Genomic DNA, 113,920 nt, shown 5'->3' with positions numbered 1-113,920 from the left:
AGGTAAAACAGATATATTGTTAAGATATGAAGGTAGTAATATATTTGTTGCAGAGTGTAAGTTCTGGAAAGGTAAAAAGCAATTTCTTAAAACAATAGATCAATTACTGGGATACTTAACGTGGAGAGATTCTAAAGCAGCAGTAATTATGTTTGTAAGGGAAAAGGGATTTACGGAAATTGTAAAGAAAGCAAATGAAGCAGTTAAAGAACATAGTAATTTTGTTAGATTTGTAAAACAAGAAACTGAAACATGGTCAAATTACATATTCCATTTAAATGGTGATAAAGATAGAGAAATTAAAGTTGCAGTAATGCTTTTTCATATTCCAGACGTAGATTAAGTTCTATATTAGCCTTTACTGGGCTAGCTAACAGGTTCGATTGTTGAATCAACCGCTCTTTTCACGGGAGGTTTTTTGATCGAAAATTTTACATAAAGGCTCTACCCTGAAATAACTGTAGATAACTTTTACTGTTATTTCATTCATCGATGTACCAATTAATTTTTATTGGCATTGTTGTCTACCAATGAAAAACCACCTATCATAAGGTGGTTATTTTGTTATTCTTTATTCAACTATTGATTCCCGTTAGCTCAATAAAAAGGACGAATCACTTGTCCAAGTAACGCACCCAATATTAAATTTGATACTTCTTTCTTTCTGCTTCTGATAAACGATCTAATCTAAGCACCTTGTGAATTAAGCATTTACAACCAACACTATGGGGAGGCAAGTCTTTTTCTTTACTACTGCGGACAGAAAGTACTTCAGCCCTGCACTTTGTCGATCCTCCCTGACCGTTAATAAGGAAAAATCCTTCTCCATCCTCGAACCGTTTTTTTGCTTCCTGATAAGATTTTTTTCTGTAAACTAATGCTTGCAGGTAATACATGAGTGCTTCTAATTTTTTCTTTTCCCACATTACTTGTTTACGCTCCATCGGAGTCTCTACCGGAAACTCTAAAATTACTTCATTACTGGATCTCTGTATGTAGATTTTAATTTCTTCATAACCTTTTTGGTTTTCAAGATATGGAAAATCCTCTATCTTGATTTTACGTTTTCTTCCGATAGCGTTATAGCTTGTTAAAAGGATTCTAGCATCCAGTGAAAGGTTATAAAACTCCTCACGATATCTGCTCAAATCTTGAGGTTGCTTAGGTTCATTTTTAACAAAATAGTACAATCCATATTTTTCATTGGGATTTTCTTTAACACGTTTAAATTCCTCATCGAATTCTTTCCATTTATACTCCTTGAACATTAGAAACGCCATCAGCACATAATCAGGTTTGTAACCATTTAAAACATACCAACATAGTTCATTCTGTATCTGATTTAATTCCTCTTTGCTAATGTTATGAATAGGGATTTTAATCTGCTTTGCTGCATCATAACCTTCCCTATCAACGGTAAAGAAGAATTTTAATGCTTTTTGCACTTCCTCTTCATTTTTAGCAAAAGAAGCAACAAGATGGCGATTCGATTCTTCTAATAGGCGAACGGCTTCATTGATGTCACCATTATCAAATGCTTTTCTTGCTTTAGAATAATATTCTATACTTAACTCTCTAGGTGATTTAGCTGGTTCTCTTGATGATTGAACATGCTTTTTCTGTAGACTAACTGTTTCCACTTCAGATGACACTGTATTTTTAAAGCTTTTAAAGAAATCGAAGAAACCTATGGGAATCACTCCTTTCATCTTTCTATTGATTATCTTTAAAATTTGATACAACTAAAGACTAGACATTCCAATAATAGTCCATATCCCTCTTTATTAAACACTTTAAGGAATATTTTACCATAAAAATTAATTTAAAATACAATAATATGGTTAAATTAGATTATTTGTACAAAAGAAAAGAACCTACTCAAAACGAGTAGGTTTAATTAATCCTGTTCGTTTGGGAAAACAGCAATATTAGAGTCATCGAATGTCTTATCAAGCGTAATGTCATGTACAAATGTATCTCCCCAATTCTGGGTTTCCACTTTGGTGTCTTTTGTAGTCGTTATTCCCAGTCCTTTAAGTATTTCTTCGAGTGATTTGTCGGTTTCAACTTGAAGATGAACCAATTTCCCCTGATAAAAGGTAGCTGTAGCATATGTAAACAATTCGGATTCTCCATATGTTAAGTAATCCGCGTTTATGGTCGAACCATCTTTCAACTGAAACTTTCCATTCTCATACTGTTTTTCGTTAGGATCGAGCTTAAACCGTTTATTAAATTCGTCTTTTGTCAAAAAGGTTTCGTTGCTTATCTGCTGTTCTGTATCCTTTTTAGTTTGTTGCTGCTTATCAGTTGTTTCCTGCTGCTTTTCTTGTGTATCCCCCTCTTTCTTCTCTTCCTGCGTAGCTTTTGATTTCGATATCGGTTGTGCTTTCTGTTCATCGTCGCTGTTCCCAGTCACACTTCCGATAATAAATAAGACCACAAGGATAGCCCAAAACCACCATTTTTTCCATATGTTTTTCATTTTAGCACCCCCTTCCATCCATTATACTGACAAGTAAAAGTAATGAAAATAAAAAAATGCCCATCTCGAATGAGAAGGGGCTTTATTTATACTCAATTCCCAAATCTTGAATAACATTTTCCGTTTTCTCTAATCCCTCGAGCCAATATTCAACAAGCTTCACACCATCTATAAGCTCAATATTTAGTCCTTTTGCATATTCACGAGCATTTTCAGTAAAACCACTTGTGGTCACAACAAACCCACCTTTTGCACCACGCTTTACCATGTTGGAATGAACAAGCGCAATCGGCTCATACGAAAGATCATTCTTATAACATTTAACCTGACCTAAATACAGACCATCTTCCCTTTCATGTTCAATATCGACTCCAAAATCACCTGATGCAGGGCTTACCCATGTACTGCCTCCAAAGTATGCCTCCATCACTTCCGCAACAAACAATTCAAATTGCAAAGGATCTTGTTTGATAAAGTTTTTGGTGTATTTATTGGACTTACTATCATCACTTGTTCCTTCGCTACAAAAGCGTAAATAAAGCCCCATAGCGAGAGTTTTCTTCATTTGTGTACTCTTATCGATCTGTTTAGCAATTAGTGATACTTCAAATTCATTTTTACGCTTGGTTATCCAAAAATGTATTGCAGCAATTAATAAAACAATTCCAAATGCTATTTCCAATACGAACATATATACCATCCTCCTTTTCATCAATAATTCTTGACGGAAAAGAAAGAGGATATTCTAAATCCTTAATTAAATATAGGTTTTTATTATGCGTGCTTAAGAAACGACAACTTATTAATTTGTATATTTTTACAACCCTTTCGAAACAATATATTTAGAAATATGTTCCAGAAAGGGTTGAAATAATGTTCTATGGCAAAAAAATATCGTATTAATGGAAATGAATCAGAAATTTCACCACTTACATTTCCATTTATTATATTTTTGATTACTCTAGCTATTTCGGAACTATATAAATGGGTAATTTTTTTATCAATAATACAACTTTATTTTATGTTTAACTTTAAGAAACCGTATTATAAGTTGCCTAATTACAAAAATTGGATGATTAGAGATAAGATTAAATTTTCATTTTTTATTTTTTTATCTTTATTTTTCCTTTCATTAACTTTTCGAAACAGCTTGTTGGGACAATTAACAGGATTATTAATGTCATGGTTAATCGTCGCATTAATTATTTACGGCATTTACAGATTACTTAAATTTATCAAATCTATTTTCATTATAGGAAAGTACGAAAGGGAAAAAGGTGAAGATACAAAAGCCGAATATGCTCCTATTGAGGGAATTGACCAAATGAGTGGCGAAGAATTTGAAAAGTTTGTAGCTAAATTATATGAACTAAAAGGATATCTTGCGGAAGTAACAAAACAAAGTGGGGATTTTGGAGCAGATGTAATACTAAGGAATGCAAAAGAAAAAATTGTAGTACAAGCGAAATGCTATGGAGCAGGTAACAAAGTTGGTGTAGATGCAATTCAACAAGTAGTAGCAGCCGCAGGATATTATAACGCAAATAAAAAAATTGTAATTACTAATCGTTATTACACAGAACAGGCCATCGTTTTAGCTAAAAGAAATGGCGTAAAGTTGATTGATCGTGATGAATTAATTTTTATGCTTAACGAGTATCTTGAATCATTAAACAATCGAAGAAGCTTATTTAAACGATTCAATATTCGCTAACAACTTAAATTTTGCATCTTTAAAAAAATTTTCCAAGATAATGGAAGAAAAAATAATGAATTTAAGCTCTCCCTAGTAAAAAACCCCTGCCAATCGGCAGGGGCAACTAAACAATCGCTTTCGTAAGTTACTCCGCATTTCACATCGTAATGACACACTGACGGAGTGAGATCACATAACATAAAAAAGAGAACAGAATTTTAGTTCTCCTTATACATTCAATTCACACGTCAAAATAAGTAATCCTTTTTTCGTCAAATCAGCATCAATAACTTTCCACGTTTTCCCCATTACTTCAAATGTTGCATTGACAGTGAATTTATTTTTATTTGTTTCATTCTCTTGTACAATTACAACAATCTGTTTTTCCGGCACACGAATAGCAGCAAAATCATCAACCTTAAAAGCATATGTATCGACAATAGCAGGAACATTAATTGATTCAGTTGTATGGCACTCATAAATCGGCTCTCCGAAAACATTATACCCCACTATTTCACACACTTCCTGCCCTTCAACAACAATCGTATAATTACAATGACGCATTAATGCTTTCTTATAAAGTTTCCCTTCTGTCACATCAGACACAATAATATAGTTTTTTCCATTGTGTAGAATTAAATTTCCACGCTGAATGTTAGAAAGAGTATAAATATATTTCTCCTCATAATCACCGATTTTTGCATTATTTATAATTGCTTTTTGCTCGACATTATCTATCGTAACCGTTTCCCCGATTGAATCAAGAAGGAATTGAAAATCGGAATTATCTATTTGAAAAGGATTCATATATATATACCTCCTTACATCAAAAAAAGGGAACAATTACCGTTCCCTTATGAATTAAACAACATAAATGTATTTCCTTGTTCATTTTGTTCATCCGTTTTCATGCTGCGAATTTTCCGTTCCAATTGATCTATACGATTTAATAAGTTTTCGTGAAAATCAGTAATGGTCATATCATCAAGTTTGTATGCTTTCATCAGTTTTGGATTATTGGCGATACTTTCAAGAATGGATAATGCCGTCTTATAAATGTTACGTTTATTGGTTGCACTTGCTGGATTATATTCATCGATCGGATTTAATTCATTTTCTTGAAGGTAAACAGTTAATTCATCCTGATCCAATTCAATACCTTTAATTTCTAGAAGTAAGCGTTGTAAGTTGGTCATAAAAATACCTCCTTTAAATAATAAAAAGCACTCATTACAGAGTGCTTTTTAAAAATTATGTTCAAATTTATTTGCTATTTTACATTCTGGACAAGTAACTAGTACTTGTGCTGAATATGGATTATCTAAATAAATTTGTGCTTCTATTTCTTCTTCTATATTGCGAAATGTCATACTATTTTCTGACGGAGATTCATAATACCAATTAAATATTTTTCCACAGTGATAACATTCGTGTGTGCCGTTTAATTTCATATGCTCACCTCCCTCCATCTACATAATTCGATAAGAGGAAGGTAATTCCTTTAATTGCAAATTAAAAAACACCTACCAATAAGGTAAGTGTGAAATTATTGATTATTATTAAGGCTATCTTCTAACATCTGCTCTAATTCTTCTTGTATTTCCTCTGGTGTCATTTCTTCAACAGGTTTATATTCTCCATTAGAATTATAATCTGCTGGGTCATCAGAAGGTCCATCATGAGGAACAAATTCTCCATTTTCATTATAATCTCTTGGGTCTGTCGAAGGGGCTAAAGGGTCATTTTCTAACTCTTCTTTTGTATATGGCGATGTTGATTCTTCATTATTAGAATCCTCTATGTAAGTATCAGAGGTTTCGGATGTTTCTGAAACACCCGGAGTGTCAGTAAAATCTTCTTCAATGTTTGTAGGATCAGAACAACCGCTGAGTAAAAACAAAATCGTAAACAAAGCAAATAAACTACTCTTTCTCAATTTTAATCCTCTCCCCTAATTATAAATATTATAATAACAGTAAAATTTTAACATAAAAACATGTTATATTTAACATATTTACTATAATTTTTTAAATAATAAATTACTATTTATCTCGATTTCCCGTACTTCCTCACCATGACAAACATGACAAGCAGGATATTTTAGAATCGTTAAGCATTTAGCACAATAATAAGTTAGAACACGATTCATTTCATTTAATGTTGATTTAGCTACATCAGGGGATGATGAGTAAAATAGACGTTCATTCATGGAATTCACCTCCTAAAAAAGAAAAACGCTCACTAAGAAAAGTAACGAATTCGGATTTAAAGTACAAAATAGCAATTAACCATTTAAAAAGAGGTGCAAATTGCACCTCTTTTGTCTGTATTTTAATATTTAAATTAGCATCTAATTTATATAGCGTTTCGAATTAAATGTCTTTATAAACAAATTCTCGATACTTTACAAAACCGTTCTTTTTATAAAAGTTTTTAGCTATTTCGTTACTAAACCAATAGTCTAATTCAATTTTGTTAATTCCGTTTGTTTTTGCAATATCATATATTGCATCCATCAACTTGGAACCACAACCTTTTCTCCTATGATTTTCTACGATACTGATTTGATGTACATATACTGATTTATAAGACTTCTTAAAGGCGTTTTCAGGATAATTTCTAATTTCAATCCAAGCATATCCTAACGGCTGGTCATCTTCCTCCAATAGAAGAAAAATGAAGTTTTGTTTATCTACAATCCCTTTAAAGAAATCCTTAATATCCTCATAGTTATATTCTTTAAAATACTCTGGGTATAGATTTGAGTGTAAATCGTGTACATGTTTATTTAATTTAGCAATCAATTCATAGTTATTAGTGCGGCTTATTCTCATACTCTCTCTCCTATTTGTAAAAATATTCCTACAATTAAATATTAACATAAAATAATTCTGATATATAACATTTTATTTTGACAATCCTTTAATCAATCCTAAGAGTTTCTCAAGGTTTTCTTTATTTGTGTTTGTATCATCTTTAACAATTTTTAAAAATCTTTCTGTAACTGCTGATTCAGGAAACTTCGTTTCTAATAATCTAATACATTCGGACACCCATTCATTGTAATTAATATGATTTAGTTCACCTTGAAGTAAAGATTCGCCTCGTTTAACTAATTCATCAACTTGAAGTAATCCTTGCTGCGCTCTTATTCGTTTCTTATATACATCAAAATAATTCATTATTTAAACCTCCTTATATTTTTACTTCAAATCCAACAATTCAACACAAATTACAGTACTCCTTGTTGATAACATTGAGAAATTTCCATTTTAATTCAACAATGATTTCTTTTTGGTGGTAGTCGATTCAATTTCATCAACCTTTGAAACTATGTCCTATTTTTTAAACTTTTCGGGTGTGTGTTTTTGTATACGCTCCCGCCCTCAAATAAAAAATCGAGGTAATGGACTTATAAAATAGACGTTTTATGAAAAATAAAAAAGTAGTGCCATTTTGCACTACATCCGATCAATTTTCTCCAGCATCTCTTTTTTAGTTGGATTTGTATATAAAAGCGTTGTATGGATATTAGAATGGCCTGCTTGATTTGCCACTTCATGAACATCCATTCCAATTTTTAAAGCATATGAACAATAGAAATGACGTAAATCGTGCGGAGTTATACGGAAATTTTCATCATCTCTAACCTTTTTGGAGAAATCCGCGAAGATTTTATTTACTGTTGTACGGTCTAATTGTTTTTTCTGTTTGCTTACAAATAGATATTCACTATCTGATTTCCGCTCTTTTAAATACTCCTCTAAAGCATCTTTTACTTTTTGATTCATCAATACTGTTCTTGTTTTATTACCTTTTCCCTCATGGACTATAATTTCTCTTGTACCAATTGAAATGTCATCTAGCTTCAAATTCAAGGCTTCACTGATTCGTAGTCCGGCATAAGCAAGAAGTGTAACAAGGGCAAAATTGCGCTTATTTCCGCTTTCTAATACTAATTGACGAAACTTCTCAACATCTTGTAATTCAAGCTTTGCTAATGAAGCATATTGCTGCTGAACCTTTTGAAATTCCTTATTTGTTATTACGATTCCCTCCTGAACCCCTGTTTGTACTAGAAATTCATTAAATTTCATTAGAGCGTTTATTTTAGCGTTGATTGTGGTAGGCTTTTGTTTCCGTACTGTTTTTAAATATGAAATGTAATCTTTTACGTTCGTATTGTACAATTGCTTAAATTCTACACCTTTACTTTCACTGAACCATTTCAAATAATCTTCAACATGTTTTAAGTAACTGTTAATCGTATTTTCACTTTTGCCATCCTCTTGAAGATACATTTTGAATTGATCTAACATCCCATTCACCCCGTTCTATAAATTATGTTGAATTAAAATTTTTAAATTATGTTGAATTAGACGTGTAAAAATCAACCATCCCCTAACTAAATCATACCAAAAATGCCAATGTAATTCAACATAATTTATATTATGTTGCAAATAATTTATTTATTAAAAGCGGAATGAATGGGATACATAGAGCAAAAAATGTTAAAGGGCATCAGATAATCTGATACCCTTTTTTACTGGATGAAAGATAAACGATGAATTCTTTATTACATAGAGATGTGTTTGGTAAGTAAAAATACACAATATGGTGGTGAATTTGTACACAATGTACACAACCTTGCCAGTTCCCGTATTTTATTGGGTTTTTTGGATAGAACATGCCGCAATCGATAGCTTCCGCCCTTAAATGTTATAATATGGAATTTGTTATATATTTTTACATCACCAAGCTATGTACTTTTTATTCTTCCATATAAATAATTTTTATTTCCCTAACATAACAGGCGTGCGCCGTTGGATATGTATTGTCAAGTATTTTACCTTGACATAACTACACTTCTTTATCACGTTTCCCTTTATGTACATTCAAATTATTATTTTTATTTCCTGTTATTTCCTTATCACCGTTTAATCTCATCATTTCTTGCTGCACGTCAACCGTATAAGGACTACGTTCTAAAATACTTTCTAAACTAATACCGCCCATTTCACTTAATGTTTTAAGATTATCAACTATATCTTTCTCAGTCTGTGGTCTAGCATATTGGAACACAACATCAAGCGTATCATATTCCTCATCTGTAAAGGTTACTCCAACATATTCAAGCATCTTTCTTATTTTCTCAAAGCGCTTATACAATCCTTCACGCAAGTACATTTCATTCTGCCCTGCTCTCATATCGGCCAATGAATACAACATCTTTATGCTTACCTCTGCTAAGTTTGCCGGAGTACCTTGATTCATACTCACACTTGGTGTACTCGATACATCAAGAACCGCTTGCATTAATGTTTTCCATAATACTTCAAACGACTTCCAATCTAATTTAGATGCAACTAGCTTGAAATCTGAACCTTCCTCTAAAGATAGTCCCATACCTGCAATATCTTTAGAAATTGCACCATCTGTAATTTGCTGTCCTATTGATATTGGAATAGGTGTATGAAATTTATGAAATGAATCAGCTAACTTTGATAATATATCCTCCATCGTATCAATCAATGAAACAATATCTTCGAGATCACTTCTACCGTAATTCTCATCAATTTCTGATTGATTATGATAATGAACTGGCAATCCGCTAATATTTCTGTATTGTCCAATCAGCTTAATGCCATCTCCCCCTTTATCAGTCCAACGCTGGACAGTAGAAGGAGAATACACATTCCAATAACTCACACCGTTACTTGTCCAATGTTCAATAAATCCAATTATATTGTTTTCATCATCAAAAATTGCATATGAATTTTCCGGCTTAATGATTTTACTCTTTATCGTTTTCTTATCATCAAAATAAAGATACTCAAAGCAATAACCGTACTTTGTTATATAGTCTACAATTTTATAATCCTGTCTATGAAAATTCCCTTTTTTATAGACTTTCTTATATTCACTTACAACCTTTTCATTTCCTGCCAATGTTAAAGGATTACTTATTAAATAACTCACTTGGAAATTTAAAATCTGTTTTGCATATTGTAGAACAATTTTTCTAGGATGGAATTCTTTTCCTCCGTACATTTCAGAAGGTTTTTCAAGGATTTTATGTTTTCCCTCCAAATAGTCCTGAATATCATATACTTTTTGTATTCTTTGTGTATGCTGCCAATCATCTGTTTCCTTTTTAAACCACTCTTTATCATTTCCATGAAATTCTTGAATGTATTGTTTTAAATCCATATCCTACACCTCCATAAAAATAAAATGGAGTTGCTGTAAGCAACCCTGTTTTCTTAAATCGTGACATCAAGTGTTATACATACCATTTTCTTGCTTTCATCCCCTGAACAGCAAGAGCCGATGAAATAACTAGGTCATCGTGATTTCGTTCACCTTTTTTATTCCCCATCTTACCGCCGTTTTCAACGAATATCTGCATCTGTTCCAATGTTTCTTTACAGTTGATATTTATAAGCCCTTTTTCAAATTGCTCCTTAAAATCCGTAATAAGGATTTCCTTTGTTGTATTCGTTGTCATCCATCCTAATTGCAATCGTTTCTTTCCTTGATCAAAAATCTTCTGTTTGTACATATTCATGTAGCGTTTTTCTTTCCTCAATCGTTCAATTAATGGTTTTCCGTAACTATTTCGCTCAACTGTAAGAAAAGCATAATTATAAAACTTGCCGATGCAATCAATCACATCAGCAAAATCAAAAACTGCTATTTTATTGTAATAAAAAGATAAAACTTGCTCCCCTTCATCATCAAACATTGAAATTGTTGAATAGTCTCCACCCGAACCACTGGAAACATCTATTCCGGCATAGTAGCGTTTATTTCGTTTTGGTAAATGATAAATAAATAATTGCTTGTTTATGTATTTCAGTAGCTCTTTCGGACAATCTTTAATCTCATCCTTATGTAATGGATTAATACACAATTCTAATTGACGTATTACTTTTACTTGATCAAACACATTCTGACCTGTGGTTATAAATGATTCCTGCCAACTAGACGGATATTCTTGTTTAAATTCTGATTCATCCATATCTAACAGTTTCCAGCGTCTCCACATCAATTGTTTCAGCGTTGCACCATTTTTAAACAAAATCTTTTCATCTTCTTCAAGGTCTTTTTCATGTAATCGTTGCCCATGATTTTCTGCTTTAAACCATTCTTCTGCTTGTTTGTAATCATAAGCAAAAAGTTTGTTATAGGCTTTCGCATAGAACGGGAAAAAGAACAACTTATATTTTGATTCACCTTTCGCAGCGGATGAAACGAGTTTATAGAAAAAATTCATTCCGTTACTAGTTGATTCAATAACAATCTTTGAGTTCGGATTCTTTGCCAGTGCTTGTTCACATGAAAGCAATAACTTTTCCTGCTTCTCATAAAAAGCAAATTCGGAAAGCAATATATATTCAAACGTATTACCTCGACCAACATCTTTATTTCCGGCAACCACACATTGAATCCTTGAGCGTTGACCATTCGAAAACTCAAGCACTAACTCATCCCTGTTATCACGTCTACAAGCAGGAAAATAATTTGGATATTTCTCATGAGGAAGGTTTTCGTACATAATCTTGAGACGTTCAAACAAAGCGGATGACGATTCCTTTTTATAAGAAACAATCAAATAGTTAGTGTTCGGTCTCGTACATGCCATATACAAACAATAAGCAAGCGAAAAAGTTGTGAAACCTAATTGCCGTGATTTGCTTATAATATTAAATTTCGTTAATCCATTTAGTACTTCTAATTGTTGTTCATGAAGCTCAAACGGAATTAACTCACCGTTATTATCAACGATTTTCACAAAATTTTTTATCCATAAAAATGGATCGCTTTTTATCTTTTCAAGTTTCTGCTTAGTCGTCAATCGTCCCATTTAAACACCCCTTTCAAGAGGCAAAATAAAAAAGAGTGTTTAAACAACACTTCTTTAAGAATGATTTTTAATTATTAAATTTAAAATGCTATGCTAGTATTCAACATCACGTAAGCAGCTTGAACATCTTTATGATTCTTTTTAAGTCCTTGTTTATTTTCAATTCCAGTCTCATGTACATTTATTGTGCGTACCTCTTCGTCAAATTTGTCGCATCCTATAATTCCAGCCCATCATCTTCAATTTCTTCATCATCTTTCATAAACGCTTTTTTCGCTTCATTAGCATATGTATTGATTTCCTTTGATAATTGCAATAATAACTTAACCGCTTTTTCGTCTCCCGTTCGTGCTTTCGCAGCAACGTTCATATATGTTTCAGTGAGATCGTTAGCAAGTTTTGATTGAAGCATTAACATGACAAGATTTCTATACTCGTCTGTTTTTTCCCAAGCTAAAAAAGCGTCCATTGTTTTCGGTGAACTACCACCTAGACGCTTGAGAAATTCCTCATCTGAATTTATTTCAGCATTTTTTTCTTGCCGATAATACAATTTATGCTTGTATTGAAAGTAATAACGTTTATCATGCGGAAGTTGTTTCAACGCATCATAAATATTCATTCTGTTTCCCTCCTACTGTACATTTCTCAAATGGATTTTCTTTCTTTTGTGCTAAATTAAAAAGTTCACGATACCCCATCGTGAACTTGTGTAAATTCTTATATATTCATTATCTTGTTTGTTTAAATGCTGCCCCTCCCAGCAGTTAAGAAATTTCTTACCTACTTGATGAATAGCCACAAATTCTCCTTGAGGAAGCGAAATATCAAACGGAAAATATTTTTGAAGCCCTTTTATGTCGATCCCTTCACTTTGCAGCCCTGTTTCTTCGCTTTTTGTAATTACCTCATCAAAAAGCGGGTCATATGTAATGATTGAATTAAGACGATAATCTCTAATGATGTCATAAAAATCTTGTGATTTACTATTCTCTAACACTGGAAGGAATATTTCATCTATACCGAGAACCTTTAAGTAATTCACATATGTATGATGAAAATCGGGATTGTAATAGCCTTTATGGGCTGCATCAATAGCAAGAATCACCTGCAACGCTTCAAAATCTTTAGGGAACTGGATAAATGATTGATACTCTGTCCACGTCAACAATAAAGTACTTCCAGCATACTTGTGTTTGTAGTTCGCTCTGTGAACCCCCATATAATTATTGATATTGTACAATTCACGATTAAATGTTTTTTGCCCTTCTCTCATCGTTAAATGGTTACAAAAACCCTTTCCACTTAGCACTGCTTGGTCACAATAAATAAATTCCCTTGAATCGTTTTCATATCCTTTTTTGCGCCATATGCGGCTAAAATCGTTAATTTCGATAATTTCCAAACCGAATATATCTTCTATAAGTTTTGCTGTTGTTAATGCATCAATATCATGCCCCATTGAAAGAGCATAGCGGAATAAACATAAATCGTTTTTCCATTTCAAATCCTCACTTCTTATCATTTCATTGTATTTAATTAGCATTTCTTGATATTGCATAGTGTTAGATGAAAAACACTAACACCTTAACTCCTCGAATAAAAACAAAAAAGCTAAAAATAATAAAAATCCTATTCCTCACTCCACAAAAAGCGGAATGAGTTTCCTCCTTTTACTCCTTCGATGATGGTTAGTTTAAGCAAGCATCATCTCTTAGAATAAAAGGAGGAGTTAGGCCTTGCTGTTTTTCATGCGTTCACCTCCAATGATTTTGATTAATTAACAATATGAATAATGAATGTAAAATTTTCCATTATCTTGTTCTATGATATATTTAATATCGCATAGATCTTGAAGAATTATGTATTTTATATACTTAATACTCATGGGTTCACACGTATAATATTCTTCGTCTATCTTTTCAATATCTAATTCTTTAAGACGTTTTATGGTTTCATAATCTTTTTCATTAACGTAATAATGAATAACATCATCATCCACTTTTTCTTTAAAGACTAGCATTTTTTCTAGCTTGTTACTCGATGAATCAATCGCAAATATTACTTGATTTTTCGCATCATTTATAAAATTTGAAGACATGTTTTGAGCAAAAAATGTTTTATACCCTATTTCATACGCCAACTTCTCAAGAATCTTTATTCTGATTTCACATTTGCGTTTATCGTTTGGATTGTTTAATTTTTTTAACCTTTCTCTTTCTCTGTCCCAGTAGAGCTTCATGGCTCCATTATGTATTTGACCTTTCCAAAGTATACCAAATTGGCATAAAGTTTTATATTGTGATGGCAAGAAATAGCCTTCATCAAAAATAGAAATAGCATTTCTTGCGGTTGTAGTATGATAAATAAGTCTCTTCTCAAATTCACGTTCAATGATTTTTTGTAAATCGTCTAAATGATCCCTAAAACTATGTACATCATTCTCATCAATTTCTCCATTTCTAGGAATAAGAAACATATCATCTTCATTTTTGTTAACGATTAATTTATATGCGAACGGATAATGATAGAAGCTTTCTTCACACGAATAATGATGCTTTTTTATTAGCTCAATAACTTCGGACAATTCCAATACATCTAACATAATTGTTTACCTCACTTATTTATAATTTTGAATAAACTCTTTATATTTCCGAATTTTATCTGTCCCCATCGGTACACCTTTACGCTCAAACCTTGAAATCAAAGCACTCGAAACCCTAAGAGCATCCGCAATTTCTTTGAGTTTGATTTTTTTGCGAATCCTTTCAAGTCTCCATTTCTCAATTTCATCTAATGTCATCAAAATGACCTCCTTTGCTTCTGTTAAAGACTTAACAAAACTAAAAAATAAGTGGGCATATAGCCCACCCACTTCAAAGTTAAGCAGTAGCGATTGTAAATGTTGCTGCTGCTTTTGAGTTCAATAATTTTAGCCCTAGTTGAGTTTCTATATAAACGGAAACCTTACTTCCATTTGCACCTTGTGGAACAGCATGGAATGGAATCAATACTGGCGTCTCAATAAAATCTGGATTCAAAATGACAATATCACCTGTTTTCATTGCAGGGACATCAATAAATGTAACATCACCAAAAGCGGTAGAATACACACTTGTATCCATTCCCTGTAACTTGTCACGTCCAAGATATGTAACATTCGTAAAACCGTTAATTATTTGTTTTGTATGAGCGTTCATAAATGCTACAAGGTTGTAAGAAACTCCAGCATCATAAAGTTTTGAAATAGTTTCCTCAAATTTCTCAGGTGTAAGAGTTGAATCAGATACTCTGTTTGCAACATTGACAAGTTCAAAAATACCTGCCATTTCATAAACTCCACCTGCAAAGTTTTTAACACCGTAAAGCATTTTTTGTTCAATTCTACGTTTTAATGCTTCTGTTTTATTTTGCATATCTTTAACTAATAAATCTTTAATTCCAACCGCTTCACTCGCTTGCGCCGTGTTAGAAACTTGCGCCAAACTACCGAATAATTCCAAATAATTCTCCATTAATTGTGGATCATCATTCACATGAGCTGGAGCATCTGCACCTTCCGCAAGTGTTTTTGCTGCATTCTCATTAATTGTTTCTTCAATCCATTGAACAGTTGGGCTTTTTGCAGAAACTTCTTTTGACATACAGAATGTACTGAAAGCACTAACTTTCGGATTAGCTAGAATAAGAGTATCTTTGAGATCGATAGATTGACCCGGTACAAAATTTTGAGTTGTAAACATATGTAAATCATCCTCCTAAAAAATTTATTAATTGTTGTTCCCGAACATAAGAGCTGAGAACATGGATTTTAAATCACCTTTTTTCTTAGCAACAGAATAAGCATCTTCTTTTTTGTAATCATTAGGCTTAAAACTGTTCTCGATTTCTTTTTGTTTAAGGAGTTGTTGAAACTTTTCAATTTGCTCATCGAGCTTATCCACTTCAACATTCATGAAAAACTCTTGAAACTCAGAAAGTCCTTTTTGTGCCAACTTCAATTCAACATCTTTGCGTTGAATTGTCGCCAAATATTCATTTTGTTTTTGCTCATATTCTGCTTGTTTCTTTTCGTACTCTTGAAGTTTTGCTTGAGATTCCGCCAATTGTGTTTTTAATGCTTCTATTTCCGCTTTTAAAGCGTCCATTTCAGCACTTTTTTGTTGTCTAGTACTTTTACCCTTCTTTTCTTCTTCCTTCGTTTCTGTTCCATTCTGAGCGTTTTCAGTCGTATCTTGTACAACTTCCTTTACTTCTTGTGCTTGATTTTCCAATGCTGTTTACCTCCTTATTGGGTTAATTTTTTGACATAAAAATAAAAAAATAAAAAAGGAGTGTAGAAGCCTACACTCCACTGAGCATTTTTTTGTATAGTTGAAACAACTGACCCACTAAATCCCCCATACACAGAACACACTACACAACGAATCGAAATGCCCAAACCTCATCATTGTGTAGCCGAAAGTGTTTTTTCGCCCGTGCTTCATCTGCATACACACGCAGAAAACACTTTCAGAAAAAGATCATGTGCATGCAGGATATTCGTTTTTTGCCTATAGGCATTTTAAAGCCGACCAACCGTCACAAACGAATATCAGAAAACAACGAATTGGCCAGCAGAATTATTAATAAACGTATAAGATGAATTTAGGAGAAACACCTTATACGTTAATTTCTTTACAAAAAATAAAAAGAGTGAGTAAAAGCCCACTCACATAATGAGAAAAGTAGAGGATTTAAAAATGAAACAAGAATTAATTAAATAAATATGGCACTAGACAACACAAAAGAATCTCGAATTGTTGAAGTTGAAGAAGTTGCAAAACAAAAAGTTGAAACAAAAAGCGCAAACAAGTTAACTTTTAAACATGTTCGTGCCTCTGTTTCCCTTAAAGACCATTATCTAATTTTATAAAAAATAACCCCGAATTCCTTGTAAATCTAGGAAATTCAGGGTATAATATCACAATTACTTTTGCACAAAGTTACAAAAAACTATTGAAAAATAATGTTTTTTGTAATTTTATTTTCGTTCACTTTTTTCCCGTCTCAATCTTTTCACCCTCTCTCGTTCACGTTTAGTAGCACATTTAGCACAATATTTTTTCGCTTTTTTTCTTTCAATCCGTTCGCCACATTCTTCGCATTGTTTGGTGTTTTTTAAATTACGTTCTAAGTTTTTCACTATTATATCGCCAAAACATTCCCATAAAGTTGTTTTATGTACGCTATTCTTTTTTCTATACAAATACTTCACCAACACATCTGTCACATAATACTCATCACTATTGATTTTCAATAATTCATCTCTAATATGTTTATATATGTATAATGTTTCATGCGCTTCTGTGTCCTCTTTATCATTCATTTTCCACTTTTTATGTTTATCCAATTTTTCATATGTATTAATAATCTCTTCATCCAGCTTAACTCTCTTATTCTTCATCAACATTCTATAATCAAATTTCCCAGCAACTTTAGTGAAATTAACCCTCTTATTCGGTATAATTTCATGCAATCTGTTCACTGTACTATTGTTAATCGGTTCAACATTTTTCCCATCTTTGTCTTTAGCATAAATAAAAAAATACGGTACTTTACTTTTAGCATAAGCTTTCAATTTCTTCTCAGCATGTTCAGGCGGTTCAGGCATAAACAAAGTCTTTGCATAATCAATCACAAAATTGTTGTACATTGTTAGCCATTTAATCACCTTTAAATCCACCTTTTCACTATTCCAAATCTTAGTGATGTCATTACTAATAACTCCGATATTCGCTTTATAAGCTAAGATTAAACTTTTATAAATATTCTCTGGATTAATTTCTTCTGCACCTGCTTTAGCCATTTCATAATACAAAGGAACGATACCTTGCATATTCCTTTCTGCTACTTTGATTAAAGTTTCATCTTGAATCACAAGAGCCTTATCACCATCATTATCAAATTGAAGCATTTTGCTGATTGGATCATGAATACTTGTATAAATACCTTCTGTAATAAACCATTTTTTCTTTTCATCATCAATTACGTTATTTCTAATGGCATGTTCACGATATAGGTGAGGGGAGCGTAACACATCAACTTTACCTTCTTCAAACAATTTACAATAAACTTCTCCATTAGCAAGCAATCCTTTTGGATTTTCTTTTCCTAAAAACAATCTTTCACAAAATGCATATAGATCTGGGCATAGAAAAGTGTATTTGCCATTCACATTTAATTTTCCAGCTCTAGCTTCCTTAACTAACTTTCTCTTTTTATCTTTAATAACTTGTCTTGAATGTGGATCATTCAACAATTCAGGGTAAATTAATAATGCTTCCTGAAACCAATTTTTCTTTTTATTTTCTTTTGTTGCCCCCAACACTCTCAACATTGTTTCTTTGTCACTGCCGACATTCAAAATATCTTGAATTGTACTTTCCGCAATCTTTTTTAACTCTTCATCAGAAATATCTGTAAGTGTCTGTAACATCTGATAATTTAACTTCGCTTCGCCAGACGTATCTTCCTCATTTAACTTTGCTGCTTGGCAATTGTATTTAATAAATTTATCTTTATACTCCTGCCAACTGTCATAATACTTCCACATCTTGAATTGTGATTTAGTGAAGATCACCTGTATATCGTCTTTAATGATATCCCATTCTTTGCCGTAAATATCTTTCACAACAAATGAATTATGTTCTTTAGCAAATTTATCAAAAGGGAAGGGAACTAATAATCCCTTAATCCACGGCAATCTAACCATGAAGGACTTTTTACTCTTCTTAGGTAAAATCATTCCACAACCATCAGTGTGTGTAATAGGAATATCCATTTTTCTTGGAGTGATTTCATATGTATCTCGGTCAATATAGTCAACTTCACTATGTACTAAAGTTTCTAAATCATCTACAACAATTGCTTTATTTATATCGAAACCTTTCCATACTTCTGTAGCACTATTGGTGAGTGCTAAATATGCTTGGTATTTATTGACGTTCACGCCACCTTTTTGATTAATTTCCTCTACACTCAAGCCGCAAGTAAGCGAATTTTTATGTTTCTCCCACAAGGACTCACGAATGAACACTGCTTTCTTTGTTCTAATTTGACCTGCTGAGCTGCTGAAATATATGTATTTTTCACCATTATGTATAAATCCGTTTTTGATAATGTCCTCTAGTATTTGAAAATAATACACTTGCACCACTATAATGTCCTCGGATAGTTCATCTTCTTTGATTCCTAATGTTCTTGTTAACACTGATTCGAATAGACCAATTACTTTGTTTTCTTTAAGCACATCTTTTCTTAGGTGGCGGATGCCAGTATTTTTATTGAATGATGTTTTTAATTTATTTTTCAATTCATAGATGTGATTGTTAATGAATTGTTTGCGCTTCTTACAATTAACCTTATACTGCTTTAACCGATTTCGATAATTGTAAAATTTCATCATTTGATTAAATATTTCATGCTCTTCATCCGTATAAAAAGCAGAAGTATCAACACTGTAAATATAAACCAATTTTTCCGGTTTTACTGTCATACACATTCCTCCATTTTTTAATTAATTTTCTCTTTCTCACGCTAAAACCACCGACAACATCAACCGATTTATGCTTTCTTCCTGTCGTTTTCATTGTCATTCTGATTGCATTTGTCATTGTCATTTGCCATCTTCTCCTTTGCTCATTGTTTTTTGTTTGCATTGTATATTCATACTTGCATTGTGCAAGAACGACCAAATGCTTGCCATTTGTTATTGTTCATTTTGCATTGTCACTTTGCACTCTGTATCATTCGAACCATTGCTCTTAATTACCATTTTCCTTTGCTTACATTTGATTGCTGGGTTGCTCAACTTTTCAGCAGACCCTATTATCAACAACAAGAAGAAAGCGAATTATTACCCTCATAGTTCATCACCCCTTTCAAATTAAAGCAAAAATTAATTAATCCTTAACCTTTAGCCGCCCTGTTTTAACAGTCTCAAGCTTCAATTGGTTAACCTTAGAGTTTTCAAGTTTTAATATCTGGTATTCTGGGTAAATTATTTTTTTATGCTTATCTATTCTCATAAGAATAGCTTTATCTTTATTTACTTCAACAACTATTTGGTCAGTTCCCCTCACCATAAGATAAGTGTCTTCTCTCGAAGCTTGAACGTAACCGATGCAATATATATAGACAAAAACCAATATAATAAATACACACAGTGCGGCTTGAGCGTATCTTTTTAAAATCATATATCCAAGAAAAAATGCAAGGCCTAAAAGTAAATGCTTGGGTTTTTAAAATCACTATTTGTATAAATTCTCAAGTAATAAATAAATCCGATTAGGCAAACAAATTGCAAAATATAGGAATAAGGTAATGGTATTTTGACATTTTTAATTTTTTCAATCATATTCTTAACAAGATAGTTTTTTAAATCTGATTCCTTATAAAACGCTTCGAAACCGTACGCACCAAGAAAAATCAATGAAACAAACAAGACATTTCGAATAATCTTTGTTAAATCAATATCCATCAAAAAGCTCGGTATCTGATAAAAGTGGTATACACCCAATTGATATAAATAAGTTATTGCATATCCAAGACCTGAAAAAATAAATACAAGAATAGTGGGATCGATTTTTTTGGTAATTTTCTCAAACATTAGTTTTCCTCCAATCTGTATCAAGATTGTGGGGGTGCTACCTAACCATCTTCTACAACTTTTGTTCCGTTCCTTGCGTCACTCCACAAAAGTTGTAGAACCTGCCGATGCACCACCCCCACACCCCCTCACATCGGCAATTATTAACTTTAAGAATTAATCCAGAAACCCATTTACTGCAAATGATTTACATGCAATTTATTAAAAGTGAATCATTTTTTTATATAGAATTATATATAGAAATTTGATTCACTTTTTTCTGATACATTTTCAAAAACACCATCATCAACTAACATGAAATATTTGTATCCATTATTTTTGAGAATGATTTTTATATTAAACTTTGAAAATATGGTTATAATTTCTGTTTTATGCTGATCCCAATTTCTATTTATAAAATTTTTAAAAGGTTGCCCTCCTACTTTTCTTGCTGTAAACTCTCTATTCGGCTCACCCCGTAAATACTCATATACCCGTTCAGCCCACTCGTAACATCTTTCCTTGAATTTTTCATTCTGTTGCAATGGAACTTCAATAATATTTTCGTTTGGCATATGGAAAATTTCTTGTAGCAGCTTGTTTGTTTTTGGTTTATTATGATATAACGTAACTGTTACTTTTGTGTCCGAATTAATGTTTCGGATGCTTGTTCTATGTATAATTTGCGAAAGATCGGCTTTCAGTTGCTGTTCAAATAGCCTTTGTAATCTTGAATCAACAAACCATTGTTCTTTGTAGAGTTTCTGTTCTTCTTTATCTGTCACATCACGAACTAATCGTAAATCAATATCTGTTCCATATAGTGCAATAGCTTGTAATTTATATTGTTGCGGTGGTAGTACAGGTAAATTTAAAAGGGCTATGTGATTGTATTCGTTTAAATCATTTTTTCCTGTAAGATTGCGTATGTTGATGGCTAATTGGTCATTTTCATTGATTTTCTCTTTGAAAAACCGTTCATATTGTTCAGATGTAATGGCACCGGATTGTATGTAAAAATTCGTATCTTCTTTGGATGGAATAGGCAAAACGTCTATTCCGTCTTTTCTTTTCGATATGATATCAGATGCGATTTTTTCTTTGATTTCCTTATCTTTATTGTTTCTTGCTGAACTTGAAGTATTAATTTTGCACCATTCAATTGTAAGCCGATCTTTGTAATTGTGATAATTTTTAACCTCTACAACGTCATATCCTCCATGACGATAAACTTCATTTGTATGTATTGCCGTTCCATCAAGGACGAGTATGTTTCCAAAATCGCTATAATCTATGTATTTTGAGCAAAGGATAACTGTTTTCTTACCATTCCGATCAATTGCCCCAACATCATCTTCAAACAGTAATCGCTTGAACCATTTGAATTTATTTAAATGCTCTATTTCTACACCATGAGTATTAAGTGAGTCTAAAATATATCGTAAGACGTTTTCAGTATCTGTCCCTTCGTATTTGCGGATTAGTTTTTTCGTTGTTTTGCCGACTGAATGGAGTAGTTCGTAGTTAATTAATTCGTTGATGAGCCCCCTTCCTTTCGCTTTGTAAAAGGAGATCAGTTTTCCGTTGTCGGTGTTTTCTGCAAGCGCATCGAACCAATCCACCGAGTTATTTTCAGATGAGATATCAAATACTGCCGTGTCAAACAAAATAGGCATTTCGTCTGCAATAATGGTTCTAGGTATGTATTTATGCTTCAGTTTTATGTCTGACGGTAATCTACCCCAATATGCTTTTTGTGCATATTTAGTGAAGAGTTCGCGATTTCCGAAATCTAATGCAAGATCCCTAAAACGTTGCTGTGTAATACAGAGCATTTGATACTCTTGAATCACGGGTTTGACGGTATGTATATTTTCATCATCGACCGCAAGAATGGTCTTTGGAATATCGGTATATGTATAGATGTTCTGAACAAAAGCGTTCATCGTATCGCCATTATTAAATACCAGTAAGAACGGATGTTTTTGATACGCATCTGTAATATTCATCTTTATGATCGTTTGTAAAGCTGTCGTTTTTCCTTGTCCGGGTGGTGAATTAAGCACCCGTTTTATGTATTTCATTTCGGATTCAGGATGTTTCTGTAAGTATGTATAGATTGCTTGAGATTGTTGCACAAAATCGTATATATAATTAAATGTTTCAAGAAACGCTTCTGGATGCAAATGATTGAATTGATTCGGGTCAATATAAGTCTTTAAATCTTCTAGTTTAAATGTCATGTAATTCCTCCCTTATTTTTGGTTAAAATTCAGTTTTAATTTAATAATTTATAATACTATTCAACCTCTTAACAACATATTGTTTAGTGAAATTCATTTAAGGAGGTCAAAAGATGAGATTAAATGATAAGTTTACTATTGAAGATATGAAAGATTTCCAAGAAAGACTAAATAAACTCCAAATAAGTGCTACTCATTGGGATATTCGGTCTAATGCTAGTGAAACAGAATTAGAACTTTTGGATACTATTGACCATTTATGTAGAGTTTCGAATATGCTTTGTGTGATAATCGAGCAAGAATTAAAGGGTCACATTGTGACTGCTCAACCGCATAGATATACAAATGTAAAACTGTCAATCGCTGAAGCTAGTTTAAAAAACTACTTAAAATACAAAAACATTACACTTGCTTGATTAATTTGTTAAGAAGCTCTTTTAGGGCTTCTTTTAAACGTTAATACTGCAAAGCAAAGGGTTGTGATATATTATGAAAATTGATTACACTGGATGGAATTTTTTTGAAGAATTAATCAAACCGTATAATAATCAGTACTTTTATTACAATTATGGAATTTGTCTAGTTGAGGTAAAAGATATCATTGGTTTAAGTTATAAAGGAGTTCTCGATCAAGAGAAACTGCTTCGGTTACACGAATCAATAAAGAAAAATGGATATCAATTTAGAAATTATAGCGATTTACATTTAGTGAGATTTCCAAATGGTAAATATTCTGTTTGCATGGGTGGCAACCATAGACCTTATTTAGCAAAGAAACTTGGAATTAGGCATATAAAAGCAAACGTTGACATTTTAATTCCTAAAGAAATGCTAAGCGAAGAGCAATTACAAATATGTAATGACATTGAAATTGATGACCTTTCAAATCCGAAACTAAAGCAAATCTGTAAGGAGTTAAGACTTTTACCAAATCAACAACCTTTGAAAATAAATATCCGATAAATTTTGTAAAAGTATCGTGTTTTTATGTTGTATTTTGAGGGTGAAGCACCTTTTCACCCTCAAATAGTCAAATATAGTTAAGGTCAAAGTATGTATATTCTTAATCAGCTTATGTATTCTTTTTAGGTCTGCCACTTCTCTTTTTCTTTATTGGCTGTTGATTCGCTTTATGTATGAGATCGTCAATAGTGAGCAATTTCTTCTCTTGTTGCGGCCTTTTGAAATGCTCTGGATGCTGAAGAGGTGTTTTCATGTCCTTCCAGTTATTAAAGAAATCTTTGATCGATTTCTCCCAATACGTTCGCATTACATTCCCCCTTTTTTAAAATTTATTGTTGACACCTTCATGTTCATGCTGTATCATATAGTTAGAATCAAAATTAATTTATAATACCCTTATTATGCAATTCTGAAGACATGAAGGTGTCAATCCAATCTTAACATATTTTTCATGTACAGGTCAATAGTTTCTTATAAATTTTTTAATAATTTTTTAGATTAAAAGATACGTTTGAGGAACGTGTCTTTTTTATTTTTTCACAAGGCGTAATCTCGGTTTCATGCGTTCGAGTTTTATTGGTTGCAGGTATTCATCATATGTCGCTTTGTACATTGGCAATTTTCCCTCAAAGATTTCATCTATCTTATCCAGCATTCGCTGTCTCAATTTTGGATCACGGTCTTTTGCAATCATCACTGAATCGAATATCATTTCCCCAAATATATCGTTCCATTCATCTTCAATTTTGTCTACAAAAACAGCATCTAAAAATGTATCACGGTCAATACGTTCTGGAAGATTGCGAATAGTTTCTTGACTGCGTTTTGAACGGTCAAGGTTGAGAAGACTCAAGAATTCGTTCTTTGAAATAGTCGCATCGCCAATGAACATATATTCGAGATATTTACGAAAATCAATTGTACCAAGTTCAATCGTTAGCGCTTCAAGTACTTGATAATGGAGATCGTGAAGCGTTTCGAGTGCTCGCATAGTGCGTTTATTTTTCTTCTGCTTCGCTTTAATACATTCGATAAGTGTTTTCAATTCCCCGAGATCGTCAATCAGCTTAGCACGCAATCGTTTAAACTGTCTATGTAGCTTCTTATATTGCGGCCATATGCGTTTCAAATACACAATGACGTTGAAGATTGAGTATGAATCGGCATTTTCAGCATAATATCGAACCATGTGCCATTTTTCTTCTCGACCTTCCATCACCATTTCTAACATTTCCTTAAATGTTTCCGGTGACATTTCCTTTTTGTTCATCATGAGAAGGTATGTCATCATTTTTTCGTAAATGGTTTGCTCGTAGAAAATAAGATCACGAGTTGCATTCATGACATGCTGATGAAAGTTTGTGATGTCCTGTTTAATGTTTGATTCGATTGTATATAGCTCATTTTTTAGCTGAATTGCGTTCATTTACATTCCCCCGTTTTCTTATTTTTTCGTTTATACTCATCAATTAGTGTTTGTCCATCATCGCAGCATAAAAATTCAATGTATTCGTCAATATAATCCCAAGCGGTTAAAAATTGATCGTTATAGAAATAAAACAATTGTTAAACCTCCCTTTTTTATTTTGCCCATCCAATTAGATTTGGCGAAACGTATAAACCAATTTGATTTAAGCTTTCTTTGTACATGTCTTTTAGAGCATTCAAAGTTTTAATTTCAACTAATGTATGCTCGTCATCGTCATTTACTATATGCATTATGATTTTATTATCTTCATTAATTTCGAAAGAACCCATGCCATCCTCAAGGTCAAACCACACTGTTTTACCTTGATTTAATAATTTAATAAATTCAGCAAATGAATTTATATAGTCTTTTTCGATTTCAAATTCACAATCGCATTCTTCATCTACTGGTTCATATATTTCAGTTATTTCGTTGTTTTTAATAATACTTTCCCAGCCATCTTCATCGATAAATCTTCCATTCCAGCTTTTCGTTTTATTGTCATAAGACCCAAAAAACTCACCCGAAAACACTTGAGGGAAATTGAAAAATTCATTCTCATTATTGTTAATTTCATTTCTCAAAAACTCAATGACTTCATCTGGTGACATAAATAATTTACCGCATGAAATATAAGCTTGTTTTCCTCTCATTTTAAATTCCTCCTTAGATTAATTATTTTTTTAACCGAAAATCAGACATACGACAACTACCGCCCCACGCTCACACAATCAATCACACCACCTCCTTAAAGTAAAATGAATTATTCAATTTTAGATGTGATCGGGAAAACGATGTTATGCTTTTTAAGCAACATTCTCATATCATTGATGAGTTCATCAGATACATTCACTCTAGGCTTTCCCCATACAAAAAACAATTCAAGTAGCAATTGTAGTACTTCAATATGTTTGTCACTTTTCTTTTTGAACAATTTATTAACCCGTTCTAAAACTTCTGTGTAAGCTGAACCATCTAATAATTTCCAAAACTCATCAAGTTCATCATCATTATCATTAGTTTCAAACTGCTCAAATAAAAGTTTTTCTGTCTCTAATAGCACAATTTCTTTGTTTCTTCTGTAATTTAATTTCCAGAGAATATCATGATAAGGATTGTAAAATTCTTCAACTTCATAGTATTCTCCAGTTTCTCTGTCATATTGAGGTATCGTTACTATTTCTCCTTCTTCTTTAGCAAGTTTTCGATAATAAGCAATCTGAACATCAACCATTTCCACTCTGTTTAGTTCTTTTTGAAAAAAGTCTTCTGGTAGCCCGAATAATTTAGACAACTTTTCTAAATTGGCCTTAGATATTTTTCTTCGTGGTTTGCCGTCTTTAATACTAACCCAACTTTGTACATACTGTGGTGTTACTCCGATTTCTTTAGCAATGTCCGTATATGACATATTGAAAACTCTAGCGATATACTCAAGTCCTAACATCCTAATCACAACCTTGTTTAAATTTAAACAACCTTGCAAAATTAATATACCATAACTGTTTAAATTTAAACAAGTACTTTTCGAAAAATTTTTTATAAAATTTTCAAGGAACAAGACCGCCTTATTTTGTCCTATAACGAACGGAAATGACGAAGGGATGAGAATACCCCACCACCTAGAACCCAATACAGTGGAAATATGAGCGTCTGAGGGCTATTCACGATACTTTGCCAGCCGTTCTCGTAGCTGTTGGATTTCTTCATCGCTATATACTTCTTTTTCAGTCTGTTGACATGATTGCTCGAATTGCTTCTGATGTTCCTCGAACCAATCAGGTAGCATTTCACGTCTGACAATAATTTGTTTCGTTTTGAATGACTGGCGTGAGTGATATAGCTGCTCGAATTGATTCGAGGCAATAGAGTACGCTAGAGCGCAAATTTCGTCTGATTGTATTTGTCCTTTAGCTTTCACAAAATAATCCTTTAATGCTGTAAATGTAATAATCGCAACTCTTTTCCGATCAGCATGAGTAATGATGTCACCGAATTTCTGGATTGCTTTTCGGAAAGCAAGTGTCACACGGTTCCAAGCTGATTTTATTGTTTCAGCATTGAAAAGGCCGGAAGCGATTCTGTTTACTTCTTTGCAAACGAATTTGACAAATGTCCCTTTTTTAGAATGATTAACATTTAAATGATTATTATTTTTATTAATCTGTAAATCTGGTGAAGTATTAGGTAAGGACAAATTTTGCTCGTCTGAACCCTCTATTTTTCTAGCATTTTGGACACTTTTAGCTTGGACATGTGCTTGGTCACACTCATGCCAAAAAAATAATGTCTGCCAATATTTTTCGTAATAAGGATGGGCTGTAAAGAAAATGACAGCTTTCCCTCGACCGTTCTGCTTCGTACTAGAACGCCACAACCGTCTTAAGACTCTTTTTTGTTCGAGCAAAAGCAAGTAACGCCGTACGGTTCTTGAATCAATATCATATCGTTCCCCGACATGCTGTGAGCCAGCATATACAAATCCACGTTCAATTGATAAGAAGCAAAGATATTCAAGGGCAGATTTCGTCTCCTGTTTCATGCGAAGCCACTTTTCGCCGATGGCTTGAATGATGGATTGGAGCATGTCCATTTTGATACGATTACGATCTGTTTCACTTGTGACGGCTGGGCGGTATTGGAGTATTTGTTTGAATTGATGGTGTTCGATGATGGTGTGTTTGCGCATTTTTTGTCTATCCTCCTATCGAATATATGTTCGATAGGATAGACACATTGAAATAAGCGTACACTTGCCTATTTTTTTAAAATGGTGTATGCTTTAAGTACCCGATTAGTTTTTAATGTGTCTATCCTAACTGGGAGTGATGTTGCCGCATCACTCCCGATTTTTTTATTATTGTGCAAACGATAGTGCTTCAAATGCTGTTTCGAGATCACGTTTCATTTCACTGAGAATAGATGTATCCTTTCCTGTTTCGCTTGCGATACGAATATCACGATTGATGTTTTGTAATTGCCCCCAAACAGCTGCTTTTAATGTTGCAATTTCTTTTTCAGTGAGTTTTACCGTTTTCATTTGACTACCCCTTTTCTTTTGATTTTTCTCTTCTCTTTTTCCTCAATTAAATTCAAAGGCGAAAACTGCTGATGTTGTTCCCGAATGGTTGAATCAAGAACGTGAGCATATCGTGATGTTACAGCTAGATCACTATGCCCTAAAATTTTTTGAAGCACCCTTATGGAACCGTTCTGTCTCAAAAACATCTCTGATGCAGAGTGTCTAAATAAATGTGGATGAACTCTTTTTTTAATTCCTGCACGCTTTGCGTACCTATAAAGATTTTTTCGAAATGTATTAGCGTCAAGTGGTGTTCCTGTGTTAGTAAGAAACACATATTCACTATCAAATTCCTCTATTTCGTCATACCATTCTTGAAGTAGCTTTACTGTTTTCTTAGAGATCGGTACAATTCGAGTTTTCCTGTTTTTGGTGTTTTTGAATGTTATACATTGGTGTTCAAAATCAACGTCATTCCAAGTGAGTGATAAAATTTCTCCAATACGTCCGAACGTATCTAAAAGCACATGAATCATTACATATGTGCGAAATTCTGCGTATAACTTTAAATCCAACGAACGTAATAACCTCGATATTTCCTGCGGTGCAAGTGTTTCGATTTTCTTTTCAGAATCTTTAATTCGTTTGATGTTTTGGAAAATATTTTCTTCAACAATGTTTTCGTCTTTTAAAACTCTAAAAACCCCTTTAGCAAAATTGAGGTACATATTAGCGGTGTTGACTGAAACACCTTTTTTCTTATTTTTCCATGTAGGCTGATTAAGATATTGAGTTTTTTCGTTGAGTTGCCAATACATGAAATTCCTTGCATCATCAACTGTGAGAGTTTTTATGTTCGTCTTTTCCCCGAAAAATCGGTCAAAATCGTTAAAAACTTTTTCGTAATTTCTTAACGTTGATTCCGTGCAGCCTTCAAGTTTTTTTACTTTCAATACAAAATTTCGGGCATCGTCAATGGTGAAAGGTTTATCAGAATATTTGTGAGTATATTTTTTCGTTTTTGTTTTGGACAAAATAAAAACACCTCCTTCCATGTTTTACAACATGAAAGAAGGCGTAAATTTGGTCTTGGTTATATCTCGCCTTTTTGCAATTTCTCCTTACATTTTCCTTACGATTTTAAAATACTCTTCTAACGTAATTTGTCTTTCAAACATCACTTTTGCTGCTTTTGTGCCGACATACCGAAGATGCCACGGCTCATATTGGTATCCCGTAATCGCTTCTTTTCCTTTTGGGTAGCGGATAATAAATCCGTACTCATGCGCATGCAGGGCGACCCATTTTCCTTCTTTCGTTTCTCCAAAAGCAGTCGTCAATTTGTATCCAACACTTTGACTTGTTATATCCATTGCCAATCCAGTTTGGTGTTCGCTCTGTCCTGGCAGTGCGACCGCATGAATCGCCCTCTCTTTTCCTTTTTCTTTTACTTCTTCCGCAAATATCATTTTCTGGCGCTCATATGAACGATATCCAGATACAGCTACAAGCTGGATTCCTTCTTTACGAGCAGCGGCAAATAACGCTTCGAGCGCTTTCGCTGCCTCGGCGCGCATATACCGCTTGTCCACATTTTTTTCGGCAAACGAAAACGGAACGCGCGGTGCAACTAAATCATTCGGCTTATATGCAGCTGGCAGCGATTGTTCTTTATTTACAAGCGCTAATATATTACTTGGGTTCATAACCACTTTCTGTCCGTTTTGCACTTCAACAATATTCCAATATTCCGGTTCTAACAATAGATCCGGATCTATCGCTTCACGATCTTTAGAATCAGCCGGTTTTTTTGGCGTTTCATTTTCTTTCTTTTCATGATGAGTGATTATATGTTTATTCGTTTTATCTGATGCTTTTTCATGTTCCCCTGAAAAATCATTCCATTGACTGCATCCGCTAAATAAAAAAAGCAATACAAAAATCATCCATCGAAACAGCTGTTTCATTATTTCACCTTTTCCTAATCTATACACGACAGAAAGCCCACGTTCTAGCATATCCCGTTTCGCTATATTTGGCACCACTTCATCGCAATGACTGTTAGAAGCGGCTATAATTAAATGCGAATGACAATGAAATATGATAGCCGCGCGTTGAACTTAAACATCTATTATCCAACACGGATCGCCGTTTCTAGCGCCACTTCAATCATGTCGTTAAACGTGGTTTGCCGTTCTTGGGCTGTTGTTTCTTCTCCTGTTAAAATATGGTCACTTACCGTTAGTACAGAAAGCGCTTTTCGACCAAATTTTGCCGCTAACGTATATAGCGCCGCCGTTTCCATTTCGACAGCCAAAACGCCGTAACGCGCCCATGTTTCCCAGTCCGGTTGGTCATTATAAAACATATCAGCGGTAAAGACGTTGCCAACTTTTAACTTCAGCCCTTTTTCGGCACCGACTTCATAAGCAGTCCGCAACAAATCAAAGTGCGCTGTCGGCGCATAATCCCGCCCGCGGAAAGTCAAACGGTTCATATTCGAATCCGTTGATGCGCTCATCGCTAAAATGACATCACGAACGTTCACATCTTTTTGAATTGCTCCACATGTTCCGACGCGAATTAATGTTTGTACACCATAGCTTTGGATTAACTCATTGACATAAATAGAAATTGAAGGAACTCCCATTCCCGTTCCTTGCACGGAAATGCGATGGCCTTTATATGTACCAGTAAAGCCAAGCATGCCGCGCACTCGGTTGTAACATGCCGCTCCTTCTAAAAACGTTTCCGCGATATATTGGGCGCGAAGCGGATCACCCGGCAGCAAAATTTTATCGGCAATTTCTCCTTGTTTTGCTTCGATATGAATGCTCAAGCGGTATACCTCCTTCATTCATCCTATCTTCTTTGGCACCACGTTTTATGCCCTTTTTATCATATCACACAATCAGTGTGATGTGTAAAAAATAATCGCTACGGGCATACTGAGTATACCCCTTGGCAACATTCATGGCACTTTTGCTGTATACATTCGTCTCAACTTTCGAAAGGAGGCATCACGCGGATGAAAAAGAAATTGGAACAAGCAGTGGAATATGCGAATAAAACAAATCCATCATCCCGTTCGAATAATCAACCATCTACTTCGAAAAAAGAAAAAACAAAGTTTTAAGGGAGGGATATTCTCCCTTTGTTTATGACGTCTTCGAGTGATAATCATCCCGACGGCGCGCTAAATATTTTTCATTAATATACAATACTTTTTTATCTTTGCTCGGTGTATATTTTTTCTCCCGTTCTTTTCGTTTGCAAACAAACCAACAGCCGAGTATATACATAGGGAGAAATAATTCTATTGCTCCTGCATAAACGTACAAAAACTGTTTTGTCCATGTCATTTTTGGCAAATGCACATCAATATCGCTAAACATATAATAGGAAGTTGCCACAATCAACCCTGCAATAAGCACGTTCATCACATGTAAAAAAGGAATGTCTTTCCAACGAAAAAATATTCGCTCTATTTGTTCTTTGACAAATAACAAAACGGCTGCAGATATCACGCAAAGCAACAAGGAAACAAGAAGCGCGGCCATCATCGTTTCCCCTTCCCCATCATCATTCAACTGAAAAATTTTTGCGAATGAACCGTTTTTAACTGTACAAACTAACATTGAACCTCTGCACGAGGAAAGTCTCAGATTTTAATTTTTCCTACACCTGTGTGCAGGCACTTGCTCTTGTTCCACAAGTAACATTGAGTGTTTAACGCCTGTCGGATCGGTTCAAAACCGTTTTCCACTTCACCTGATCGTTCCAGTCACAGGATTTCCTAGCTATATGCAATAAGAAGGAGGAAGCTGTTTATGGGTAAAAAACACCGTAACCGCATCAACGGTCAAAAAAAGAATAACCATATCCCAAAAGAAGCGTTGATTGCCGAGAATGCCGCTCATGCGAAAGAATTCTCTGCCGCGGGAGGCAGAAAAAACGGGCCGGGTCATCATGACAACCCGGATTCATAACAATGCAATCAATGATAAAAACTGTTTTTATATGAAAAAATAATCTAGAAACCCTTGTGTAACACAAGGGTTTCTATGTGGAAGGATCTACTTCATCAAATGATAAAGCAACTACTTTTGTATATTCCCCCTGGGCAATCTCTTCTTTTGTCGCTTTTTCATTAAGCTCCTCTTCATCATCCATTCCCGGCGCTAGTTTCGGAAACTCGCGGCTATTCTCTTTTCGCTCCAAGTGATCGCCTCCCTTCCTTTATTATCCATACCCGAAATTTACGTAAACTATTCGACTTTTTTCTTCATTATATCATCATTTTTTCTTTTTTAAACCGAATATTTAGAATTTTTACACTAACGAATGTGAATGCGATTAATTTTTTTCCATCCTTCCGGACATAGTTTGTAATATACTTGTCCCTTTAGTCCTTCATCAATTAAGACGATATCTCCTGTGCTCATAAAACGGGCTTGATAATCTTTTGGCATTAAATCAGATACGTTAAACATACGATAAAGATGTGATAATGCTTCCTGGTGATTGGACGCGTTGATCGTCAATCTGTATACTTGTCTGTACCCTTTCGTCTGCCCAAAATTTGGGGTTTGAAATATAGTGATATCATACTTACGCTCTACATGGAGCATTTTTTTCATTAATAGACGTACCATTCAACATCGCTCCTTTTACCCATTTATTTCATAAAATATTAGTGATAAGCGATGTCGATTCCTTCAGCAAAAATGCTCTTGTTTTGTCGAATGACTTTTCAATACCTGTGTTCGAATAAGCAGGCAAACGAAGAGAAAAAATAAGGTAGACGCATCGTTAACTCCCAAAAAAGCTTGAAAAGAAGCTGCCGCTATGGTGTTTCTTTTTATAATGCTTAGTAGTGGGAAGGATGGGTATGCGAATAATGCTCCTTTGAATTATGATAATGGTCGCTGCTGCTGTAATGGCCTTTATGATAATGATGCGACATGCCGCCTTTGAAAATGGCTTTGATAATTTTTTTCAACATCACAATCGCTCCTTTTTGAACAGATTACTTATAAACCGAGCTTCGTTTCACTTTCATCCAAAATGAATACTAGGAGGGATGTCGCCATAGAACGAAACGATTTTTTATCCCGAATCGCTCATCCGGTGCAGTCATTGTACCGTTATTTTTTATATAGGCACCACATTCATATTGCTTCCTCATCGCTGTTGCATCAACTTTCGAAGCAATGGGAGCGCCCGTCGCACCCTCACATCACCGAGGAAGAACGTAAAATAGTTTCCGAAATCAAACAAAAAACAGCGAATTATAACCGCAATAACATTACACGGACAGCAGCCTATTTGGCGTTTTTCGAGCGTCATCCGGAAGTACATTGGGCATTTTTGGCGCATATCGTTTCCCGGAATGGCGGATGGAATATGACAGATTTAAAAGGAAGTGTCATTCCACATCTTCTTCCTGCCGAACACATTCATCCGCTTTTTTTATTTTTAGAAAGAGCGAACGCACTTATCTTTCATGACGCTTACCCCCAACTTTTGTTATATGAAAAAAGCAAACAAAAGAAAAAACCGTTATTTCATCTGCTGGCTTGTTTTTTCGTTTCTTCTTTTATGAAACCATTTTGGGAATATTTTTTTGAAACAAAAAATTCACCAGTAATCACAGTGGCGTTGATTATTAACGAACAACAGTATATTCAAAAGAGAGTGATGGAAAATAAATTTTTTCAGACGCATGTGCTGTCGACAATGCCATTTATTGCGGAACAATGGCTTGGCTTTAATGATGTGCTGATTCCGTATCAGGCTGGTCCCCACATCCGTCTTGCCGGCACCACCGTTCGTGATTTTGCGGATGTCCATCATCGTATTCATATCGGCAAATCACTTTATAGTGTATTGTTTTTTCAAAATCGGCTGGCAAAGCGAGCATACCAATTTGCCTCACAACATGCGCATACCGGTACACGCGCCGATTTTTGGCCGCAGCTATTTTCTGCAGAAAAAGCAGATCCTTTCCGGATTTATAGTCCACGTTTGGAGGCGGTATGGCCGAATATCTCCCATCCATTTTCCGACCGCCGTGACTGGTTTACAGATAAAACTATTATCAAAATGATGGAAACCATCCCTGTTATGAAAGAAGAAGATTTAACGGCAAACTATATGCGTAATATTCAAACGCTAAACGCAGCTGTCAAAGCAGTTCAATAAAAAACGACGAGTAGTGCTTACTCGTCGTTGTCTCCTATGTCAAGCTCCTCATCAATAATACACTTTTCCAATAAATAATCAAACGTAATATCCGCTAGTTCTTCTAGTTCCGTTTGTGTCGGTACAAAACCGCGGCGGATCAATTCATGATAAAAAAATTCGGCAATTTCTTCCGTATCAATAACAACCTCAATTTCCTTCACCACATCTCGCCCCCTTTGTAATGTTTTATGTGCACTTATACCGTTTTATGTCAAAAGAATTTGATCATCTATGTACTAATTTTCCCTCTTCACCCATACATTAGTAGCAGAAAAAACAATAGCGGAGGGAAATTTTTATGGACAAGCAGTCAATCATCGATAAAACAATGGAAACAGTTGTAAATTTGCTGGAAGCAGCTATGATATTGCTTGGCATTCCTTATTTCATTTTCATTTTACTTCAATTTTTATTATGGTAATTGGCAACAATTCGTAAACGTTTTACAACTGTTTCCATCATTTGTTTATATTGTTCATCACCAAACCATTCGTATAAATATTTGTAATCATTATACATATCAAGCAGCTCATCAACAGACTGTAATGGAGTCGTCTCCTCGGAAGGAGAAAGAAGCACGTATGCTTTTATCGGCGCCGATAGGACAATATCTTGCAAAATAATGACAGATGATTCTTCGTCATCTGCTAAAGGAACGACATCCTCCATATTGACTTCAATTTCCCAGCCGTCGATCAATCGTTTTAATTCATAGACAATTTCTTCCCATCCTTCTTCTTGATAGCGATAAATTTCTGTACGCACCCCAATCACTTTAAATAGATCGTCGCCGTAATCGTGGACGCGAACGATTTCACCTAAGAAAAACGGCAATTCCACTTCTATTTCTTGCGTAATCCACAAATCGCCAGTAAATTCTGATAAAAGAACTAATGCATGTTCCATAAATAAACTGCGGCTGTGATTAATTTCATATAAAAATGCATCATCTATTTGTTGAATATTCGTTATCGTGCCGACCGTTCCATACAACATATTCACGACAATATCTCCAATAGAAAATTTTGGCCGTTTTGCACCACTCATCTATATCCCCCGTTTAAAAGCAGTGATACTACATTATATGCAGACACAAATGAGTGGACACCCCTTTCAATCCCGAAAAAAGTGTTTTGGTAACGCTTACAAAAAAGAAATATGGGAATGGGAAGACTTTTACGCCTCCTGTGAAAACTGTTCCCATAGTTCGTCAAATATAATCATGCTGTCTAAGTAATCACCGTTTAGTTCTAAATATCGACTAATTTCATCATAATCGGTGGATGTTTTCGGGAAACTATGATCGTAATATGCCCCGTTAGCAAACCGAACGAACGGATCTTCTTTTTTTCCATCACGAAATTTCAATAAATAATGGTAAAACGAACGCGCCATTGTTCCTCATCCTCTCCCTTCTATTTTCTTTGTTGTTCATTTTAATGAGTTTTTTTGATTTTGTCATCTGTCAAACAACTAAAGCCGCGTTTTTCTTCGCTAATCATCGTCAAGCATTTTATGTAAAATTCATGATAGATGCTTCCATCCCCCCTTTTTTTCTTGTAATGAAATAGTACGCTGAAAGATGCATTTTCATGAAAAAAATTACTATTTTATGTTTCACCTTATGAAAAATAGGGGTTGCACGCTTCTTATTAGTTTTGATCACCTTGTTCATTCACAATGCTTTTATGAATCCAAATGGCTGCCTGTGTTCCTTCCCCCATGGCGATCGTCACTTGTTCCGAATGAACGCCAATGTCCCCTGCCGCCCAAATATTCGGGACATTTGTTTGTTTTGTCCGTGGATTTGTAGGAATATGCTTGTTTTCTAATCGTTCCACGCCAAGTTGTTTGGCAAGCTCTGTATTGACTTTATTATTTCCAAATGCGATAAACCCACGTTCACCAAAAATTTCTGTACCGTTTTGCAAGCGAACACCGCAAAACGTTGGCCCTTCCTTTATTAACACTGATTCAATCGGTTCGCGAATGTATCGAATACCTTGTTCTGACAGCTTCTGTTGCCAACTTTTCGATAACTCTTCTCCATCGTGATTAATATAGATAATGTCCTTTGTCCAATATAGCAGCGTCATTGCCATATTCGCCCCGGCAGTGCCCGCTCCGAGGATGATCACTTTTTTGTTTGTCACTTCATATCCGTCGCAGTCTGGACAAACGTAAATGCTCGTTCCTAAACATGGAATGAGATTAGGAATTGGTGGAATCCGATCTTTTACTCCTGTTGCCAACAGGAGACGTTCGCTTTCATACGTTTTCCCTCTTTTCCCAAACAGAACAAATACGTTATCCTTTTTCTCGGCGGCAATCACCTCATCATCGGCAAAATGCACTCCTAATTGTTCCGCTTGTTTTCTTCCAAGCGTGCGCAACGTTTCTCCGCTCACGCCATCAGGCCAGCCGAGCAAATTATGATACGCGCGGCAAAGTGTGGAACGGCCGTTGTTTGCATCGATCACAAGAACGCGATGATGATAACGGCCGAGCTGGATCGCCGCCTGCAATCCGGCAATGCCGCCCCCGATAATGATGCATTCGTACATCGTATGTCACATCCCATCATTGCTTTTATTTTTTATTGTTCGTTACTGATTCGTATTCATGCACTTTATAAAAAAAGCTGTCCCCGTAAAAGAGACAGCGTAAATCAACCATTAACAGACAGCCTGCTGTTCCTCGGCAAAATCAATTTCAAAGCCAAGATCCTCCAGCATCCGATAATCTTCTGATTTTTCTTGGCCAGCTGTTGTTAAATAATCGCCGACAAAAATAGAATTTGCCGCATATAAGCCAAGCGGCTGAAGCGAGCGTAAATTCACTTCACGTCCGCCGGCGATGCGAATTTCTTTCGTTGGATTCATATAGCGGAACAATGCCAATACTTTTAAACAATATCGTGGATCGAGTTCATTTGTTCCTTCAAGCGGCGTGCCATCAATCGCGTGTAAAAAGTTAATAGGAATGGAATCCGCATCAAGAATGCGCAGGCTCCGTGCCATGTTAATAACATCTTGCTTCGTTTCTTTCATGCCGATAATGACGCCGGAACAAGGAGAAATGCCAGCTTGTTTTACTGTTTCAACGGTCCTTACGCGGTCATCATATGTATGGGAAGTCGTGATGTTCGGGTGATGTTCTTTTGATGTGTTAATGTTATGGTTGTAGCGGTCTACTCCCGCTTCCTTCAGGCGTGCTGCTTGTTCTGGTTTCAAAATGCCGAGGCATGCGCAAATTTTCAAACCGAAGCGCTCTTTAATTTCTTTGACCGCTGAAACAACGGTGTCGATTTCTTTTTCGCTCGGACCGCGGCCGCTTGCGACAATACAGTATGTCCCTATGCGCATGCGATATGCTTCTTCCGCGCCGCGAATAAGCGTTTCTTTATCAACCATTTTATACGTTTTTACCGGCGCTGTCGAAACGGCAGACTGCGAGCAATATCCGCAGTTTTCCGGACAAAGCCCGGATTTCGCGTTAATAATCATATTTAACTTTACTTTATTGCCGTAATATGTGCGGCGAATGTTATACGCGCCTTGCATCAGCAAAAGCAGTTCTTCATCGGGACAATCTAAAATTGCTTGCGCTTCTTCATCGGTCAGTTCGTACCCTTCGATGGCACGATCGGCTAATTCCAACCAATTTGGCATTCTTCCTCTCCCCTTTCCATATGATTACATTTATCGTATCGGAAGTGAAGTTAGATTGTCAACTAAAATTTTATAAAGGTTAACTATTTTGATCCCATGCTTCATCAAGATGGTCGGCGTAAAATATTAACGCTTTTTCATATGTTTTTATCCAAGGATCGGGGGAAGAAGCGACTAGCGCATGAATCAACATTGATACCGCCCTTTTTTCTTCTCCCATATGATAAAGCGTCATTGCCAAAAATGCTTGTAAGGCTACATTCTCGGGGAACTCTTTTAATCCCTGTGCCAATACGTTTGCTGACTCTTCTACTCGCCTATACAGCGATAACTGCTTCCTAATTGGATAAATGCTTTCTGACGAAGTTCGCCTTCAATACCATAAACAATCGCCTTTTCATAATACGGAATTGCCCTTCTTTCCAAACCTAACGCATCCAAAGCAGCTGCATAATAAAAATAAACGGCTCCATCTTGAGGATGTACATCAAGCAACGACTGCAATATCGTTTGCGCTTCTTCATACCGCTTTGCTTCGATCAGTTTTATCGCCTGGTTCAACTTCAACATTTAATTTTCCTCCTTCTCCTCAATATGTGGTTGTTCGAGCAAACGAACGAAAAATCCTTCACTAGTCATATAAAAAAGGATATGTATCCATACAGGACACATATCCTTTTACTGTTATTTGGTTAATTTTTCTACGATGTCGCGTGCAATCCATACGCCACAGGCGCTTGCCTGGGCAAGGCCGCGCGTAATTCCCGCACCGTCCCCACCGACATACAGTCCGGAAATTTCCGTTTCAAATCGGTCGTTTAATTTTGGCCGGGCGGAATAAAACTTCGCTTCGACTCCGTAAAAAAGCGTATGCTCGGAAGCAATCCCAGGTGTGACGTGGTTGAGCGCTTCCGTCATTTCAATGATGCTTTTCATTGTATTGTACGGAAGAACAAGCCCTAAATCGCCAGGAACCGCTTCTTTCAACGTTGGCTCAATAAACCCTTCCTTAATCCGTTTTTCGGTAGAGCGTCTTCCTTTTAAAATGTCGCCATACTTTTGCACGATGATGCCGCCGTTCGATAAGGCGTTTGCCAGCCGCGAAATTTCATGGGCGTATTCATTCGGTTTATCAAATGGTTCGGAAAATTTATGCGATACAAGCAAAGCAAAGTTTGTGTTGTTGCTGCCAAGCTTTGGATCTCTGTACGCATGGCCGTTCGCAAGCATGATGCCCGAATGGTTTTCGACGACAACGTGTCCCGAAGGATTGCTGCAAAACGTGCGGACTTGCGTTCCAACCGACGTATTGAAAATAAATTTTCCTTCATACAAATGTTCATTAATTTCTTCCATGACGATGTTCGATGTTTCCACGCGCACGCCAATATCGACTTGGTTGTTCATCATGCGCAAGCGGCGCTTCCGCAATATTTTTGTCAGCCATACCGAGCCGTCGCGTCCCGGTGCGATGACGACTTTCTCCGCCGTCAGCGTTTCTCCGTTTTTCAGGACTACTCCTGTCACGCGATGCCCATCGTTCGTTTTTTCCGTTATAATATCTTCCACTTCCGTTTTAAAGCGCATGTCGATTCGTTCACGCAAATATTCGAAAATGCTTTTTAAAATTTCTAAGTTTTGTTCCGTCCCTAAATGGCGGACTTGGGCGCGCAATAGCTTCAGCCCAGCGGCGTAAGCGCGGCGCTCAATTTCTTTGACTTTCTCCGTCATTGGATCGGTAATGGATGTTGTCGCACCGTGTTTTAAATTAATTTCATCAACATAGCGGATGAGTTCCAATACTTTAGAAGCCGGCAAATAATCGGTCATCCAGCCGCCGAATTCGCTGGTGATGTTAAATTTCCCGTCCGAATAGGCACCAGCCCCGCCGAAGCCGTTCGTGATCGAGCATGCCGGCACACAGCCGGAGTAATCTTTTTTGCCGGCCGGCGGCGGACACTTCTCAATCTTTTTCTGAAGAATCGGACAATTTCGTTTATATATATCATGCCCTTTATCAATTAACAGGACGTTCGCCCCCGGAAGTTTCAGCGTTAATTCATAGCAAGTAAAAATGCCTGCCGGACCTGCGCCGACGACAATGACATCATAATGGCTCTTCATCTGTTCAATCCCCCACTTCCCGTATTCCATTTGTAACTATATCAATTATTTTCCTTCTCGTCAATATAAAATACGAACTTTTATTCATGTATATATAAATAATGTTCGTCATTTTTCTATCTTGTTTTCACAGATAAAAACTGATAAGTTGATAAAGTAACAAAAAGAGAGGGAGGAACGCGGATGAAGTTTTTCGTAAAAAATTTTATTAACGGTGTGATTACATTTGTGCCGATTATTTTAGCGATATATGTATGCTATAAAGTATTTGCATTTTTTGATGGACTGCTTGGCAGCTACGTACGGCCATATTTCAAAGATGATTACATACCGGGAATCGGAATATTATGTACGATCATTCTTATTACCGTTCTCGGCTGGTTATCCACACAATATATTAGCGGCAAAATCATTCGGCTTGTTGATCGCCTGTTAGAAAGCATTCCGTTAATTAAAACGGTTTATTCGGTAATAAAGGATACCATCACCTCTTTTGTCGGCGAAAAACGGTCCTTTTCAAAAGTAGTGTTGGTGGAATTGCCTAATACAGGAATGAAATGCATCGGATTTATCACGTCAGAAGAAGTCGCAAACTGGCTCAATCCGCTCCAAGGCCATGTCGCTGTCTATATTCCGCAAACGTTCCAGGTAGCGGGCATTACCTTTTTAGTGCCGAAAGAACAAGTGGAAGTCATTGATATGAAGCCGGAAGAAGCAATGAAATTTGTGCTTTCCGGCGGAATGGCCTCATCCAAAAAGAAAGGGCTGCCTGAAACATAACAGGCAGCCCTTTTGGCAATTAAAAATATCGCTTTTTCCAAAAAATAAGCGCAGTAATGGTCGATAACAAACCAGCAATCAACATCGCCACCATAAATGCATACGGTGAATGCTGATATGGAATCGGCACGTTCATGCCATAGAAGCTTGCAACCATTGTCGGCAAGGAAATCACAATCGTAATCGCTGTTAAAAACTTCATTACAATATTCAAGTTATTCGAAATGACCGAAGCAAACGCGTTCATCGTTCCGCTTAAAATGCTGCTGTATACTTCCGCCATTTCAATCGCCTGTTTATTTTCGATAATGACATCTTGCAGCAAATCTTGATCGTCTTCGTACATGCGCAAATAATTCAGACGCAATAGCCGTTCCATGACAATATTGTTCGCCTTCAGCGACGTCATAAAATAGACTAAGCTTTTTTCCACACTGAGGAGCGAAAGCAATTCTTTATTTTTCATCGATTGATGAAGCTCTTTTTCGATTTCCGTCGTTCTGCGGTTAATTTGTTTTAAATAACGCAAATAATAAGTGGAAATCACATATAGCATTTGCAGAGCAAAACGTGTCTTCATGAACGTGTAAAAGTTTTTAATTTTGTTTTTCGAAAACTCTTCGAAAATCGGATTTTGCTGCAGACAGACAGTAATGAAGCACGTATTCGTAATAATCATGCCGATCGGAATCGTTTCATACATCGGACCATCTACTTCATCATTTGCGGCAATGGGAATATCAACAATAATCAATACATGATTATCTTCTTTTTCTATGCGTGATCGTTCCTCATCATCAAGCGCATCTGTGATTGAATCGATTGGAATGTCAAGATGATTAGCAATATAACGGATTTCGTCTTCTGTCGGAGCTACCAAATTAATCCAGCAGCCGTTTTGAATTTCATCGATCTCTCTCATTTTTCCGTTTGCATCCGATAAATACATTTTCATCATACGCATCCTTCCTCCTTTTCACCGCGAGGAAGTTTGCGCCTCTCCTTTTCCGATCGGAGCCCGTTTTCGTACGATGAGTAGCTCAATGATCGAAAAAGAAGAAGACAATGCTCCCTCGCTATATTCCGGCTCTGGTTCACTCGAACTTCGACTACTCATATACGAAAACGTCACTCCTTTCGTAAAAAATACTCCTCGATTATAATAACGTTGATTGGCGCATTTGTATAGTAGTTTTCTAAAGAAAAAAGCAGCCTACTGGCTACTTTATTCGCTTGATGGTGTGGTGTTGAAAAAATCACGATCACTTTTTTCCGTTTTGCGGCTATTGGATCGTTTTTTTAATTTTTTTCCCATCACTCCATCGGATTCATAGCTCAGTGGAAACGAGTGTTTTTTCTCCATTTTTAGTCCTCCTTCTTATTTCTCTTTTTACTTTTTGCCAACTGGACACGATTTAGTCGCATTACGATTTTTTACATAATGATTTTCTCCATTTATAATAAAGATGAGGAGGGTGAAAAATGGACATTATTTTGACGCCAAAAGCATTTGAATGGTACAAAGAAGAACTTGACTTGCAAGAGGGGGATGCTGTTCGCTTTTTCGCACGCTACGGTGGATGCAGCACCATACAAAAAGGATTTTCACTTGGTGTGGCAAAAGATGAGCCTGTAGAACCAGGAGCGCAAACAAAGGTCGGTGGAATCACCTTTTTTATAGAGGATGGCGACATATGGTATTTTGATGGCCATAACTTAACCATCGATTTCAATGAGCAGGCAAATGAACCGGTATTTATTATCGACTGATCGCTCCCGCTTCTCATGACGAAACGAAAACATATTGCTGAAGCAAAAAAAAGCTAGCACTTTTTTGAAAAGGCTAGCTTTTTTTAATAACGGCGATCGTGCAGCGAGAAACACAGACAAGCCGCTGTTGTTCATCGACGATTTTAATATCCCATACCATTGTCGTCTTTCCTCGATGAAGAACGGTGCCTGTAGCAGTGACAGTGCCATTTCGAACAGCGCGTATATGGTTGGCGTTAATTTCTAAGCCAACAACGTTTTCAGTTTCTTGATCGATGAGCGCATATGCACCGATGCTCGCAACTGTTTCTGCCAAAGCTACGGAAGCACCGCCATGGAGAAGCCCAAACGGCTGATGTGTGCGATGGTCAACGGGCATCGTCGCTACGACACGTCCTTCTCCTAACTCTATAATCTCAATACCTAATGCTTCTAACAACGTTCCTTTCCCCATCTCTTTCAAATTAGTTAAATTCACCGTTTCCCCTCCCCTTTACTCACCAAACGAAACCGCTCAAGATGATCAAACAATCCCTCTTGCCGCAAAATCATGATTTGCTTTTCTCCAAGCAAATCAAAATGTGGAAACAACTCACGCTGGTGAATCCATTCTCTTCGCAATCCGTATTTTTCTCCCCATGCCGCAAGTTTTTCTACATCCGAACAGCCGACTTTTGTTACTGTCGTATATTGTGGAAACCGTTCGTCATACCAATAATGAGTTAAGAACGCGATTTCCCCTTTTTTTACCTTCTCCTTCCATTCGATTAATTCCTGCCTACGAATTCCAAAAGCCATAGTATGTATCTCCTTACTTTTTCGCACGTTCGTATGCTTCATGCCAATCCGGGAAATATTTGCGAATGACAATCGGGCGAAACGTATCGCGTTTTACACAAACGTGCTGAGATTTTCCCGTCGCGGCAATTTCTCCATCCGGTGTCAAAATTTCATAACCGTATGTCACACGAATGCCGTCATATGCATCAATCCATGTACGGACAGTCGCCGTTTCCCCATAATGAAGCGGTTTTTTGTACGATACTTGAAGATCGACAACTGGAGAAATAATTCCTTCTTTCTCCATATCGGCGTAATGAAATCCTAACTGTTTGATCAGCTCTGTTCGGCCGACTTCCATCCAAACGAGATAATTAGCATGATAAACAACCCCCATTTGATCCGTTTCCGCATAACGTACTTCAATTTGTTTTTCAGCGACTTTCATTAGTTCTCCCTCCGTTACTATCCTTGCGTGTATACAACTATATCTTATCATACTCCATGTTTTATTAGAAAAAAAACGGAGTCATCCTGCAATCAGGATCACTCCGTTGTCTATATTATCGATAGCCGTTTTCGCGTGCCGTTGCCTCATCTTTAATTTCGGCACGCATTGCTGCAATCGCTTCTTCGCGCCGTTTGTTTTTTTCAGCGATTTTTTCTCGCTCTTCTGGAGAAGCGAATTGCATTGTCTCTTCAGCCTTTTCGATATTTTCAATTGTGTTTTGTACCATATCTTGCAATTTTTCTACATTATCGCTACGATCATCCGGTTTAGGACGATGATGTGCCATCACGTTTCCTCCTTCGTGATTGTCATTCGGTGTCTATTCGCCTTTTGTTTGAATCACTTGAGCATGTTGCCCAGATTGATCTTGCATTTTTTTCCCTTTATTTCCTCCAGCGGCACGAGGTTGGGTGCCTAGATGGTTCGGATTGAAATATTTTGGGTTTCCCCTCGGATTGCTCATGTACCTCGCCTCCTCACCATCTAGTCTGTCCGCCCGGATGATCGCTATGCATGGCTTATTCTGCTTTTTTTAACATGCGTTCTTCCAATTTTTTTTCGATTTTTTCCATTGCTTTACGGTCATTGAGTAATTGACGTTTATTTTCCATAATTAATTCTTGAAATGTCATTTTACGGGTTCTTCTCATTTCTTAGCCCTCCCCTCAATTATTATTTTAATTTCATTAATTCCCAAAATAGCTGAAAATTATTACAACTTTTCGAAAAATTTTATGTTGCAAATAAAAAAGCACCTTTCCGTTAAGAAAGATGCTTTTATTCACGGAATGCCGCTGTTATTTCCACCATTTGTTTATACGTCATCGGACCGACAATTTTTTTGCGAATGACGCCATCTTTATCAATGATATACGATGTTGGAATCGTTTGAATATGATATAGTTCTAATGCTTTCTTTTTTTCATCCAACACGACTGGAAACGATAGTTGATATTCATTGACAAATGACTTTACATTTTCACGAGTATCTTGCGACGTTAAATGAACAGCAAGCAATTCCACGTCAGAATGATAGGCTTTATAAAATTTTTCCATATCAGGCATTTCTTTTTTACATGGCGGGCACCATGTTGTCCAAAAATTGACGATTACCGGCTTTCCGCGAAAATCAGATAAATGTACCGTTTGGCCATTCAATGTCTGCAACGAAAAATCGGGCGCAGCGTTACCTACAGAAAGACCGACTTCCTTTGCTTTTTCTGCTGCCAACGCATTCCAAATGCTATATCCAGTAATAGCAAGCAGCAATATAGCGACAATGAATTTTTTCATTGATTTCCCTCCCGCTACGTTTATTAAAACATAAAATGACCAGGAAAAAAAGCAAAAATGGGGCGTCCATAGGACAGCCCCATTTAGATTAGCGGATATTTTTATGTTCGTTTTCCATTTTTTTCGCTTCTACTTCCGCATAGGAAGCAAATTCATTATTAAAACCGTTTTTTTGCTTTGCGTTGTTATTGCGTTGTGCGTTGGCATTGCCAAGTTTCGTGCGACCCATGCGACTCCCTCCTTTGCAACAAGGGTACATCGGTAGTATAGGTAAAAGGTGAAAAAATTATTTTGTTATTTTTCCCCTGTCGCAATCGGATTTTCTGGATAGGAAATCCAATCGCTCCAGCTTCCAGCATACAATCGTACGTTCGTATAACCTGCTTCTTTCAACGCAAGCACGTTTGGACATGCCGTCACCCCAGAACCGCAATACACGATGATGGAAGCATCTTTTTTGATTGCGGAAAAGCGCTCCGCTTGTTCTTGCGGACTTTTCCAATATCCCTCGTTCGTCACACAGTCTTTCCAAAACATATGGAGGGCTCCCGGAATATGTCCTGCAATGCGGTCGATTGGTTCTTCTATGCCTGCGTATCGCTTCCATTCCCGTGAATCGATAATAATCGCCGATGACTCTTGAACCGCACGGCGCACGTCATCGACAGTCGCTAGCCACGAAGGCTGAAGGCGAAGCTGAAATGATCGCGGTTTTACGGCAACAACCTCCGCTGTGACTGGATACCCCGCTTCTTTCCATTTTGTATAACCTCCGTCTAAGACATAAACACGCTCATGCCCAAGATAGCGAAGCAGCCACCAACACCGTGAAGCCATCGCCCCGTCCTGGTCATCATATGCAACAACCGTAACCGTTTCATCAATTCCTGCCGCTGATAGCTTCTCTGCCAACTCTTCAACAGTCGGAAGCGGATGCCGTCCGCCATGTTTGCCGACAGGCGCGGATAAATCTTTTTCTAAATCAAAATATAATGCGAAAGGAAGATGATCTTTTCTATATTCATTTAATCCCCGAGTTGGATCATTAAGGTAAAAGCGGCAGTCAATAATGCGGACATTATCGTGATCGAGCCGTTCTGCGAGCCATTCATGTGAAACAATATAGTTCATTTTGTTCCTCCTTGCTTTGTTAAACGTTCCACATATTCTTTTACCATTTCAACCGTTACGTATTTCCGTTGCGGCATGCCACCGTGCTTTGCTAATTCGTTCATTTCCTTCGTTATTTCGTTGATTTTTGTCACCGTAAACGGCAAACCGTTTTGGCAAAGCGCAACTGCTTCGTCAATATAGCGCTCTCGTTCCGCCTCTAATTGCACAAAACGCTTAATGACCGCATGCTGTTTTTGGATATGGGCAGTAATCGCTTCATGTACTTCACTCATTAGAATCTCCCTTTCTCTTTTTCCTTTTCCATTAAAACGCGAACGTGCGGTTTTGGCGTCCAACACCGGAATTGATAATATGGTTTCGTTTTGTAACCAAGCCGTTGACAATAAGTATAAAGTCCTTTATCCGTTTTTTGAATCCCGTAATGAATGCAAGTAGCGCATGCGTGAAACCGAGTCATCGTCTCTCCCCTTTATAGAAGACTCCCACTTTTAAATGGGCAAGGTGCAGCCCAAGTTCAAACTCCTAAAAGCTCCCATACGAATTCATCGAGCAAACGAGCGTCGACCGTTTTTTTGTCTGGCAGCCGCTTAAGCGCCGACCGTTCCATATCGATGACGGATAATATTTTTGCAGGTAATGCGAAGGAAAAATCCATCCGCTTTTCTGCTTTCGCTTGCCGCAACAATCGAATAAGCTCCATGATCGATTCATCCCCATCCGCCAGTTGGAAAAGCGGAAGCGGCGGAAACGCATGATACCGCATGATCCAATGTAAAGCCAATGCCCCGCGCAATGTTTGTACAAACGTTTTGATATACACTTTGCTTCCTATTCCCTTTTTTCTAAGCAAATTGGCATTCTTCACTGTCAACGAATGATAGTGATAAGCCAGACTTTGCAATGAATAATACTGTCGGATCATCTCTTTCATTTTTGTATAAAAATCATCGTCTTTTGCATAAATGATCGGGGAGGAAAACCATTCATAAAGCGACGGATTTGATTTTTGGAAAAGCTGAAGCGCTTTAAAAACGTCCCAGCTATGCCATTCGATGGGTGGAGTCGAATCACTCCACGTCTGTGGCCGCTCGGAAACGGTTAAATACGAACGAACTGGTTTTATCGTAATAAGCCGGACGTCATAGTCGCTTTCTTTCGTATCTATCCCGTATGCCCGGCTTCCCGCCTCACATGCATATAATACGCGAACGGATTGCTGTTTCTCGATCTTTGTTAATTCATGTTGAATGAAATCCCTCATTCTTGTTCCTCCAATAAACCCGCCAGCTGCCGCGCGCATTCGCGCAGTTGTTCGACATCGACTTCGGCTCTTAGTGTCGCCTGCAGTCCGGAAAAATAGTCATCGACTTGATTTGCAAGAAAAGCGATAAACTCTTTGACTGCCGCTTCATATTGCTCTTTATAAAACTGGAACATATGTTGTTCTTGTCGAGCGGCGTAATCGTCGATTGGCTGCTGTATTTGTTTTTCTATTTCTTCTTTCATATAGCGTTTTTCATCCCGTTCAAAAAACGATTTTGCGTTTTTATACATCGACAATGCTTTCGAAAATCTTGCTTCATCGATTTGTTCAAAACCGAGCGGAAATTCTGGAGTAGCAAACGAAATCGTTTCTAAAGAAGAAAGGGGTACTCCTTTATGAATCTGTTCGATTTTGTTGCATAGATCGACAAATTGTTCATGAAGGCGCTCCTTCAAAAACCGTTCGACTCTTAAGCTTGTTGCACGCATTTCTTGCGACAAGTCAAACCCAACAGAATGTAGCAATTCTTCTAAACACGCTCGAAGCGCTTGGCGAATATCGCGGCCGTCGTCGCGCAGTGAAGCCGGATTGAACGATTCTTTAAACCAGTCGTTGAAACGGAATGATACGCGCTGTTTTACATAATAAACGAGCTCGGCAATTTCTTGTTTCATGGCGTGTACGTCGTGGTCAATGGCGACAGAATCAAGCAACTTGTGAATCGCCGTTTGCTCTTGCGAAAGCGCGCGTTGTTTTGCGGCTTTTTCCTCATTGCTTTGCTGTGCGGCATCAATATAGTCAAGAAGCGTCTTTAGCGCGCGCTTCATTTCGGCATATGCGCCTCTGACCGCTACTTCCGTCAATTCTTCCGTAATAAATCGAGTAAAATCTTCTTCAAACGGCTGAATTCCCGACTCCGTTAAGAAACCGTATCCTCCATCTGCTTTTTTGCCTGTTTTTTCATCAATGGCAAAACGGCTGGAAAGTGCGTAAAGGCGCGGAAAACGAATGCCAAATTGAGCAAGCTGTTCTTCCACATACGCCAATACTGCGTTGAGTTCCTCTCTTGAATGAGCCAAATCCGCGGCATTGACGATAAAAAACATTTTATCCATCGCAAACGTATCTTTGACGCGTCCAAGTTGGATTAAAAATTCGCGATCCGCCTTCGAAAACGCATGGTTATAATAGGTGACAAACAAAATCGCGTCGGCGTTTTTAATATATTCGAACGCCACTCCCGTATGCCGGGCATTAATGGAATCCGCTCCAGGCGTATCGACAAGCGTAATTCCTTGGCGTGTGAGCTCACAGTCATAATGCAGCTCGACCGATTCGATAAAACAAGCGGTCGTTTCTTCGGCGACATATTGAGCAAATTCATCGAGCCTGATGCGTAGCTTGCGGCCGAGGTGGTCTTTCATGCGTTCAAAACCGGAAATAACCGACTGGAGAAAAGAATAATGCGGTTTTTCATGCGCACCGGCCTCCTGCAAGTCCGCTATCTTTTCGCACATCGCAAGCGCTTCGTCCCACGTTTCCGCGTTCATATGAAAATAGCGGAGCGAAGCTTGAACGTCTGAAAAAAGCTGCTTGTCGCTTTTGACCTGGACGATCACGGTACCATGCGGATATTCTTCTGTAGGCGGCACAATTTTATTAATCGTCGCTGTCGTTGGGTTTGGAGATGACGGCAGCACCTTCTCTCCAATAAGCGCATTAGCAAATGACGATTTCCCAGCGCTGAACGCTCCAAAAAGAGCAACCGTAAAGGTGCGATGTTCCAAGCGATCGGCTTTCTCCGTTAATTCGTGGATAAATCGATTCATCCCATTTAATCCAGTGATGATATTTACCACTTGTCGTATACATTCTGTCGTTTTTTGTATTTTTTGCCGCGCAGATTTCCCCTGACTGAGCGCTTGCTCTGGAATGTGCGGACGTTTCTTTTCGTGATCTTGTTTCGAAGAAACCGTCAGCGCTGAAGATTCCAGCTTTCTCATCACAGGCGGAGCGGTCAACTCCGCAAGCCGCTTGTCATCACTATCTTCTAAAATGCGGTCGGACGCCAGCAAGCAAACAAAATTTTCATGCACCTGCTTGCGCGTTTTTTGAAGATGGTGAAGCCGTTCGATCCATTCATATTTTTCTGTTTCCAACGCAATTTGTTCCTCCAGATGACGGCGTTTTCCTTCTGTTTGCTCTCTCCATTTCGATAATAATCTCTCAAATAACTGCATTGCCACATTTCGGTATCGCTTTTTTACTTCATAAGCAACATCGTTCGTATAATTCAGAACGGCTTCTCCGGTTGCGCCCGCTCCTTTTTTCACCAGTGCGCTTAAAACGTCTGCTTCCCAATCCACCGTCCATTGCTGACATTGATTTAGCAGGACGGAATCCTCTATATCGTGTTCTTTGAGAAAACGGATCAACAGCTGGCGAACGTGCCACTCGATTTGCGAAACCGCTTTTTCTTTTACGTTTTTATAAAACGCTTGCAACCGGTTTGCCCGTTCTTGTTCGGTTTTTCCTTTCGTAAATAAAAAACCGACTTTGAAATCCGGCTGCATGGATTGCAAATACGCTTTCGCGAGTTCCCTCGTTTCAAACGGCATGATATAAGCATTCTCCAAAATATGATCTAACTCTTTGCGAAATTCTGTTTCCAAGTTCATATGGGCTGCTTCCAGCTGCTCGAGTTCCTCTTGCATCTGGTTAAGGCGCTTTCGTATTTGTTCTTCTTCCGTTTCATCACTTCCCAGTGCAGCAAGGCGTGCTCGGATCGCTTCTTCTTCCTCCGCATCTTTCTCCTCAAGCCAGCGAACGTGTTCGTCAATAAGCCGCTTCAACGCAATCTCCACACCATACAAAAGACGTTCGTCTTTTTCACGGAAAAGCTTCTGAAAACACTCGACTAGCTCGTTCCATTCGTTATGCGGATCATCCGGTGCTTTCAAAGAGGTAAAAAATATTTGCTCTGCCTTTACGCCCCACTTTCGAAACGCTTCCTCGACGGATTGGCGAAACTCGTGAAACGACAGCTCATTGTCACGATGTTTATCGATTTGATTAACAATGAGGTATAACGTTTTTCCGTAGTTCGTTAATTCTTTCGTAAATTGAAAATTTAGTTCCGCTTGCACATGGTTGTAATCCATCATATAAAACACCACATCCGCTAAGTGAAGCGCCGATTCGGTCGCAAGCCGATGCGCATCATCGGTGGAATCGATTCCCGGCGTATCCATCATCACAATTCCGTTTGGAATGCGCGATGTTTGCCGGCTTACTTCGATTAGTTCAATCGCATCTCCGTCTTTACATTGAGCGCGAATAAGCTCAAGGTTATATGGCGGTTTGTACTCCACCGGCGGTTCATGCTTGTAAAACACCCGCACGTATTCTTGTCCTGATTTCACTTTCACAAGATTGGCGCTTGTCGGAATCGGACTGGATGGCAATAACGGTTCGCCAAGAAGCGCGTTAATCATGCTCGATTTTCCCGCGGAAAAATGACCGCAAAAGGCGATGGCGAATTGTTCGTTCGCCGTTTTTTCAAGCAGCTGCTTCGCTTTTTTGGCATTTGTCTCATCGCCATGAGCAACAAACGCATCGTACACGTCGATGATTTTTTTTAACCATGGCATTAACGATGTTTGCTGAGTAACTGATCCCATATTCAAACCCCTCGCCTTAATATCATATACAATCATTTTACTGTATTTACGCACTTTTCCCAATACAAAAAATATAAAAATCCCGTCATCTATTTGACGGGACGAAACGGCAAAAAGCGCGGACGCTTGCCAAACTGATCCGCATAATTGGTCAAAGACTTTAACGCTTTTTCTTCCGCATATATTCGAATCGGCAACATGACCGCGTTTGCAGTGGAAAAAATAAACGCTGTCCAATAAGCTTGAAACATCATCGGAATGAGCCACATTTCGAGGATAACAACCAAATAATTTGGATGACGAAGCCAGCGGTACGGTCCTTTCGCAACCACTTTTGCATTTGGCAGCACTAAAATTTTCGTATTCCAAAACCGCCCGAGTGACCGCAATGTCCAAACCCGCAATCCTTGCACAACGATAAACAAACTGAAAAGGAACGGCCACCATGGGGAAAGCTCAGCCCCCCTCCACAACGACTCTGCGGCAAATGAAAGGAAAAACAATATATGCATGATGACGATCCAGCGATAGTGGCGAACACCGAATTCTTTTGCCCCCATTGCCTTTAATATTCGTTCATTCCGTTTTGCTATCATTAGCTCAACGATGCGCTCGGTGACAATAAAAAGAAAGAAAAGATAAAACATCGTCTCCATCACTCCCACCTGAGCAATATCATTTCCGCGCTAAATCCTGGACCGAGCGCAACCATCAATCCATAGTCGCCGGACGGAATCGATTTTGTCATAAACTGCTCCAGCACAACATATACGGTCGCGGATGACATATTGCCAAACTCCTGAAGCACCTGAAATGATTCATTTGTTTTTTCTTTATCGATCCCAAACGCATCTTCGTATGCCTCGATGACTTTTTTTCCGCCTGGATGGGCAACAAAATGGCCAATGTCGCTGATCGATAGACGATGTTTTTGTAAAAACGATTGTACTTGCGGCTTTAACCAAGACCGGATAAGAGAAGGAATATCTTTGGAAAAAATAACGAACAACCCTTCATCGCGAATATCCCAGCCCATCACTTCTTCCGAGTTGGGCATGAGTGCTGATTGCGTTGCGATCACGCGCGGGCGAACGCGTGCATCCGCCGCCTTGTCCCCTGCGACACATACGCATGCCACACCATCGGAAAACAACGAAGTTCCAATTAAATTGCTTTTCGAATGATCATTTGGCTGAAACGTTAAACTGCAAAATTCTGCCGCAATCATCAGCACTTTCGCATTTGGAAACGCTAGACAATACTCGTATGCACGAGCAATGCCCGCCGCTCCTCCTGCGCATCCTAGCCCCCAAATCGGAATGCGCTTCGTATGTGGAGAAAATGGCAGTACATTCATGATACGTGCTTCAATGCTTGGAGTTGCCAAACCTGTTGTGGAGATATAAAAAATCGCGTCTATTTCATCATACTCGATCGGTTTTTGTAAAAATACCGGATGCTGCAAACATTTTCGGATCGCCTCACACCCGTATTGAACTGCGCTTTTTATATATACATCATTTTTCTCCGAAAACCGATGTTTCTCTTTATACCATTCAAGCGGCTGCACTAACGATCGTGATCGAATTTCTCCGTTTTCAAACACCTGTAATAGCTGATCAATATGGGAAAATGAATGTGCAAATAACTGCTTTACATACCGTTTTGTTTCCTCTTGGTTTACTTGATAAGGCATTGCTGCGATTCCAACGGATAGGATCGTTGGCATAAAAACACCTCGATTTTTTCACTTTTCCTTTATTGTTATCTTGTTACCAATCGTTGCATTTATTCAATTTACATAAAAAACCGCTTCCTGCAAAAAGGAAGCGGTTAGCTTGTCGATTTTGTCAACAGTCTGCGCCATCTCCATTTCCTTACCAATTTTGATAAGAAAATGTAGATGACGTTCTAACATAATATTGGATACTTTAAAAGGAAGAAAAGATTATTAGGACACTTGTTGTTCATGGAGTGACGGAACAGATTGTACTCTTTTTTTCGACGGCAACACATGGAATAAAATGTTTAGCACGATCGCTGTTATGCTGCCCGCAACGATGCCGCTGTCTGTCAAAATACGAACGCTTGCCGGCAGCTCAGCAAATAAGTTAGGGACCGCTGTAACACCAAGCCCCATTCCAACGGAACAAGCAATAATAAATAAATTTTCTTGTGACGCAAATTCGACTTGGCTTAACATTTTGATTCCGTACGCAATGACCATGCCAAACATCGCCAGCATCGCTCCGCCAAGCACCGGTGCCGGAATGATGGTCGCTAACGCGGCGATTTTCGGGACCAATCCGAGCACAATCAGCATTATTCCGGCGACATAAATGACTTTCCGCGTCTTTACTCCTGACAGTTGGACAAGACCGACGTTTTGCGAATATGTCGTATACGGAAACGCATTAAACAAACCGCCGATGATCATCGCCAATCCTTCAGCGCGATAGCCATTTGCCAAATCTTTATCTGACAATTTCCGGTTGCAAATATCGCCAAGCGCAAAATAGACTCCTGTCGATTCGACTAAACTAACAACCGCTACTAGCACCATCGTCAAAATCGCTGTTCCATTAAACGTCGGCGCCCCGAAATAAAATACGTGCGGCATGTGAATCCATGAAGCCTTCGCCACCGCGCTGACATCGACTTTCCCCATGAATGCCGCCGCGATCGTTCCTGCGATCATCCCTAGCAAAATGGCAATCGAGCGAATAAATCCCGTAAAGAAGCGGTATAAAACAACAATGAGTAAAAGCACGCCAAACGCAAGAGCGATGTTCGTCATATCGCCAAAGTCTTTCGCGCCTTGCCCGCCTGCCATATTATTCATCGCCGCCGGAATTAGCGTAAGCCCAATGATCGTAACGACAGATCCAGTCACAATCGGCGGAAACAAAACTCGTAACTTACTAAAATATTTCGCAATAATAACAACGAATAATCCAGCCGCAATAATCGCCCCATACACCGCAGACAATTCGTACTGTTTGCCGATCGCAATCATCGGGCCGACCGCCGTAAACGTACAGCCGAGCATGACCGGAAGGCCGATGCCGAAAAACTTGTTTTTCCATACCTGCAATAACGTCGCAATTCCACACGTAAACAAGTCAATCGCGACTAAATAAGTTAACTGCTCTGGCGTCAGCTGCAACGTTCCGCCGACAATAAGCGGAACGATGATCGCTCCTGCATACATTGCCAGCACATGTTGAATCCCTAGTGAAGCTAATTGGATTGGTTTCATTGACACATCACCTCTTCAGCAAATTGGACCGTTCCGTCTTTCATGGATGCAACGCGCGCCAGCGACACAACGCGAAATCCGCGTGATCGAAGCAATTGCCCACCGTCTTGGAACGCTTTTTCAATGACAATGCCGATTCCGACAACATGGGCTTTCGCCTGCTCGACGATATCTGTCAAACCTAAGGCCGCTTGACCGTTTGCTAAAAAATCATCAATGATTAAAACACGATCTTGAGGATGGAGAAACGATTGGGAAACGAAAATTTCCGTTTCTTCTCGTTTGGTAAATGAATATACTTTCGCCGTATACAAATTTTCGGAAAGCGTAACCGGTTTTCGTTTACGCGCCACTAACAAAGGGACACCTAATTCATACGCTGTCATCAATGCCGGACTAATTCCTGATGATTCAAGTGTCAGCACCTTTGTAACCCCTTCATGACAAAATGCGTTCGCAAACGTTTCACCAATCTTTTTCATCAGTTGCGGATCTACTTGATGATTTAAAAATCGATCTACTTTTAATACATGTTCGGAAAGCACTTCTCCTTCTTCTATAATCTTTTCTATTAACTCGCGCATACCATTTCCCCCTTTAAAAACAAAAAAGCTTAAAAAACACTGGCCTCACTCATTCCATGAGTCAGGCAATGTCTTTTAAGCAGAAAACAGACCAGACGAACGCCTTCATACAGCTTTCATCTGATCACCCCGTTCTGACATTGCCACTCATAGTCGGCCGATTTACGGTCGGCCGGTAGAGACTTGCAGGCCATATTCCTGCAATTATATGAGTGAGTCAGCAATATAAAGTTACTAGCAGTATAGCATGATTTTTACCATTTGGAAAGCTATTTTTATATATTTACGAACATTTTTTATGAAAAAGTTTTTTATTGTTCGTTTATTTATATGTGCAATGAACGGAAATCCCATCGAAAAAAATGAATTCGTTCACGATACGCTTATCAGCATGCTTTCCGTATACCAGGGGAAGAACGATTACGCCGTCTATCAAAAAATGATTTTCATATGGTAATGGAACATATCGGAAACTACATCTGATAGGCCGATGTTCACAATATGTTCACATTTCCTCCCAGCCATATGTGAGAAAAATCACTGTTATATCAATTTTTTAAGGTTATTATAGTGTTAAAGTGAGGAATGAACAATTTGTGAACTAGTAAAATACACCTACCATTTTCCAAATGATTATGTATGATGAAGTTGGGATGATTTTTTGGGAGGAGGTATAGAACGATGGCAAAACCAGAATTACAACAAACCAAAAAAATAGAAATGAAAACAAAAGATCAAGAACCGCCTTTAAAAGGCACGCTCGCTTCCGTGTTTTTGCTCGGGTTTTTCATCATTTTCTCATGGGTTAGCGTCTATTTGTTATACTTGCATCGCTTATAAGCTATAAAGGAGGGGATATAGCATGCATATCCACAAATACGAAAAAATTTGGCTTGTGTTCGGAATCGGCATTCTCTTCACTTTTCTGGCCATCGTCGGTGTAAGCGCCTTCGCTGAAGGCCAACAGCCGCCAAGCTGTTTGACGACGATCGATCCTGAGAAGGTGGATCAAACGCCGCCGTTTGACAAACCTGGATTAGTCAAAACCGGGGATAATGAGTATCAACTTAATATTGTCGTAAGTGCATTTGCGTTTACACCAAACCAAATTGAAATTCCAAAAGGATCGAAAGTGACGATTAATGTGACGTCGAAAGATGTGATCCATGGTTTTGAAGTAGCAGGCACAAACGTTAACATGATGGTGGAGCCAGGGTATATCAATACTCTTACACACACATTTAATCAACCAGGCGAATATACGATCCTTTGCAATGAATATTGCGGTGCTGGTCACCATATGATGACTGGACGAATTAAGGTGGTGGATTAATGATGAACGAAACAATGAAAGTAGATCGTCGTGACGCAAAATTAGCTTTAGCGCATATTTATGTCGCGTTTACCGCCCTTGCTTTAGGAGGATTGGCTGGATTATTACAAACGCTGGTGCGCTCTGGAAAATTTAATTTACCATCAGGCATCAGCTATTATACGATTTTAACGACACACGGTACATTGCTTGGTCTCGTATTAACGACATTCTTTATTATCGGATTTCAATTCGCCGCAATAAGCCGCACGTCCGGAACGTTATCCGATCGCGTCCGCTTTTGGGCTTGGGTTGGCTTCTGGACGATGACGATCGGCACAGCGATGACAGTATTCTACATTTTAACCGGTCAGGCTTCAGTCCTCTACACATTCTATGCGCCATTGCAAGCACATGCCGGCTTTTATATTGGTTTAACGCTCTTAGTTGTTGGCAGCTGGATTAGCGGCTTTGCGACCTTTGCCCACTATGCGCGTTGGAAAAAACAGCATCCTGGCCAAGCCAGCCCGCTGCTTACCTTTATGTCGGTAACGAATATGGTTTTATGGCTTGTTTGTACGCTAGGCGTCGCCGCAACTGTTTTGTTTCAATTGCTGCCATGGTCGCTCGGCATCGTTGACAAAGTGAACGTTTTAGTCAGCCGGACATTGTTCTGGTATTTCGGGCATCCGCTCGTTTATTTCTGGTTGCTTCCGGCTTACATGGTCTGGTATGTTGCCATTCCAAAAATCATTGGCGGAAAAATTTTCTCTGATTCTTTAGCACGTTTAGCATTTATCTTGTTCCTATTTCTCTCGATTCCTGTCGGATTCCACCATCAATTGCTTGAACCTGGTATTACGCCGTTTTGGAAATTCGTACAAGTTTTCTTAACGCTTATGGTAGTCGTTCCGTCGCTAATGACTGCATTTGCGATGTTTGCGACATTTGAATCATACGGACGCTCAAAAGGAGCAACTGGGCTATTTGGTTGGCTTCGCAAACTGCCTTGGGGAGATGCGCGCTTTTTCGCGCCGTTTGTCGGAATGGTATTCTTCATTCCTGCCGGCGCCGGTGGAATTATTAATGCTTCCCATCAAATGAACCAAGTCGTCCATAATACGATTTGGGTAACGGGGCACTTCCATTTAACAATTGCAACAACGGTCGTGCTTACATTCTTCGGTGCCGCATACTGGCTCATTCCGCATTTAAGCGGCCGCATCATGACAAAAGCGATGAACCGTTTAGCGATTATTCAAGCGGTGTTATGGACGATCGGCATGTCGTTTATGTCCGGTTCGATGCATTTTGCCGGATTACTTGGAGCGCCGCGCCGTTCGGCATTTTCCACTTACGGAAACTCACCGCAAGCGCTTGAGTGGATTCCATATCAAATCGCCCAAGCGGTCGGCGGAACGATTTTATTCATCGGTATTATTTTAGTTCTTGTTATTGTTATCAACTTAGCATTTTTCGCTCCAAAAGGAGAAACAGAGTTTCCTGTCGCTGAAGCTGCAGAACCGCAAGAACGCGTAGCACTTGCTATGGATAACTGGAAACTATGGATTGGTATTACGGTCGCGCTCATTTTGATCGCTTACACAATCCCGTTTGTCGATATGATTCAAAATGCTCCTCCGGGGTCAAAAGGTTATAAATTATGGTAATACAAAATCCCCCCTCCTCTAAAAAGGAGGGAGGATTTTTTTATAGTTGGTAAATTGCTTTATATTTTTCTTCTAAATAACGGATCAAATAGTCGGCATTCAACGCCTCTCCGGTTGCCTCTTGCAAAATTTCCAGCGGCTTTTTCGTCTTCCCAAATCGATGGATTCTCTCTGTCAGCCACTCACGAATCGGCGTTAATTCCCCTTTTTCGAGCAATTCATCGAAATGCGGCAAATCTTTTAGCATCGCATGCTTAAACTGCGCCGCATACATATAACCGAGCGCATAAGATGGGAAATATCCAAAGCTTCCGCCAGACCAATGCACGTCTTGCAATACGCCAACCGCGTCATTGTCCGGACGGATGCCGAGATATTCTTCATATTTATCGTTCCAAATCTCCGGCAAATCTTTTACTTCGATCGTTCCATTAAACAATCCTTTTTCGATTTCGTAACGAACAATAATATGTAACGGATAAGTTAATTCATCTGCCTCAATCCGAATAAGTGATGGTTTTGCTTCATTAATCGCGCGATAAAACGCATCGAGAGATACGCCAGAAAATTGCTCAGGAGCATATTGCTGCAAGCGCGGATAATTTCGTTTCCAATATGAATAATGACGGGCAATAAAGTTTTCATAAAATAACGACTGCGATTCATGAATTCCCATCGATGTACCTGTGCACAGCGGCGTCCCAATCAATGTTTCTGAAATATGCTGTTCATATAAGGCGTGACCGCATTCATGAATCGTTCCGAATATAGCGGTGCGAAAATCGCGTTCATCATACCGTGTTGTAATCCGGACATCGTTCGGATTGAGGCCAATCGCAAACGGATGAACCGTTTCATCCAACCGGCCTTTCGCAAAATCATAGCCAAGCTCTCGCAACAGCTCCAGACTAAAAGCGCGCTGTTTTTCCTTTGGAAACCGATGGAATAAAAACGACGTTTCCGGCTGATTTGGAGAGGCGGCGACTTCTTGCACAAGAGGAACGATATGTTCACGCAGCTTCTGAAATACTTCGTCTAACACATCCACCGTCATTCCTGGTTCATATAAATCAAGAAGCGTGTTGTACGGATTTCCTTTATATCCCCAATACTCAATAAATCGTTTGTTAAATTCTACTAATTTCTCTAAATATGGACGAAACAGGGCAAAATCAGCCGTTGCCTTTGCTTCTTCCCACACGCTTTCCGCTTTTGATTGCAATACAACATATTCTTTATATTCATCTGCTGGGATTTTTTTGTTTCGCTCGTATTCTTTTTTGCATTCTTCTAACGTATAGCGAGTGACCTCCGAAAGCTGTTCATGTTTTGGCGACAATTTAGCGATAAAGGCGGCCATTTCTTCTGACGTGGACATTTTAAACACTTCTTGCGAAAGAATTCCGATGACTTCTGAACGTTGTTCGACTCCTTTTTTCGGGGCGCCCGTCCGCAAATCCCAATACATTAATTGAATAGCTTCATTATAGCTCATCATTTTTTTTACGTATTGCAAAAACTGCTCTTCTATTTTTTTGATCATCTTGTTTCCTCCTGTATCTTTTGTTGCATGATAATATTTCCATGATCAAAAGCGGATTTCCTCTTTTTTGCGATAAAAAATGAGGAAAGAAATTATTCTTCCCTCACTTTTGTCGGCAATACCTCTTTAATTGCTTCAATAACCTTATCATTCTCATCATTTGTCACAAAAATAGAAACGATGCCGCGGTCTTCACGTGTGCGGATCAAGCGGCCTACTCCTTGACGAAGCCTTAGCAACATATACGGCACATCGACCCTCCAAAATGAATCATCATATGCCTTTCGCTTCGCCTGAAATACCGGATCATTCGGAGGATACGGTAGCGACCAAATAATGACGTTCGATAGTGACGGCCCCGGAATATCCAATCCTTCCCATAAATGTTCTGAGCATAATATCGTTTCTTCATTTGCTTGGAATGTCGCAACAAGCTCGCTAATTTCTTGATCTCCTTCAAACAAAAAGGCAAATTCCTTCTCGCCGCTTGCCCGCTCTTTAAATTGCTGCAACTCTTGTCTTGACGGGAACAGAATAAGCGCTCGTCCTTCTGTTTCGCGAATTTTACGCAACGCATATTCATATTTTTGTGAAAATAAGTTTTCATCATTTGTAAACGTCGGCATAAAAATCGTCATTTGGTTATCGTAATCAAATGGCGATTCCACACTAAACGATAAATACTCATCAATTCCAAGACTTTCTGCAATATACTGAAATGACTTGCGATTTGATAGTGTGGCAGAGGAAAAAATAAACGGAATGCGTTTATTAAATACTTTTTCCCGCAATACTTCCTGCACAGTGCGAGGCATAACGACAAGAGTGGTTTCTTGACGCGATGACTCCACCCACGTAATGGCATCGGCATTATTCATAAATAAATCAAGCGAATATTCAAGTTGGTCTAAATATTCATCCACAATGTTCAATTGATAATGATCAATCGTATATGTTTCGCTTTCAAACACAAGCTCATTGCCGATGTCGATAATTTTGGCATGCAATTGTTTGGCAAGGCGAAGCAGTTTTTCCGAAAACGTAATTTCTTGACGGTTAGAACCGGCTACTTCTTTTGAACAAGACTTTAGCTCATCAAAAAACCGCACGCTTATTTGCAGCGTTTCTTCGATCAAATAAGCAAGCTCTTCACGGATATCATTTTCTAACAGACGTGTGAGCAGGTTTTCTAACGTTGTTTCTTTCATCCGATAGGTTAACGCTTTTTGTGCGGCAAACTCTAGCAAATGCCCTTCGTCAAATATAACGCAGCTTGCTTCCGGCAAAAGCGGGAGCTGCCCTTCGCGTTTGCGCGCTTCATATGTCCAAACATGTTCCATATAAAAATCATGTGAACAGACGATTAAATCAGCCGCTTTCCGGTAATATTCCCGCGATAATGTTTGACCACAGCGATGGCGTTTTTCACATGTAAAACAGTCTTGAAACGGATCCCACGCGATTTTTTTCCATTGTTCATCGCTTAAATGAGCGTATTCTTTGCGATCTCCATAATGATAGAATGCTTGCAGCGGCTTATTATCGTGAACGAACGCAGGGAGCTCGTCGTAAATTTGTTCGTAAAGCTCGATGTCTTTATCATCATACATCACTGCTTCATCCAGTTTATTCAAACATAAATATTGATCTGGGGATTTCGCTAAGCGTACGTCAATATGTAAACCTAGCACATTCGATAATTTTGCAATATCCCCTTCTTTCTTCACTAGCTGCTCAATGAGCGTTTCATCGGCACAGGCAATAATGGCGGGCTTCCCTGTATAACGGGCATAGCAAATCGCATACAACAAATATACGATCGTTTTTCCGGTACCGACTCCCGCTTCGGCAAACATCACTTTTTTCTCTCTAAACGCGCGTTCTAGCTGAAACGCCATATATATTTGCTCATCCCGCAGCTCAAACCCTGCTTCTGGCAAAATGTCGTAAAAGACATCGCCAATCCATTCCCCTAGTTTATCAAAGAAATTTTCGTTTTTTTCTAATGTAAAAGGATAGCGCTCACGGCTCATCGTCAAAAAACCCTCCAAAAATATATTAAGACTTTCACGCCTGTCCAAATCCATTCAACAAACGTTAGCGCGCAATGCTTTTACTGCTGCGCGCTGTCTATCATCTGACAAATCATTTGTAAAAAGTCTAACAAGATATTATTATGATTCATCATGCAACAGAAGTCAATAATGAGCAATGAGCCGAGCGCAAACTTTTATTGCTTTATGCTTTCATCGAACTAGATATGCGGTATGTAAAAGCCTGCTTCCACATATTTTTCGCCATTTCGATTTGTTTTAAATGCTCATCTTCAATGTTTTGTTGTACTAATAATTCATACGTATTATTGAGCGCTTCTGAAATTTTCATCCAATCAATGGAAGAATGTCTCATTGTATATCACCTTCCTGCTAAAATAGTTCATCATAATATCCATATTATATGCAGAAAGGGATGTTCTCATTCGTTGCAAGCATGGCAACATGAGAAGCTTATTTTCGTTCGGCAATATCTTTTTCTTTCGGCGGACGCGGACCCCAGTATTGGTAATAATGTGTTTCGATAAAACCGTTGAATAATTTGCGGCGCTTCGTCGCTTTTTTCCCATAATGTTTTTCAAACTCTTTATGCGCCGTCAAAATATAAACAGACCACGTATCTAAGGCAGAGAACGTTTTGCCCATGTCCCGATACATTGCTTCTACTTCCCTGCGCTCGCCAAGCCGTTCGCCATACGGGGGATTGCCGACGATCACGCCATATTCTTTGCTTGTGCGAAAATCTTTTACTTGCATTTGCTTAAATGACACTAAATCGGCAAATCCGGCTTCCAGTGCGTTTGTTTTTGCGATTTCCACCATGCGATGGTCAATGTCAAACCCGGAAATATCGAGAGGCTGGTCATAGTTGGCCAAATCTTCTGCTTCCTCCCGTGCTCGCTCCCATGTTTTTTCACCAATCCAGTCCCATTGTTCGGAGACAAAGTCACGATTAAATCCTGGCGCGATATTTTGGCCAATCAGCGCCGCCTCGATCGGAATCGTTCCCGATCCGCAAAACGGGTCGACAAATGGCCGGTCCGGCGTCCAATTCGTCAGCTGCACGAGTGCGGCTGCCAATGTTTCCTTTAATGGAGCTTCCCCTTGGAGGGTGCGATAACCGCGTTTATGCAGCCCTGCTCCGCTTGTGTCAATGGTTAATGTGGCAATATCTTTATGCAAGGCTACTTCAATGCGATAAAGCGGTCCGGTTTCTTCAAACCATGAAACACGGTAATGTTTTTTTAAACTTTCCACCACCGCTTTTTTCACAATCGCCTGGCAATCGGAAACACTAAAAAGCTTTGACTTTACTGATTTTCCGATGACAGGAAAATTCGCATTCACCGGCAAATAATCCGCCCATGGCAACGCTTTTGTTTGCTCAAACAGCTCCTCAAACGTTGTCGCTTTAAATTCTCCGACTTTCAATTTCACGCGATCTGCGGTGCGCAACCATAAATTAGCGCGGCAAATCGCCAGCTCATCAGCGGTAAACGTCACTTTTCCATTTTCCACTTGACACTCATAACCGAGACGACGCACTTCATCGGCGACGATCGATTCCACTCCCATCGCCGCCGTAGCGATTAACGTAATCGAACCCATTTTTGTCCTCCTATTTTTTTATGTTATAAAACCTCAAACTCTCGCAATTGTATGTAACCATCCGAACAAAACACTAGCAAGCACGGCGCTTTTAATCATAAAGATGGTTCCACATATCTAAAAACTCATATAATTCGCTAATTGGCAGCGGCTTAGATACATAATATCCTTGTACAAAATCACAAGATTGCTTTTCAAGTATTTGATACTGTTTCTCCATTTCCACTCCCTCAGCCACCACTTGAATTCGAAGGCTATGCGCCATCATAATGATCGCGTTAACAATTGCCGATTCTTCTCGATACTGAGATAATTGTTTGATAAAACTTCGATCGATTTTCAATATATCGATCGGAAAACGATGCAAATAACTTAACGAAGAGAATCCTGTTCCAAAATCATCAATCGCAATGCTTATTCCCATTGTTTTTAACATGGTGAGTCTTTCTACAGACTTTTCAGCGTGAGGCATGACGGCGCTTTCTGTCAATTCCAGCTCGATCGAACGCGGATTCACGTTTACCGATTCTATCGTTTTTTGCAATTTTTCTATAAAATCAATTTGTTGAAAATAAATAGGAGAAATATTCATGCTCATTTTTACATAAGGAAAACGTAACTGCAATTGTTTCAAATGTTCACAGGCTTGCATCATAATCCAATCGCTAATCGGCGTAATTAAACCCGATTCTTCGGCAAGCGGAATAAACATTGCTGGAGAAATAAATCCTTTTTCTGGATGGTTCCATCGAATCAACGCTTCTACCGCACGAATTTGTTTCGTTTTTACGTCTAATTGCGGCTGATAATAAAGTTCAAATTCTCTTCGATCAAGCGCCTTCCTCAACGCGGTTTCAAGTTGAAACAACTGTTTGCCGTTATGATGCATTCCGTCATGATACAAAACATATTGATTTCTTCCATTCTTTTTTGCTTCGTACATCGCGCGATCTGCCATGCGTATCAACGTTTCTTTGTCTGTTCCGTCAAATGGATAAACACTGATTCCGATGCTAGTCGATATATACATTTCTTGATGGTTAACATAAAATGGCCTTTTCAATGATTCCACAATTTTTTCCGCTATATATACCGCTTCGCGAATATGTTTTAAACTTGGCAAAATAATGACGAATTCATCACCGCCAAACCTCGTGATCGTATCTTGTTTTCGCAACAGACTTTTGAGACGCTGCGCCGTTTCTTTCAATAACATATCTCCCACGCGATGACCTAGCGTATCATTAATGTTTTTGAAGCGATCTAAATCTAAAAATAATAAAGCAAATGACTGATTATGTTTTTTGGACATTTGGATAATACTTTCTAATCGTTTTTCAAGCAAGTGCCGATTCGGCACTTTTGTTAATGTATCATAAAACGCTAGTCTCGTTAATCGCTCTATATTTCGTTTATGTTCTGTAATGTCAGAAAAAACGGCCACATAATTCGTCACATTTCCCTTTCGATCCTTTACTGCACTAATCGTTAACCACTCCAGATACAATTCCCCGTCTTTTCGCTTATTCCATATTTCCCCTTTCCACACTCCATGTTGTTCTATATCATTCCACATTTTTTCATAAAATGGTTTATCATGCATTCCAGATCGCAAAACACGCGGGTTTTTGCCAATTACTTCTTCCGCACTGTATCCAGTGACAATTTCAAATGCCGGATTGACGAATAAAATTCTATTTTGCGCATCAGTAACAATAATGCTTTCATTAGAATATTGGAAAATATTTTTTGCGATCTCAATAAATGTATGTATATCTATTGACTTTTGATCATAATCATACACTTACATCCCTCTTCCTTCTCTTAAATCACTACCCATCTATTATAAAAAATATTCATACTGTGACTATAGTTATTTTTTAAGCAATGAAAAAGCTCTCCTTCATGCAGGAGAGCTTTTTCGTTATACCATATACCATCTCCGACGTTAATAATGTTCTGTAAGCCATGTTCTGTACCTTCGTACTGCAAACGGCTTGTCGCCTCGTACTCCGGCGGTAATCATCTATCTACAGATGGAAAAAACTCCATCTGTCCTTCCCTCCGTTCATTTCCTTCGGGAAGGCGCCCCTACCATAATTTGGGTTTCTCGCTCGTGGGGTTTACCGCGTTCCACCTCTAAGGTTTCCCTTAGAGCTGCGTCACTGTGGCACTTTCAGGGTAATCGAACCATATCCCAAGAGAAGCCTTGGGACTTAGGTTCTTTCCCCGCCGTCAGCCCAGCATTACGCCAGACTGCCCTAGCTTATGGTTTCGCTAGGCACGAACACTACGGGCATCTCAGCACCGTGCGAGCATGGACTTTCCTCTACGGCAATGAATTGCCGCAGCGATTACCCGAACATTATTAACGTCGTTTGCACATTGTAGTATAGTTCATTTTTCATGTTATTTCAATAGGAAAATTTTCGAACTATATGTACTTTTACCATGCAGCACATGATCTTTTCCATTTGTCCAACAAAAAAATTAATCGTATAATTTATTGCCAAATACATGTTTTTCTAAATTAGATAACCGTTGCAAAATATCATAGTTTGTTGTTCCCGCTTGCGCAGATGGCCGTTTTTGCAGCTCTTCTATTTGCCGTTTCAGACGAGCGTTCTCTTGCTGGAGCTGCTCAATTTCCTGTTGGAACGTTTCATAATCTTTAATAATCATGTCCAAAAACTGATCGACTTCGTCTTGATTGTACCCCCGCATACTTACTTTAAATTCTTTTTCTAAAATTTCTTTTGGCGTTAATTTAATACGACCGGCTAACATCTTTTTCACCTCAATTCCACATTCCGCTATTATCTTTATTTTTTCAGAAATCAAATCGATTGTCAATTTGCGTTTCATTGATCTGCGCTTCTTCTATAATAGCCTGTAAATCGGAAAACGTAATGGGAAAAATGGCGTAATTTTCTTTTCGTTTCGCAACTTCTAACATATATTTCGGTGTCCCTTCTTTTTCCTCATCATAGACAATGAGTAAACCGTCGCTTTTTCGGACGATCCATTCATTTTTCCAGCGAAACTGTGCAGGACTTTCGTATGGCCGTTTTGTAATGCTGTCGACAAAATCAGCTTGCGATACAATCCATTCATAATATTCACGGTTCATTTCATTCCATCGTTCTTCTTGATTCAAAAACGGCGTAAGAATAGCAACTTGCAACTGAGGATATTCCTCTCGCAGGTCATATGCTGTTTCAGCCGCCCAAAGCTCTACTCCTAATTGTCCGCTAATCACAATCCATTCCAGTCCTTCCTCTAACAGTGAAAGCAGCCTTCGACGTATCGCTAATTGAATATAGGAAACAGCTGGATGATTATTAGAAAAAATATTCAGCTCATACGGTTTATATCCTGTGATCGCAAGCACTCTCATTGTTTTTATACTCCTTCTCTTTGCCAAAAAACAGGAACCGCCATGGCGGCTCCTGTTTCATTGGGATTAATATCCCCATGGGAACGGAGCAGGACCAGGGAAATTGCAATGTTGGTTGGCTACTTGGTTGACAACCGACTCCGTATGCGGGAAATAATGCTGATGTTGGAAAAGATGATGGTTGACATGTGTCGTATGTGATGGATGAATGTGTGGTACGATTGTTGCTTGGAAATGATGTTGTACACAACATCGTGGCGGATGAACAATCGGTGCCAATACATGTGGTCTGCAATGCATATCCATTCTCCTTTCTTTTCATAAGCTTATGTTTTACAATATCAGCCTATGATGAAAGGAGCGGACATGTACTAGTATAGACACCCATTTTTTCATATTCGTCTGTAACGGACAGCCAAATTACGTTAAGTTTCTAAACACAACAAACGTTAAACATATTACGAGAAAAAACAAGTAAAAAATTTTTTTGTACATGCTCCGCATCGTTTTCTCCCCGCCATTTCGTTTGTTTTTATCTATCCCGAAGCAATTGTACATATTTTTTGTTTTTTCTACAAGATTCGAAATGAAAAAACAAATTTTCTTTATTTTCTGTCGCACCCTGCGCTTTCCACGGAAATATTTAATGACTTATTTTCCGCTTGAGGCGTTCTATACGCCTGATCAATTCTAATTCCTGAGCAGTATTCCGTTGTTTATAGGAGCGAGACAGCGTTTTCCATCGTTCATATACGCTGGTCGCATAGTGATACGCCTGATGGACATCGCGGAAATAATGTTCATACGCTTTTGCCAACTCAACCCCGGCTTTCATCTTCCACGTATCACTGCCATGCTGCCATAATTCTTTCCATATGTCCACTGCTTCTTCGTACCGTTTTTCTTTTTTATATAACAGCGATAGTTGCCATTTGGCCTGCCACGATTCTTTTGTTTCTTTTTCGATCACGCGCTCATACACGTTTTTCGCGGCATTTGTTTCTCCTAACGTCTCGAACCAACGAGCTGTTTCCAACTGTTCAAATGCATCTTTTAGTTGCGGCGCTTCTAGCAGCTGTTTCGATAAATGAATATAGAGGCAAATTAACGATAAAACATCAAGTTCATTATGGCGAAATACCGGAAAAATTCGATCAGGATGCGGCGCCGATAGAAAGTCCATATACATCATCGGCGCCAAAAAACCGGGAACATCTTCTTCTCGCTCAATTTGCAATATCTCTTTTTCGACATTGGAAAGGCGAACAGACTCAAGCTTTTGTTTCCACATTCTCCTTGATGCGTGATATAAATCGAAATGGCCAAACGCCGGCAGTTTCGGAACGGCATCGCGAATCAGCGTATGGCGCGTCTTGACTTTCGGCCAATCGAACGCTTTTCCGTTATACGTGACAAGCGTCGTATAGTCGACTTCCGATAAAAAACTTTGATACAATGCCACTTCCGCTCCCGGATGCGGCAAAAAATGCTGGCGGACAACAACCCGATCTTCATATACACGGGCATGGCCAAGCAAAAAAATGACATGTCCCGTTCCGCTGCTAAGCCCGGTCGTCTCCGTATCAAAGAAAAATAAATCGCTCGCTTCATGTCCTTTGCTCGAAAGCGGATGTGTAAAAGAAGCGTCTTGCCAACAATTATGAATATGATGAAGCTCTCCAAGTCGATACCGTCCATGCTGATAATCTAACGGATACACTACTTCACGAATCAAACAATAATCCCCATCAAAAAAGAACGGCTGCACATGTTTTTTCTGCCACTCATCAAGAAATGGAACCTCTTTCTCTCGTTGCTCTTCAAAGAGCACACCGGGACGTTCCTCCTGAACGGAAGCCCGGGTTGCAAGTTGTTTCTTCCATCTTGCTAATTTTTGCTTCATTGACATGGTGTTCATCCCTTCATTTACTTGCTTAGAAGCTTGTGTAAAAATGCGATTACGTTTTTTTTCACGGAATGATTGCTTGCCTCGATCACCCCAATACAAGAAGGACAGCCATTTTCACACGGGCAGCGTTCGACTAAATATTTCACTTCTTCCATGATTTCATCATACCGTTCAAAAACCGATTCCGATAAGCCGATGCCTCCTGGATAACGATCGTATAAAAAAATCGTCGGCATTCCGGAATGAGGTGCTTTCATTTGTGGCACGACGTGAATATCGGTGCGGTCGCACATGACAAACATCGGTACGAGGTGACGAAGCACATTTGAGATGCCAACAAGCGCTTGTTCCAGCAAAGGAGCGTCCATTTTCGAAAGTTCTTCTCCTAATTCGATCCATGTTGCCGTCGTATGTAGTTCTTCTTCCGGTAAATAGATTGGCCCCGAGCCAATGTTTTCAAATGTGGATAATTTAATTTTTTTAAAGATGGTAGCTTTCGCGCGTACAGAAACATCACCGTAATGCAGACTCAGCAGCTGTCTTTGCTCGTTGCGGTCTTCTTCTAATACATGAAGCTGTACAGCTAAATTCGCATCCGTAAAATATTCTACGTTCACTTCTCGAACATATGCTTTTTTTTCTTCCCAATCAAGCTTTTCCACTTGATATTGCACACCTTCATGAAGATAAATCGCCTCTTCGTGTAATAGCGTCATTGCGCTAAATCGGTCCATCTCGCCGATGACGCGATGGTTGCCAGTTTTCGAAATATCGATAATGACGACGTTTTCTTGGGATGCAGAACGCAAGCTAATATCATGCGCCGGAAACGCGTCGCTCATCCAATGCCATTTGCCTGCGCGGTAATGTAATACTTTTTGCTCTGTTAAAAACTCAAGCACTTCTTCCACTTCGAGGTCGCCAAACTTTTCCCCTTGACGGAAAGGAAGTTCATATGCTGCGCATTTGAGATGATCGACAAGAATCAGCATGTTGTCTGGGTTGATGCGCGCCGTTTCCGGAGAACGGCCAAAGAAATACTCCGGATGCTGCACAATGTACTGGTCAATCGGACTAGAGCTCGCTACCATAATGACAAGGGAATCGCCGTGACGTCTGCCAGCTCTTCCTGCCTGCTGCCATGTGCTTGCGACCGTGCCGGGATATCCTGTCATGATACATACTTGCAGCTGACCAATATCGACGCCAAGTTCAAGCGCGTTCGTGCTAACAACCCCGATAATTTCCCCGCTCCGTAATCCTTTTTCGATTTCCCGTCTTTCTTTTGGCAAATAACCGCCGCGATACCCACGAATCGTTTTGGTGCCCAATTGATCTTTAATAAGTTCTTGAAGATGGCTTAAAATCAGCTCGACACGCACACGACTGCGAGCAAATACAATCGTTTGAATGCCGTTTTCTAAAAACTGTTTTGCTAGCCGGTTCACTTCGGCCGTAGCGCTTTTGCGAATATTAAGAGGTTGATGAACAACCGGAGGATTATAAAAAACAAAATGTTTTCTTCCCCGCGGCGCCCCGTTATTATCAATTAATGTCATTGGCTCCCCTGTCAGGCGTTCGGCTAGTTCTTTCGGATTGGCAATCGTTGCTGATGTGCAAATAAAGATCGGCTTGCTTCCGTAAAACTGACAAATGCGCTTCAATCGGCGGATGACGTTTGCCACGTGGCTTCCAAACACGCCGCGATACGTATGAAGCTCATCGATGACGACATACCGCAAATTTTCGAATAACGCCACCCATTTCGTATGATGCGGCAAAATCGCAGAATGCAGCATATCCGGATTTGTCATGACAATATGGCCAGCTTTGCGAATTTTTTGGCGAATGCCTGGCGCTGTATCGCCATCATATGTATAACTATGAATCGGAACGCCCATTTCCTCAATGATTTCGTGCAATTCGCTTTTTTGATCTTGCGCGAGCGCTTTTGTCGGAAATAAATAAAGCGCCCGGCTATGTTCATTTTCTGCGATCGCTTGCAGTACAGGCAAATTGTAGCAAAGCGTTTTCCCTGAAGCAGTCGGAGTAACGGCAACGATATTTTTTCCGTTTTGCACCGCTTCATAAGCGGCTGCCTGATGTGTATAAAGAGAAGCGATGCCACGCTTTTCAAGCGCTGTTCGTAAACGCAAATCAAGATGTTCCGGCATCGGAACGGTGTTCGCTTCTTGTGGTTCGATTTCATGCCAATACACCACATTCGGATCGCTTCGCAATTGTTCAATCAATTCGAATAAGCTTTTTTTCTTCATATCAGCTCACCTCAACGATTTCATCTTTCTATTTTAATAGAAAGAATAGAGATATTGCCAAGAAAAATGACTTTATTCACATAAAAAAGCTCGGCAGTTTGCTGCCGAGCAATATGATCTATTTTTGTCTATATCCAAGTCTTTCGGATATTTGACTGCCAATATACCGAACGCGTTCCTGAAGTTTTTCTATTCGTTCGTCTGTCATGCGAATCGTCGGACCAGAAATACTGACGGCGGCGACAACATTTCCAGAATAATCAAAAATAGGAACAGCAATACAGCGAATTCCGTACTCGTTTTCTTCTAAATCAAGCGCATACCCTTTTTGCTTTACTTTCTCTAGTTCTTTTAGAAGCGCATCCCGGTCCGTAATCGTAAAATCCGTATGTTTTGGCAATCCTTTTCGCTCGATGATCTCTAGCACCACATTTAAAGGCAAATGGGCAAGGATGGCTTTTCCAACCCCCGTGCAATGCATCGGCGCCCTTTTTCCTACTTTCGAATGCATGCGCAACGTTTCTGTTCCTTCTAACTTTTCAATATAAATGACTTCTCCTTGGTCGTATACGACAAGATGAATGACTTCGTTCGTTTCTTTTTCTAACTCTCGCAAGTACGGTTTTGCTTCTCGCCGCAAATCGATCGATTCGAGCAATTTGGAACTAATATCTAAAAATTTATAGCCAAGTTTGTACCGTTCCGTTTCCTTATCTTGCTCGATATATCCATATTGAACAAGCGTTGATAAAATACGATACACAGAACTTTTATTAATATCCATTTGTTTAGCAATTTCCGTCACGCCCAATCCATCTTTTTCGGAACTAACGATATCGATAATATGTAATGCCCGGCTTACCGATTTCACTAAATTTTCTCTTTCCATTTTGTTCACCTCTAATAATCCTTCATCCATTGTCATTATACACTTGTTGCCGGGCATTACCCAATAGTGGATCGATCGTAATCAGCAGCATATTTAACATGTTTTATCCGCTCCCGGGCCGTCACAAACGGAGTAGAAGCGTTTTGATTTCAGCGATTTCTCATTCGATCACATCGTCACCGACTGGGCTTCCTGTTAAATTAACATCCCCGGCTTCCATGTCATCTTCTATAACGATGTATATTGCCTTCTACGGAAACCATTTCTTTCAAATGACGTTATCCTGCTCTATTTCAACAGTTTTTCTTGCAACTCCCGTTCTTATCGCCGCACGCGCAACCGCGTCTGCCACCGCATCAACAACGCGCTTATCAAATGGATTAGGGATGACATAATCGCTCGTTAATTCTTCTGGACTGATTAAATTGGCAATGGCATCCGCAGCAGCCAGTTTCATTTCTTCATTAATTTCAGAAGCTCTCACTTGCAACGCCCCTTTAAAAACACCCGGAAAGGCAAGGACGTTATTCACTTGGTTTGGAAGATCCGATCTTCCCGTTGCTACAACTGCAGCACCAGCAGCTTTTGCGTCTTCCGGCATAATTTCCGGAACAGGATTGGCCAGCGCAAAAACAATAGGATTATCGTTCATGGAACGAACCATTTCCGGCGTTAACGCCCCTGCGACAGAAACGCCAATAAATATATCGGCTCCTTTAATGGCCTCTTTTAAAGACCCTTGCACACGGTTTCGATTCGTTACTTTTGCCAGTGATTCTTTTATTGCGTTCATTCCGTGCGGACGATTTTCATAAATAGCCCCTTTTGAATCGCATAAAATGAGATCATCTACTCCCATAGAAAGAAGCAGCTTCGCGACCGCAATTCCGGCAGCACCTGCTCCGTTTACAACCACTTTACAATCGCTTAAACGCTTTTGCACGACCTTCAATGCATTGGTCAATCCGGCGGCGATTACAATCGCTGTTCCATGCTGATCATCATGAAATACTGGTATAGACAGTTCCTGCTTAAGGCGTTCCTCGATCACAAAGCAGTTTGGCGCAGCAATGTCCTCCAAATTAATTCCGCCAAACGTCGGCTCTAGCAATTTTACCGTTTGAATAATTTGTTCCGGATCATTTGTGTTAATACAAAGTGGCACGGCATCAATGCCGGCAAACGCTTTAAATAAGGCGGCTTTCCCTTCCATAACAGGCATAGATGCTTTTGCTCCAATATTTCCTAATCCTAATACCGCAGATCCATCGGAAACAACCGCCACAAAGTTTCCTTTCATCGTATAATCATAAATCGATTCCGGATTTGCATGAATCGCTTTGCATGGTTCCGCCACTCCTGGAGAATAGATGACACTTAAATCATTGACGTTTTCTACCGAAACTTTAACATCCACACGCAACTTTCCTTTTGCTTGTTGATGAACAAATAGCGATTTTTCCCGAAGGTTCCGCATGTTCTCTACCTAGCTACTAACCCCTTCTCGTCCCACTCCTGCCGCCTTATTGCTGCCTTTCGTGCTGCGACATGTGTGTAGTAACTAGGGTTTGCACCTCCTTATTTTTTGAATTTTTAGAATAATTTAATGATATTTATGAACAAGGGCATTCGATGAAAATGCCCTTGTTCAACATATTTTTATTGTTGAACAGCTGCATATTTTGCTTTCGCTTCTAAACGACGGCGATGCAAAATCGGCTCCGTATAACCGTTAGGCTGTTCATAACCTTTAAATATTAAATCGCACGCTGCTTGGAATGCAACCGAGTTGTCATAGTCCGGAGCCATTGGACGATAGTTCGGATCGCCAGCATTTTGTTCGTCAACAACTTTCGCCATCCGTTTTAACGTTTCTAATACTTGTTCTTTCGTGCAAATGCCGTGATGAAGCCAGTTTGCAATATGCTGGCTGGAAATTCGCAATGTCGCGCGGTCTTCCATTAACCCGATATTATTAATATCCGGCACTTTCGAACATCCGATACCTTGATCGATCCAGCGCACCACATAGCCGAGTATGCCTTGGCAGTTGTTATCCAGCTCTTCTTGAATTTCTTCCGGCGTCCATTGTGGATTTACAGCGACTGGGATTTGTAAAATTTCATCACGGTAATCTTTCCGTTCTTTTCGCAATTCATTTTGCACTTCTGCCACATTAACTTGATGATAATGCAGCGCATGAAGCGTCGCGGCTGTCGGCGAAGGCACCCATGCCGTATTCGCGCCTGCTTTTAGCTGTCCGCCTTTTTGCTTCAGCATTTCCGCCATCATATCCGGCATTGCCCACATTCCTTTTCCAATTTGGGCGCGCCCTTGGAAACCAGCAGCTAAGCCGATCGTTACATTCGATTTTTCATAAGCTTGCAGCCATACCGATGTTTTCATGTCATTTTTGCGAATCATCGGGCCTGCTTCCATTGACGTATGGATTTCATCTCCTGTCCGATCTAAAAAGCCTGTGTTAATAAAGATGATGCGATCTCTAACTTGATAAATGCAGTTTTTCAAGTTCAATGTCGTGCGGCGTTCTTCGTCCATGACACCGATTTTAATCGTGTTGCGTTTCAATCCGAGCATATCTTCAACGCGGTCAAATAACTCATTTGCGAACGCAACCTCTTCCGAACCATGCATTTTTGGTTTTACGATATAGATCGAGCCTTTGCGAGAATTTAAGTAACGGGTGTTGCCAAGAAGAGAATGTTTCATAATTAAACTTGTCACGACCGCATCCATAATTCCTTCATATACTTCTTCGCCGTTTGCGTCCAAAATCGTGTTGTTCGTCATTAGATGGCCAACGTTGCGGACGAACATCAGCGAACGGCCCGGCAGCGTAATTTCTTTGCCATCTGTTGTCCGATAAACGCGGTCCGGGTTAAGTGCACGTGTAATCGTTTTTCCGCCTTTCGTAAACGTAGACGTCAAATCCCCTTTGACAAGGCCGAGCAAATTGCGGTATACGAGCACTTTATCTTCTGCATCTACCGCTGCTACCGAGTCTTCACCATCCATAATGGTCGTAACGGCCGCTTCTAAATAAATATCTTTTACCCCTGCTTTATCCGTTTTCCCGACAGGATGGTTGCGGTCGATTTGAATTTCAATGTGAAGACCGTTATTTTTTAACAAGATTGCTGTCGGATTTTCTGGATTTCCTTGGAAGCCAACAAATTTTTCTTCCTCTTTTAGCGTTGTTGTGATCCCGCCTTCAACGGCCGCCACTAGTTTTCCATCCACTATCGTATATTGTACGACATCTTTATGAGAATATTCTTTCAATGGTACTGCTTGATCGAGAAACTCGCGCGCATAGGCAATTACTTTTGCCCCGCGGACCGGATTGTAGGAATCGCCGCGTTCCGCGCCATCTTCTTCACTGATCGCGTCCGTTCCATATAAGGCATCGTAAAGGCTTCCCCAACGGGCGTTTGCCGCATTTAACGCGTAACGCGCGTTCGTAAGCGGAACGACTAATTGCGGACCCGCTTGAACGGCAATTTCCTCGTCTACTCCTTCTGTCGTAATCTCGAAATCATCCACTTCTGGCTCTAAATAACCGATATCCGTTAAAAATGCTTTATATTTTTCCATATCAAAATTGCCGCGATGCTCTTTATGCCATTCATTGATTTTTGCTTGAAGTTCATCGCGCCGCGCAAGAAGCGCTTTGTTTTTCGGCGTTAAATCAACAATAAGCGTTTCAAAGTCTTTCCAAAACTTTTCTTTGTTCACTTCACTTCCCGGAAGTACCTCATCGTTCATAAACTCATAAAATAGTTTTGCTACTTGAAGATTTCCTACTTTTACGTATTCCCCCATTTTTCCTCTCCTCCATATCAAGCTTATTCGTTTCTTATTACGAAACGATGTTCTAAAATTATTTAAAGAAATCATAGCATGGAGCAAAATATATTTCAACAATTTTCACTCATTTTATAACAATTGTTTTTGTTTTTTCTCCCTTTTTACCTCAACGCACCGCCCCGGTGTCGGGAACAGCTTTCCTGCGTTTAATAAGTTTTTCGGATTAAACACGTCGCGAATGTCGGTTTGCGCGAGAATTTCTTCATCGCTAAAAATGAAGCTCATTTCTTCTTTCTTCTCAATGCCAACCCCATGTTCTCCTGTAATCGATCCGCCGACGGCTGCGCATGCTTGCAAGCATTCACTTCCCGCAGCAAGCGCTTTTTCTGTTTCTCCTGGTTTGCTTGCATCAAACAAAACGAGCGGATGAAGATTTCCATCGCCGGCATGGAAGATATTCGCGATGCGCAACCCATACTTTTTGCTGATTTCTTGAATGTTTTTTAACACTTCTGGCAGTTTGCTGCGCGGGATGACTCCGTCTTGCACTAAATAATCTGGAGAAATCGCGCCCATCGCGCCAAATCCCGTTTTCCGGTTCGCCCACCAGCGCGCCCGCTCTTCTTCTGTTTGCGCCACTTTCACTTCCCGGACATTTCGATTTCGGCAAATGCGCAAAATCTCTTCGATTTGTTCGGGAATTCCTGCAGAAATGCCGTCGACTTCAATCAAAAGAAGCGCCTCAATATCTTTCGGATGCCCCACTGGAAAAGCAGCCGCCTCCACTCCTTCGATCGCCGTCTGATCCATCATCTCCAGCGCCGCCGGAACCATTCCCGCAGCGATGATGTCGGAAACGGCTTGACTTGCATCCTCCACGCGGTCAAAATAAGCGAGCACCGTCTGTTTCGCTTCCGGATTCTTTAAAATGCGTACCGTTATTTTTGTGACAATCCCTAACGTCCCTTCCGAACCGGTCAACAATCCTAATAAGTCGTATCCCGGCGGATCAGGAATGCCGTTTTCGCCGATTTCGATAATTTCTCCGTTCGGAAGTACGACTTCGAGCCCTAAAATATGGTTGGTCGTGACGCCATATTTTAGACAATGCGCACCGCCGGCATTTTCAGCAACATTTCCGCCAATCGTGCAACAATATTGACTCGATGGATCTGGAGCATAATAGTACCCTCTGTCGGAAATGGAGTTGGTTAATTTTAAATTAACAAATCCGGGCTCGACAACCGCGCGGCGGTTTTCTAAATCGACGCTAATGAGCCGTTTCATCCGGACTAAGCTAATGATCACTTCCCCGTTTAACGGAATCGCGCCGCCGCTTAAGCCCGTCCCTGCCCCACGGGCAAGAAACGGCAAATCATGCTCATGACAATATTTCACAATGGCAGCGACTTCTTCCGTATTTTTTGGGAACACAACCGCTTTCGGCAAATGGCGGTGAACGGTAAATCCGTCGCAGTCATAGGCAATCAAATCTTCTTTTTTGTACAAAATCGATTTTTCACCGCCGACAATGCGAGCTAACGCTTGAATATGCGGATCATTTGTTTGTATTCCCTTTTTTCTCATCATGTACGTACCTCCTTTCCATCTTCTTTTTGATATGCCCAGTCTAGGAGCTGTACGGTATGAACGACTTTTTGATTTCGGCCGTATTTCAAAACTCCCAACGCCATTTGCAGCATGCATCCAGGATTCCCCATCGTAATAAGTTCCACATCTTCCGGAACGTTTTCCATTTTGCTTTCCAATACAGCGCTTGCCATATCCGGATGGGTAAGATTATAAATTCCCGCGCTTCCGCAGCAGCGGTCGGCGTTTGGCATCGAAACCATTTCCACTCCCGGAATGCTCGATAAAATCGCACGCGGTTCTTGACGAATTCCTTGCCCATGTGCCAAATGACAAGCATCATGGTACGTAATGCGCACATTTAATTCCGCTTTCGGCTTTTCGTACCCCGTATCATACAAATATTTTGAAATATCTTCGACTTTTCTCGAGAACTCTTCCGCTTTTTCCCGCCACACTGGATCGTTGCGGAACAATTCCGGATATTCCTTTAACATAGAGCCACACCCTGCCGCGTTCACGATCACGCGGTCTACATGCTGAAATGCTTCAATATTTTGTTTTGCAAGCTTCCGACCCATCTCGCGGTCTCCTGCATGTACATGAAGAGCGCCGCAGCACGTTTGATTTTGCGGAATGACGACATCGTTTCCATTTCGTGTTAACACGCGAATCGTCGCCTCGTTAATATCGCTAAACATTACATCCATGACGCATCCTATTAAAAGCGCGACCGTATGTTTCGTTTCTCCTTTTGCTTTAATGACATTCACATGTTTATATTTTTTTCGCACCGGCACGCCTGCTTCCGGCAAAATCGCTTCCATCTCCACTAGATGCTTCGGCATGATATGAAGCAGTTTCGTCTTGCGGGCGATCGTCTGCAGTCCGCTTTTTTGATATAGCTTTAACAAACTCCCGAGCAGATGAAGACGGGATGGATGCGGAAACACTCCTTTTAAGAAGAAATTGTTTACAAACGATTTCCATCCTGTCAGCGGAATCGCTTGCCGGATTTGTCCGCGTACTTCTTCAATCAATCCGCCGACATCGACATCGGCAGGGCACGCAGTTGTGCAAGCACGACAATCTAGACACATAAAAATAGGATCAATCAAATCTTCTGTAATCTCTAACTTCCCTTCTGCTACCGATTTCATCAAATGCACGCGTCCGCGCGGCGAATGTTGTTCTTGACCTGTTTGTTCGTATGTCGGGCACGATTCTAAGCACATGCCGCAATGAACGCAGTCAGCCCATTTGCTAGGATCAGGAGGATCGCTAAAACGATAGTTTCCAAGACTAACAGTCGTACATGCCGGTCCGCTTTTTATCTCACTTTCTCGCAAACTCATCTTATATCCCTCCGACAAACCGTTGATTGTTCAATATTCGATTTGGATCGATTTTTCGTTTAATTCCATCGAGCAGGAAAAAATACGATGGCTTTTCTCCCCACACATCAACGCGCTTTCGCAGTGAAAACGGCAAATGCTTCACAATCGCATATCCGCCCAAGCCTGTCGCCGCCATCCGCAGCCGTTCGATCGCTGCAATGATCGACTCGCTTTCTCCTTTCATATACACTTGACATAGTCCATGTCCTAGCCCGCCGTGCGCCTCTATGTGAACATGACAGATCTCTTGCAGTAAGTCGCTTTCACGAATGATATGAATAACATCTAAATTCACGACACCGATTTTCACCGCTGCTTCGATTTCGTTTCCGACTGGCTCATACGGCATCGCCCCATTCGGACCGATCGTATAAAACGTTTGCCAAAACGATTTTGCTTCTTCTTGTGGAAGAATACGGATCGCTGTATTAGGAGGCTGCAGACGCTTTACAAATTCCTCCTGGTAATGAACGGCGCTTTTGACATCTTCAAACGCGATCGCCAACGTATAAGCACGCTGGCCGATGAGCCGTTCCGACAACGACGGACTCAATAACTCGAAACAGACTGGTTCCATCATTGAATCAAGAAATTGAATCGCAAATGAACGGACTTCTTCTAAATTCCCTGATGGAAATGATAGCAATACGAGGCTTTCATATTTCGGAAGCGGGCGAAGTTTCAGCGTTATTTCCGATATCACACCAAGCGTTCCCATTGCACCGATAAACAGCTTGTTCATATCATAGCCCGCCACATTTTTAACGACTTTCCCTCCGGAACGAATCACCGTTCCATCCGGATACACCGTGCGCAAGCCAATGACACTATCGCGCGCGGAACCGTAACCGAGCCGCTTTGGACCGCTGTCGTTCGCTGCAATGACGCCTCCGATCGTCGCATATTGCGGCCACACAGGGTCAATCGCAACTTTTTGGCGGTATTCTGCCAAGTAATCTTGCAGTTTTTGAAACACCGTCCCTGATTTGACCGTCACTGTCATATCCGCAGCGGCATGCTCGACAATGCCGCTATAGTTTGCCAAGGAAAGCAAAATATCCACACATTCAACTTGTCCGCCAAACCCTCGCTTTGTTCCTCCGCCAACAATACAAACTTTTTTTCCATGGCTGTTTGCATAACGTAAAATGGATGAAATTTCCTCTTCTGATTGTGGATATACAGTCACATAGCCGCTGTTGCCGAGCGGATGTGGTTGATATTCCCCCGTCTGTACTTGTTTTTCCGATAGAAACGCTGTTAGATCGTCTTTCCATTCTAATGGCAGCACACTTTGCACCTCCTGCTGTTTCGCAATAACAAACACTGTTTCTTTAAACTTATAAAAAAAATTATATGAGTTTCTGAAGCTGAACCTCTGTACAATAATTTTATTATTATTAAACCATCCATTTTCATATTTTTCAATGAATTTTTCAAATTGATGAATAATTCTGTTTACATTTGTTCTTTTTCACTGTCACATTGCCCCGCTTTTCTAGCGGCTGGATCACTGCAGACATATCCAAATCGGATAATCCTTGTTCCATCGCAATAGCAAACGCCTCTTCCGCAATTTGGCCTAAAAATCGCTTTATCCCAATTGCGTCCATCAGCTGATTAGCTAAACGGACATCTTTATGTACATATTTTACCGCTCCGCCTGGTTCGAACTTGCGCGGTAAAACATATTGCTCCATATGCCTGCGAAGCATGCGGCTGTCTCCGTAGCTCGCTTTCAAAATTCGGTAAAGCTGCTCGGCATCTAGTCCAAGCGCTGTCCCAGCGACCATCGCCTCTGAAGCGGCAACAGAATGCACCGCAACAAGATATTGATTGATTAGTTTTGCCACGCTTCCCGAACCGCTCGAACCTAAATATTCCACCATTTCGCCAAGCACGTTAAGAAGCGGTAATACTCGCTCCCAAGCAGATTTCACTCCACCGACCATAATCGTTAATGTACCTTGTTCCGCTCCTTCTGGCCCGCCGCTTACCGGGGCATCCAGAAAATATATCCCCTTCCCTTCCGCTTCGTTTGCGACCATTCTGCTCGTATCCGGTCCTACTGTCGTAAAATCAAGGCAAATCGTACCAGGCCACGCGCTTTCGATCACACCGCCTTTTTGCAAATAAACATCGATGACATCATCCGGCATCGATAAACATGTGCAAATGACATTCGAACACTGCGCCAGCTCCGCAATTGTGCCGGCTCTTTTTGCACCCAGCTTTACTAACGGTTCTGTTTTTTCGATCGAACGATTGTATACAGTAACTAGATAGTCTGCAGCAAGCAGCCGTTTTACCATTCTCGCTCCCATCACGCCTGTGCCAATAAATCCAACCTTCATTTCCTTCGTCTCCATTGCGGCGATACTTCCCCCTTCTGTTTTTCACTCCAAATCAATGACAAGCGTATAACGTACGCCAATAAAAACTTTGTTCGCTTTTTCCCGATGGAATATATTCAAGACCGATCGTCCCTTTATATCCGCATTTCTCTAAATGCCGAAAAATATATTCATAGCGAATTTCTCCCGTTCCCGGCTCGTGCCGTCCTGGAACGTCAGCAATTTGTACATGTGCAATCCATTCAAAATACGTTTCAAATGTCGCCGCTAAGTTTCCTTGAATTCGCTGCATATGATAAAAATCGTATTGAAGTTTGATGTTTGCCATCCCAATTTCTTTAATCATCGAAACGGCTTCATGAATATTCGCCAAAAAATAATTCGGCATATCAAACGGATTGATCGGTTCAATTAAAAGCGTTAACGAATGGTTCGCCATTTCTTTTGCCGCATCATAAAGATGGCGCATGTACGTTTCTTTCGCCTTTTGCCTGTCTAAATCGTCTGGAAGCACTCCCGCCATACAATGGATATACGGAACGTTCAACTCGGTCGCATACCGAATTCCTTGTTCCACGGAACGCTGAAACTCGGCCGTCCGATCTGGGAAAATTGCGATTCCTCTATCTCCTTTTTCCCAATTTCCTGGCGGCAAATTGATTAACACGAGAGATAATTGGTGCTGATGAAGCTCATCGCGAATGCGTTCGATCGGATATTCGTATGGAAATTGGCATTCCACGAGCGAAAAACCGCACTCTCTCGCCTTTTGAAACCGCTCTAGAAACGGCACTTCTGTAAAAATTGTCGATACGTTAACGGCAAATCGATTCATTCTTTCTTTCCTCCTTTCCAATGAATATTGCTTACAATTCTCGCTCGAAGTGCTATATTCCTGCTTATTTGAACAAACGTTTTATCCATTGAAGCACCTTCTGGAGATTCGGATAACGAACCATACGGTAGTTGGGTTGAGGATGCTTTTATAATGAAAAAGGACTGTTCCCCTGACATGCAGGGAAAACAGTCCTTTTTGTATAAAGCTCGATCAATCTTCATCGCTGGAAAAAAAGCGCAAAATGTAAATAAACAAGTTAATAAAATCAAGATAAATGTTAACAACAATCATTGGAATTTCCGCTTCCGTAAAACCATGGCGGGAAAGGCGGTTGATATCATAAATGGTAAATCCTAGAAAAATGAGAATTCCTAACGCGGAAATCCCCATTTGTCCAACGCTAGAAAATGGGATGAACCATTGGATAATGAGAAGGCCAAGCAGCGCAAATGCGCCTAATGTTAAAAATCCGCCAAGAAACGAAAAATCTTCTTTCGTTTTCGCTGCATAAATCGCTACGCCGGAAAACGAAACAACCGCCAGCGCAAACGCCTTGAGTACCGCTTCAGCGCCAATAACAGCAACGTAGTGCCCGATGAGTGGATATAGCGTAGCGCCAGATACGAGCATAAAGCTGTACATAAGCGGATAGCCGACCGCTTTTTTGCTGCGGGCAAACACCATGACCATTAATAAAATGATCTCAAGTATTGTAAGCGGCAAATACATCCCTATTGGAATCCATTGACCGATGTAAAGACCCCCTGTTGCCACTGCCAATGCTAAAAAAAATGTGGTTGTCAGTTTAGCAATAGGACTAGATGAATACGTTGTTGAATAATTCAATTATACATTCCTCCTTTTTCTACTTAGTTTATCATATTTGACCGTGAGCGGCCATTAGTTAAAACGGCATTTTGCACAAAAATACAAAAAATTCGAAACTATGTTCATTCGTATACGAGGTGGATTTTTCTGTTTGCGTTCAAACGGATTGGCAGTCTTTACGCAAACCGATTCGCATAGACCAGTTCTGTTACGGACCATTGGGATAGTTCATTGCGTGCTTTATGTTTTTTGCAGGAATTGGAAATAACGAGAAAACAAAAGACCCGCCTAAGCGGGCCTTTTGTTACTCCGCAAATAAATCGGATGATAAATAACGCTCTCCCGAATCCGGTGCTATACAAAGGACACGAGCCCCTTTTGGAAGCTGTTTGGCCACCTCAACCGCATAATACGCACTCGCAGCGGCGGAAGCGCCGACGAGAATGCCTTCTTCTGCAGCAAGACGGCGCGCCATCATTTGTGCATCTTCATCTTTAATTAGGAAAATATCATCATAAATATTGCGGTTTAAAATTTTCGGAATAAAACCCGGACCTGTACCTGGGATTTTGTGCGGCCCTGGCTTTCCTCCAGATAATACAGGAGAGCCATACGGTTCCACTACGTAAATTCGTAAGTGAGGAATTTGTTTTTTTAGTTCTTCTCCTGTCCCTGTCACCGTTCCGCCAGTACCGGCTGTTAACACAAATGCATCAAGTTTGCCGCCAAATGCTTCAAAAATTTCCCGTGCCGTGCTATGACGATGCGCATCTGGATTCGCCGGATTTTCAAACTGCATCGGGATGAAGCTGTCTGGGATTTGCGCGGCAAGCTGGTTCGCTTTATCAATCGCTCCTTGCATCCGTTTTTCCGCCGGCGTTAAATGTACTTCCGCCCCGTACGCTTTTAAAATTTTTACCCGCTCTACCGTCGCATTATCCGGCATCGTGATAATGCATCGATAGCCGCGGGCCGCACAAACCATCGCCAAACCGATTCCGGTATTGCCTGAAGTCGGTTCGATAATGGTGCTTTTCCCCGGCACAATCTTTCCTTCTTGCTCCGCGCGCCGAATCATTTCAAACGCTGCCCGGTCTTTCACGCTTCCCCCGGGGTTAAACGATTCTAGTTTCATATACACATCCGCGCCATTTGGATCAGGAATTCGGTTTAATTTGACAATCGGCGTGTTGCCGATTAAGTCTAAAATAGAGTTGTATAGCTTCATCGTAAATCCCCAACCTTTATTAAATATTAAAATTATCCTTATCTGATTATAGGGTTTTTTTGATTCTCTTTCAATGATTGCTACTCCACGTATATCGGAAGCTGAATTACCACTTCCATTCCTTTTCCTTCTTCGCTGAAAAATGATATCGTGCCATTATGAAGGGAAATAATTTGTTTGACAATCGCCAAACCTAATCCCGTACCGCCTTCTTTCCTTGTACGTGCCTGATCAACGCGGTAAAAGCGCTGTCCAAGAAGCGGCAGCTTTTCTTTTGGAACTCCTTTTCCCGAATCACGAATGATCAGTTGACAACTCGCATCGCTAACTTTTTTCAGTCGTATATGGATCTTTCCCGCGGCTGGGGTATAACGAACAGCATTATCTAAAAGGTTTTGCACCACTTGTTCAAGCCGGTCGGCATCTCCTTCCAAAATAATATCGTGATCTAATTCCATATTAAGTGTAATTTGTTTTTTTTGTAAAAACGGTTCGTATTTTGCGACCGTATCTTCGATCACTTGCGCAAATACAAGCGGTGTTTTTTGCAGCGGTACACTATTTCCTTCTAATCGCGCCAAATCAAGCAAGTCACGAACAAGCCGCTCCATTCGGTCTGCTTCACGGTGAATGAGTTGAACATATTTTCTTTCCTCTTCTTCTGTCTTCACCAGCCCTTGTAATATCGCTTCGCTATATCCTTTCACATAGCTTAACGGCGTCCGCAATTCGTGAGAAACATTCGCTAAAAATTCGCGTTTTCGCATATCTTCTTCAGCAATTGCTTTTGCCATCACATTAAACGCTTTGGCAAGCCTGCCAACTTCGTCGTTCGCCCGAACCGGAATTTGCGCCCGATAATCTCCTTGCGACATATGATATGCTACTTTTTCCATTTCTTTTAACGGATCTGTGATATGACGAGCCATTCGCTTTCCGGCAAGAAGAAGGACAAACACAAATAAGGTGGCAAGAGGAAGCCAAATGACAGCGACATCTTTTGTCAATTCTTTAATGCTCGCGAGCGGAATATAAAGATAAAGCGCTCCTTGTAACCGATGCTCATCTAAAAGCGGTACAATCACCCCCATAATTTTGCGGTGAAATCGCTTTTCATAACCGATTTTCGTGACTGTATCACCGCGCAATAATTTGGATCGATCATCGCCGTTAATTAATGATTCATATTCAACTCCAAACGGCAAACAGGCACTTAATTCACGAGGATTATTAACTAAAAGTACTTCCGCCGTTGATTTTTCATTATACCATTCGACTTGTTTGCGGAACGCATCGGTAATCGGACCGCCCCTATAATCAGCTGCTAGCAGTTTTCCTTCTTCCATTAACGTCTGCTCTACTTTATCGACATACAATTTTTGATAAAAATAATTTAACAAAAAATAAGAAAATGAAACCGTCAAAAGAACTCCAATGCTAATCATTAACCAAATTTTTTGCCCTAACGTCATCGACTTCGGCTGCATTCACAACACCTCAAATTTATATCCGATTCCCCAAACGGTTTGAATAAAATCACTCGCCTGCTTTAGCTTCATGCGCAATGTTTTAATATGCGTATCGACCGTTCTTGCATTTCCTGTATAATCATACCCCCATACTTTTGCGAGCAGCTCTTCACGGCGAAACACTTGTCCATGATGTTTTGCCAAAAATAAAAGTAAATCAAATTCTTTTAACGTAAGCACAACCGGATCTCCACCCACCGTTACTTTTCTCCCTCTTTCATCAATTGCGAGCGGCCCGAACGACAGATTTTCGTTCTTTTGTTTGTTATGGTATGCACGGCGCATAATCGCTTCGATGCGGGCAATAAGCTCACCGGGACTAAACGGTTTCACAATATAATCATCACCGCCAAGCTTCAATCCTTTCACTTTATCCCATTCATCTCCCCTTGCCGTTAAAAATAAAATAGGAACATCGGATTGTTCGCGAATGCGGGCGCATAACGTAAATCCATCCATTTTTGGCATCATTACATCAATTAAAATCACATCCACCTTATTGTTTTTAAGAATTTGTAACGCCTCTTCTCCATTCTCCGCCTCTAAATAAGAAAAGTTAGCATTTTCTAAATACATCCCGACTAAAAATCGCATATCTTCTTCATCATCCACGATTAAGACCGTTTTCTTTTCCACCGTTATTCCCCTTTCGAATGAGTAATTGAAATGGACCTTTCCCTGTTTTCCATCGAGCGATTATCTTCATCGTACGCTGGTCAACGACATAGATTTCATTGCTATCATAGCTAGCGATATATAGCCTTTCATTTGCTCCAATCATGATAAAAGGATTCGCTCCTATCGTGACAGATGCCTTCAAATTTCCGGAATCATCCCATTTCCGTAATATGTTAGAACCATGACTTAATGCAAATATTCCTTCGTTTGTTTCAACAAAACTCACTGGCATCGATGGCGCTTTCATCAGTTTTATTAACGCCCCCGTTTTTATAGAATAAATACGGATGTTTGTTTCCACTGTACTACCGCTTCCGTGTCCCCCGATCCATAATTCCTGCCGACCATCACGAAGCAAGCCGCCAAACGCAAACTTTGGAACAGAAAACGTACGGATAACACGTTGTTTGCCGACATCAACGGCATACGCTTTTGTATTATGGAAATCAATCACATATATAGTTGTGCCTGCTTTATTTTGTAATAAAGTTAGCGGCTTATTCCCTACTTCAATTTTTGCTTTTTCTTTTCCTTTTAGATCAAATACCCGAAGTGCTTTTTGCCGTTCGTCTGCCAAAAAGACTTTATTTCCTTTATTAGACACAAGCGCGCCAACAATTCCTTTTCCTGTTTTCCATTCGCTTTTTTCCTCCCCTGTCCTCATATCGTATAAATAAACACGATCCATCTCATTACCATATAATAACATCGTTCTGTCGTCTGGAAGCAATACAGCGCCTTTTATCCGTTTCCGCAATTTCCATTCCGCGACTTTCCTTCCTGTTTGAATATCAAAAAATGTCACACTTTCATCATTCACATTTACGCTTATTAACACTTCCATCTGCTTTGGAACGACAGGTAACGTTTCTTGTTCACATCCATGAATGAATAATATTCCTAACACTGCTAGCAATACACATATCGCTCTCATTGCCGCCCTCCATTTGTCCTTTTGTTGATAAGTTGATTATAAACAAATATGTTGAAAAATTTGTGAAAAATTGTTTGCATTTATTCATCAAATAAAAAATGTTATGGTAATTTTACCTCTATTCTACCTTTTCCTTCCTTTCTTATAATAGAATCAAAAGAATATAAAAAACGAGGTGACATTGTTTGACGTCTGCAGCAAAAAAATTAGTTGCATATTTAGATGAACATTTTTCCGATTTCCTCTCCTACTGGCGAAACCAAATGTATATCGCTGATAACGATAAATATATCGATCACGTAGAACGTAATGGAATAGAGATGTTCCAACTTATCAAAGAAAGGTTAGCTGACCCCGCATCCAGCAGAAAAGATATTGAACATCTTGCTTACAAAATTGCAAAAGAACGTGCAGAAACAAACATGAATATCGGTGAGTTTGTTTACAATACAAATCTTGGACGAAGATTAGTCGTGAAGTATGCACTTCAGTCAACATTGTCAATGGAAGAATTGCGCCCTCTCATCGACGAAATCAATCTTTTGTTTGATCAATTTTTGTTTTATGCCGTTACAAAATATGCTGAGTTGAAAGAAGCAGAGTTGCGGGAGAAAAATTTATTTATCACCCAATCCCATAAGGACCGCTTAACACTGCTTGGACAAATGTCATCGAGCTTCGTACACGAATTTCGTAATCCACTTACTGCCATTATGGGGTTTATCCAATTATTAAAATTCGAACATCCAGATTTACCATATCTCGGTATTATCGATCATGAACTTCAGCAATTAAAATTCCGCATTTCGCAATTTCTTCATGCATCAAGAAAAGAAATCATAGAAAGCGAAAAAGAAACCTTTTCGCTTTTGCGTCTATTCGAGGAAATTATTGAATTTTTATATGCAAGTATTGTCGATGGAGACGTAGAAGTATCCATGGACATTGACAAATCGATACATATCTTCGCCTATAAAGATCAGCTTCGCCAAGTATTCATCAACATTTTGTTAAATTCCATTGAAGCGGTGAAAGAAAAAGACAAGCCCCGTTGCATTTATATCGACGCTTTCCGTCAGAACGAGTCCGTTTATATTAAAATCACTAACAATGGTCCGGCAATTCCGGAAGAATTGGTCCAAACGATTTTCGAACCGTTTTTTACAACCAAAAAATTAGGAACAGGAATTGGCCTTTACATTTGCAAAAAAATCATTGAAGATCACGGCGGGCAAATTACATGTACCTCGAATAAACAAATGACTTCTTTTTCCATCATGCTGCCCGCATAAACAAGTTAGGAGCAGGGGCATACTTGAATAAAAAAGGTGAGAGCAATGTTCGAGTTATGGAAAAACTGGATGAAACAAACGGCGAATGCGCTAATAGACCGGCTGCAGCGGGAGAAACATTCCTTTTCCGATATCGCCCAACTGATTCGGGAGCATCCTGACACTTCGATATCCGTAAAAACATGGCTCGGTCTAACGTATCGCTTTTACTCCCTACATTTAGACAACGCAGTCTTAACAATGGAAACAAAGAAGACGAGGGAACACGACGAATATATTTTATTTATATCTGTTGCTTCCCCTAACACCGCTCCCATTGTTTACCGTTCTTATGACGAAAAAAGCGATCTTCACGAGACGATCGCAACTCCGCCGCTTACAAAAAAAACCGCACCTGTATCATAACAAGGTGCGGTTTTGTCTTTCTATCCTTTTATACCATGAAGCCACTCCTCATAACATTCCGGGCACAACGCTTTTTCATGCTCTTCGTTTGAAACATAAAACGATACATAATGAACTTGATCATCGCATTCGCACTGGCAATAAAAACACGTTTCATTCATATAGCTCCCTCCCCTATCCGTTAGTGTGGACAGAGGAAGATATGTTTTTGCGAGTAAACTGCTCCCAATCGATTACGGATAGGTAAGGGAAAGCAAATAATCAATCACTGCTTCTTGCTCTTCTTTCGTAAAACCCTCCTGTGGATCAATCCAGTAACGATGTCCATCACCGCTTACATGCACAGCGCGAAGTTGCGGATCAGAAGCGTTCGCATGGATCACTTGCTTCCTTAGTGTTCGGTCCATCAACGCGCGAAGACTATTGCGCGCATCGGGCACAATGCCCTTTCCCAGCGTTCCCGTTAAACCGAGCTCCCCGTTCGGTCCGACCGCAACTCCCCCATCATGGAGATAAGGAGCGCTCCAAGAAAGGCCGATTAAGCTAGGCACTTTATACCCCCCTGGAGAATTGCCATGGGCAAACGCTAAACGTATTTGTTCTTTGTCCAACTGTTCTGTTGGCACTTTTAATACTTTCGCGTTTTTTGGAACTGGTACAGGTGTATCCGGAGCATAGAAAACCGCTTCACCAAATACTTTTTCTGTTTTCTTCAATGCTTGTGCCCGCGACGGCTCGGTTCCTACCACCTTCGCCGAAACAACACGATTATTGGTTAAATATGCCCCCGCATGACATCGTATACATCCAGCTCTAACAAATACATCACGCCCCCGTGCTATTTGCTCTGCATCTATTTTTGCGCTTAGAGTTGGCGGATTAATCGTGTTTTGCCAAGCAGCTACAGCATTATTTTGCTCATTGAATCGATATCCCGGTTCACTAACCACTAACCCGTCCGGCGCAACGAGCGATACTTTCGGAAATTGCGGCGGAGCAACGAGCTTGTTGACACCGACAACCCCAGGGGTCGGGTCCACCTTTGCAAAAAACTCAGATGGTTTTTCGTTCACATTCGGTTTATAGCGAAATTTCGGATTCGCAGCATTTTGCAGTATCGTTCCAATATATACTTCTTTGTCCACTCCGAATAACGCTTCGCTAATTTCCGATTGTGCAAGAGAATCAGCGTTTTGAGCGTGAACATTATTGCTAAATGCAGAAAGCCCACGGAACGATCCAGCTGCCGCGAACCCGCTCCATCCGTATGGATGATCTCCTAATGTAAAGGAATCCGGTATTTGTGACGGATTTGCCTTCATATCGATAGTAGAATCGAAATTCCCCCGCGGCCAACTTACGAAAACACGGTCTACCTCTTTTTCGAGCAATTGCGGATCAGGAAGCGATGATTTCCGCCCTTTTGAATCCACCACTGCCCAGTCAAGAGAACGAATATAGCTTTTGAGCGATGTTATGTCCGCATGTGTAAAATAAGCGGCTGAATTGGTTGCTAACGCCATAAGCAACCCAGCATTTAAATCATTGTTAGGCGCACCTTCCACCACTTTTTTCGTTTTCGGATCAACCGTCGCGTGACAAGCAGCGCAACTAATGCCAACGCGAAGCTTACCATGATCCCAAACAACCGGCATTCCTAACGGCAAATAGGATCCTTTAGGGACATCGATGCCTGTGTCAATTTTTTCTCCTTTTCTGTATGTTCGATCGCCAATTGTAATATCTTCTGCCAGCTCAACCTGTAAATTTGTCGTCCCCTTCCCTTTTAAAGCAATAATTGCCTTAGCAATATTTGTCATCTTTAACGGTCCGTTCACAAGCCCCATAATATCGGTTAAAAACACTTCATTGCCAAATGTTTCTTTATAAAATACCTCTCGTCCTAATTGAAGCAGCTGTTTATCAACAACAATAGCACCGTGTTTAGCAGAAACAGGCGTTTCTTTACCATCTGCAGATAATTTTTCTTCCTTTCCGGTTTCCGCGCTAATCCATTTTCCCCAAATATCTGTCCCCGTTTGATTATTCGCTTCATATTTCACTACATCGTCTTCCTCAGGAAAGAACACATATTCGACATTGGTGTTGAAAAAAAATCCTCCACCGATTAACAATATAAGGAAAATGACAACGATGATACATGTTTTGCGCATTCCTTCTCACCGTCCATCAAGAATATGTAACACGCATAGTGTACCCCCTTTAATGGAAATTACCCATATTATTACAGTAAAAAAAGAGGAGTAAACCTTTGCATCTATCTGATTATGAAACTTTATTAACATATACAATTTTTTAAATTTTATTAAAATAGAACAAAAAATTATTTTAATAAAAGTATTTTATTTGATCTCTTGTATAAAATAATGGTGAAAACCTTGTTAAAAATTTAGAATTATCTATTTATATATAATTTTATTGACATATAAATATTTTGTAAATTAAAATTAACACTGTATTAACAAAGTCATTATATTAGCAAGGAGGAAATATAATGAGTGCATTACCGGAAACACAGACGTTGCAAAATCAGCGCACAAAAATGAAGCACCCTCCCGGGCTTTATTTATTATTCTTTACAGAGCTTTGGGAACGATTTAGCTATTATGGAATGAGAGCGATCCTTGTTCTTTATTTAACAACAGAACTTGTCAGCGGCGGATTAGGAATAAAACCAAGCGTCGCAATGACGATTTATGGATTCTTTACTGGCGCTGTTTATTTCACCCCGCTCGTTGGCGGTTATTTGTCTGACCGAGTTTTAGGCAGAAGATTGGCGATTACGATTGGCGGTATTACGATGGCGCTCGGTAACATCGTACTCTTTGCCATCAATAACCAAACTGGGCTATATATCGGCCTAATTTTATTGATTATCGGTAATGGCTTCTTTAAACCAAATATTTCAACACTTGTCGGGGAACTTTATGCTCCAAACGATAAACGGAAAGACGCAGCATTCACCATTTTCTATATGGGAATTAACTTGGGAGCATTATTTGCGCCACTTGTATGCGGATATTTAGCGGAAAAATATTTCGCAACGAACATCAATGGCGTCATCCATTACGGATTTAAATACGGATTTTTAGCTGCTGCGATCGGTATGATTATTGGACAATTAATTTTCAATATATTTGGAAATCGTTATTTAGGAGATATCGGTAAAAAACCTACCGGCGCACCAGTGAAAACAAATAAGGAAACAAAAACAAAAACACCTTTAACAAAACAAGAAAAACAAAACGTTGCCGTTATTTTTATTTTAACATGCTTTGTTATTTTCTTCTGGGCTGGATTTGAACAAGCGGGAAGTTCGTTAACATTGTATACAGACAAATTCATCGATAAATCGATTGGCGGCTGGACGATGCCTACTTCTTGGTTCCAATCACTAAACCCATTCTTTATTATCGTGTTGGCACCAATTGTTTCGCAAATCTGGATCAAGCTTTCGAATTCAAAACGCGGTGACTTGCCAATTCCAGCAAAAATGGGTCTTGGCATGATTTTACTTGGTCTTGGCTTTGCCGTACTAATTCCAGCTGTATTACAAACAGGAAGCGATGAACATCATGTTGTTGAAAAAGCGAATTTGTTATTCATTATTTTCACTTACTTCCTTCACACGCTCGGTGAACTTTGCTTATCACCGGTTGGATTGTCCATGGTAAGTAAACTTGCTCCTGTTCGATTAGCATCGCTTCTCATGGGTGTATGGCTAGCGGGAACTGGTGTCGCGCAATTGTTGGCTGGCCAATTAGCGGCGTTTACGCAGTCGTTAGGCTATTTAGAAATTTTCAGCTTAATTAGCGGTGTAACCATTGGACTAGGGCTTATTTTGCTATTATTGACGAAAAAACTTGTGCGAATGATGAACTAAAAAAGCTGGATCCCGTTTATGGGACCAGCTTTTTTTCATAATTTTTTTCTGTTGGCTCACCCTATAACTAGTGAGGTGACACATCGATGAATAAACAAACTCTTTTCGCTATCACTGCTGGAGTTGCTATTCTTTTTATTATGATTGCAGCAATTGTGACGACATATCGTCCGACAGTCCACCATGAAGAAACGAATCAGTTAAGACCGAAACCAGCCCCTTATGTGGCAACGACGCCCCGTTCCCATCCGACTGTCGTTACATTGGATAGTCTAGCAATGGGCGAAAAAATCAAAAACAAGTTAAACAGCCGCCCGAAAATAATAAAAATCGATCATAACGGCCGCGACAAAAGCCATTATTTTAATCATGAAATTACGGTTCGGTTTCGAAAGCTTCCTACAGCACAAGAGCTCCAACGAATAGAACGAGCAATCGACGGAAAATTGATCAATCAGTTTGATCATTTTTTTATCTTTCGTTCTAACAGCAAAACATATCATGAATTACGCTATTACTTTCAATCAATTCCAACGGTTGCCTACAGTGAGCCAAACTACATTTATTTGCAAAACGAAATCCCGAATGATTTATTATATTCACGTTATCAATGGAATTTGCCAGCAATCGACACCGAAGCAGGCTGGCGATTGTCTCGAGGAAAGAAAAGCGTCACCATTGCCATTATTGATAGCGGCGTTGATTTAGATCACCCTGATCTCGTTCATCGCCTGCAAAAAGGATATAACGTTCTCGCGAATAATAACGCTCCGGAAGATGATAATGGTCACGGTACGCATGTAGCCGGCATCATCGCCTCACAGCCAAACAACGGTGAAGGTGTTGCCGGAATGACATGGTTTAATTCAATTATGCCGATCAAAGCATTAAATTCAGAAGGATATGGAACTGCCTTTGACGTGGCAAAAGGGATTCGCTGGGCGGTAGATCATGGGGCAAAAGTCATCAACTTAAGTCTTGGGAATTATCAGCCGTCCACTGTATTAGAAGAGGCCATCCGTTATGCGTATGATCGCGATGTCGTACTCGTTGCCGCCTCCGGAAACGATAACACCGCACAGCCTAGCTTTCCAGCGGCATATCCTGAGGTCATCAGCGTTGGTGCTGTTAATCCCGATCTTTCTTTCGCACATTATTCTAATTATGGAACGTATTTAGATGTGGTAGCACCAGGAACAAATATTGCCAGCACTTTTTCGCAGCATCGATATGCAGCACTTTCTGGGACATCCATGGCTGCACCGCACGTAACTGCATTAGCTGGTCTCATTCGTTCAATGAACCCGCATCTTACGAACGATGATGTAAAACAAATCATTATCGAGACAGCTGCTGACCTGGGGGAAAATGGCAAAGATCCGTATTATGGATATGGTTTAATCAATGTATATCGCGCACTAGAGCAGGCAAGCAGTTGGCGTTAACGATACGGGTGGAGATTACATAACATGGCGTCTCCATCCGCCTGTCTGTGTTAACATAGTTGTCGCGATGCCTACTATCGCTACTACAACAAGCGAATAAAGAAACGAAGTGGAATCAATGATGAAACTCCCAACCGCAATAATAAACGTATCCATCATAAAAATAATAATTCCGACATTCCAATTCGTCATTCTCGCAATAAATTGTGCTAATAAATCCGTCCCTCCCGTGCTCGTCTCCTCCCGCAACATGATGCCGATTCCGATGCCGACTAAAACTCCGCCAATAATGGAACTGATCATTGGATCAAGCATAATGACGCCACGCAGCACGGAAAATATATCAATCATCAATGAGGAAAACAGTAAACCATGAAGGCTATTATAAAAAAATGGGCGATAGTAAAACCAAGCCATAATATAAAGGGGAATACTTAATAAAACAATCGTTAATCCTACTTTTACATGCCAAATATATTTGACGATTAAACTAATTCCAATAATCCCCCCATCTAACAAATGATGGGGAACTAAAAAAACATTAATCCCGATTGCAAGAAACATACTTCCAATAATAGTAATAGTCATTTTTTTTAACATCAGAGCGCCACCCCATTGTTCTTTACAGCTTACTTCAATCAAAATTGGTGCGCTATAAAAAAACATCGATATAGTTATTATATGGTGGCATTTTCAAAGACTTTCTCTTATTTCTAATTTTCTATTGCTATAATTACAATAATAGATTAAAATAAAAATATATTAGTATAATTGAAGTATAATTGAATATGCCGCTCATTCGACCATTGAAGTAGAGGTCGCAGCTTTTATGAGTACGGTAAACGAGACGCAGAGCACGTCAACGACTTTACCGGAAAGGAAAAGCTGCCGAAGTCTGGGCATTTCTCTGGGTGCTCAGGCTGGGGTTGTCACCGAATAGGGGCAACACTGTCATACCCGCATGAATTTGAGGGTATGGAGCGCTATCTTCATGGGAGAGTTGATGTATGCAGTTATTTCATCACTGCCGTCGAATCTCCTTCGACGGCTTTTTTTATTATATGGATGTCACAGAACATCTTATTAATAAAAATTATTAATTTTTATATTTTTCAGCATAATATTGGTAAATAATAAAGGAGTGATTCATTAATGAAAACAGCAACAAAAACAATGGTTGCTTCTTCTGCAGCTCCCTTTTCTGAGAGCGGATTGCGGCGAAAACTAAAAACACGCCATTTAACGATGATTTCCCTCGGAGGAACAATCGGTACAGGTTTATTTTTGGCAAGCGGCGGAGCAGTACATACGGCAGGGCCCGGTGGAGCACTTGCGGCATATATAGCCATTGGCATTATGGTGTACTTTTTAATGACAAGCCTTGCGGAAATGGCCGCATACATGCCTGTTTCTGGATCTTTTAGCACATATGCAACGAAATTCGTTGATCCTGCATTAGGGTTTGCATTAGGATGGAATTATTGGTACAACTGGGCGATTACGATCGCCGCGGAACTATCTGCCGTCACGATGATTATGAAATTTTGGTTTCCGAATAGCCCATCGATTTTATGGAGCGCGCTTTGCTTAAGCATTATGTTTCTTTTAAATTACTTATCGGTGAAAGGATTCGGAGAAGCGGAATATTGGTTTTCTCTCATTAAAGTGGCAACTGTCATCGTGTTTTTAATTGTCAGCTTCCTGATGATTTTCGGAATCATGGGCGGTGAAGCAGTTGGCTTTAAAAACTTTACCATTGGAGATGCCCCGTTTCATGGCGGCTTTATGGCTATGTTAGGAATCTTTATGGCGGCGGGATTTTCCTTTCAGGGAACGGAATTGTTAGGGGTCGCTGCTGGAGAAACAGAAGATCCGGGACACAGCATTCCCCGTGCCATTCGCCGGGTGTTTTGGCGCATTTTGTTATTCTATGTATTAGCTATTTTGGCAATCGGCTTGTTAATCCCTTATACAGATGAAAGACTTGCCAATGACGATGTTACGGTTAGCCCGTTTACACTCGTATTCGATAAAGCTGGAATCGCCTTTGCTGCTTCGGTAATGAACGCCGTCATTTTAACTGCTGTCTTATCGGCAGGCAACTCTGGCATGTACGCATCTACCCGCATGCTTTGGGATTTAGCCCGTGAAGGGAAAGCGCCAAGATTTTTAGCGAAACTGGATAAACGCGGAGTTCCGGTAAATGCGCTTATTGTTACTTCATTAATAGGAACGCTTGCTTTTTTAGCTTCTTTCTTTGGCGATGGTGTCGTTTATACATGGCTATTGAACGCTTCCGGAATGTCAGGGTTTATTGCATGGCTCGGGATCGCGATCAGCCACTATCGATTCCGTAAAGCGTATATTGCTCAAGGGAAAAGCCTCGATGATTTACCGTATAAAGCGAAATGGTTCCCGTTCGGTCCTATTTTTGCATTTATTGTTTGCACCATTGTTATTTTAGGACAAAACTATCCGGCTTTTATTGGCGGAACGATCGACTGGTATGGGGTTCTTGTTTCGTATATCGGCCTTCCGCTCTTTATTATCGTCTGGCTTGGGTATAAGTTTGTGAAAAAAACAAAAATCGTTCCGTTGCATGAATGCGATTTGGAACAAAAATAAGGACTTGGTATGTATTACCAAGTCCTTATTTTTGTACTTTTTGCTCTTCATCATCGATAATTCCTTTTGTCGCATTTTTAAATTCACGCAACGTTTTTCCAGCCGCTTGTCCTAATTCCGGCAATTTTTTTGGGCCAAAAATTAATAGCGCGAAAAAAACGATAAGGGCAATTTCTCCAAACCCGATGTTCATACGATTCACTCCAATATGCTTATTCATTTTTTATTATTATACCATACCCAAAACGCAAGCGCCATTCGAATACGATTATTGTTCTTGCAGAAGGCGAACCGGTACCTCCATTTCTTCTTCTGGACGATTTTTTATATAAATATGCGCCATTTCCCGTTCTTCATCCACGTGTTGAATCATTACTTGTTGCCCCTCGTATGTAACTGGCACGATTTTTCCCAATTCAGCGATTTGTCTCGCACGCATGACTTCCATTACGAATTTTCCCTCCCTTCTTCGTCCGCTTTGGCGCTATCTTCCGCTAACGCACGCAGACTTTTCCAAAATAAATCTTCATTGCATATTTCTTTAAGTTCTCCTTCGTCCCCTTTCGCGTTGATTACTTCTAATAACTGGGTCATATCGGTAGTTTCTCGTTCCATCATCAAATTGTCACACCTTTCCCAAAAATTGATATGCTATTGACCCCTCAAAAAAGAAAAAGTATTATTCGAATTGGTATAGATAAGAAGGGAGGAAGATACAATGAGCGAACGCGATTATTACTTTGACAATGCAAGATGCGCACTGATGCTTCTCGTCGTGTTCGGTCATTTTCTCCGCCCGTATATTGATAATGTGCTCTGGGTGCATAGCTTATATATTTGGATTTTCTTTTTCCACATGCCGGCGTTTATCTTTATCTCAGGTTATTTTGCAAAAAAATTTCATGAACAAGGATATTTAAAAAAGATAACAAAAAAATTATTGCTTCCCTACCTTATTTTTCAACTGTTGTATTCAGTTTACTATTACTTTTTATATCAAAAAGATTCCATTGAATTCGATTTGCTCACTCCCCAATGGAGTCTATGGTTTTTAATTAGCTTATTTAGTTGGAATTTGTTATTATGGATCTTTGCCAAAATCCCAAAACACGTTTCACTATTGCTTGCCCTTCTTTTGGGAGTAGGAGCAGGCATGATCGAAGCAGAGAAATGGCTAAGTATATCGCGTACGTTTACGTTTTTCCCATTCTTTTTATTAGGATTTTTCCTTCAAAAAAAGAATATTGAACGATTATTTACATGGCGCGTACGTTTATTTTCACTATTTGCACTAGTCGGGATGTTTATCATGATTCATTTCGGATTTCCTGATTTGCCGCAAGAATGGCTATACGGTTCCAAATCATACGATACGCTCGGCGTACCAGAGGAAAAAGGAATTTTCGTGCGTCTGGTCATTTATAGCGCAAGCACTCTGATGATGGTCAGTTTTCTCTCGCTTATTCCAAACCGTCGTTTTTCTTTCTCGGTGTTAGGCACAAGAACATTTTATATTTATATTTTGCACGGGTTTATTTTAAAATACTTGCATGAAACAAAACTTCCAGATTTTATTATGAGCATTCACGGTTACCCGCTATTACTAGGATTGTCCGTCATCGTTGTGCTTGTTCTTGGAAGCAAACCGATTGTACGCATTATGCGCCCACTTTTGGAATGGCAATTTCCGAAAAAGAAACAGGCTGTTTCTTAAATGGCAAAAAAGAAGGTGCCCCAACACATTCGGGGCACCTTTATTCGTTGTTGAACACCGTTTGAACGAGTTGTTTTGCTGCCATAAACGGGGATGCAGCCGAAGCAATTGCGCTAATGACGGAAACACCGTCCGCTCCGGCGTTCATCACTTCACCAGCATTTTCCGCGGTAATGCCTCCAATGGCCACAAGCGGAATATCGACTCCTTGATCACGAAGAAAGCGAATAATCTCAGGACCTTGCGCTTTCTTCGCATCTTCTTTCGATTTCGTTGGATAAATTGGTCCAACTCCGATATAATCGGCACCAGCAGCGATCGCCGCTTGCGCTTCTTTCAAATTATGTGCCGACACTCCAAGAATTTTATCGCCGATTTTTTCGCGGACGATGCGCGCATCTTCATCATCCTGCCCGATATGCACACCATCGGCATCAAGAGCTAGCGCTAGTTCGACATCGTCATTGACGATAAACGGTATGCCGCGCTTTTTGCAAATATTTTGCAGCTGTCTGGCGAACTCGTATTTTTGTTCACCGACAAGCGCACCGCTCCCTTTTTCGCGAAATTGAAACAGCGTAATTCCGCCATCAATCGCTTCTGTTAATACTTCTAATGGCTGTTTTTTACAATTTGTACTTCCCATAATAAAATATACTTTCAATCGTTCTCTCATTATTTCGCTTGCAATTCGGGCCACTTTCCATTCACCTACCGCGCTTGTTTCTCCCGGTACGCCCAATGATTTGTCGGGCCGTGACCGTGGCCGATGCCTAATTCATGACTAATGGCGGCTTGAATAAACGATTTCGCTGTCTGCACTGCTTCTTGCACCGTTTTTCCTTTTGCGAGTTCTGCCGTTATCGCTGCGGCAAACGTGCATCCTGTTCCATGCGTATGTTTTGTATCGATTCGCTTGCTTGTGAAATAGAAAAATTCACTTCCGTCATATAATACATCGACCGTTTCTTCTCCATCATCGTCGTGGCCGCCTTTGATCACGACGTATTTCACTCCTAGTTCATGCAGACGTTTCGCCGCTTCCTTACGGTCCTCAATCGTTCGAATCGTATGGCCGGTTAATGCTTCCGCTTCCGGAATGTTCGGAGTAACCACCATCGAAATCGGAAGCAAATGCGTTTTTAATGCGCTTACCGCCTCTTCTTGCAATAGCGGAGCACCGCCTTTGGCAATCATGACCGGATCGACGACGAGGCGTTCCCACCCGAATTGTTTCACTTTCGAAGCAACCACTTCAATAATTTCCGCACTAAACAGCATTCCGGTTTTTACAGCATCCGCTCCTAAATCGGTTCCGACGGATTCAATTTGTTGCGCGACCGCTTCCGGCGACAATGGGTATACTCCTTGCACGCCGAGTGTATTTTGCGCCGTTACCGCTGTTAATGCGGACATCCCAAATACACGCAATTCTTGAAATGTCTTTAAATCCGCTTGAATCCCAGCACCGCCGCCGCTGTCCGAACCAGCAATCGTTAACGCTTTATATACCATGATTTTCTCTCCCTTCATTCTACTCGTTCAATGCGACCGTATCGGCTGATCTCATCCGCTCCTACGCGGAAAAGCGCGTCCAAAAAGGCGATTTGAAAGCTGCCCGGTCCTTCGTCTCCTGCATTTTTCGCAGCGATTTCCGCGGCAACTCCATAGATGACAAGCGCCGCCGCCGCCGCTTTTAACACATCCCGCTCTACAGCCGCAAATGCGCCAATAACAGATGTCAATAAGCAGCCAGTTCCGGTCACTTTCGTTAACAACGGATGCCCGTTACGAATGATATACGTCGTATTTCCATCTGTTACAACATCCTCTTTTCCTGTAATGGCGACTACTGTTTTCAGCTGCTCGGCCGCTTTTTTCGCAAGCGATACGACATCCCCGCTGCCTTCTCCCGCATCGACGCCTTTAATGGTCCACGATTCGCCGATAGTATTCGCGATTTCCGCCGCATTGCCGCGAATGACAGACAGTTGGACCGCGCTCGCAATGTTTCGCGCCGTCTCCGTGCGATACGGCGTCGCCCCGGCGCCAACCGGATCGAAAATAACAGGAACGCCAGCTTCGTTTGCCGCTTTTCCGGCAATGATCATCGCTTCCACTTCTGTTGGATTTAATGTTCCGATATTTAAGACAAGCGCCCCCGCAATTTTTGCCATATCCGCAACTTCCTCTTTCGCATACGCCATGACCGGTGAAGCACCTAACGCAAGCAGGCCGTTTGCCGTAAAATTCGTTACGACAACATTCGTAATGTTATGTACAAGCGGATTGGCTTGTCTAACCATTTGCAATGCGTTTATCGCTTCTTGGTTGTTCATTTCCCATCCTCTCCCTTTTTTGCGAATAAAAAAACACTTTGCGCGCAAGCAAAGTGTATACGGATCCCACAGTCACTTTCCCTGCGCTGGCATTACCCAAACAGGTTCGAACGGTCAACGGCGGAATTAGCCGTACTCTCAGCCTGCTTCCGCAAGCTCCCGCAAAACAATATATAGTTTTTCACAAAAGAGTCTACTCCTTCTTTTCACATATTGCAAGTAAAAATATCACATTATGAACGGTGTTTTGAAAATTCCGGCATCGTTGATCCTTCACTTAGTGAAGGAGATTGGCGCCACGGCTGCGGCATCGGCAAATTAAATAAATCAAGATCGACAATGTATCGGGGGCGCCGTTTCGTTTCTTTATAAATTTTCCCAATATATTCTCCGATCAACCCAAACGCAATAAGCTGCAAGCCGCCAAGAAACCAAATGGATGTAATAAGCGATGTCCATCCTGTTTGCGTATGGCCGGTAAATTTTAAAAGAAGAAAATATACTCCAAACAATAAGCTGACGAAAAAGGAAACAAATCCAATGAGCGAAATAATGCGAATCGGCGTAATGCTAAACGAAGTGATCCCATCAAGGGCAAACGCGATCATTTTTTTGAGCGGATATTTCGTTTTTCCTGCAAACCGCTCTTTCCGATCATAATAGATGGTTGTGGACCGAAACCCTAGTAGCGGCACGATTCCACGCAAAAACAAATTCACTTCCTCGAACCGTTCGAGCTCCTCTACCGCCCGCCGGCTCATTAACCGATAATCGGCATGGTTATAAACTAGATCGACTCCCATCGCTCTCATCAGTTTATAAAACCATTGAGCAGTATGGCGTTTAAAAAACGTATCCGTATCGCGCTTATTGCGCACCCCATACACAATTTCATATCCTTCATGAAACTTTTGGACAAAATCGTGAATGACGGAAATATCATCTTGCAAATCTGCATCGATCGAAACGATGCAATCAGAACGCGTTTTCGCAGCAAACAGCCCCGCTAACAGCGCGTTTTGATGCCCCGCATTGCGCGCAAGCTTCACCCCTTTTACTTCCGGGTAACGCAAGCTTGCTTTATAAATAATGTCCCATGTCGCATCACCGCTTCCGTCATCGACAAATAATAACGTGCTTTCAGGAGAAACAAGGCGCTCGGCAATCAGCTCCTCCCGCAGATTGCGGAGCTGGCGAATCGTTTCCGGCAATACTTCCTCTTCGTTATAACACGGCACGACAATTGTAAGCATTGGTTCGTTCATGTTAACCCCTCCTTACGGTATCACCTTGTACAAATAAATCGTCCATGCCGATTCTTTGGAATGAAACACTTTTTCAAGCGTCAGCTGATTTTGTTTTGCGTTTTCAATCGACAATGCCGAGAAAATATAACGGCCGCCCATTTCGCGAAATACATTCGTATTTAGATGTAAATGTTTAATCTTTCGTTTTGAATTCTTGTTAAACATATAATGTTTTCCTAACTCGTCGACAAAAATATAGCAACGTCCGCCCCATTCATCGAAGTATTCGCGCAGCTTTTTGTTTTTCGCCAGCTCTTTTGCAATAATTTGGCGAAACTTATGTTTATATGACAGGGGATAAAAATTGTTATACGTATCTAATGTGTAAAATCCGTTATATTGCGCGATTGCCGGGTGAATGCCGATGCTGGCGACACGATATTTGTGAACCGGCAGTCCGATGTGCTCTTTTATTTCTTGGAATTGCTTTTCCGCATAAAACTCGCGAAACGACGGCTTATTGCGATACGCAATTTCCTCGTTAAAAGCGGTGAGAACGACTAACTGAGCGGCAATCGCTGCAAAACACGCCTTTTTCCACGAATGGCCTTGCTGCCATAAAATTTTAAGGGAAATGGCAAACAGCACATAAATGACCATCGGCCGCAAAAAGTGATAGCGGGCAAAATTAAATTTATCCAGAAGATCAAAACGTTCTGTTAACGGGACCCAGCCTTTATAAAACCAAAACGCGTACCACGTCGACAGCGCAAAATTCAATACGTGTAAAAATACAAATAGCTTTTCCCGCTTCCATAACTTTTTCTTCCAAACGATATACAACGCCATCAATGTCAATGGCAAAATGATAAGTCCGTGTACCGTCATCACATGCGTATGGCCGAGAATATAGTTTTTAAAAATTAGCCGTATGACACGCCAAAGCGGCAAGCGGGCATGAAAATACTCATCACGGCTTGTCGGTTCATCAGAAAATAACAGCGAATGAACAAGGCGGTAATCCACCGCCAAATAAATGGCCGTCATGTACACAATGGCAAAGAAAAAGCGCCAATTCCATCCTTTCCCGCGAATGACGTCGACAAGCCGCCATATTCCCATCGCACTAAGAAAAAAGAAGAAGCCGAGCACGAGACTCGAATAAAACGGCAATAGCGTAAGCACAAGATAGTTTACCCACGAACGCTCGCCAGCGCGGATGTTCAGAAGCGCCCACAGCGCAAGCGGCATTCCAAGTGTGCTAAGCATCCCTGATGGCCAAAACGGTGTCAGCGCAAAAGCAAGCGACGCTCCAATGCGAATCCATACCCATTTTTCATCTGGAATAACATATTTCCTTAACAGCAAGTACATGCCGATAAACGCAAACACGCGAGTAATCGCCTGACTAAGTCCATATGCGTAAATGGATGGAAATAGCGCGTGAAGCCAAACGATTCCGCTAAATTCCGTACCGAACGCATTTCGAGGCAACCCGTTAATAATTTGCGGGATGACCGCATGAACCGAACCAAATAACTCTCCGCTCCTCGTGACGACTTTATACCATGCAATATTGGAATCTAAATTATCATGCACACGCATATGCGCATCTTCGCCAAGCAGAAAATACGGCGATACAAACAAGGCGATTGCAAGGAATGAGAAAAACAGGAGTTGCTTTTCTATTGTCGGCACCTCATCCCCCTCCCTTTTTAAAATGTCTTCCTTTATTTTCTAACGAAAAAGGAAAAATATGCATCTTTTCTATCATAGAAAAAAGGCCGCTCCAAAAAGCAGTTTTTGCTTTTTGGAAGCGGCCTTATGTTGCTGATTATGCACACACTTTCATGCTTTTACTTCTTTTTCTAATTTTTGATACTCTTCTTCTTGCAATTTCCGCCACAATAATTTTCCGCTTGATGTCATCGGCAGCGACGAACGGAATTCGACGATGCGCGGATATTTATAGGCGGCCATTTGTGTTTTGGACCATTCCATAATTTCTTCTTCTGTGATTTTGCCGACGTACTCATCTTGAAGCACAATAAATGCTTTCACCGTCTCGCCGCGGCGCGGATCAGGAACCCCGACAACGCATGCTTGCTGGACGGCTGGATGTTTATACAAAAGAGATTCGACTTCCGTCGGCCATACTTTATACCCAGACGCATTGATCATCCGCTTGACACGGTCGACAATGAAGAAATATCCGTCTTCGTCCATCCGCCCAATGTCGCCGGTGCGGAAAAACCGTTTTCCATCGATTTCAATAAACGCTTCTTCCGTTTCTTTTTCACGGCGATAATATCCCTTAAACACTTGTGGGCCGTGCACGACGATTTCGCCTGCTTCCCCGACGCCAAGCTCTTTTCCGGTCTCCGGCTCAATGATGCGGGCGTCAACGTCAAACGATGGAACGCCCAAGCATTGCAATTTCGGACGATCCGGCGGGTTGAAATGGGTATGCGAAATCGTTTCGGAAAGCCCATATCCTTCCATATATTGCACTCCTGTCAGCTTAAACAATTTTTCTCCGACCGCTTCTGGAAGCGGCGCGCCCCCGCCAGCGATGCTAGCAAGAGAAGAAATATCATATTTTGACAATGACGGATTCGCCAAAAAGTCAATAAGCATCGTGCTAATATTGACCCAATGTGTACAGCGATACATTTCAATCAAACGCGCGGCACTATCGCGATTCCAACGGGTCAACAGCACCATCGCCGCGCCCGCAAAAATTGGAAGATGCATGCTGTGGACCATTCCCGTCACATGAAAGAGCGGCAAGGTGACGAGGCAAACCGTATCGCTTGTCACGTTTGCCCAATGATAGGCGCTGACAATGTTGGCGTTTACCGTCCGGTGCGAATGAACGCACCCTTTTGGCACCCCCGTTGTTCCCGATGTATACGGCAGCACAGCAATATCATCGACATGGCCTTTATATTCTTTCGGCAGAAGATTCGCCTCTAAACAATCTGTCCAATAGTATACACGGTCATTGGCATACGCCTGCCGCGGCAATGCCACCTCGTCAGGAAGAGAAACGGGATAAGGTGCGGCGATATAATCCGAATAAGCAGCAACAATAACATGTTCTAACGTTGTGGACGAAAGCAACGGTTCTACTTTTCCAAATAATTCTTGACCGACGATTCCGACTTTCGTTTCGCAGTCTTGAATATAGAACGAAAGCTCTTCGGTTGTATTCATCGGATTAATCGGAACAACAATCGCTTCCGCACGTAAAATTGCATAGTAGGAAATGATAAATTGCGGGGAATTTTGCATGTATAAAAGCACTCTGTCACCTGGTTGGATGGAAAATTTTTGCTGCAGATAACCGCTAAGTGCGTTGGCTTGCTCCCATAATTGTTTGTAAGAATAAGAGGCGCCGTAGTAGTGGATGGCGTGTTTTTGAGGGTAACGCTTTGCTGTCGTTTCTAAATGATCGAAGATCGTCGTTTCCGGAACAGTCAGCGTTTTGCTCAACCGTTTTGGCCAATATGGAAAATGGCGATTATTCATTCGCCTCTCCTCCCTCAACAACAAATTTAGAAAGCGTTTACAAAAAAAATACGCTTCTGTTATTCTTCCTATTACTACTTGTTATACATTATTCATTAATTGACCAACCAGTTAGTATGTATATGTTTTCTTTTACCATACTACGCTCCACTGATAATATCAATAATTTTCTGAATATTGTTTGAAATAAATTCCCCGCCGCCCGCTCCCCGTAAAAGCTATTTGCTAACCAGGGCGCCAAAATAAAAGGACATCGCAATGCCGGCGTTATAGGAGGCGGCGCAGGACAGGGACGCATTCCGACATTGAAGCGACAATGACATCGGCATCGCCGTGCTTAGCCAGTCTATACGCATCGATAAAAATGGTGCGGCAGCCAAGCCGGCGCGCCGGGAGGATGTCATTTTCCAAATTGTCGCCGATGCTGACTATTTCTTCATACTCGATGTGATAGCGCTCGCGAATCTCCTCGAAATGAGTGGCTGTTTTGATTGGCTTGCCCGCTTGGAAAATTTTATGATGAAAAACATCAGCCAGCTTTAGTTTTTGCAAAATCGCTTCGCTGTCCGGCTCCGGGCTGTTCGTCATTAAAATGAGCACAGTACGGTTTTTCAGCTGCTCTAGCGTCTCGGCAAGTCCAGAAACTCCTTTCATTTCAAATTCCGGCCCCATCATCCACTTTCTCGTTTCCAAAAACGCCGCATATGTATCTTCATTCGTTAAACCGTAATGGCGGCCGATCGAGCTTGGCACCCACCATAAGTCGCCGATGCTAAATAAGCGGTCAAGATCGATTTTCACCTGCCCGGGGTAGATCGTTTTTACTTCGGCAGCGCCCAGCTTTTCGCCGTTCCAGCGGTACGCTTCGCTAACGATGCCGTTTTGCAAAAACAAAATAAGATCCTTCTCCGTGTCGTACACGCTGCCGATGCGAAGCGGATGGCGGCCGGAAAGAACCGCGCGGTAATCTTCCCAAAAACGGTGTTGATCTTTTTCACGCAGCCGCTTGGCGACCTGCGCGGCGTAATATTCAAAGTGATGAGTTTCTTCATACAATGTACCGTCTAAATCAAAGACAAGCGCTTTTACGTTTCCGGTGTTCATGCTGCTTCCCCTTTCTTGATCGCTACGGACGCTTCATATGTTTGTTTTCCAGCCGCAAGTGTTCGGTAACCCGATCGGCGGCACGCCGATCAGATGCCGGCTGAATGGCGAAAAACGGGATTTTGCTCATTGGATCTTCTTCTTTGCTGGATGATATCTTTCTTTATTTTCTAATCTGGAAAGGCAAATTATTTATTCATCAGTGAATTTTTCGCCATTGATTCGTTTTATGGAGGAATCCACACTTTATTGCGAAAAAACGATGGGAACAATCTATAAATCCGTAGCTGCCTTATTTAAGCCTGATATCTATCTCTCCTATGATCATTAATGCCTGAATGGATAAAAGGAGTTGATAATGAATCATAGGATTTCGCAGTTCTTGTTGAAGGATGCTTTCAATTTTGCTCACCCTGTACCGCAATCCGCTGATGGACAACGCCAAGTCTGCTGCTGTCTGTTCTAAGTTGCCGCCGTTGATTAAAAAGATATACAACGTACGAATAAGCTCTACGTTTTTTGGATCATCCAAGTTTAAGTTTCCAAGACAAGCTTTAGCCATTTTTTTCACTTCTTGTTCATTATTTTCATTAATAAGAGCGCCAACGACTCCTAAAGATTCGAATGAAATGATTTGTTGGTGTTTTGATGCGACTCTGACGGATATAAGCGCTTCTTTATAAGCGTCCCCAGCATGCGATACATTGTTTGCTTTGGAACTGATCCCTCCGTAAAATGTAACAGAAGAAAATTGAGACGATAGCAAATCAACAAGTTTTGCCAGCCATGTTTGTATTCCTTCTTTTTCGACTTGATCTTCTGTAATTAACAGAATAAGATGTTTTGCACGCTTGCCAATCAGCATGTTTTGTTTTTGATCATTCCCATAGGCGGTGAGAAAACTTAAAATTTCTTTTTGCATTTCTAACTCTTTCGATAAATCATCTTCTTGAAACCGGCAATCCAGCACACAGATATAAAAAGGCTTGGATAAATCCACACCTATTAAACTAGCCTTCATGATTAAGTCGTGATAGTTGCTTTGTTGTCTCGTATTAATGATTTCCTCCAAAAAGAACCCTTTGATCCGTTCATATGATTCAAGTTTCGTTTTTTCGTTGAGCAAACATACCGAACTGACAGAGGCCAACCGCTCCAAAATCATGGGAGAAATCGAGGCGTTGAATTGGTTCAAATCGTGATAAACAAACGAACAATATCCTACTATTTTATTTTGCAAAAAAATTGGTGTCATTAAGCGATAATGATAGCGCAGATGAAGAAGATGGGTCGATGTTACAATGGCTTGGGGCTTGCAAAAAGGATTTTTTTCTAAATAGTCAATGAGTTCGTTTTTATATTGTTCTAATTCATTGGAAGTGATTCCAGCATAGGCCATCGGATGAAGGTGCAAGTTCTCGATCAAAACTGGAATATTCATCGATTGAAACATTTGACGAACAACGGAATCTAAATTATTTCCTTTAATGACTTCCTCGGTGAGCTTCTTATGAATAGCTGTTACAAATTTCAAATTATTTCGTTCTTCCAACAGTTTTTCATATGTTGCAGCTAGTTCTTCTACGATTGGGGACTCATCAAGATACCGCAGCTCTTGTTCCGCTTCTTTTCCCCATTGGTCCACCGTTTTGCCGATCCAATGGCATTCTTCTTTTCCCATCCCTTCACATGTCATTTCTTTGAAAATAGTTTTTTCTCCGGCAATTTCCGAAACAAAACCGCTTGCATATCCGGAAAGAGTAAAGCAAACCGGGATGGATGATGTCCCAAAATGGCGTACGTGTTCTTCTGCTTCATAGGAATGAGACCAATATCCTTCCATTGTAACTTGGCGTTTTCCATTTTCGCTTTTGACTTCCAAAAAAGTACATCTCGCTTTCACATGGCCTTTCATCGTATGCAGCTTTGGTCCATATTGGATGTACTCCTCCATCGTGCAGTTTGCATGATTTAACAGTTCTTTCGCGTCTTGTCTTCCTAGATTCCATCCATACCGAAACAAAAAGCCTTTCATTCGCTCAAAACCCATATCGCGAATTAAATCCCTGCGCAATAATCCGAGCGCATCTGCTGCCACTATAATCGAGCGGGACTCCCCCATATAAATGTAACCGTTATCAAATTTCAATTCAAATTGATCCAGTACCGATTTTGGTTTGTTCATACATAATCACCTTAATATTCAATGAGTTCCCCAATTAAGTGACTGAGCGGATACGTTTTACAGGCTAAGACATATCCTTGCCGCCGTTCCTCATCGGAAAGAGCTCCTTTGGAACACAATCCAATTTTGTATTCTCCTTCTTTAATTTTGACTTTGCACATCCCGCATCCTCCATTTGCACACCCATAAGGAATTTTTACTTGCTGAGATTTCGCCGCTTTTAATAAATCCATATTCTCTCCACAAGAAAATACTTTTCCACCTATATTAATTTGATATATCATTGGCTGTTCCTCCTTTGAATTTAAGCATGCGCTCGGCAGCACATTATGCGCCATGCTTTGAAGATTTTTCGGACTTCGAAGGAGAACTTGTTTTTATTGGCAGGCGAAATGAAACACTCTAAAAAGTGAAAAGATATAGTGAAAAAGAAGCCGCCGGATTGTATCGTTGATGAACATAACGTCATCCGGCGGCATATGAATTATTTCAAAGCAATACAAATATTTTTTGCTTCTGTGAAAAATTCTAAGCTATGTCTTCCTCCTTCACGACCAATGCCGCTTTTCTTGAAACCGCCGAACGGAGCTCTCAAGTCACGCACGAACCAGCAATTGACCCAAATGGTACCGGCACGAACTTGATGGGAAATACGGTGGGCGCGCTGCAAATTCTCAGTCCAAATCACTCCGTTTAATCCATATTGCGTGTTATTGGCGATTTGCACAGCTTCTTCTTCTGTATCAAAAGGAATTAGCGTAACGACAGGCCCGAATATTTCTTCTTGGCAAATACGAGCTTCTGGATTTTCATGTACATAAACCGTTGGCTCCAAATAGTACCCATTTTTCAAATAGTCCGGCAGGTTAGAAGGACGCTTTCCTCCTGTAATCAAGGTAGCATTTTCTTGTTTAGCAATTTCTAAATAGCTTGTCACTTTTTTATAATGTTCTTCGCTGACAAGAGGACCCATATTTGTCCGCGGATCTTGCGGATCTCCTACAACTAATTCTTCCGCTGCTTTTTTGAAGCGAGTGACAAACTCATCAAAAATCGAGCGTTGTACGAGAATTCGGGAGCCGGCAAGGCAAACTTGCCCTGAGTTTAAGAATGCCGCTTGAATGGAAACAGGAATCGCTTTGTTAAGATCGGCGTCTTCAAAAATAATATTTGCTGCTTTTCCTCCCAACTCAAACGACACTCTTTTTAGCGTATCGGCGCCTGTTTTCATAATTGCTTTTCCCGTTGTTGTTTCTCCCGTAAACGAAATTAAGTCTACTTCCGGATGGGCAGTCAAAAACTCGCCAGTTGAATTCGGACCAAACCCATGGACGACATTGACCACTCCATCTGGAATGCCAGCTTCTTTCGCAATTTCACCGAGAAGTGAAACCGTTAATGGAGTGGCTTCCGCCGGTTTAATGACTGCCGTATTTCCCGCGGCCAAGCACGGTCCTAATTTCCATGTTGTGAGCATAAACGGAAGATTCCATGGTGTGATTAAAGCGGCTACACCGACAGGTTCGTAACGGGTATAGTTCAAGTATTCTTCTTCCATCGGGTATACTTCACCGCCTAATTGTTCGACAAAATCTGCGAAAAACTTCAAATTATGAGCCGATCTCGGAATTTCTTTTTCAAACGCTACAGAATATGGCTTCCCGACATCCGTTGCTTCAAGGCGTGCAAGTTCTTCTCTTCTTTCCATTATAATTTCTGCCATTCTTCGAATTTTTTCGCACCGCTCTTTGACGGTCATCGTCCGCCATGGCCCTTCTTCAAACGCTCTTCTTGCCGCTTTGCACGCCCGATCGACATCTTCTTTTGTCGCTTCATGTACTTTCGCAATGACTTCCTGTGTTGCAGGGTTTTTCACTTCAAATAACGAATTGCTGCTTGAAGTTACATATTCCCCATCAATAAATAATTTAATTTCTCGTACTTTTGTATCTACCGATTTCATCACTTCATTCACTCCTTTTCATGTTCTCTTCGTTTTTTCACGGATTCTCCAGCAATTCCCCAATGTTCCAAAGGCATTTCCTGAATCATTACTCGAACACTTTCTTTCGGCGCATCCAACACTTTGCACACCGTCTCCGTCAGCTCGTAGATGAGTGCCTCTTTTTTTTCAAGAGAACGCCCTTCTAATAAATAAACTTGAATGAAAGGCATATCTATTTACTCTCCTTTCCAAAGGTGAAAGAGGCTTCAACCGAACCAAAACGGTCCAAGCTCATCGAGAATACGTCTCCTTCTTTTATTTCCACCGCGCCGGTTAACGCCCCGCTTAGAACGACTTCTCCCGGTTTCACCGATTGATCGTAACGGGAAAGTTTGTTCACCATCCAGGCAATGGCCCTTGCCGGATGTCCCATCACGCTTGCGCCGGCGCTCGTAGAAACAATGGCCCCGTTCTTTTTAAAAACCATACCAATTAAGCTTAAATCTTCCCCATCATATTTCGTAAAACGTTCTCCTAAAATGAAGCGGGAAGAAGAAGAATTATCGGCAATAACATCCGCTAAAGTGAAAGAAAAATTTTGATAACGGCTGTCAATAATTTCAAGAGCCGGCGCGATGTAGGCCGTCTTTTGCAAAACTTCCGCCACGGTGACGCCCGGTCCTTTTAGTTCTTCTTTAAAAATAAAGGCAATCTCTGGTTCAATTTTCGGGTGTATTAATGTTTTCAAAGAAATGGAGCCATCGCTTTTCAGCTGCATATTCTCCAACAAAACTCCGTAAGTCGGCTCGTGGACCCCCATCATTTCCTGTTTGGCTTTACTTGTCAATCCTAATTTCCAGCCAACAATTTTCGTCCCTTCGTCTCGGCATTTTCGTTCAATTAACCGGTTTTGTACTTCGTAAGCAAGATGAACATCCAATTCGGGATAACGATCCACCAGTTTAGGAATCGCCTTACCATGCTTTTCGGCAAGGAACAATTCATCGACAATGGAATCGATAACTTCCGTTTTTAACATCCAATCACCTCCTTAACTAATGGTTTCTACGGTTTTTTTCTTTGCCAGCTGGGCGGCGATATCGTAAATGAAATCTTCTTGTCCCCCGACGGCTTTTCTCTTGCCTAGTTCTACTAAAATATCCCGTTCATCAACGCCGAATTTCTTGGCTGCATCTTGTGTGTGAAGAAGAAAGCTGGAATAAACCCCCGAATATCCCATAATCAGGCTTGAACCAGTGATTTCTTGAGGCCGTGGCATAAATTTGGCCACCACTTCATTGGCGACATCCATAATCGGATATAACTTTACACCTGTTTCATATCCGAGACGTTCAAACACAGCAACCATCACTTCTGTTTGCGTATTGCCGCTTCCTGCCCCTAAACAGCGCAGACTGCCGTCAATATAAGTGGCTCCTGCTTCCACCGCGGCAATAGAGTTCGCCATCGCTAGAGATAGGTTGTTATGGCCATGGAAGCCGATCTCGCATGATAACGCCTCCCTTAATGCGGACACTCGTTCCTTCACTTCATGTGGAAGCAATGCGCCTGCCGAATCTGTCACATACACAATTTCCGCTCCGTAACTTTCAAACAATTTTGCTTGTTCGACCAGCTTTTCCACCGGAGCCATATGTGCCATCATTAAAAATCCTACTGTTTTTAATCCGAGCTTTCTTCCAAGCTCGATGTGCTGTTTCGCAACGTCCGCTTCCGTTACATGGGTTGCCACCCGCACCATTTTCGCTCCCGCTTTTACTGCTTCTTCCAAATCTTCCTTTACACCGATTCCTGGAAGAAGAAGAACAGAAATTTTAGCGTTTTTGCAGACTTCAGCAGCCGCTGCAATCAGTTCCATCTCATTCACTTTGGAAAAACCATATTGCAATGAAGAGCCGCCTAATCCATCGCCATGGGAGACTTCAAAATATTCAATTCCTGCTTTGTCTAATCCTTTTGCCACTTCTTTTACTTGTTCGACGGTGAAAGCATGTTTCATCGCATGACTTCCATCCCGCAACGTTACATCGACTAAATGAATTTTGGATGGTGTTGCCATAATCCCCTCTCCTTTCGTTTCGACTATGAAACTACCGAATTTTTCATTTTTGCCAATTCTTCTCCTACTTTTACTGCAGACGCGGTCATAATATCGAGATTTCCAGAATACGGAGGAAAATAATCACCTGCTCCTTCTACTTCGAGAAATACCGATATTCTTTTTCCGTCAAACATCGGTTCGCTCCGCAAACGGTAACCAGGCACATACGTTTGAACTTCCTTGATCATCGATTCGATGGAACGAACGATTTCTTCTTCTTTTCCCGTTTCTTCCACAAGCGCATGAATCGTGTTTCTCATAATAATCGGCGGTTCAGCAGGATTTAAAATGATAATCGCCTTTCCTTTCTTGGCTCCTCCCACTTTTTCAATGGCTCTCGCCGTCGTCCGGGTGAATTCATCGATGTTTGCTCTTGTACCTGGACCGGCGCTCTTGCTCGCAACCGTTGCTACGATTTCCGCATATTCCACTGGTACAACCCGATGAATAGCGTGAACAATTGGAATCGTTGCCTGACCGCCGCAAGTGACCATATTAACATCAGGAGCATCCAGTTCCTCTTTTAAGTTGACCGGCGGCACGACAAAAGGACCGATGGCGGCAGGGGTTAAATCAACAATTTTTTTATTTAATTTTGTTAATACTTCATGATGTTTATAGTGAGCTTTCGCTGTCGTTGCATCAAAAAGAATATCCGCCAAGTCAGGATTTTTTAAAAACCCCTCTATTCCGTTATCAATCACCGTAACTCCCCGATCTTTTGCTCTTTT

The 113,920-nt window shown here is 40.2% G+C and carries 127 protein-coding genes, 1 other RNA gene and 3 riboswitches (2 of these 131 cut by a window edge); of the genes, 18 read left to right on the top strand and 110 right to left on the bottom strand.

The annotated features are described in order from the left end of the window. Positions 1-343, top strand: partial view of a hypothetical protein gene (locus QSJ37_RS01235; protein WP_285752951.1) — the 3' portion only. Its footprint begins 884 nt before the window's first position; 343 of the gene's 1,227 nt are visible here — the last part of the coding sequence; its start codon lies beyond the left edge, outside the window; it ends in the stop codon at positions 341-343. Between the two features lie 298 nt (positions 344-641). On the opposite strand, the gene QSJ37_RS01230 is transcribed toward QSJ37_RS01235, so the two are convergent. The 3 genes from QSJ37_RS01230 to QSJ37_RS01220 all read right to left on the bottom strand — a co-directional run bounded on the left by QSJ37_RS01230 (position 642) and on the right by QSJ37_RS01220 (position 3,176). Next, positions 642-1,709: a hypothetical protein gene (locus tag QSJ37_RS01230; protein ID WP_285752949.1), complete on the bottom strand. Its 1,068-nt coding sequence runs from the start codon at positions 1,707-1,709 to the stop codon at positions 642-644. Positions 1,710-1,897: 188 nt separating this feature from the next. After that, entirely contained in the window at positions 1,898-2,485 is a 588-nt protein-coding gene (locus QSJ37_RS01225; RefSeq protein WP_285752948.1) for a hypothetical protein, read from the bottom strand. An 82-nt stretch (positions 2,486-2,567) separates the two neighbouring features. After that, positions 2,568-3,176, bottom strand: a complete 609-nt coding sequence (locus QSJ37_RS01220) for a restriction endonuclease (protein WP_285752946.1) — start codon at positions 3,174-3,176, stop codon at positions 2,568-2,570. 189 nt (positions 3,177-3,365) lie between these two features. Here QSJ37_RS01220 and QSJ37_RS01215 point away from each other — a divergent pair, with 189 nt between their 5' ends. Continuing rightward, positions 3,366-4,199 (top strand): restriction endonuclease, encoded by an 834-nt coding sequence (locus QSJ37_RS01215; RefSeq protein ID WP_285752944.1) that lies wholly within the window; start codon positions 3,366-3,368, stop codon positions 4,197-4,199. Between the two features lie 210 nt (positions 4,200-4,409). On the opposite strand, the gene QSJ37_RS01210 is transcribed toward QSJ37_RS01215, so the two are convergent. The 21 genes from QSJ37_RS01210 to QSJ37_RS01110 form a co-directional block, all read right to left on the bottom strand. Then, positions 4,410-4,988 carry an Ig domain-containing protein gene (locus QSJ37_RS01210; RefSeq protein ID WP_285752942.1) on the bottom strand — a complete coding sequence of 193 codons (579 nt, stop codon included), beginning with the start codon at positions 4,986-4,988 and terminating at the stop codon, positions 4,410-4,412. A 47-nt stretch (positions 4,989-5,035) separates the two neighbouring features. Continuing rightward, the gene (locus tag QSJ37_RS01205; RefSeq protein ID WP_285752940.1) at positions 5,036-5,377 is read right to left on the bottom strand and encodes a hypothetical protein; all 342 of its coding nucleotides are present in this window, start codon (positions 5,375-5,377) and stop codon (positions 5,036-5,038) included. Between the two features lie 48 nt (positions 5,378-5,425). Further along, complete coding sequence (locus QSJ37_RS01200; RefSeq protein ID WP_285752938.1) at positions 5,426-5,632, bottom strand: hypothetical protein; 207 nt, start codon at positions 5,630-5,632, stop codon at positions 5,426-5,428. 95 nt (positions 5,633-5,727) lie between these two features. Beyond that, positions 5,728-6,117, bottom strand: a complete 390-nt coding sequence (locus tag QSJ37_RS01195) for a hypothetical protein (RefSeq protein WP_285752936.1) — start codon at positions 6,115-6,117, stop codon at positions 5,728-5,730. An 81-nt stretch (positions 6,118-6,198) separates the two neighbouring features. After that, on the bottom strand, positions 6,199-6,390 hold the full coding sequence (locus QSJ37_RS01190) for a hypothetical protein (protein ID WP_285752934.1): 192 nt from the start codon (positions 6,388-6,390) through the stop codon (positions 6,199-6,201). 163 nt (positions 6,391-6,553) lie between these two features. Continuing rightward, complete coding sequence (locus tag QSJ37_RS01185; protein WP_285752932.1) at positions 6,554-7,015, bottom strand: GNAT family N-acetyltransferase; 462 nt, start codon at positions 7,013-7,015, stop codon at positions 6,554-6,556. A 72-nt stretch (positions 7,016-7,087) separates the two neighbouring features. Beyond that, positions 7,088-7,363 (bottom strand): hypothetical protein, encoded by a 276-nt coding sequence (locus tag QSJ37_RS01180; RefSeq protein WP_285752930.1) that lies wholly within the window; start codon positions 7,361-7,363, stop codon positions 7,088-7,090. A 279-nt stretch (positions 7,364-7,642) separates the two neighbouring features. Beyond that, positions 7,643-8,500: a tyrosine-type recombinase/integrase gene (locus QSJ37_RS01175; protein ID WP_285752927.1), complete on the bottom strand. Its 858-nt coding sequence runs from the start codon at positions 8,498-8,500 to the stop codon at positions 7,643-7,645. A gap of 541 nt (positions 8,501-9,041) precedes the next feature. Then, the gene (locus QSJ37_RS01170; protein WP_285752925.1) at positions 9,042-10,391 is read right to left on the bottom strand and encodes a phage portal protein; all 1,350 of its coding nucleotides are present in this window, start codon (positions 10,389-10,391) and stop codon (positions 9,042-9,044) included. A 73-nt stretch (positions 10,392-10,464) separates the two neighbouring features. Further along, positions 10,465-12,048 (bottom strand): terminase large subunit domain-containing protein, encoded by a 1,584-nt coding sequence (locus QSJ37_RS01165; RefSeq protein WP_285752923.1) that lies wholly within the window; start codon positions 12,046-12,048, stop codon positions 10,465-10,467. A gap of 217 nt (positions 12,049-12,265) precedes the next feature. After that, entirely contained in the window at positions 12,266-12,670 is a 405-nt protein-coding gene (locus tag QSJ37_RS01160) for a hypothetical protein (protein ID WP_285752921.1), read from the bottom strand. 51 nt (positions 12,671-12,721) lie between these two features. Beyond that, positions 12,722-13,555, bottom strand: coding sequence for a hypothetical protein (locus tag QSJ37_RS01155; RefSeq protein WP_285752919.1), 834 nt, complete (start codon positions 13,553-13,555; stop codon positions 12,722-12,724). 273 nt (positions 13,556-13,828) lie between these two features. After that, the gene (locus tag QSJ37_RS01150; RefSeq protein ID WP_285752917.1) at positions 13,829-14,653 is read right to left on the bottom strand and encodes a hypothetical protein; all 825 of its coding nucleotides are present in this window, start codon (positions 14,651-14,653) and stop codon (positions 13,829-13,831) included. A 15-nt stretch (positions 14,654-14,668) separates the two neighbouring features. After that, positions 14,669-14,851 (bottom strand): XRE family transcriptional regulator, encoded by a 183-nt coding sequence (locus tag QSJ37_RS01145; RefSeq protein WP_285752915.1) that lies wholly within the window; start codon positions 14,849-14,851, stop codon positions 14,669-14,671. A gap of 79 nt (positions 14,852-14,930) precedes the next feature. Next, a complete protein-coding gene (locus QSJ37_RS01140) occupies positions 14,931-15,791 on the bottom strand; it encodes an SU10 major capsid protein (protein WP_285752913.1) in 861 nt (286 codons plus the stop codon). A 27-nt stretch (positions 15,792-15,818) separates the two neighbouring features. Further along, positions 15,819-16,322 carry a hypothetical protein gene (locus QSJ37_RS01135; RefSeq protein WP_285752911.1) on the bottom strand — a complete coding sequence of 168 codons (504 nt, stop codon included), beginning with the start codon at positions 16,320-16,322 and terminating at the stop codon, positions 15,819-15,821. A 749-nt stretch (positions 16,323-17,071) separates the two neighbouring features. Beyond that, complete coding sequence (locus QSJ37_RS01130) at positions 17,072-19,585, bottom strand: RNA dependent RNA polymerase (RefSeq protein ID WP_285752909.1); 2,514 nt, start codon at positions 19,583-19,585, stop codon at positions 17,072-17,074. Further along, on the bottom strand, positions 19,542-19,709 hold the full coding sequence (locus QSJ37_RS01125; RefSeq protein ID WP_285752907.1) for a hypothetical protein: 168 nt from the start codon (positions 19,707-19,709) through the stop codon (positions 19,542-19,544). The genes QSJ37_RS01130 and QSJ37_RS01125 overlap by 44 nt, the downstream gene beginning before the upstream one ends. Before the next feature lie 282 nt (positions 19,710-19,991). Then, positions 19,992-20,285 (bottom strand): hypothetical protein, encoded by a 294-nt coding sequence (locus tag QSJ37_RS01120; RefSeq protein ID WP_285752905.1) that lies wholly within the window; start codon positions 20,283-20,285, stop codon positions 19,992-19,994. 23 nt (positions 20,286-20,308) lie between these two features. Next, entirely contained in the window at positions 20,309-20,698 is a 390-nt protein-coding gene (locus QSJ37_RS01115; protein ID WP_285752903.1) for a hypothetical protein, read from the bottom strand. Between the two features lie 230 nt (positions 20,699-20,928). Beyond that, entirely contained in the window at positions 20,929-22,920 is a 1,992-nt protein-coding gene (locus QSJ37_RS01110) for a hypothetical protein (RefSeq protein WP_285752902.1), read from the bottom strand. Between the two features lie 113 nt (positions 22,921-23,033). Between QSJ37_RS01110 and QSJ37_RS01105 the strand changes: the two genes are divergently transcribed. Beyond that, complete coding sequence (locus tag QSJ37_RS01105; protein ID WP_062898797.1) at positions 23,034-23,336, top strand: hypothetical protein; 303 nt, start codon at positions 23,034-23,036, stop codon at positions 23,334-23,336. Between the two features lie 73 nt (positions 23,337-23,409). Continuing rightward, a complete protein-coding gene (locus QSJ37_RS01100; protein ID WP_062898798.1) occupies positions 23,410-23,883 on the top strand; it encodes a ParB N-terminal domain-containing protein in 474 nt (157 codons plus the stop codon). A gap of 109 nt (positions 23,884-23,992) precedes the next feature. Here QSJ37_RS01100 and QSJ37_RS01095 read toward each other — a convergent pair whose 3' ends face one another. The 11 genes from QSJ37_RS01095 to QSJ37_RS01045 form a co-directional block, all read right to left on the bottom strand. Further along, complete coding sequence (locus QSJ37_RS01095) at positions 23,993-24,190, bottom strand: hypothetical protein (RefSeq protein WP_285752896.1); 198 nt, start codon at positions 24,188-24,190, stop codon at positions 23,993-23,995. 222 nt (positions 24,191-24,412) lie between these two features. Further along, a complete protein-coding gene (locus tag QSJ37_RS01090; protein WP_285752894.1) occupies positions 24,413-25,309 on the bottom strand; it encodes a hypothetical protein in 897 nt (298 codons plus the stop codon). Then, the gene (locus QSJ37_RS01085; RefSeq protein WP_285752892.1) at positions 25,306-25,446 is read right to left on the bottom strand and encodes a hypothetical protein; all 141 of its coding nucleotides are present in this window, start codon (positions 25,444-25,446) and stop codon (positions 25,306-25,308) included. The genes QSJ37_RS01090 and QSJ37_RS01085 overlap by 4 nt, the downstream gene beginning before the upstream one ends. Before the next feature lie 18 nt (positions 25,447-25,464). Then, positions 25,465-26,004: a hypothetical protein gene (locus QSJ37_RS01080; RefSeq protein WP_285752890.1), complete on the bottom strand. Its 540-nt coding sequence runs from the start codon at positions 26,002-26,004 to the stop codon at positions 25,465-25,467. A 110-nt stretch (positions 26,005-26,114) separates the two neighbouring features. Then, positions 26,115-26,798: a helix-turn-helix domain-containing protein gene (locus QSJ37_RS01075; protein ID WP_285752888.1), complete on the bottom strand. Its 684-nt coding sequence runs from the start codon at positions 26,796-26,798 to the stop codon at positions 26,115-26,117. Positions 26,799-27,011: 213 nt separating this feature from the next. After that, positions 27,012-28,040: a hypothetical protein gene (locus tag QSJ37_RS01070; protein WP_285752886.1), complete on the bottom strand. Its 1,029-nt coding sequence runs from the start codon at positions 28,038-28,040 to the stop codon at positions 27,012-27,014. A 168-nt stretch (positions 28,041-28,208) separates the two neighbouring features. Continuing rightward, entirely contained in the window at positions 28,209-28,391 is a 183-nt protein-coding gene (locus tag QSJ37_RS01065; protein WP_285752884.1) for a hypothetical protein, read from the bottom strand. Next, a complete protein-coding gene (locus QSJ37_RS01060; RefSeq protein ID WP_285752882.1) occupies positions 28,388-29,407 on the bottom strand; it encodes a tyrosine-type recombinase/integrase in 1,020 nt (339 codons plus the stop codon). Before QSJ37_RS01060 ends, QSJ37_RS01065 begins: the two co-directional genes overlap by 4 nt. Before the next feature lie 87 nt (positions 29,408-29,494). After that, a complete protein-coding gene (locus QSJ37_RS01055) occupies positions 29,495-30,340 on the bottom strand; it encodes a M15 family metallopeptidase (RefSeq protein ID WP_285752880.1) in 846 nt (281 codons plus the stop codon). Positions 30,341-30,504: 164 nt separating this feature from the next. Then, a complete protein-coding gene (gene deoD / locus QSJ37_RS01050) occupies positions 30,505-31,212 on the bottom strand; it encodes a purine-nucleoside phosphorylase (RefSeq protein ID WP_285752878.1) in 708 nt (235 codons plus the stop codon). 319 nt (positions 31,213-31,531) lie between these two features. Then, on the bottom strand, positions 31,532-31,933 hold the full coding sequence (locus QSJ37_RS01045; protein ID WP_285754715.1) for a hypothetical protein: 402 nt from the start codon (positions 31,931-31,933) through the stop codon (positions 31,532-31,534). 270 nt (positions 31,934-32,203) lie between these two features. Here QSJ37_RS01045 and QSJ37_RS01040 point away from each other — a divergent pair, with 270 nt between their 5' ends. Then, positions 32,204-32,362, top strand: coding sequence for a hypothetical protein (locus tag QSJ37_RS01040; RefSeq protein ID WP_285752876.1), 159 nt, complete (start codon positions 32,204-32,206; stop codon positions 32,360-32,362). 73 nt (positions 32,363-32,435) lie between these two features. Here QSJ37_RS01040 and QSJ37_RS01035 read toward each other — a convergent pair whose 3' ends face one another. The 3 genes from QSJ37_RS01035 to QSJ37_RS01025 all read right to left on the bottom strand — a co-directional run bounded on the left by QSJ37_RS01035 (position 32,436) and on the right by QSJ37_RS01025 (position 33,378). Beyond that, the gene (locus QSJ37_RS01035; RefSeq protein WP_285752874.1) at positions 32,436-32,594 is read right to left on the bottom strand and encodes a hypothetical protein; all 159 of its coding nucleotides are present in this window, start codon (positions 32,592-32,594) and stop codon (positions 32,436-32,438) included. A gap of 116 nt (positions 32,595-32,710) precedes the next feature. Continuing rightward, positions 32,711-33,028, bottom strand: coding sequence for a YodL domain-containing protein (locus tag QSJ37_RS01030; protein WP_285752873.1), 318 nt, complete (start codon positions 33,026-33,028; stop codon positions 32,711-32,713). 215 nt (positions 33,029-33,243) lie between these two features. After that, positions 33,244-33,378 (bottom strand): hypothetical protein, encoded by a 135-nt coding sequence (locus tag QSJ37_RS01025; protein WP_285752870.1) that lies wholly within the window; start codon positions 33,376-33,378, stop codon positions 33,244-33,246. A 62-nt stretch (positions 33,379-33,440) separates the two neighbouring features. Here QSJ37_RS01025 and QSJ37_RS01020 point away from each other — a divergent pair, with 62 nt between their 5' ends. Continuing rightward, positions 33,441-34,577, top strand: a complete 1,137-nt coding sequence (locus tag QSJ37_RS01020) for a DUF2515 domain-containing protein (RefSeq protein WP_352176757.1) — start codon at positions 33,441-33,443, stop codon at positions 34,575-34,577. Between the two features lie 17 nt (positions 34,578-34,594). On the opposite strand, the gene QSJ37_RS01015 is transcribed toward QSJ37_RS01020, so the two are convergent. Further along, on the bottom strand, positions 34,595-34,780 hold the full coding sequence (locus tag QSJ37_RS01015; RefSeq protein WP_041269910.1) for a YozD family protein: 186 nt from the start codon (positions 34,778-34,780) through the stop codon (positions 34,595-34,597). Positions 34,781-34,917: 137 nt separating this feature from the next. Between QSJ37_RS01015 and QSJ37_RS01010 the strand changes: the two genes are divergently transcribed. After that, a complete protein-coding gene (locus tag QSJ37_RS01010) occupies positions 34,918-35,040 on the top strand; it encodes a hypothetical protein (RefSeq protein WP_285752863.1) in 123 nt (40 codons plus the stop codon). Here QSJ37_RS01010 and QSJ37_RS01005 read toward each other — a convergent pair. From QSJ37_RS01005 to QSJ37_RS00975, 7 genes are all read right to left on the bottom strand, one after another. Then, positions 35,022-35,666, bottom strand: coding sequence for a hypothetical protein (locus tag QSJ37_RS01005; RefSeq protein ID WP_285752861.1), 645 nt, complete (start codon positions 35,664-35,666; stop codon positions 35,022-35,024). The genes QSJ37_RS01010 and QSJ37_RS01005 overlap by 19 nt on opposite strands. Positions 35,667-35,795: 129 nt before the next feature. Beyond that, complete coding sequence (locus QSJ37_RS01000) at positions 35,796-36,014, bottom strand: YozE family protein (RefSeq protein WP_285752859.1); 219 nt, start codon at positions 36,012-36,014, stop codon at positions 35,796-35,798. 257 nt (positions 36,015-36,271) lie between these two features. Then, a complete protein-coding gene (locus QSJ37_RS00995; RefSeq protein WP_285752857.1) occupies positions 36,272-37,183 on the bottom strand; it encodes an NAD(P)/FAD-dependent oxidoreductase in 912 nt (303 codons plus the stop codon). Positions 37,184-37,294: 111 nt separating this feature from the next. Next, positions 37,295-38,290: a biotin synthase BioB gene (gene bioB, locus QSJ37_RS00990; RefSeq protein WP_285752855.1), complete on the bottom strand. Its 996-nt coding sequence runs from the start codon at positions 38,288-38,290 to the stop codon at positions 37,295-37,297. 79 nt (positions 38,291-38,369) lie between these two features. Next, complete coding sequence (locus QSJ37_RS00985; RefSeq protein ID WP_285752853.1) at positions 38,370-38,582, bottom strand: tetratricopeptide repeat protein; 213 nt, start codon at positions 38,580-38,582, stop codon at positions 38,370-38,372. Between the two features lie 17 nt (positions 38,583-38,599). After that, positions 38,600-38,860: a tetratricopeptide repeat protein gene (locus QSJ37_RS00980; RefSeq protein ID WP_285752851.1), complete on the bottom strand. Its 261-nt coding sequence runs from the start codon at positions 38,858-38,860 to the stop codon at positions 38,600-38,602. 114 nt (positions 38,861-38,974) lie between these two features. Then, the gene (locus tag QSJ37_RS00975; RefSeq protein ID WP_285752847.1) at positions 38,975-40,414 is read right to left on the bottom strand and encodes an NAD(P)/FAD-dependent oxidoreductase; all 1,440 of its coding nucleotides are present in this window, start codon (positions 40,412-40,414) and stop codon (positions 38,975-38,977) included. A gap of 183 nt (positions 40,415-40,597) precedes the next feature. On the opposite strand from QSJ37_RS00975, the gene QSJ37_RS00970 reads away from it, so the two are divergent. After that, entirely contained in the window at positions 40,598-41,194 is a 597-nt protein-coding gene (locus QSJ37_RS00970) for a DUF502 domain-containing protein (RefSeq protein ID WP_285752845.1), read from the top strand. 19 nt (positions 41,195-41,213) lie between these two features. Here QSJ37_RS00970 and QSJ37_RS00965 read toward each other — a convergent pair whose 3' ends face one another. The 3 genes from QSJ37_RS00965 to QSJ37_RS00955 form a co-directional block, all read right to left on the bottom strand. Beyond that, positions 41,214-42,152 carry a magnesium transporter CorA family protein gene (locus QSJ37_RS00965; RefSeq protein WP_285752843.1) on the bottom strand — a complete coding sequence of 313 codons (939 nt, stop codon included), beginning with the start codon at positions 42,150-42,152 and terminating at the stop codon, positions 41,214-41,216. Between the two features lie 18 nt (positions 42,153-42,170). Further along, positions 42,171-42,311 (bottom strand): hypothetical protein, encoded by a 141-nt coding sequence (locus QSJ37_RS00960; protein WP_285752840.1) that lies wholly within the window; start codon positions 42,309-42,311, stop codon positions 42,171-42,173. Between the two features lie 108 nt (positions 42,312-42,419). Beyond that, positions 42,420-42,557, bottom strand: a complete 138-nt coding sequence (locus QSJ37_RS00955; protein ID WP_285752838.1) for a hypothetical protein — start codon at positions 42,555-42,557, stop codon at positions 42,420-42,422. 119 nt (positions 42,558-42,676) lie between these two features. On the opposite strand from QSJ37_RS00955, the gene QSJ37_RS00950 reads away from it, so the two are divergent. Next, complete coding sequence (locus tag QSJ37_RS00950; protein WP_285752836.1) at positions 42,677-42,964, top strand: HesB/YadR/YfhF family protein; 288 nt, start codon at positions 42,677-42,679, stop codon at positions 42,962-42,964. Between the two features lie 73 nt (positions 42,965-43,037). Here the strand turns inward: QSJ37_RS00950 and QSJ37_RS00945 are convergent, their stop codons facing one another. The 17 genes from QSJ37_RS00945 to QSJ37_RS00865 form a co-directional block, all read right to left on the bottom strand. After that, entirely contained in the window at positions 43,038-43,418 is a 381-nt protein-coding gene (locus tag QSJ37_RS00945; protein ID WP_285754713.1) for a hotdog fold thioesterase, read from the bottom strand. A gap of 20 nt (positions 43,419-43,438) precedes the next feature. Then, complete coding sequence (locus QSJ37_RS00940) at positions 43,439-43,762, bottom strand: hypothetical protein (RefSeq protein WP_285752834.1); 324 nt, start codon at positions 43,760-43,762, stop codon at positions 43,439-43,441. A gap of 13 nt (positions 43,763-43,775) precedes the next feature. Further along, on the bottom strand, positions 43,776-44,192 hold the full coding sequence (locus QSJ37_RS00935) for an acyl-CoA thioesterase (RefSeq protein WP_285752831.1): 417 nt from the start codon (positions 44,190-44,192) through the stop codon (positions 43,776-43,778). 115 nt (positions 44,193-44,307) lie between these two features. After that, on the bottom strand, positions 44,308-44,541 hold the full coding sequence (tlp, locus tag QSJ37_RS00930; RefSeq protein ID WP_285752829.1) for a small acid-soluble spore protein Tlp: 234 nt from the start codon (positions 44,539-44,541) through the stop codon (positions 44,308-44,310). A gap of 33 nt (positions 44,542-44,574) precedes the next feature. Next, on the bottom strand, positions 44,575-44,718 hold the full coding sequence (locus tag QSJ37_RS00925) for an acid-soluble spore protein N (RefSeq protein ID WP_015864061.1): 144 nt from the start codon (positions 44,716-44,718) through the stop codon (positions 44,575-44,577). Between the two features lie 55 nt (positions 44,719-44,773). After that, positions 44,774-44,905, bottom strand: a complete 132-nt coding sequence (locus QSJ37_RS00920; protein ID WP_285752823.1) for an FbpB family small basic protein — start codon at positions 44,903-44,905, stop codon at positions 44,774-44,776. 127 nt (positions 44,906-45,032) lie between these two features. Continuing rightward, complete coding sequence (locus tag QSJ37_RS00915; RefSeq protein WP_285752821.1) at positions 45,033-45,548, bottom strand: redoxin domain-containing protein; 516 nt, start codon at positions 45,546-45,548, stop codon at positions 45,033-45,035. 88 nt (positions 45,549-45,636) lie between these two features. Continuing rightward, positions 45,637-45,777, bottom strand: coding sequence for a hypothetical protein (locus QSJ37_RS00910; RefSeq protein WP_285752819.1), 141 nt, complete (start codon positions 45,775-45,777; stop codon positions 45,637-45,639). A gap of 65 nt (positions 45,778-45,842) precedes the next feature. Beyond that, positions 45,843-46,679, bottom strand: a complete 837-nt coding sequence (locus QSJ37_RS00905) for a sulfurtransferase (RefSeq protein WP_285752816.1) — start codon at positions 46,677-46,679, stop codon at positions 45,843-45,845. Beyond that, positions 46,676-46,954, bottom strand: a complete 279-nt coding sequence (locus QSJ37_RS00900; protein ID WP_285752814.1) for a YpbS family protein — start codon at positions 46,952-46,954, stop codon at positions 46,676-46,678. The genes QSJ37_RS00905 and QSJ37_RS00900 overlap by 4 nt, the downstream gene beginning before the upstream one ends. Continuing rightward, positions 46,954-47,139: a hypothetical protein gene (locus tag QSJ37_RS00895; protein ID WP_285752811.1), complete on the bottom strand. Its 186-nt coding sequence runs from the start codon at positions 47,137-47,139 to the stop codon at positions 46,954-46,956. The genes QSJ37_RS00900 and QSJ37_RS00895 overlap by 1 nt, the downstream gene beginning before the upstream one ends. A 57-nt stretch (positions 47,140-47,196) precedes the next feature. Further along, on the bottom strand, positions 47,197-47,943 hold the full coding sequence (locus QSJ37_RS00890) for a nucleotidyltransferase domain-containing protein (RefSeq protein WP_285752810.1): 747 nt from the start codon (positions 47,941-47,943) through the stop codon (positions 47,197-47,199). Further along, positions 47,940-51,626, bottom strand: coding sequence for a dynamin family protein (locus tag QSJ37_RS00885; RefSeq protein WP_285752807.1), 3,687 nt, complete (start codon positions 51,624-51,626; stop codon positions 47,940-47,942). Before QSJ37_RS00885 ends, QSJ37_RS00890 begins: the two co-directional genes overlap by 4 nt. A gap of 89 nt (positions 51,627-51,715) precedes the next feature. Continuing rightward, a complete protein-coding gene (locus tag QSJ37_RS00880; RefSeq protein ID WP_143415398.1) occupies positions 51,716-52,282 on the bottom strand; it encodes an isoprenylcysteine carboxyl methyltransferase family protein in 567 nt (188 codons plus the stop codon). Continuing rightward, positions 52,282-53,355 (bottom strand): type III polyketide synthase, encoded by a 1,074-nt coding sequence (locus QSJ37_RS00875; protein WP_285752804.1) that lies wholly within the window; start codon positions 53,353-53,355, stop codon positions 52,282-52,284. Before QSJ37_RS00875 ends, QSJ37_RS00880 begins: the two co-directional genes overlap by 1 nt. Before the next feature lie 222 nt (positions 53,356-53,577). Continuing rightward, entirely contained in the window at positions 53,578-54,885 is a 1,308-nt protein-coding gene (locus tag QSJ37_RS00870) for a nucleobase:cation symporter-2 family protein (protein WP_285752802.1), read from the bottom strand. Then, positions 54,882-55,469 (bottom strand): xanthine phosphoribosyltransferase, encoded by a 588-nt coding sequence (locus QSJ37_RS00865; protein ID WP_143415392.1) that lies wholly within the window; start codon positions 55,467-55,469, stop codon positions 54,882-54,884. The genes QSJ37_RS00870 and QSJ37_RS00865 overlap by 4 nt, the downstream gene beginning before the upstream one ends. Positions 55,470-55,599: 130 nt before the next feature. Further along, positions 55,600-55,701: riboswitch (purine riboswitch) on the bottom strand. Between the two features lie 449 nt (positions 55,702-56,150). Between QSJ37_RS00865 and QSJ37_RS00860 the strand changes: the two genes are divergently transcribed. Genes QSJ37_RS00860 through QSJ37_RS00850 form a run of 3 tightly spaced genes read left to right on the top strand, consistent with a single transcriptional unit; the run spans position 56,151 to position 58,451 of the window. Beyond that, positions 56,151-56,309 carry a cytochrome c oxidase subunit 2A gene (locus QSJ37_RS00860; RefSeq protein WP_483313570.1) on the top strand — a complete coding sequence of 53 codons (159 nt, stop codon included), beginning with the start codon at positions 56,151-56,153 and terminating at the stop codon, positions 56,307-56,309. Between the two features lie 22 nt (positions 56,310-56,331). After that, a complete protein-coding gene (locus QSJ37_RS00855; protein WP_285752795.1) occupies positions 56,332-56,802 on the top strand; it encodes a cytochrome c oxidase subunit II in 471 nt (156 codons plus the stop codon). Continuing rightward, positions 56,802-58,451 (top strand): b(o/a)3-type cytochrome-c oxidase subunit 1, encoded by a 1,650-nt coding sequence (locus QSJ37_RS00850; RefSeq protein ID WP_285752793.1) that lies wholly within the window; start codon positions 56,802-56,804, stop codon positions 58,449-58,451. The genes QSJ37_RS00855 and QSJ37_RS00850 overlap by 1 nt, the downstream gene beginning before the upstream one ends. Before the next feature lie 40 nt (positions 58,452-58,491). Here QSJ37_RS00850 and QSJ37_RS00845 read toward each other — a convergent pair whose 3' ends face one another. The 24 genes from QSJ37_RS00845 to QSJ37_RS00730 form a co-directional block, all read right to left on the bottom strand. After that, positions 58,492-59,994 carry a carboxypeptidase M32 gene (locus tag QSJ37_RS00845; RefSeq protein WP_285752791.1) on the bottom strand — a complete coding sequence of 501 codons (1,503 nt, stop codon included), beginning with the start codon at positions 59,992-59,994 and terminating at the stop codon, positions 58,492-58,494. Positions 59,995-60,086: 92 nt separating this feature from the next. Then, positions 60,087-62,027, bottom strand: coding sequence for an ATP-dependent DNA helicase (locus tag QSJ37_RS00840; RefSeq protein WP_285754711.1), 1,941 nt, complete (start codon positions 62,025-62,027; stop codon positions 60,087-60,089). A gap of 205 nt (positions 62,028-62,232) precedes the next feature. Further along, complete coding sequence (locus QSJ37_RS00835; RefSeq protein ID WP_285752789.1) at positions 62,233-62,403, bottom strand: hypothetical protein; 171 nt, start codon at positions 62,401-62,403, stop codon at positions 62,233-62,235. A gap of 98 nt (positions 62,404-62,501) precedes the next feature. Further along, positions 62,502-63,656 (bottom strand): THUMP domain-containing class I SAM-dependent RNA methyltransferase, encoded by a 1,155-nt coding sequence (locus QSJ37_RS00830; RefSeq protein WP_285752787.1) that lies wholly within the window; start codon positions 63,654-63,656, stop codon positions 62,502-62,504. Positions 63,657-63,747: 91 nt separating this feature from the next. After that, a complete protein-coding gene (locus QSJ37_RS00825) occupies positions 63,748-65,460 on the bottom strand; it encodes a putative bifunctional diguanylate cyclase/phosphodiesterase (protein WP_285752785.1) in 1,713 nt (570 codons plus the stop codon). A 153-nt stretch (positions 65,461-65,613) separates the two neighbouring features. Next, an RNA gene (gene rnpB, locus QSJ37_RS00820) (RNase P RNA component class B) lies at positions 65,614-66,022 on the bottom strand. Positions 66,023-66,146: 124 nt separating this feature from the next. After that, positions 66,147-66,443: a cell division regulator GpsB gene (gene gpsB / locus QSJ37_RS00815; protein WP_015864078.1), complete on the bottom strand. Its 297-nt coding sequence runs from the start codon at positions 66,441-66,443 to the stop codon at positions 66,147-66,149. A gap of 43 nt (positions 66,444-66,486) precedes the next feature. Further along, positions 66,487-67,053, bottom strand: coding sequence for an SLOG family protein (locus QSJ37_RS00810; protein ID WP_062756004.1), 567 nt, complete (start codon positions 67,051-67,053; stop codon positions 66,487-66,489). Between the two features lie 66 nt (positions 67,054-67,119). Continuing rightward, entirely contained in the window at positions 67,120-67,353 is a 234-nt protein-coding gene (locus tag QSJ37_RS00805) for a CotD family spore coat protein (protein WP_285752780.1), read from the bottom strand. Positions 67,354-67,696: 343 nt separating this feature from the next. Next, complete coding sequence (locus QSJ37_RS00800; protein WP_285752778.1) at positions 67,697-68,962, bottom strand: ribonuclease H-like domain-containing protein; 1,266 nt, start codon at positions 68,960-68,962, stop codon at positions 67,697-67,699. A 17-nt stretch (positions 68,963-68,979) separates the two neighbouring features. Continuing rightward, positions 68,980-71,238, bottom strand: a complete 2,259-nt coding sequence (locus tag QSJ37_RS00795; RefSeq protein WP_285752776.1) for a DEAD/DEAH box helicase — start codon at positions 71,236-71,238, stop codon at positions 68,980-68,982. Between the two features lie 118 nt (positions 71,239-71,356). Continuing rightward, the gene (locus tag QSJ37_RS00790; RefSeq protein ID WP_285754710.1) at positions 71,357-72,127 is read right to left on the bottom strand and encodes an IclR family transcriptional regulator; all 771 of its coding nucleotides are present in this window, start codon (positions 72,125-72,127) and stop codon (positions 71,357-71,359) included. Positions 72,128-72,395: 268 nt separating this feature from the next. Then, complete coding sequence (locus QSJ37_RS00785) at positions 72,396-73,604, bottom strand: NAD(P)-dependent malic enzyme (RefSeq protein ID WP_285752773.1); 1,209 nt, start codon at positions 73,602-73,604, stop codon at positions 72,396-72,398. Positions 73,605-73,786: 182 nt separating this feature from the next. Beyond that, positions 73,787-75,970 (bottom strand): malate synthase G, encoded by a 2,184-nt coding sequence (locus QSJ37_RS00780; protein WP_285752771.1) that lies wholly within the window; start codon positions 75,968-75,970, stop codon positions 73,787-73,789. 114 nt (positions 75,971-76,084) lie between these two features. Beyond that, entirely contained in the window at positions 76,085-77,542 is a 1,458-nt protein-coding gene (locus tag QSJ37_RS00775; RefSeq protein ID WP_285754709.1) for an FAD-binding oxidoreductase, read from the bottom strand. After that, complete coding sequence (locus QSJ37_RS00770) at positions 77,542-78,900, bottom strand: (Fe-S)-binding protein (RefSeq protein ID WP_285752769.1); 1,359 nt, start codon at positions 78,898-78,900, stop codon at positions 77,542-77,544. Before QSJ37_RS00770 ends, QSJ37_RS00775 begins: the two co-directional genes overlap by 1 nt. Before the next feature lies 1 nt (position 78,901). Beyond that, a complete protein-coding gene (locus QSJ37_RS00765) occupies positions 78,902-80,233 on the bottom strand; it encodes an FAD-binding oxidoreductase (RefSeq protein ID WP_285752767.1) in 1,332 nt (443 codons plus the stop codon). A gap of 145 nt (positions 80,234-80,378) precedes the next feature. Then, positions 80,379-81,311 carry an NAD(P)-dependent oxidoreductase gene (locus QSJ37_RS00760; protein ID WP_285752765.1) on the bottom strand — a complete coding sequence of 311 codons (933 nt, stop codon included), beginning with the start codon at positions 81,309-81,311 and terminating at the stop codon, positions 80,379-80,381. Between the two features lie 37 nt (positions 81,312-81,348). Then, positions 81,349-82,131 carry a hydroxypyruvate isomerase gene (hyi, locus tag QSJ37_RS00755; RefSeq protein WP_285752763.1) on the bottom strand — a complete coding sequence of 261 codons (783 nt, stop codon included), beginning with the start codon at positions 82,129-82,131 and terminating at the stop codon, positions 81,349-81,351. Positions 82,132-82,344: 213 nt separating this feature from the next. Further along, positions 82,345-82,980: a Bax inhibitor-1/YccA family protein gene (locus QSJ37_RS00750; protein WP_081189222.1), complete on the bottom strand. Its 636-nt coding sequence runs from the start codon at positions 82,978-82,980 to the stop codon at positions 82,345-82,347. Between the two features lie 286 nt (positions 82,981-83,266). Then, positions 83,267-84,190: a cysteine synthase A gene (gene cysK / locus QSJ37_RS00745; protein WP_285752757.1), complete on the bottom strand. Its 924-nt coding sequence runs from the start codon at positions 84,188-84,190 to the stop codon at positions 83,267-83,269. A gap of 80 nt (positions 84,191-84,270) precedes the next feature. Then, on the bottom strand, positions 84,271-85,677 hold the full coding sequence (locus QSJ37_RS00740) for a sensor histidine kinase (protein WP_285752754.1): 1,407 nt from the start codon (positions 85,675-85,677) through the stop codon (positions 84,271-84,273). Beyond that, positions 85,678-86,355 carry a response regulator transcription factor gene (locus QSJ37_RS00735; protein WP_285752752.1) on the bottom strand — a complete coding sequence of 226 codons (678 nt, stop codon included), beginning with the start codon at positions 86,353-86,355 and terminating at the stop codon, positions 85,678-85,680. After that, a complete protein-coding gene (locus QSJ37_RS00730; RefSeq protein WP_285752750.1) occupies positions 86,324-87,331 on the bottom strand; it encodes a YncE family protein in 1,008 nt (335 codons plus the stop codon). The genes QSJ37_RS00735 and QSJ37_RS00730 overlap by 32 nt, the downstream gene beginning before the upstream one ends. A 185-nt stretch (positions 87,332-87,516) precedes the next feature. Between QSJ37_RS00730 and QSJ37_RS00725 the strand changes: the two genes are divergently transcribed. Continuing rightward, entirely contained in the window at positions 87,517-88,623 is a 1,107-nt protein-coding gene (locus QSJ37_RS00725; protein ID WP_062756027.1) for a histidine kinase N-terminal domain-containing protein, read from the top strand. A gap of 45 nt (positions 88,624-88,668) precedes the next feature. Further along, a complete protein-coding gene (locus QSJ37_RS00720) occupies positions 88,669-89,028 on the top strand; it encodes a hypothetical protein (RefSeq protein WP_285752745.1) in 360 nt (119 codons plus the stop codon). Between the two features lie 20 nt (positions 89,029-89,048). Here QSJ37_RS00720 and QSJ37_RS00715 read toward each other — a convergent pair whose 3' ends face one another. Together QSJ37_RS00715 and QSJ37_RS00710 are read right to left on the bottom strand one after the other, a co-directional pair. Beyond that, on the bottom strand, positions 89,049-89,189 hold the full coding sequence (locus QSJ37_RS00715; RefSeq protein ID WP_285752743.1) for a hypothetical protein: 141 nt from the start codon (positions 89,187-89,189) through the stop codon (positions 89,049-89,051). Between the two features lie 72 nt (positions 89,190-89,261). Further along, on the bottom strand, positions 89,262-91,202 hold the full coding sequence (locus QSJ37_RS00710; RefSeq protein WP_285752741.1) for a YxeA family protein: 1,941 nt from the start codon (positions 91,200-91,202) through the stop codon (positions 89,262-89,264). Positions 91,203-91,543: 341 nt separating this feature from the next. On the opposite strand from QSJ37_RS00710, the gene QSJ37_RS00705 reads away from it, so the two are divergent. Then, entirely contained in the window at positions 91,544-92,932 is a 1,389-nt protein-coding gene (locus QSJ37_RS00705; RefSeq protein WP_285752739.1) for a peptide MFS transporter, read from the top strand. Positions 92,933-93,018: 86 nt separating this feature from the next. Further along, complete coding sequence (locus QSJ37_RS00700; RefSeq protein WP_285752737.1) at positions 93,019-94,377, top strand: S8 family peptidase; 1,359 nt, start codon at positions 93,019-93,021, stop codon at positions 94,375-94,377. A 15-nt stretch (positions 94,378-94,392) separates the two neighbouring features. On the opposite strand, the gene QSJ37_RS00695 is transcribed toward QSJ37_RS00700, so the two are convergent. Then, the gene (locus tag QSJ37_RS00695) at positions 94,393-94,977 is read right to left on the bottom strand and encodes a YitT family protein (RefSeq protein WP_285752735.1); all 585 of its coding nucleotides are present in this window, start codon (positions 94,975-94,977) and stop codon (positions 94,393-94,395) included. Between the two features lie 204 nt (positions 94,978-95,181). Then, positions 95,182-95,371: riboswitch (Lysine riboswitch) on the top strand. Between the two features lie 158 nt (positions 95,372-95,529). Between QSJ37_RS00695 and QSJ37_RS00690 the strand changes: the two genes are divergently transcribed. Then, on the top strand, positions 95,530-97,002 hold the full coding sequence (locus tag QSJ37_RS00690; RefSeq protein WP_285752732.1) for an amino acid permease: 1,473 nt from the start codon (positions 95,530-95,532) through the stop codon (positions 97,000-97,002). A 25-nt stretch (positions 97,003-97,027) separates the two neighbouring features. Here QSJ37_RS00690 and QSJ37_RS00685 read toward each other — a convergent pair whose 3' ends face one another. From QSJ37_RS00685 to QSJ37_RS00675, 3 genes are all read right to left on the bottom strand, one after another. Continuing rightward, the gene (locus QSJ37_RS00685; RefSeq protein ID WP_015864102.1) at positions 97,028-97,195 is read right to left on the bottom strand and encodes a twin-arginine translocase TatA/TatE family subunit; all 168 of its coding nucleotides are present in this window, start codon (positions 97,193-97,195) and stop codon (positions 97,028-97,030) included. A 75-nt stretch (positions 97,196-97,270) separates the two neighbouring features. Further along, positions 97,271-97,450: an H-type small acid-soluble spore protein gene (locus QSJ37_RS00680; protein ID WP_285752727.1), complete on the bottom strand. Its 180-nt coding sequence runs from the start codon at positions 97,448-97,450 to the stop codon at positions 97,271-97,273. Beyond that, positions 97,450-97,620 (bottom strand): hypothetical protein, encoded by a 171-nt coding sequence (locus QSJ37_RS00675; RefSeq protein ID WP_285752726.1) that lies wholly within the window; start codon positions 97,618-97,620, stop codon positions 97,450-97,452. The genes QSJ37_RS00680 and QSJ37_RS00675 overlap by 1 nt, the downstream gene beginning before the upstream one ends. 100 nt (positions 97,621-97,720) lie before the next feature. Between QSJ37_RS00675 and QSJ37_RS00670 the strand changes: the two genes are divergently transcribed. Then, positions 97,721-98,716: an acyltransferase family protein gene (locus QSJ37_RS00670; RefSeq protein ID WP_285752723.1), complete on the top strand. Its 996-nt coding sequence runs from the start codon at positions 97,721-97,723 to the stop codon at positions 98,714-98,716. A gap of 40 nt (positions 98,717-98,756) precedes the next feature. Here QSJ37_RS00670 and thiE read toward each other — a convergent pair whose 3' ends face one another. The 14 genes from thiE to QSJ37_RS00600 form a co-directional block, all read right to left on the bottom strand. Beyond that, positions 98,757-99,416: a thiamine phosphate synthase gene (thiE, locus tag QSJ37_RS00665; RefSeq protein WP_285752721.1), complete on the bottom strand. Its 660-nt coding sequence runs from the start codon at positions 99,414-99,416 to the stop codon at positions 98,757-98,759. Between the two features lie 11 nt (positions 99,417-99,427). After that, a complete protein-coding gene (gene thiD / locus QSJ37_RS00660; RefSeq protein ID WP_097354950.1) occupies positions 99,428-100,231 on the bottom strand; it encodes a bifunctional hydroxymethylpyrimidine kinase/phosphomethylpyrimidine kinase in 804 nt (267 codons plus the stop codon). A gap of 14 nt (positions 100,232-100,245) precedes the next feature. Next, the gene (thiM, locus tag QSJ37_RS00655; RefSeq protein ID WP_062755287.1) at positions 100,246-101,055 is read right to left on the bottom strand and encodes a hydroxyethylthiazole kinase; all 810 of its coding nucleotides are present in this window, start codon (positions 101,053-101,055) and stop codon (positions 100,246-100,248) included. Between the two features lie 61 nt (positions 101,056-101,116). Further along, positions 101,117-101,228, bottom strand: a riboswitch (TPP riboswitch). 60 nt (positions 101,229-101,288) lie between these two features. Continuing rightward, entirely contained in the window at positions 101,289-102,320 is a 1,032-nt protein-coding gene (locus QSJ37_RS00650; RefSeq protein ID WP_285752717.1) for a glycosyltransferase family 2 protein, read from the bottom strand. A gap of 12 nt (positions 102,321-102,332) precedes the next feature. Continuing rightward, a complete protein-coding gene (locus tag QSJ37_RS00645) occupies positions 102,333-104,000 on the bottom strand; it encodes a DUF6044 family protein (protein WP_285752715.1) in 1,668 nt (555 codons plus the stop codon). A 150-nt stretch (positions 104,001-104,150) separates the two neighbouring features. Beyond that, positions 104,151-105,833, bottom strand: a complete 1,683-nt coding sequence (locus tag QSJ37_RS00640; protein WP_285752713.1) for a long-chain fatty acid--CoA ligase — start codon at positions 105,831-105,833, stop codon at positions 104,151-104,153. Positions 105,834-106,100: 267 nt separating this feature from the next. Next, positions 106,101-106,937: an HAD family hydrolase gene (locus QSJ37_RS00635; protein WP_285752710.1), complete on the bottom strand. Its 837-nt coding sequence runs from the start codon at positions 106,935-106,937 to the stop codon at positions 106,101-106,103. A gap of 292 nt (positions 106,938-107,229) precedes the next feature. Continuing rightward, positions 107,230-109,122 (bottom strand): XylR N-terminal domain-containing protein, encoded by a 1,893-nt coding sequence (locus QSJ37_RS00630; protein ID WP_285752708.1) that lies wholly within the window; start codon positions 109,120-109,122, stop codon positions 107,230-107,232. Positions 109,123-109,133: 11 nt separating this feature from the next. Further along, entirely contained in the window at positions 109,134-109,406 is a 273-nt protein-coding gene (locus tag QSJ37_RS00625) for a 2Fe-2S iron-sulfur cluster-binding protein (RefSeq protein ID WP_081188865.1), read from the bottom strand. Between the two features lie 200 nt (positions 109,407-109,606). Then, positions 109,607-111,085, bottom strand: a complete 1,479-nt coding sequence (locus tag QSJ37_RS00620) for an aldehyde dehydrogenase (RefSeq protein WP_081188866.1) — start codon at positions 111,083-111,085, stop codon at positions 109,607-109,609. A gap of 8 nt (positions 111,086-111,093) precedes the next feature. Then, positions 111,094-111,297, bottom strand: a complete 204-nt coding sequence (locus tag QSJ37_RS00615) for a 4-oxalocrotonate tautomerase (protein ID WP_081188867.1) — start codon at positions 111,295-111,297, stop codon at positions 111,094-111,096. A 2-nt stretch (positions 111,298-111,299) separates the two neighbouring features. Continuing rightward, positions 111,300-112,106 carry a 2-keto-4-pentenoate hydratase gene (locus QSJ37_RS00610; RefSeq protein ID WP_285752703.1) on the bottom strand — a complete coding sequence of 269 codons (807 nt, stop codon included), beginning with the start codon at positions 112,104-112,106 and terminating at the stop codon, positions 111,300-111,302. 12 nt (positions 112,107-112,118) lie between these two features. After that, positions 112,119-113,147, bottom strand: coding sequence for a 4-hydroxy-2-oxovalerate aldolase (gene dmpG, locus QSJ37_RS00605; protein ID WP_285752702.1), 1,029 nt, complete (start codon positions 113,145-113,147; stop codon positions 112,119-112,121). Positions 113,148-113,170: 23 nt separating this feature from the next. Next, positions 113,171-113,920 carry the 3' portion of an acetaldehyde dehydrogenase (acetylating) gene (locus QSJ37_RS00600; protein ID WP_089097749.1) on the bottom strand. It continues 126 nt past the right edge of the window, so only the last 750 of its 876 coding nucleotides appear in the window; its start codon lies off the right edge, out of view; it ends in the stop codon at positions 113,171-113,173.

The sequence above is a fragment of the Parageobacillus sp. G301 genome, from assembly GCF_030268025.1.
GTDB classification, from domain to species: Bacteria; Bacillota; Bacilli; order Bacillales; family Anoxybacillaceae; genus Parageobacillus_B; species Parageobacillus_B toebii.
The sequence above is the reverse complement of the archived record's forward strand: the minus strand, read 5'-3'. Positions and strand labels throughout refer to the sequence as shown.

What these genes read in the sequence shown, in the direction of transcription:
- QSJ37_RS01230 (WP_285752949.1), bottom strand. Translation starts at nt 1,709, where the DNA reads ATGAAAGGAGTGATTCCCATAGGTTTCTTCGATTTCTTTAAAAGCTTT.
- QSJ37_RS01225 (WP_285752948.1), bottom strand. Translation starts at nt 2,485, where the DNA reads ATGAAAAACATATGGAAAAAATGGTGGTTTTGGGCTATCCTTGTGGTC.
- QSJ37_RS01220 (WP_285752946.1), bottom strand. Translation starts at nt 3,176, where the DNA reads ATGTTCGTATTGGAAATAGCATTTGGAATTGTTTTATTAATTGCTGCA.
- QSJ37_RS01215 (WP_285752944.1), top strand. Translation starts at nt 3,366, where the DNA reads ATGGCAAAAAAATATCGTATTAATGGAAATGAATCAGAAATTTCACCA.
- QSJ37_RS01210 (WP_285752942.1), bottom strand. Translation starts at nt 4,988, where the DNA reads ATGAATCCTTTTCAAATAGATAATTCCGATTTTCAATTCCTTCTTGAT.
- QSJ37_RS01205 (WP_285752940.1), bottom strand. Translation starts at nt 5,377, where the DNA reads ATGACCAACTTACAACGCTTACTTCTAGAAATTAAAGGTATTGAATTG.
- QSJ37_RS01200 (WP_285752938.1), bottom strand. Translation starts at nt 5,632, where the DNA reads ATGAAATTAAACGGCACACACGAATGTTATCACTGTGGAAAAATATTT.
- QSJ37_RS01190 (WP_285752934.1), bottom strand. Translation starts at nt 6,390, where the DNA reads ATGAATGAACGTCTATTTTACTCATCATCCCCTGATGTAGCTAAATCA.
- QSJ37_RS01185 (WP_285752932.1), bottom strand. Translation starts at nt 7,015, where the DNA reads ATGAGAATAAGCCGCACTAATAACTATGAATTGATTGCTAAATTAAAT.
- QSJ37_RS01180 (WP_285752930.1), bottom strand. Translation starts at nt 7,363, where the DNA reads ATGAATTATTTTGATGTATATAAGAAACGAATAAGAGCGCAGCAAGGA.
- QSJ37_RS01175 (WP_285752927.1), bottom strand. Translation starts at nt 8,500, where the DNA reads ATGTTAGATCAATTCAAAATGTATCTTCAAGAGGATGGCAAAAGTGAA.
- QSJ37_RS01170 (WP_285752925.1), bottom strand. Translation starts at nt 10,391, where the DNA reads ATGGATTTAAAACAATACATTCAAGAATTTCATGGAAATGATAAAGAG.
- QSJ37_RS01165 (WP_285752923.1), bottom strand. Translation starts at nt 12,048, where the DNA reads ATGGGACGATTGACGACTAAGCAGAAACTTGAAAAGATAAAAAGCGAT.
- QSJ37_RS01160 (WP_285752921.1), bottom strand. Translation starts at nt 12,670, where the DNA reads ATGAATATTTATGATGCGTTGAAACAACTTCCGCATGATAAACGTTAT.
- QSJ37_RS01150 (WP_285752917.1), bottom strand. Translation starts at nt 14,653, where the DNA reads ATGTTAGATGTATTGGAATTGTCCGAAGTTATTGAGCTAATAAAAAAG.
- QSJ37_RS01145 (WP_285752915.1), bottom strand. Translation starts at nt 14,851, where the DNA reads ATGACATTAGATGAAATTGAGAAATGGAGACTTGAAAGGATTCGCAAA.
- QSJ37_RS01140 (WP_285752913.1), bottom strand. Translation starts at nt 15,791, where the DNA reads ATGTTTACAACTCAAAATTTTGTACCGGGTCAATCTATCGATCTCAAA.
- QSJ37_RS01130 (WP_285752909.1), bottom strand. Translation starts at nt 19,585, where the DNA reads ATGACAGTAAAACCGGAAAAATTGGTTTATATTTACAGTGTTGATACT.
- QSJ37_RS01125 (WP_285752907.1), bottom strand. Translation starts at nt 19,709, where the DNA reads ATGACAATGACAAATGCAATCAGAATGACAATGAAAACGACAGGAAGA.
- QSJ37_RS01120 (WP_285752905.1), bottom strand. Translation starts at nt 20,285, where the DNA reads ATGATTTTAAAAAGATACGCTCAAGCCGCACTGTGTGTATTTATTATA.
- QSJ37_RS01115 (WP_285752903.1), bottom strand. Translation starts at nt 20,698, where the DNA reads ATGTTTGAGAAAATTACCAAAAAAATCGATCCCACTATTCTTGTATTT.
- QSJ37_RS01110 (WP_285752902.1), bottom strand. Translation starts at nt 22,920, where the DNA reads ATGACATTTAAACTAGAAGATTTAAAGACTTATATTGACCCGAATCAA.
- QSJ37_RS01105 (WP_062898797.1), top strand. Translation starts at nt 23,034, where the DNA reads ATGAGATTAAATGATAAGTTTACTATTGAAGATATGAAAGATTTCCAA.
- QSJ37_RS01100 (WP_062898798.1), top strand. Translation starts at nt 23,410, where the DNA reads ATGAAAATTGATTACACTGGATGGAATTTTTTTGAAGAATTAATCAAA.
- QSJ37_RS01095 (WP_285752896.1), bottom strand. Translation starts at nt 24,190, where the DNA reads ATGCGAACGTATTGGGAGAAATCGATCAAAGATTTCTTTAATAACTGG.
- QSJ37_RS01090 (WP_285752894.1), bottom strand. Translation starts at nt 25,309, where the DNA reads ATGAACGCAATTCAGCTAAAAAATGAGCTATATACAATCGAATCAAAC.
- QSJ37_RS01080 (WP_285752890.1), bottom strand. Translation starts at nt 26,004, where the DNA reads ATGAGAGGAAAACAAGCTTATATTTCATGCGGTAAATTATTTATGTCA.
- QSJ37_RS01075 (WP_285752888.1), bottom strand. Translation starts at nt 26,798, where the DNA reads ATGTTAGGACTTGAGTATATCGCTAGAGTTTTCAATATGTCATATACG.
- QSJ37_RS01070 (WP_285752886.1), bottom strand. Translation starts at nt 28,040, where the DNA reads ATGCGCAAACACACCATCATCGAACACCATCAATTCAAACAAATACTC.
- QSJ37_RS01065 (WP_285752884.1), bottom strand. Translation starts at nt 28,391, where the DNA reads ATGAAAACGGTAAAACTCACTGAAAAAGAAATTGCAACATTAAAAGCA.
- QSJ37_RS01055 (WP_285752880.1), bottom strand. Translation starts at nt 30,340, where the DNA reads ATGAAACAGCTGTTTCGATGGATGATTTTTGTATTGCTTTTTTTATTT.
- QSJ37_RS01045 (WP_285754715.1), bottom strand. Translation starts at nt 31,933, where the DNA reads ATGGCCGCGCTTCTTGTTTCCTTGTTGCTTTGCGTGATATCTGCAGCC.
- QSJ37_RS01040 (WP_285752876.1), top strand. Translation starts at nt 32,204, where the DNA reads ATGGGTAAAAAACACCGTAACCGCATCAACGGTCAAAAAAAGAATAAC.
- QSJ37_RS01030 (WP_285752873.1), bottom strand. Translation starts at nt 33,028, where the DNA reads ATGGTACGTCTATTAATGAAAAAAATGCTCCATGTAGAGCGTAAGTAT.
- QSJ37_RS01025 (WP_285752870.1), bottom strand. Translation starts at nt 33,378, where the DNA reads ATGTTGAAAAAAATTATCAAAGCCATTTTCAAAGGCGGCATGTCGCAT.
- QSJ37_RS01020 (WP_352176757.1), top strand. Translation starts at nt 33,441, where the DNA reads ATGAATACTAGGAGGGATGTCGCCATAGAACGAAACGATTTTTTATCC.
- QSJ37_RS01010 (WP_285752863.1), top strand. Translation starts at nt 34,918, where the DNA reads ATGGACAAGCAGTCAATCATCGATAAAACAATGGAAACAGTTGTAAAT.
- QSJ37_RS01005 (WP_285752861.1), bottom strand. Translation starts at nt 35,666, where the DNA reads ATGAGTGGTGCAAAACGGCCAAAATTTTCTATTGGAGATATTGTCGTG.
- QSJ37_RS01000 (WP_285752859.1), bottom strand. Translation starts at nt 36,014, where the DNA reads ATGGCGCGTTCGTTTTACCATTATTTATTGAAATTTCGTGATGGAAAA.
- QSJ37_RS00995 (WP_285752857.1), bottom strand. Translation starts at nt 37,183, where the DNA reads ATGTACGAATGCATCATTATCGGGGGCGGCATTGCCGGATTGCAGGCG.
- bioB (WP_285752855.1), bottom strand. Translation starts at nt 38,290, where the DNA reads ATGCCAAATTGGTTGGAATTAGCCGATCGTGCCATCGAAGGGTACGAA.
- QSJ37_RS00980 (WP_285752851.1), bottom strand. Translation starts at nt 38,860, where the DNA reads ATGTTGAAGTTGAACCAGGCGATAAAACTGATCGAAGCAAAGCGGTAT.
- QSJ37_RS00975 (WP_285752847.1), bottom strand. Translation starts at nt 40,414, where the DNA reads ATGAAGAGCCATTATGATGTCATTGTCGTCGGCGCAGGTCCGGCAGGC.
- QSJ37_RS00970 (WP_285752845.1), top strand. Translation starts at nt 40,598, where the DNA reads ATGAAGTTTTTCGTAAAAAATTTTATTAACGGTGTGATTACATTTGTG.
- QSJ37_RS00965 (WP_285752843.1), bottom strand. Translation starts at nt 42,152, where the DNA reads ATGATGAAAATGTATTTATCGGATGCAAACGGAAAAATGAGAGAGATC.
- QSJ37_RS00960 (WP_285752840.1), bottom strand. Translation starts at nt 42,311, where the DNA reads ATGAGTAGTCGAAGTTCGAGTGAACCAGAGCCGGAATATAGCGAGGGA.
- QSJ37_RS00955 (WP_285752838.1), bottom strand. Translation starts at nt 42,557, where the DNA reads ATGGAGAAAAAACACTCGTTTCCACTGAGCTATGAATCCGATGGAGTG.
- QSJ37_RS00950 (WP_285752836.1), top strand. Translation starts at nt 42,677, where the DNA reads ATGGACATTATTTTGACGCCAAAAGCATTTGAATGGTACAAAGAAGAA.
- QSJ37_RS00945 (WP_285754713.1), bottom strand. Translation starts at nt 43,418, where the DNA reads ATGGGGAAAGGAACGTTGTTAGAAGCATTAGGTATTGAGATTATAGAG.
- QSJ37_RS00940 (WP_285752834.1), bottom strand. Translation starts at nt 43,762, where the DNA reads ATGGCTTTTGGAATTCGTAGGCAGGAATTAATCGAATGGAAGGAGAAG.
- QSJ37_RS00935 (WP_285752831.1), bottom strand. Translation starts at nt 44,192, where the DNA reads ATGAAAGTCGCTGAAAAACAAATTGAAGTACGTTATGCGGAAACGGAT.
- tlp (WP_285752829.1), bottom strand. Translation starts at nt 44,541, where the DNA reads ATGGCACATCATCGTCCTAAACCGGATGATCGTAGCGATAATGTAGAA.
- QSJ37_RS00925 (WP_015864061.1), bottom strand. Translation starts at nt 44,718, where the DNA reads ATGAGCAATCCGAGGGGAAACCCAAAATATTTCAATCCGAACCATCTA.
- QSJ37_RS00920 (WP_285752823.1), bottom strand. Translation starts at nt 44,905, where the DNA reads ATGAGAAGAACCCGTAAAATGACATTTCAAGAATTAATTATGGAAAAT.
- QSJ37_RS00915 (WP_285752821.1), bottom strand. Translation starts at nt 45,548, where the DNA reads ATGAAAAAATTCATTGTCGCTATATTGCTGCTTGCTATTACTGGATAT.
- QSJ37_RS00910 (WP_285752819.1), bottom strand. Translation starts at nt 45,777, where the DNA reads ATGGGTCGCACGAAACTTGGCAATGCCAACGCACAACGCAATAACAAC.
- QSJ37_RS00905 (WP_285752816.1), bottom strand. Translation starts at nt 46,679, where the DNA reads ATGAACTATATTGTTTCACATGAATGGCTCGCAGAACGGCTCGATCAC.
- QSJ37_RS00900 (WP_285752814.1), bottom strand. Translation starts at nt 46,954, where the DNA reads ATGAGTGAAGTACATGAAGCGATTACTGCCCATATCCAAAAACAGCAT.
- QSJ37_RS00895 (WP_285752811.1), bottom strand. Translation starts at nt 47,139, where the DNA reads ATGACTCGGTTTCACGCATGCGCTACTTGCATTCATTACGGGATTCAA.
- QSJ37_RS00890 (WP_285752810.1), bottom strand. Translation starts at nt 47,943, where the DNA reads ATGAGGGATTTCATTCAACATGAATTAACAAAGATCGAGAAACAGCAA.
- QSJ37_RS00885 (WP_285752807.1), bottom strand. Translation starts at nt 51,626, where the DNA reads ATGGGATCAGTTACTCAGCAAACATCGTTAATGCCATGGTTAAAAAAA.
- QSJ37_RS00880 (WP_143415398.1), bottom strand. Translation starts at nt 52,282, where the DNA reads ATGGAGACGATGTTTTATCTTTTCTTTCTTTTTATTGTCACCGAGCGC.
- QSJ37_RS00875 (WP_285752804.1), bottom strand. Translation starts at nt 53,355, where the DNA reads ATGCCAACGATCCTATCCGTTGGAATCGCAGCAATGCCTTATCAAGTA.
- QSJ37_RS00870 (WP_285752802.1), bottom strand. Translation starts at nt 54,885, where the DNA reads ATGAAACCAATCCAATTAGCTTCACTAGGGATTCAACATGTGCTGGCA.
- QSJ37_RS00865 (WP_143415392.1), bottom strand. Translation starts at nt 55,469, where the DNA reads ATGCGCGAGTTAATAGAAAAGATTATAGAAGAAGGAGAAGTGCTTTCC.
- QSJ37_RS00860 (WP_483313570.1), top strand. Translation starts at nt 56,151, where the DNA reads ATGGCAAAACCAGAATTACAACAAACCAAAAAAATAGAAATGAAAACA.
- QSJ37_RS00855 (WP_285752795.1), top strand. Translation starts at nt 56,332, where the DNA reads ATGCATATCCACAAATACGAAAAAATTTGGCTTGTGTTCGGAATCGGC.
- QSJ37_RS00850 (WP_285752793.1), top strand. Translation starts at nt 56,802, where the DNA reads ATGATGAACGAAACAATGAAAGTAGATCGTCGTGACGCAAAATTAGCT.
- QSJ37_RS00845 (WP_285752791.1), bottom strand. Translation starts at nt 59,994, where the DNA reads ATGATCAAAAAAATAGAAGAGCAGTTTTTGCAATACGTAAAAAAAATG.
- QSJ37_RS00840 (WP_285754711.1), bottom strand. Translation starts at nt 62,027, where the DNA reads ATGAGCCGTGAGCGCTATCCTTTTACATTAGAAAAAAACGAAAATTTC.
- QSJ37_RS00835 (WP_285752789.1), bottom strand. Translation starts at nt 62,403, where the DNA reads ATGAGACATTCTTCCATTGATTGGATGAAAATTTCAGAAGCGCTCAAT.
- QSJ37_RS00830 (WP_285752787.1), bottom strand. Translation starts at nt 63,656, where the DNA reads ATGGGTTCGATTACGTTAATCGCTACGGCGGCGATGGGAGTGGAATCG.
- gpsB (WP_015864078.1), bottom strand. Translation starts at nt 66,443, where the DNA reads ATGTTAGCCGGTCGTATTAAATTAACGCCAAAAGAAATTTTAGAAAAA.
- QSJ37_RS00810 (WP_062756004.1), bottom strand. Translation starts at nt 67,053, where the DNA reads ATGAGAGTGCTTGCGATCACAGGATATAAACCGTATGAGCTGAATATT.
- QSJ37_RS00805 (WP_285752780.1), bottom strand. Translation starts at nt 67,353, where the DNA reads ATGCATTGCAGACCACATGTATTGGCACCGATTGTTCATCCGCCACGA.
- QSJ37_RS00800 (WP_285752778.1), bottom strand. Translation starts at nt 68,962, where the DNA reads ATGTCAATGAAGCAAAAATTAGCAAGATGGAAGAAACAACTTGCAACC.
- QSJ37_RS00795 (WP_285752776.1), bottom strand. Translation starts at nt 71,238, where the DNA reads ATGAAGAAAAAAAGCTTATTCGAATTGATTGAACAATTGCGAAGCGAT.
- QSJ37_RS00790 (WP_285754710.1), bottom strand. Translation starts at nt 72,127, where the DNA reads ATGGAAAGAGAAAATTTAGTGAAATCGGTAAGCCGGGCATTACATATT.
- QSJ37_RS00785 (WP_285752773.1), bottom strand. Translation starts at nt 73,604, where the DNA reads ATGCGGAACCTTCGGGAAAAATCGCTATTTGTTCATCAACAAGCAAAA.
- QSJ37_RS00780 (WP_285752771.1), bottom strand. Translation starts at nt 75,970, where the DNA reads ATGGGGGAATACGTAAAAGTAGGAAATCTTCAAGTAGCAAAACTATTT.
- QSJ37_RS00775 (WP_285754709.1), bottom strand. Translation starts at nt 77,542, where the DNA reads ATGAGAAAAAAGGGAATACAAACAAATGATCCGCATATTCAAGCGTTA.
- QSJ37_RS00770 (WP_285752769.1), bottom strand. Translation starts at nt 78,900, where the DNA reads ATGAGTTTGCGAGAAAGTGAGATAAAAAGCGGACCGGCATGTACGACT.
- QSJ37_RS00760 (WP_285752765.1), bottom strand. Translation starts at nt 81,311, where the DNA reads ATGGAGACGAAGGAAATGAAGGTTGGATTTATTGGCACAGGCGTGATG.
- hyi (WP_285752763.1), bottom strand. Translation starts at nt 82,131, where the DNA reads ATGAATCGATTTGCCGTTAACGTATCGACAATTTTTACAGAAGTGCCG.
- cysK (WP_285752757.1), bottom strand. Translation starts at nt 84,190, where the DNA reads ATGAAGCTATACAACTCTATTTTAGACTTAATCGGCAACACGCCGATT.
- QSJ37_RS00740 (WP_285752754.1), bottom strand. Translation starts at nt 85,677, where the DNA reads ATGCAGCCGAAGTCGATGACGTTAGGGCAAAAAATTTGGTTAATGATT.
- QSJ37_RS00730 (WP_285752750.1), bottom strand. Translation starts at nt 87,331, where the DNA reads ATGAGAGCGATATGTGTATTGCTAGCAGTGTTAGGAATATTATTCATT.
- QSJ37_RS00720 (WP_285752745.1), top strand. Translation starts at nt 88,669, where the DNA reads ATGTTCGAGTTATGGAAAAACTGGATGAAACAAACGGCGAATGCGCTA.
- QSJ37_RS00715 (WP_285752743.1), bottom strand. Translation starts at nt 89,189, where the DNA reads ATGAATGAAACGTGTTTTTATTGCCAGTGCGAATGCGATGATCAAGTT.
- QSJ37_RS00710 (WP_285752741.1), bottom strand. Translation starts at nt 91,202, where the DNA reads ATGCGCAAAACATGTATCATCGTTGTCATTTTCCTTATATTGTTAATC.
- QSJ37_RS00705 (WP_285752739.1), top strand. Translation starts at nt 91,544, where the DNA reads ATGAGTGCATTACCGGAAACACAGACGTTGCAAAATCAGCGCACAAAA.
- QSJ37_RS00700 (WP_285752737.1), top strand. Translation starts at nt 93,019, where the DNA reads ATGAATAAACAAACTCTTTTCGCTATCACTGCTGGAGTTGCTATTCTT.
- QSJ37_RS00695 (WP_285752735.1), bottom strand. Translation starts at nt 94,977, where the DNA reads ATGTTAAAAAAAATGACTATTACTATTATTGGAAGTATGTTTCTTGCA.
- QSJ37_RS00690 (WP_285752732.1), top strand. Translation starts at nt 95,530, where the DNA reads ATGAAAACAGCAACAAAAACAATGGTTGCTTCTTCTGCAGCTCCCTTT.
- QSJ37_RS00685 (WP_015864102.1), bottom strand. Translation starts at nt 97,195, where the DNA reads ATGAACATCGGGTTTGGAGAAATTGCCCTTATCGTTTTTTTCGCGCTA.
- QSJ37_RS00680 (WP_285752727.1), bottom strand. Translation starts at nt 97,450, where the DNA reads ATGGAAGTCATGCGTGCGAGACAAATCGCTGAATTGGGAAAAATCGTG.
- QSJ37_RS00675 (WP_285752726.1), bottom strand. Translation starts at nt 97,620, where the DNA reads ATGATGGAACGAGAAACTACCGATATGACCCAGTTATTAGAAGTAATC.
- QSJ37_RS00670 (WP_285752723.1), top strand. Translation starts at nt 97,721, where the DNA reads ATGAGCGAACGCGATTATTACTTTGACAATGCAAGATGCGCACTGATG.
- thiD (WP_097354950.1), bottom strand. Translation starts at nt 100,231, where the DNA reads ATGGTATATAAAGCGTTAACGATTGCTGGTTCGGACAGCGGCGGCGGT.
- thiM (WP_062755287.1), bottom strand. Translation starts at nt 101,055, where the DNA reads ATGAACAACCAAGAAGCGATAAACGCATTGCAAATGGTTAGACAAGCC.
- QSJ37_RS00650 (WP_285752717.1), bottom strand. Translation starts at nt 102,320, where the DNA reads ATGAACGAACCAATGCTTACAATTGTCGTGCCGTGTTATAACGAAGAG.
- QSJ37_RS00640 (WP_285752713.1), bottom strand. Translation starts at nt 105,833, where the DNA reads ATGAATAATCGCCATTTTCCATATTGGCCAAAACGGTTGAGCAAAACG.
- QSJ37_RS00635 (WP_285752710.1), bottom strand. Translation starts at nt 106,937, where the DNA reads ATGAACACCGGAAACGTAAAAGCGCTTGTCTTTGATTTAGACGGTACA.
- QSJ37_RS00630 (WP_285752708.1), bottom strand. Translation starts at nt 109,122, where the DNA reads ATGAACAAACCAAAATCGGTACTGGATCAATTTGAATTGAAATTTGAT.
- QSJ37_RS00625 (WP_081188865.1), bottom strand. Translation starts at nt 109,406, where the DNA reads ATGATATATCAAATTAATATAGGTGGAAAAGTATTTTCTTGTGGAGAG.
- QSJ37_RS00620 (WP_081188866.1), bottom strand. Translation starts at nt 111,085, where the DNA reads ATGAAATCGGTAGATACAAAAGTACGAGAAATTAAATTATTTATTGAT.
- QSJ37_RS00615 (WP_081188867.1), bottom strand. Translation starts at nt 111,297, where the DNA reads ATGCCTTTCATTCAAGTTTATTTATTAGAAGGGCGTTCTCTTGAAAAA.
- QSJ37_RS00610 (WP_285752703.1), bottom strand. Translation starts at nt 112,106, where the DNA reads ATGTTAAAAACGGAAGTTATCGATTCCATTGTCGATGAATTGTTCCTT.
- dmpG (WP_285752702.1), bottom strand. Translation starts at nt 113,147, where the DNA reads ATGGCAACACCATCCAAAATTCATTTAGTCGATGTAACGTTGCGGGAT.